102 protein-coding genes and 2 pseudogenes (1 of these 104 running past the window's edge) are annotated in these 115,343 nt (G+C 43.4%); 41 read left to right on the top strand and 63 right to left on the bottom strand.

What is annotated here, in order from left to right; all coding sequences use genetic code 11:
- The first annotated feature begins 172 nt into the window (after positions 1-172).
- Positions 173-430: a helix-turn-helix domain-containing protein gene (locus R7R24_RS02135; RefSeq protein ID WP_054577859.1), complete on the top strand. Its 258-nt coding sequence runs from the start codon at positions 173-175 to the stop codon at positions 428-430.
- 381 nt (positions 431-811) lie between these two features.
- Here R7R24_RS02135 and R7R24_RS02130 read toward each other — a convergent pair whose 3' ends face one another.
- From R7R24_RS02130 to R7R24_RS02120, 3 genes are read right to left on the bottom strand one after another with little or no spacing between them, the layout of a single operon-like run.
- Positions 812-1,615 (bottom strand): hypothetical protein, encoded by an 804-nt coding sequence (locus R7R24_RS02130; RefSeq protein WP_054579948.1) that lies wholly within the window; start codon positions 1,613-1,615, stop codon positions 812-814.
- A gap of 10 nt (positions 1,616-1,625) precedes the next feature.
- Complete coding sequence (locus R7R24_RS02125) at positions 1,626-1,760, bottom strand: hypothetical protein (RefSeq protein WP_262663605.1); 135 nt, start codon at positions 1,758-1,760, stop codon at positions 1,626-1,628.
- A 12-nt stretch (positions 1,761-1,772) separates the two neighbouring features.
- The gene (locus R7R24_RS02120; protein ID WP_049537239.1) at positions 1,773-1,919 is read right to left on the bottom strand and encodes a hypothetical protein; all 147 of its coding nucleotides are present in this window, start codon (positions 1,917-1,919) and stop codon (positions 1,773-1,775) included.
- Positions 1,920-2,483: 564 nt separating this feature from the next.
- Between R7R24_RS02120 and R7R24_RS02115 the strand changes: the two genes are divergently transcribed.
- Genes R7R24_RS02115 through R7R24_RS02090 form a run of 6 tightly spaced genes read left to right on the top strand, consistent with a single transcriptional unit; the run spans position 2,484 to position 9,739 of the window.
- On the top strand, positions 2,484-3,224 hold the full coding sequence (locus R7R24_RS02115; protein WP_191115907.1) for a TnsA endonuclease N-terminal domain-containing protein: 741 nt from the start codon (positions 2,484-2,486) through the stop codon (positions 3,222-3,224).
- Positions 3,221-5,428, top strand: coding sequence for a Mu transposase C-terminal domain-containing protein (locus R7R24_RS02110; RefSeq protein WP_191115908.1), 2,208 nt, complete (start codon positions 3,221-3,223; stop codon positions 5,426-5,428). Before R7R24_RS02115 ends, R7R24_RS02110 begins: the two co-directional genes overlap by 4 nt.
- 7 nt (positions 5,429-5,435) lie before the next feature.
- Positions 5,436-6,887, top strand: a complete 1,452-nt coding sequence (locus tag R7R24_RS02105) for an AAA family ATPase (protein WP_054577855.1) — start codon at positions 5,436-5,438, stop codon at positions 6,885-6,887.
- On the top strand, positions 6,880-7,836 hold the full coding sequence (locus R7R24_RS02100) for a TniQ family protein (protein WP_054577854.1): 957 nt from the start codon (positions 6,880-6,882) through the stop codon (positions 7,834-7,836). The genes R7R24_RS02105 and R7R24_RS02100 overlap by 8 nt, the downstream gene beginning before the upstream one ends.
- A gap of 8 nt (positions 7,837-7,844) precedes the next feature.
- Positions 7,845-9,353 carry a TnsD family Tn7-like transposition protein gene (locus tag R7R24_RS02095; protein ID WP_213883430.1) on the top strand — a complete coding sequence of 503 codons (1,509 nt, stop codon included), beginning with the start codon at positions 7,845-7,847 and terminating at the stop codon, positions 9,351-9,353.
- Positions 9,354-9,394: 41 nt separating this feature from the next.
- Positions 9,395-9,739, top strand: a complete 345-nt coding sequence (locus tag R7R24_RS02090) for a hypothetical protein (RefSeq protein WP_054577852.1) — start codon at positions 9,395-9,397, stop codon at positions 9,737-9,739.
- Between the two features lie 462 nt (positions 9,740-10,201).
- Here the strand turns inward: R7R24_RS02090 and R7R24_RS02085 are convergent, their stop codons facing one another.
- From R7R24_RS02085 to R7R24_RS02075, 3 genes are all read right to left on the bottom strand, one after another.
- Positions 10,202-10,603, bottom strand: coding sequence for a VOC family protein (locus tag R7R24_RS02085; protein ID WP_005388788.1), 402 nt, complete (start codon positions 10,601-10,603; stop codon positions 10,202-10,204).
- 250 nt (positions 10,604-10,853) lie between these two features.
- Positions 10,854-11,681 carry an MBL fold metallo-hydrolase gene (locus R7R24_RS02080; RefSeq protein ID WP_172462914.1) on the bottom strand — a complete coding sequence of 276 codons (828 nt, stop codon included), beginning with the start codon at positions 11,679-11,681 and terminating at the stop codon, positions 10,854-10,856.
- A gap of 266 nt (positions 11,682-11,947) precedes the next feature.
- Entirely contained in the window at positions 11,948-12,853 is a 906-nt protein-coding gene (locus tag R7R24_RS02075; RefSeq protein WP_005376440.1) for a LysR family transcriptional regulator, read from the bottom strand.
- Between the two features lie 93 nt (positions 12,854-12,946).
- On the opposite strand from R7R24_RS02075, the gene R7R24_RS02070 reads away from it, so the two are divergent.
- The 3 genes from R7R24_RS02070 to R7R24_RS02060 all read left to right on the top strand — a co-directional run bounded on the left by R7R24_RS02070 (position 12,947) and on the right by R7R24_RS02060 (position 15,361).
- Positions 12,947-13,858 (top strand): DMT family transporter, encoded by a 912-nt coding sequence (locus R7R24_RS02070; protein WP_213883428.1) that lies wholly within the window; start codon positions 12,947-12,949, stop codon positions 13,856-13,858.
- A gap of 196 nt (positions 13,859-14,054) precedes the next feature.
- The gene (locus tag R7R24_RS02065; RefSeq protein WP_005376442.1) at positions 14,055-14,516 is read left to right on the top strand and encodes a carboxymuconolactone decarboxylase family protein; all 462 of its coding nucleotides are present in this window, start codon (positions 14,055-14,057) and stop codon (positions 14,514-14,516) included.
- Positions 14,517-14,620: 104 nt separating this feature from the next.
- Complete coding sequence (locus tag R7R24_RS02060; RefSeq protein WP_005376444.1) at positions 14,621-15,361, top strand: helix-turn-helix domain-containing protein; 741 nt, start codon at positions 14,621-14,623, stop codon at positions 15,359-15,361.
- Between the two features lie 119 nt (positions 15,362-15,480).
- Here the strand turns inward: R7R24_RS02060 and R7R24_RS02055 are convergent, their stop codons facing one another.
- From R7R24_RS02055 to accD, 5 genes and pseudogenes are all read right to left on the bottom strand, one after another.
- Positions 15,481-15,975: a YcxB family protein gene (locus R7R24_RS02055; protein WP_149192049.1), complete on the bottom strand. Its 495-nt coding sequence runs from the start codon at positions 15,973-15,975 to the stop codon at positions 15,481-15,483.
- A 224-nt stretch (positions 15,976-16,199) separates the two neighbouring features.
- Positions 16,200-16,460 carry a DUF5062 family protein gene (locus R7R24_RS02050; RefSeq protein ID WP_005376453.1) on the bottom strand — a complete coding sequence of 87 codons (261 nt, stop codon included), beginning with the start codon at positions 16,458-16,460 and terminating at the stop codon, positions 16,200-16,202.
- A gap of 82 nt (positions 16,461-16,542) precedes the next feature.
- A pseudogene (locus tag R7R24_RS02045) lies at positions 16,543-16,779 on the bottom strand (threonine aldolase); the annotation flags it as partial.
- Between the two features lie 40 nt (positions 16,780-16,819).
- A pseudogene (locus tag R7R24_RS02040) lies at positions 16,820-17,680 on the bottom strand (immunity 49 family protein).
- Positions 17,681-17,918: 238 nt separating this feature from the next.
- Positions 17,919-18,788, bottom strand: a complete 870-nt coding sequence (gene accD, locus R7R24_RS02035; protein WP_149192051.1) for an acetyl-CoA carboxylase, carboxyltransferase subunit beta — start codon at positions 18,786-18,788, stop codon at positions 17,919-17,921.
- A gap of 109 nt (positions 18,789-18,897) precedes the next feature.
- On the opposite strand from accD, the gene R7R24_RS02030 reads away from it, so the two are divergent.
- Complete coding sequence (locus R7R24_RS02030; protein ID WP_165439074.1) at positions 18,898-19,803, top strand: LysR family transcriptional regulator; 906 nt, start codon at positions 18,898-18,900, stop codon at positions 19,801-19,803.
- Between the two features lie 204 nt (positions 19,804-20,007).
- On the opposite strand, the gene R7R24_RS02025 is transcribed toward R7R24_RS02030, so the two are convergent.
- On the bottom strand, positions 20,008-22,650 hold the full coding sequence (locus tag R7R24_RS02025; protein WP_149192053.1) for a hypothetical protein: 2,643 nt from the start codon (positions 22,648-22,650) through the stop codon (positions 20,008-20,010).
- A gap of 311 nt (positions 22,651-22,961) precedes the next feature.
- Between R7R24_RS02025 and R7R24_RS02020 the strand changes: the two genes are divergently transcribed.
- Entirely contained in the window at positions 22,962-24,722 is a 1,761-nt protein-coding gene (locus tag R7R24_RS02020; RefSeq protein WP_191115913.1) for an ABC transporter ATP-binding protein/permease, read from the top strand.
- Between the two features lie 492 nt (positions 24,723-25,214).
- Positions 25,215-25,607: a hypothetical protein gene (locus R7R24_RS02015; protein WP_005376463.1), complete on the top strand. Its 393-nt coding sequence runs from the start codon at positions 25,215-25,217 to the stop codon at positions 25,605-25,607.
- Between the two features lie 40 nt (positions 25,608-25,647).
- On the opposite strand, the gene R7R24_RS02010 is transcribed toward R7R24_RS02015, so the two are convergent.
- From R7R24_RS02010 to R7R24_RS01995, 4 genes are all read right to left on the bottom strand, one after another.
- Positions 25,648-26,652: a metal-dependent hydrolase gene (locus R7R24_RS02010; protein ID WP_005388760.1), complete on the bottom strand. Its 1,005-nt coding sequence runs from the start codon at positions 26,650-26,652 to the stop codon at positions 25,648-25,650.
- A 328-nt stretch (positions 26,653-26,980) separates the two neighbouring features.
- Positions 26,981-27,439: a hypothetical protein gene (locus R7R24_RS02005; RefSeq protein ID WP_005388759.1), complete on the bottom strand. Its 459-nt coding sequence runs from the start codon at positions 27,437-27,439 to the stop codon at positions 26,981-26,983.
- A 93-nt stretch (positions 27,440-27,532) separates the two neighbouring features.
- Positions 27,533-28,561 carry a phospholipase A gene (locus R7R24_RS02000; RefSeq protein WP_005388758.1) on the bottom strand — a complete coding sequence of 343 codons (1,029 nt, stop codon included), beginning with the start codon at positions 28,559-28,561 and terminating at the stop codon, positions 27,533-27,535.
- A gap of 226 nt (positions 28,562-28,787) precedes the next feature.
- Positions 28,788-29,291 (bottom strand): DUF2938 domain-containing protein, encoded by a 504-nt coding sequence (locus R7R24_RS01995; protein ID WP_191115914.1) that lies wholly within the window; start codon positions 29,289-29,291, stop codon positions 28,788-28,790.
- Positions 29,292-29,375: 84 nt separating this feature from the next.
- On the opposite strand from R7R24_RS01995, the gene R7R24_RS01990 reads away from it, so the two are divergent.
- Positions 29,376-29,783, top strand: a complete 408-nt coding sequence (locus R7R24_RS01990) for a helix-turn-helix domain-containing protein (RefSeq protein ID WP_165439075.1) — start codon at positions 29,376-29,378, stop codon at positions 29,781-29,783.
- A 72-nt stretch (positions 29,784-29,855) separates the two neighbouring features.
- Here R7R24_RS01990 and def read toward each other — a convergent pair whose 3' ends face one another.
- The 8 genes from def to R7R24_RS01950 form a co-directional block, all read right to left on the bottom strand.
- Entirely contained in the window at positions 29,856-30,362 is a 507-nt protein-coding gene (def, locus tag R7R24_RS01985) for a peptide deformylase (protein ID WP_017635324.1), read from the bottom strand.
- A gap of 234 nt (positions 30,363-30,596) precedes the next feature.
- A complete protein-coding gene (locus R7R24_RS01980) occupies positions 30,597-31,061 on the bottom strand; it encodes an ABZJ_00895 family protein (protein WP_149192055.1) in 465 nt (154 codons plus the stop codon).
- Positions 31,062-31,093: 32 nt separating this feature from the next.
- Complete coding sequence (locus R7R24_RS01975; protein ID WP_017820979.1) at positions 31,094-31,423, bottom strand: YceK/YidQ family lipoprotein; 330 nt, start codon at positions 31,421-31,423, stop codon at positions 31,094-31,096.
- Between the two features lie 391 nt (positions 31,424-31,814).
- The gene (locus R7R24_RS01970) at positions 31,815-32,354 is read right to left on the bottom strand and encodes a tetratricopeptide repeat protein (protein WP_033906511.1); all 540 of its coding nucleotides are present in this window, start codon (positions 32,352-32,354) and stop codon (positions 31,815-31,817) included.
- Between the two features lies 1 nt (position 32,355).
- Entirely contained in the window at positions 32,356-33,126 is a 771-nt protein-coding gene (locus R7R24_RS01965; protein WP_136977145.1) for a hypothetical protein, read from the bottom strand.
- Positions 33,127-33,422: 296 nt separating this feature from the next.
- Positions 33,423-34,868, bottom strand: a complete 1,446-nt coding sequence (locus R7R24_RS01960; protein WP_171344645.1) for an AGE family epimerase/isomerase — start codon at positions 34,866-34,868, stop codon at positions 33,423-33,425.
- Between the two features lie 113 nt (positions 34,869-34,981).
- Positions 34,982-35,518 carry an AAA family ATPase gene (locus R7R24_RS01955; RefSeq protein ID WP_149192057.1) on the bottom strand — a complete coding sequence of 179 codons (537 nt, stop codon included), beginning with the start codon at positions 35,516-35,518 and terminating at the stop codon, positions 34,982-34,984.
- 291 nt (positions 35,519-35,809) lie between these two features.
- Positions 35,810-37,153, bottom strand: coding sequence for a magnesium transporter (locus R7R24_RS01950; RefSeq protein WP_033906508.1), 1,344 nt, complete (start codon positions 37,151-37,153; stop codon positions 35,810-35,812).
- Positions 37,154-37,368: 215 nt separating this feature from the next.
- On the opposite strand from R7R24_RS01950, the gene R7R24_RS01945 reads away from it, so the two are divergent.
- Positions 37,369-38,244 carry a universal stress protein gene (locus R7R24_RS01945; protein ID WP_005376485.1) on the top strand — a complete coding sequence of 292 codons (876 nt, stop codon included), beginning with the start codon at positions 37,369-37,371 and terminating at the stop codon, positions 38,242-38,244.
- 43 nt (positions 38,245-38,287) lie between these two features.
- On the opposite strand, the gene R7R24_RS01940 is transcribed toward R7R24_RS01945, so the two are convergent.
- Positions 38,288-38,677 carry a MazG nucleotide pyrophosphohydrolase domain-containing protein gene (locus tag R7R24_RS01940; RefSeq protein ID WP_054574607.1) on the bottom strand — a complete coding sequence of 130 codons (390 nt, stop codon included), beginning with the start codon at positions 38,675-38,677 and terminating at the stop codon, positions 38,288-38,290.
- Between the two features lie 26 nt (positions 38,678-38,703).
- Complete coding sequence (locus tag R7R24_RS01935; RefSeq protein ID WP_031781242.1) at positions 38,704-39,132, bottom strand: PaaI family thioesterase; 429 nt, start codon at positions 39,130-39,132, stop codon at positions 38,704-38,706.
- A 211-nt stretch (positions 39,133-39,343) separates the two neighbouring features.
- Between R7R24_RS01935 and gloA the strand changes: the two genes are divergently transcribed.
- The gene (gene gloA, locus R7R24_RS01930; RefSeq protein WP_033906507.1) at positions 39,344-39,730 is read left to right on the top strand and encodes a lactoylglutathione lyase; all 387 of its coding nucleotides are present in this window, start codon (positions 39,344-39,346) and stop codon (positions 39,728-39,730) included.
- 11 nt (positions 39,731-39,741) lie between these two features.
- On the top strand, positions 39,742-40,842 hold the full coding sequence (locus tag R7R24_RS01925; protein WP_054577842.1) for an alkene reductase: 1,101 nt from the start codon (positions 39,742-39,744) through the stop codon (positions 40,840-40,842).
- A 117-nt stretch (positions 40,843-40,959) separates the two neighbouring features.
- On the opposite strand, the gene R7R24_RS01920 is transcribed toward R7R24_RS01925, so the two are convergent.
- Positions 40,960-41,235, bottom strand: a complete 276-nt coding sequence (locus R7R24_RS01920; protein WP_017820985.1) for a nitrogenase-stabilizing/protective protein NifW — start codon at positions 41,233-41,235, stop codon at positions 40,960-40,962.
- A 241-nt stretch (positions 41,236-41,476) separates the two neighbouring features.
- Here R7R24_RS01920 and R7R24_RS01915 point away from each other — a divergent pair, with 241 nt between their 5' ends.
- The gene (locus R7R24_RS01915) at positions 41,477-43,327 is read left to right on the top strand and encodes an acyltransferase family protein (protein ID WP_054577841.1); all 1,851 of its coding nucleotides are present in this window, start codon (positions 41,477-41,479) and stop codon (positions 43,325-43,327) included.
- Between the two features lie 79 nt (positions 43,328-43,406).
- Here R7R24_RS01915 and R7R24_RS01910 read toward each other — a convergent pair whose 3' ends face one another.
- From R7R24_RS01910 to R7R24_RS01895, 4 genes are all read right to left on the bottom strand, one after another.
- On the bottom strand, positions 43,407-43,877 hold the full coding sequence (locus tag R7R24_RS01910; protein WP_005376497.1) for an RES family NAD+ phosphorylase: 471 nt from the start codon (positions 43,875-43,877) through the stop codon (positions 43,407-43,409).
- A gap of 1 nt (position 43,878) precedes the next feature.
- The gene (locus tag R7R24_RS01905) at positions 43,879-44,331 is read right to left on the bottom strand and encodes an antitoxin Xre/MbcA/ParS toxin-binding domain-containing protein (protein WP_005376498.1); all 453 of its coding nucleotides are present in this window, start codon (positions 44,329-44,331) and stop codon (positions 43,879-43,881) included.
- Positions 44,332-44,505: 174 nt separating this feature from the next.
- A complete protein-coding gene (gene katG / locus R7R24_RS01900; protein WP_132937214.1) occupies positions 44,506-46,680 on the bottom strand; it encodes a catalase/peroxidase HPI in 2,175 nt (724 codons plus the stop codon).
- A 186-nt stretch (positions 46,681-46,866) separates the two neighbouring features.
- The gene (locus tag R7R24_RS01895; protein ID WP_031781378.1) at positions 46,867-48,408 is read right to left on the bottom strand and encodes a glutamate synthase-related protein; all 1,542 of its coding nucleotides are present in this window, start codon (positions 48,406-48,408) and stop codon (positions 46,867-46,869) included.
- Between the two features lie 156 nt (positions 48,409-48,564).
- Between R7R24_RS01895 and R7R24_RS01890 the strand changes: the two genes are divergently transcribed.
- The gene (locus R7R24_RS01890) at positions 48,565-49,044 is read left to right on the top strand and encodes an aminoacyl-tRNA deacylase (RefSeq protein ID WP_005376501.1); all 480 of its coding nucleotides are present in this window, start codon (positions 48,565-48,567) and stop codon (positions 49,042-49,044) included.
- 175 nt (positions 49,045-49,219) lie between these two features.
- Here the strand turns inward: R7R24_RS01890 and R7R24_RS01885 are convergent, their stop codons facing one another.
- From R7R24_RS01885 to R7R24_RS01875, 3 genes are all read right to left on the bottom strand, one after another.
- Positions 49,220-50,632 carry a coniferyl aldehyde dehydrogenase gene (locus tag R7R24_RS01885; protein WP_132937213.1) on the bottom strand — a complete coding sequence of 471 codons (1,413 nt, stop codon included), beginning with the start codon at positions 50,630-50,632 and terminating at the stop codon, positions 49,220-49,222.
- A 125-nt stretch (positions 50,633-50,757) separates the two neighbouring features.
- Positions 50,758-51,330 carry a GNAT family N-acetyltransferase gene (locus R7R24_RS01880; RefSeq protein ID WP_047101443.1) on the bottom strand — a complete coding sequence of 191 codons (573 nt, stop codon included), beginning with the start codon at positions 51,328-51,330 and terminating at the stop codon, positions 50,758-50,760.
- 104 nt (positions 51,331-51,434) lie between these two features.
- The gene (locus R7R24_RS01875; protein ID WP_191115916.1) at positions 51,435-51,893 is read right to left on the bottom strand and encodes an NUDIX hydrolase; all 459 of its coding nucleotides are present in this window, start codon (positions 51,891-51,893) and stop codon (positions 51,435-51,437) included.
- Between the two features lie 168 nt (positions 51,894-52,061).
- Here R7R24_RS01875 and R7R24_RS01870 point away from each other — a divergent pair, with 168 nt between their 5' ends.
- The gene (locus R7R24_RS01870) at positions 52,062-52,967 is read left to right on the top strand and encodes a DMT family transporter (protein ID WP_005376505.1); all 906 of its coding nucleotides are present in this window, start codon (positions 52,062-52,064) and stop codon (positions 52,965-52,967) included.
- Between the two features lie 79 nt (positions 52,968-53,046).
- Here R7R24_RS01870 and R7R24_RS01865 read toward each other — a convergent pair whose 3' ends face one another.
- Complete coding sequence (locus R7R24_RS01865; protein WP_191115917.1) at positions 53,047-53,361, bottom strand: DMT family transporter; 315 nt, start codon at positions 53,359-53,361, stop codon at positions 53,047-53,049.
- Positions 53,362-53,755: 394 nt separating this feature from the next.
- Between R7R24_RS01865 and R7R24_RS01860 the strand changes: the two genes are divergently transcribed.
- On the top strand, positions 53,756-55,120 hold the full coding sequence (locus tag R7R24_RS01860) for an endonuclease/exonuclease/phosphatase family protein (RefSeq protein WP_191115918.1): 1,365 nt from the start codon (positions 53,756-53,758) through the stop codon (positions 55,118-55,120).
- A gap of 284 nt (positions 55,121-55,404) precedes the next feature.
- Here R7R24_RS01860 and R7R24_RS01855 read toward each other — a convergent pair whose 3' ends face one another.
- From R7R24_RS01855 to R7R24_RS01840, 4 genes are all read right to left on the bottom strand, one after another.
- The gene (locus R7R24_RS01855) at positions 55,405-55,938 is read right to left on the bottom strand and encodes a hypothetical protein (RefSeq protein WP_033906497.1); all 534 of its coding nucleotides are present in this window, start codon (positions 55,936-55,938) and stop codon (positions 55,405-55,407) included.
- Positions 55,932-56,318 (bottom strand): MAPEG family protein, encoded by a 387-nt coding sequence (locus R7R24_RS01850; protein WP_005376510.1) that lies wholly within the window; start codon positions 56,316-56,318, stop codon positions 55,932-55,934. The genes R7R24_RS01855 and R7R24_RS01850 overlap by 7 nt, the downstream gene beginning before the upstream one ends.
- Positions 56,319-56,526: 208 nt before the next feature.
- On the bottom strand, positions 56,527-57,432 hold the full coding sequence (gene rarD, locus R7R24_RS01845) for an EamA family transporter RarD (RefSeq protein ID WP_031778926.1): 906 nt from the start codon (positions 57,430-57,432) through the stop codon (positions 56,527-56,529).
- A 102-nt stretch (positions 57,433-57,534) separates the two neighbouring features.
- Positions 57,535-58,257: a sulfite exporter TauE/SafE family protein gene (locus R7R24_RS01840; RefSeq protein ID WP_005376512.1), complete on the bottom strand. Its 723-nt coding sequence runs from the start codon at positions 58,255-58,257 to the stop codon at positions 57,535-57,537.
- Positions 58,258-58,700: 443 nt separating this feature from the next.
- Between R7R24_RS01840 and R7R24_RS01835 the strand changes: the two genes are divergently transcribed.
- On the top strand, positions 58,701-59,231 hold the full coding sequence (locus R7R24_RS01835; RefSeq protein WP_191115919.1) for a prepilin-type N-terminal cleavage/methylation domain-containing protein: 531 nt from the start codon (positions 58,701-58,703) through the stop codon (positions 59,229-59,231).
- A 49-nt stretch (positions 59,232-59,280) separates the two neighbouring features.
- Here R7R24_RS01835 and R7R24_RS01830 read toward each other — a convergent pair whose 3' ends face one another.
- Entirely contained in the window at positions 59,281-60,261 is a 981-nt protein-coding gene (locus R7R24_RS01830) for a chemotaxis protein (RefSeq protein WP_025998672.1), read from the bottom strand.
- Positions 60,262-60,943: 682 nt separating this feature from the next.
- Between R7R24_RS01830 and R7R24_RS01825 the strand changes: the two genes are divergently transcribed.
- Positions 60,944-61,552: a response regulator transcription factor gene (locus R7R24_RS01825; RefSeq protein WP_017821556.1), complete on the top strand. Its 609-nt coding sequence runs from the start codon at positions 60,944-60,946 to the stop codon at positions 61,550-61,552.
- Here the strand turns inward: R7R24_RS01825 and R7R24_RS01820 are convergent.
- The 5 genes from R7R24_RS01820 to R7R24_RS01800 all read right to left on the bottom strand — a co-directional run bounded on the left by R7R24_RS01820 (position 61,549) and on the right by R7R24_RS01800 (position 69,378).
- The gene (locus tag R7R24_RS01820) at positions 61,549-62,436 is read right to left on the bottom strand and encodes a LysR family transcriptional regulator (RefSeq protein ID WP_005376516.1); all 888 of its coding nucleotides are present in this window, start codon (positions 62,434-62,436) and stop codon (positions 61,549-61,551) included. The two genes, R7R24_RS01825 and R7R24_RS01820, sit on opposite strands and share 4 nt — an antisense overlap.
- A gap of 157 nt (positions 62,437-62,593) precedes the next feature.
- The gene (locus R7R24_RS01815) at positions 62,594-63,964 is read right to left on the bottom strand and encodes a GGDEF domain-containing protein (protein WP_005376517.1); all 1,371 of its coding nucleotides are present in this window, start codon (positions 63,962-63,964) and stop codon (positions 62,594-62,596) included.
- A gap of 9 nt (positions 63,965-63,973) precedes the next feature.
- The gene (locus R7R24_RS01810; RefSeq protein WP_017635347.1) at positions 63,974-64,570 is read right to left on the bottom strand and encodes a response regulator transcription factor; all 597 of its coding nucleotides are present in this window, start codon (positions 64,568-64,570) and stop codon (positions 63,974-63,976) included.
- Positions 64,563-65,729 (bottom strand): EAL domain-containing protein, encoded by a 1,167-nt coding sequence (locus R7R24_RS01805; protein WP_170890131.1) that lies wholly within the window; start codon positions 65,727-65,729, stop codon positions 64,563-64,565. Before R7R24_RS01805 ends, R7R24_RS01810 begins: the two co-directional genes overlap by 8 nt.
- Positions 65,713-69,378 (bottom strand): ATP-binding protein, encoded by a 3,666-nt coding sequence (locus tag R7R24_RS01800; protein ID WP_206946516.1) that lies wholly within the window; start codon positions 69,376-69,378, stop codon positions 65,713-65,715. The genes R7R24_RS01805 and R7R24_RS01800 overlap by 17 nt, the downstream gene beginning before the upstream one ends.
- A 446-nt stretch (positions 69,379-69,824) precedes the next feature.
- On the opposite strand from R7R24_RS01800, the gene ylqF reads away from it, so the two are divergent.
- Entirely contained in the window at positions 69,825-70,769 is a 945-nt protein-coding gene (gene ylqF / locus R7R24_RS01795; protein ID WP_191115921.1) for a ribosome biogenesis GTPase YlqF, read from the top strand.
- Between the two features lie 337 nt (positions 70,770-71,106).
- Entirely contained in the window at positions 71,107-72,288 is a 1,182-nt protein-coding gene (cqsA, locus tag R7R24_RS01790; RefSeq protein ID WP_017635350.1) for an alpha-hydroxyketone-type quorum-sensing autoinducer synthase, read from the top strand.
- Positions 72,289-72,390: 102 nt separating this feature from the next.
- On the opposite strand, the gene R7R24_RS01785 is transcribed toward cqsA, so the two are convergent.
- Complete coding sequence (locus R7R24_RS01785) at positions 72,391-74,436, bottom strand: response regulator (RefSeq protein ID WP_206946518.1); 2,046 nt, start codon at positions 74,434-74,436, stop codon at positions 72,391-72,393.
- A gap of 363 nt (positions 74,437-74,799) precedes the next feature.
- Here R7R24_RS01785 and R7R24_RS01780 point away from each other — a divergent pair, with 363 nt between their 5' ends.
- Positions 74,800-75,417: an HAD family hydrolase gene (locus R7R24_RS01780; RefSeq protein ID WP_017635351.1), complete on the top strand. Its 618-nt coding sequence runs from the start codon at positions 74,800-74,802 to the stop codon at positions 75,415-75,417.
- Positions 75,418-75,506: 89 nt separating this feature from the next.
- Here R7R24_RS01780 and R7R24_RS01775 read toward each other — a convergent pair whose 3' ends face one another.
- A complete protein-coding gene (locus R7R24_RS01775) occupies positions 75,507-76,055 on the bottom strand; it encodes a GNAT family N-acetyltransferase (protein ID WP_005376525.1) in 549 nt (182 codons plus the stop codon).
- A gap of 271 nt (positions 76,056-76,326) precedes the next feature.
- On the opposite strand from R7R24_RS01775, the gene R7R24_RS01770 reads away from it, so the two are divergent.
- Both R7R24_RS01770 and dcuC read left to right on the top strand, forming a co-directional pair.
- Positions 76,327-77,451 (top strand): acyl-CoA desaturase, encoded by a 1,125-nt coding sequence (locus R7R24_RS01770; RefSeq protein ID WP_005376527.1) that lies wholly within the window; start codon positions 76,327-76,329, stop codon positions 77,449-77,451.
- Between the two features lie 359 nt (positions 77,452-77,810).
- Positions 77,811-79,178, top strand: coding sequence for an anaerobic C4-dicarboxylate transporter DcuC (dcuC, locus tag R7R24_RS01765; protein WP_005376528.1), 1,368 nt, complete (start codon positions 77,811-77,813; stop codon positions 79,176-79,178).
- Positions 79,179-79,281: 103 nt separating this feature from the next.
- Here the strand turns inward: dcuC and R7R24_RS01760 are convergent, their stop codons facing one another.
- Entirely contained in the window at positions 79,282-79,638 is a 357-nt protein-coding gene (locus tag R7R24_RS01760) for a hypothetical protein (RefSeq protein WP_005376535.1), read from the bottom strand.
- A gap of 577 nt (positions 79,639-80,215) precedes the next feature.
- Between R7R24_RS01760 and R7R24_RS01755 the strand changes: the two genes are divergently transcribed.
- The 4 genes from R7R24_RS01755 (at position 80,216) to R7R24_RS01740 (ending at position 84,294) form a co-directional block, all read left to right on the top strand.
- Positions 80,216-81,448 carry an OFA family MFS transporter gene (locus tag R7R24_RS01755; RefSeq protein WP_017635352.1) on the top strand — a complete coding sequence of 411 codons (1,233 nt, stop codon included), beginning with the start codon at positions 80,216-80,218 and terminating at the stop codon, positions 81,446-81,448.
- 68 nt (positions 81,449-81,516) lie between these two features.
- Complete coding sequence (locus R7R24_RS01750; RefSeq protein WP_033906488.1) at positions 81,517-83,130, top strand: VRR-NUC domain-containing protein; 1,614 nt, start codon at positions 81,517-81,519, stop codon at positions 83,128-83,130.
- A gap of 165 nt (positions 83,131-83,295) precedes the next feature.
- Positions 83,296-83,943, top strand: a complete 648-nt coding sequence (locus R7R24_RS01745; RefSeq protein WP_033906487.1) for an AcfA family outer membrane beta-barrel protein — start codon at positions 83,296-83,298, stop codon at positions 83,941-83,943.
- 15 nt (positions 83,944-83,958) lie between these two features.
- Positions 83,959-84,294: a YgiW/YdeI family stress tolerance OB fold protein gene (locus R7R24_RS01740; protein ID WP_005376539.1), complete on the top strand. Its 336-nt coding sequence runs from the start codon at positions 83,959-83,961 to the stop codon at positions 84,292-84,294.
- 81 nt (positions 84,295-84,375) lie between these two features.
- On the opposite strand, the gene yegS is transcribed toward R7R24_RS01740, so the two are convergent.
- The 11 genes from yegS to R7R24_RS01685 form a co-directional block, all read right to left on the bottom strand.
- Positions 84,376-85,278 (bottom strand): lipid kinase YegS, encoded by a 903-nt coding sequence (gene yegS / locus R7R24_RS01735; protein ID WP_033906486.1) that lies wholly within the window; start codon positions 85,276-85,278, stop codon positions 84,376-84,378.
- 8 nt (positions 85,279-85,286) lie between these two features.
- Positions 85,287-86,192 carry a LysR family transcriptional regulator gene (locus tag R7R24_RS01730; RefSeq protein WP_005376541.1) on the bottom strand — a complete coding sequence of 302 codons (906 nt, stop codon included), beginning with the start codon at positions 86,190-86,192 and terminating at the stop codon, positions 85,287-85,289.
- A 172-nt stretch (positions 86,193-86,364) separates the two neighbouring features.
- Positions 86,365-86,790, bottom strand: a complete 426-nt coding sequence (locus tag R7R24_RS01725) for a bifunctional diaminohydroxyphosphoribosylaminopyrimidine deaminase/5-amino-6-(5-phosphoribosylamino)uracil reductase RibD (RefSeq protein WP_005376542.1) — start codon at positions 86,788-86,790, stop codon at positions 86,365-86,367.
- Positions 86,791-86,839: 49 nt separating this feature from the next.
- A complete protein-coding gene (locus R7R24_RS01720) occupies positions 86,840-88,141 on the bottom strand; it encodes a BatD family protein (protein WP_033906485.1) in 1,302 nt (433 codons plus the stop codon).
- Positions 88,138-89,868 (bottom strand): VWA domain-containing protein, encoded by a 1,731-nt coding sequence (locus R7R24_RS01715; RefSeq protein ID WP_191115923.1) that lies wholly within the window; start codon positions 89,866-89,868, stop codon positions 88,138-88,140. The genes R7R24_RS01720 and R7R24_RS01715 overlap by 4 nt, the downstream gene beginning before the upstream one ends.
- Entirely contained in the window at positions 89,861-90,931 is a 1,071-nt protein-coding gene (locus tag R7R24_RS01710; RefSeq protein WP_033906482.1) for a vWA domain-containing protein, read from the bottom strand. Before R7R24_RS01710 ends, R7R24_RS01715 begins: the two co-directional genes overlap by 8 nt.
- On the bottom strand, positions 90,924-91,502 hold the full coding sequence (locus R7R24_RS01705; RefSeq protein ID WP_017635361.1) for a DUF4381 domain-containing protein: 579 nt from the start codon (positions 91,500-91,502) through the stop codon (positions 90,924-90,926). Before R7R24_RS01705 ends, R7R24_RS01710 begins: the two co-directional genes overlap by 8 nt.
- A complete protein-coding gene (locus R7R24_RS01700) occupies positions 91,503-92,465 on the bottom strand; it encodes a DUF58 domain-containing protein (RefSeq protein ID WP_017821549.1) in 963 nt (320 codons plus the stop codon).
- Between the two features lie 12 nt (positions 92,466-92,477).
- On the bottom strand, positions 92,478-93,461 hold the full coding sequence (locus tag R7R24_RS01695; protein WP_191115925.1) for an AAA family ATPase: 984 nt from the start codon (positions 93,459-93,461) through the stop codon (positions 92,478-92,480).
- A gap of 85 nt (positions 93,462-93,546) precedes the next feature.
- Positions 93,547-94,848 carry an anaerobic sulfatase maturase gene (locus R7R24_RS01690; protein ID WP_115386602.1) on the bottom strand — a complete coding sequence of 434 codons (1,302 nt, stop codon included), beginning with the start codon at positions 94,846-94,848 and terminating at the stop codon, positions 93,547-93,549.
- Between the two features lie 106 nt (positions 94,849-94,954).
- Entirely contained in the window at positions 94,955-96,481 is a 1,527-nt protein-coding gene (locus R7R24_RS01685) for an arylsulfatase (RefSeq protein ID WP_213883425.1), read from the bottom strand.
- A 141-nt stretch (positions 96,482-96,622) separates the two neighbouring features.
- Between R7R24_RS01685 and R7R24_RS01680 the strand changes: the two genes are divergently transcribed.
- Positions 96,623-97,480, top strand: a complete 858-nt coding sequence (locus tag R7R24_RS01680; RefSeq protein ID WP_005376559.1) for a LysR family transcriptional regulator — start codon at positions 96,623-96,625, stop codon at positions 97,478-97,480.
- Between the two features lie 134 nt (positions 97,481-97,614).
- On the opposite strand, the gene R7R24_RS01675 is transcribed toward R7R24_RS01680, so the two are convergent.
- On the bottom strand, positions 97,615-99,162 hold the full coding sequence (locus tag R7R24_RS01675) for an arylsulfatase (RefSeq protein WP_005376560.1): 1,548 nt from the start codon (positions 99,160-99,162) through the stop codon (positions 97,615-97,617).
- A gap of 306 nt (positions 99,163-99,468) precedes the next feature.
- Here R7R24_RS01675 and R7R24_RS01670 point away from each other — a divergent pair, with 306 nt between their 5' ends.
- The 3 genes from R7R24_RS01670 to R7R24_RS01660 all read left to right on the top strand — a co-directional run bounded on the left by R7R24_RS01670 (position 99,469) and on the right by R7R24_RS01660 (position 102,500).
- Positions 99,469-99,855 (top strand): winged helix-turn-helix domain-containing protein, encoded by a 387-nt coding sequence (locus R7R24_RS01670; protein ID WP_005376561.1) that lies wholly within the window; start codon positions 99,469-99,471, stop codon positions 99,853-99,855.
- 80 nt (positions 99,856-99,935) lie between these two features.
- Positions 99,936-102,290, top strand: a complete 2,355-nt coding sequence (locus R7R24_RS01665) for a fatty acid cis/trans isomerase (RefSeq protein WP_191115928.1) — start codon at positions 99,936-99,938, stop codon at positions 102,288-102,290.
- Between the two features lie 18 nt (positions 102,291-102,308).
- Positions 102,309-102,500 (top strand): hypothetical protein, encoded by a 192-nt coding sequence (locus tag R7R24_RS01660; protein WP_005376565.1) that lies wholly within the window; start codon positions 102,309-102,311, stop codon positions 102,498-102,500.
- Positions 102,501-102,549: 49 nt separating this feature from the next.
- Here the strand turns inward: R7R24_RS01660 and torS are convergent, their stop codons facing one another.
- Positions 102,550-105,513 (bottom strand): TMAO reductase system sensor histidine kinase/response regulator TorS, encoded by a 2,964-nt coding sequence (torS, locus tag R7R24_RS01655; protein ID WP_053307617.1) that lies wholly within the window; start codon positions 105,511-105,513, stop codon positions 102,550-102,552.
- A gap of 43 nt (positions 105,514-105,556) precedes the next feature.
- On the opposite strand from torS, the gene torT reads away from it, so the two are divergent.
- Together torT and R7R24_RS01645 are read left to right on the top strand one after the other, a co-directional pair.
- On the top strand, positions 105,557-106,606 hold the full coding sequence (gene torT / locus R7R24_RS01650; protein WP_081051359.1) for a TMAO reductase system periplasmic protein TorT: 1,050 nt from the start codon (positions 105,557-105,559) through the stop codon (positions 106,604-106,606).
- Between the two features lie 64 nt (positions 106,607-106,670).
- On the top strand, positions 106,671-107,126 hold the full coding sequence (locus R7R24_RS01645; RefSeq protein ID WP_005376571.1) for a methylglyoxal synthase: 456 nt from the start codon (positions 106,671-106,673) through the stop codon (positions 107,124-107,126).
- A gap of 77 nt (positions 107,127-107,203) precedes the next feature.
- Here R7R24_RS01645 and helD read toward each other — a convergent pair whose 3' ends face one another.
- Positions 107,204-109,273 (bottom strand): DNA helicase IV, encoded by a 2,070-nt coding sequence (helD, locus tag R7R24_RS01640; RefSeq protein ID WP_005376572.1) that lies wholly within the window; start codon positions 109,271-109,273, stop codon positions 107,204-107,206.
- A 324-nt stretch (positions 109,274-109,597) separates the two neighbouring features.
- Between helD and yccS the strand changes: the two genes are divergently transcribed.
- The 3 genes from yccS to R7R24_RS01625 all read left to right on the top strand — a co-directional run bounded on the left by yccS (position 109,598) and on the right by R7R24_RS01625 (position 112,554).
- Positions 109,598-111,751: a YccS family putative transporter gene (gene yccS, locus R7R24_RS01635; RefSeq protein ID WP_005376573.1), complete on the top strand. Its 2,154-nt coding sequence runs from the start codon at positions 109,598-109,600 to the stop codon at positions 111,749-111,751.
- A gap of 189 nt (positions 111,752-111,940) precedes the next feature.
- Positions 111,941-112,171, top strand: coding sequence for a hypothetical protein (locus R7R24_RS01630; RefSeq protein ID WP_005376575.1), 231 nt, complete (start codon positions 111,941-111,943; stop codon positions 112,169-112,171).
- Positions 112,172-112,251: 80 nt separating this feature from the next.
- The gene (locus R7R24_RS01625) at positions 112,252-112,554 is read left to right on the top strand and encodes a hypothetical protein (protein ID WP_062731017.1); all 303 of its coding nucleotides are present in this window, start codon (positions 112,252-112,254) and stop codon (positions 112,552-112,554) included.
- 184 nt (positions 112,555-112,738) lie between these two features.
- On the opposite strand, the gene R7R24_RS01620 is transcribed toward R7R24_RS01625, so the two are convergent.
- Positions 112,739-115,343: the 3' end of a retention module-containing protein gene (locus R7R24_RS01620; protein ID WP_206946528.1), read on the bottom strand. The gene runs 16,016 nt beyond the window's last position; the window shows 2,605 of its 18,621 coding nt (coding positions 16,017-18,621); the start codon falls outside the window, past its right edge; it ends in the stop codon at positions 112,739-112,741.

The following is a 115,343-nucleotide window of genomic DNA, read 5'->3' as shown; positions in this document are numbered from 1 at the left end:
TGGCTATCAAACTGCGAACTGTCTTGTATGGGATCTAGACAGAAGGAGCCACCAGATCTGCTAACTTTGCATGGTGGTAAAAGAACGTGCTATTGAACTATGTTAGCCATATAGCTAACACTTGCTTTAAAAGACGAAAACTTAACTATATGGCTAACATTTAGGGTCAAAAATGAGTACACGCTACGAAATCGGCAAGCAGGTAAAAGAGAGCAGAAAAGCAAAACTATTGACTCAAGTGCAACTTTCAAAAATCACTAGCATTAACAAAACAACGATATCAGAAATCGAAAACGGTCGATTCACCGGGTCATATGACATTTTTGAACGAATACTTGATTCGTTAGATTTACAGTTTTCTGTAATACCTAAAACCCACACCCTCCCAGATTGGGATGAAATTGAAAACATATTTAAAGAGGATGAATGATGGGAATCTCCGAATGAAGTACCCCTTGGTCGGGCTACCATCATTTCGAAGCAATAGTTATTCAAGACGAACTAGACACCCTAAGCACTCACCGAAGCCTGCACTTAACAAAGAAAAAAGCCGAACGATACAACACGACGTTATATGGTTCGGCTTTACCCACCCCTATCCCTAGTAAACCTTGAACCTTTTCAGTTACTTGCCTCAGCATTTTCACCTAGTCAGAGACAGATTACAAGGTTATCCGAATACCTGTACACGACCCCCAGCTCTTTAGCAGAGGTGGTGCTCTATGATGAAAGGTATTAATCTTTGAGTTGGCATCCAACTCTGATTTGAGGATTAAGCCCCTCTATGGCTGTTTGGGTTTTCAATACGATCCTAAAACGGCATTAACTCGCTCTGCAAGCCTAGTTTCATCAATTTTTGATAGAAAGCAAATTGCATAGGCAATAGATGTTTAGCAGAAAATACGTTTGAGGCGTCACTATTAGTAGTTTCCCCATATCGCTTCGCCCAATCTACAATGTTGTTTGAACTAGATATGATTTTGCATTCATTTTCAAATTTATCTATTAATTCACTCGTATCAGAGCACTCTATCACTTTCCATAAATACCAATGAGCTTCTTCGTTATCTGAATGCACAATACCCTTGAGATCGTTCATAGACGGTTCAAAGCGAGTCGGTTTTACGCCAAAGTGCTTATTCCATTGAATCAGTCCGGCACGATATTGATGTAAAAGTTTATAGCAACCGTCGTTTTCTATTACCACTACCCTCAATACACTCAACCCTTTTTTGTATTCTCGAGATGGACCTAGACGGATTTGGTGTTTGAAAATAATATCGCCAGATAACTTAACGTAGTTCACCACTAAGTTTTCACCATCTGGTAGGTACTGATAATAAAGATGCTCCAATTGCCTCTTCAAAAAATGGCCATAATTATTGATGAAGTAACGCATTTGCCGCTCCGTAGCCAAAGCGTGACCATTTAGCCACCTAGACGCCAGAGAGCTAGAAGAGCCTTTTAAGCCGGCTTTCTTTTCAATATCTTTGTTGGTGTACCCACCTTCACGCTTAGCGATTTTCAGTAACTGCCTAGTATATTTATATTTTTTCTCGTTGTTCATAGCCAACAGCCCCTTCCTTAGTAAGATAGCCGATGGTAATTTAACCATCGGCATTTACTTAGTCATCCCCTAAGTAATCATCATTGTTAGGGTTGTGAGCGCCCGCCCAATCGTCCATATCAGCATCATTATTTGGATTGTTGATATCAGACCAAAGATCTAGCTCATCCTGTGACATGTCAGATAGTTCCATTATATCAACCTCCTACTTCTTGCCTTGATAACGTGAATTGTTTGGATTCATTTGGTTAGCCCGATTGTCCTGTGCTTTTTGGTAAGTCGAGTTATGTCCGGACGTACCTTTATTCGCATTTGATTGATCAGCTTTATGGTTGTTCTGTTTGTTACTCATCGTTCTATCTCCTTTGTTTGATGAACGAAGATATTGTATGAAAGAAGATTTCGTAACGACGATGATAAGACTGTGATTCTCAGGTGATATCGAGTGATTACCAGTGATTATGGAGTTTATAGGGACGACAAAGAAAGAAAAATTGCTCCTACAATCTTTATAAAACCGTATGGATTGCAACTCTACCTCTGTTTTATGGACTAATAATCTTCAATATTCGTCTGTTTCTGCCTATTTTTTCAAACTTATCGATAGCCAAAAACTATCAATAATAGTATATCAATAATTAACACCTACTAATAAACATCGCATAATTCTTTGAAATATCTAGATTGCTTAAAAAGTAGCAAAATCACTTTATTAGCATTTTAATATATTTTTGCAATAATATCATAAACTTACCAATCTTTAGCTTCGCCATTAATTAGACTATTGTGGTGTTATAGAACTATCAACACAGAGTCTTTTATGCAAAACAAAATCGTTAAACAGCCGCGAGTATCTAATGAAATAATCCTTTCGCTTAATCGGTGGAAACGAGATTTAGAAAAAGCTAAACACCATGTGCCTTTCATAACAGTCCGCCATGTCAACAAAGTAGGTCGCCGTCATTGGATTTATTGCCCTCGCCAAAGAAGGGATGTACACCTTCTTTCCGACGGTGAACTTGGCGCATACAAAATTTTATTGTGGCAACCTGAGACCGTTCGCGTCGAAGAGCAGTATGCGTTAGATATTGATGAATCCTTGGATATCGCAATCTCAGGCAACATTGTTCACCCCCGCGATTGGAAAACGAATTTTGCTCATATAATGACCACGGATTTTGTGCGAACAACACGAACGCAATCCGGGGCTAGGCAGCGCGTCGCGTACACGTTTAAGTACTGGAACCAGCTTTACGAACGATGTACAGATGGGAACATTAAGCAAATAAATCCGCGAACGTGGCAAAAATTCGCGATTGAACGAGAGTATTGGCGTCGACGAGGTGTCGAATACCGTATCATCACAGAACGCGACACTACAAAGGCTCGCATTTGGAACATCAACAGTTTTGAATTGGCCCATAACCTGAATCCGGCTCAGTCCGAGTTAATTGAGTTTGGAGAGAGCTTCGTTGAACAGTGGATGGGAGCACCGAATGACGAGCTGCAAGATCACCTCCAGGACGTTGCGTCAAAACTTGGATTGAGCTTCAAGCGTAGTCAATCGTTATTTAAGTATTGTGGATTGCACCACTTGTTACCCCTCAATACTACCCGCTACCTGAGACTTTTCCTTCCTCTGGAGCTAACTCTATGATTTATCAGGGCATGCGCATATATTCGGAGGATGCTGTAACCAATTTGTTGGTCTGCCATGCAAACCTCCACTTAAAAAAAGCTGCTATTGCTGATGTTAATCAGTTCCATAGTCGCGATAACATCTCCAAGCCTGTGGTGATGCGCTTCGACCAAATCACACAGCTCATTAATAAACAAGGAATGAAGACTCAGCCTTATAGCTATCCAGCTGAGATGAGCTTTTCTGACGACGAGTTGACCCGTCAGAAACGAAGCAAATGGTTGGCAAAGCGCGATGCCAAGTTTAACCGTATTTACCCCATCTCTAATGAGTCGTACATCAATCAATACCTGTATGGTGATGGCTTAGCGGAAGAAGTTATCGAGCTTATGAAGGAACAGCTTGAGGCAGCCCCTGATAGCGCATGGAGATCCCGAGGAGCATATTACAACGCACTTAACCGTTACATTGTATTTGGCAGCACTCCCAATGCGTTGCTGCCCTTTGGACTAAAGCAATGCGGCTCTAACTATTTACATATCGAAGAGCCCGGTGAGGACAACGTGAAGCGTGGCAGAGGTGGTGCTGACAATCGAAATAGCCGTTCTAAAAGCTGTGGAGTTACTAAAAAACACAAGATACAGCTACAGCAAGTAATCTCTTGCCTCAAGAACTCCGATGGCAAGTTTACTTTCTCACGGGTTAGGGATGTTTTTAATCTTAACTTTCAGTCTCACATCATCGAGCGAGAAGTCGACGGGATAACATCGAGAACTTACAAAGCTTTTGATGAGTCACAAACTATTTCCGATGATCAAATCCGTTACCATTTTAATCAAATTTTGAGTCGTGCCGAGTTTAAGAAGATCAAATATGGCCCACTGCTCTACGAGAAAGACCATGCAGACCGCCAAGGTGAAGCTCACGATGGTGTGATCGGCGCGACTCATCGATATGAAATTGATGCGACCGTACTTGACGTGTATATCCGGTATGAATTTGATAACTCCGGGCGTTACACTATGGGACGGCCTGTTCTGTATCTCGTCATTGACGTCTTTTCGACAATGATCGTTGGAATGTATTTGGGGTTTGACGGCCCCAATTGGCAAGGTGCATCTCAAGCAATGGTCAACGCTTGCCTCGATAAAGTTGAGTTTTGTGGGCGTTTTGGGATCCCTCCGGAAGCAGTTAATTGGCCTTGCGCCGAAATTCCCGTGCAAGTGACCGTCGATAATGGGAATGAACACACCAATGCAGTGATCAGCTCAGTACTGCGCTCTGAAATTGGGATACGGGCATATAATTTTGTTGCAGTATTCCGAGGTGATGCTAAGGGTATCGTCGAGAGAAAATTTGGCGTGTTAAACGAACAGTCGATTCACTTTCTAGCCGGCTCAATTCCCGAGAAAACCGAACGTGGCGAGCAGCATCCATCAAACCGAGCAGAAGAGACTTATAACTCCATAGCAGCTAGGATCTGCTTGGAGATCATGTTCCACAACAATTCAGCAAGTCGCATTCATAAACTTGATAAAAATGCTATTCGTTCTGACATCGACATCACCCCACAGGCCCTTTACGTCCATTCCTTACATCAAGAAATGAACGGGGGGCGTCCATCCAAAAATGAAGATCCTGGAAGGATTTATTGGGCGTTTTTGCCTGAGGAAACAGCAACTGTTCGTAGCAATGGAATCCATTTTGAAGGGCTTGTTTTTCACAGTGATTATGCCAAGAGAGCTGGTTGGTATCAGAGAGCAAGACACAATGGTGCATTCAAAATTCCTGTAAAGCGCCCACGCGATTGGAGCACTCACCTTTGGCATAAAACTCCTGAAAACGAATACATCTGCTTTTCATTGAAGAATACAAATAGCGAAAACCCATTTATCGATACTCACTGGGAGCCTTTAATGCACTTACTTGAGCAGTTCAAGGATAAGTCGCATCAAAACAAACTCAACCGCCGCAAGTTAATGGCAACTAAGCAAGGGCTGCTTGATGCTATTGAGGCTGAGAATCGAGCGCAGATTGCAGGGATCCCCGAAAGCAATCGCAAGTCCATGCAGACCGGGATTAAAGGGAAACAAGCTTTATACAAAGCACTCCTCGCCCTCTATCAAATGATTGATTTCCACCAGACAGTGGCTGACGAATCCCTGCCTGAAACTGAGCATCTGTCGCAGCAAGATGATCTTGATGACGAACTTTATTTGTAGGAATACTATGTATATTATCGAAGCAGATTATCAGCCTCACCCTGATAACAACCTCAATGACAATCCGCTTACCGAAGCCCTTTCGGTCCACTTAAACCAGAAAACTTTCCTAGATGGAATAACTGTAAAGCCGAAGATCCAATCTGACTTTTGGTCGTTGCCGCCGTTCTATCAGATGACACAGCTCCGGCAACTCACCGATTCACACTTACCGTTACCACAAACTTGGAGCATGTATAACAAGTTACTAGGGCTGATGATTTACTCATATATCAAACGGCACCCACTTTCTAGAGATACTGAACTACTGAAAGCTCGTGTCGCTGAACAACTTCGAGAAGGAAAGTTCCCCGTTGGTATCCCTGTCGGCATGACAACTGCGCCTACAGTGCTTGTGTCTGGTGACTCTGGTACTGGAAAAACAACAACCATCCGTACAGTGCTTCGACGGATACCACAAGTTATCCGACATACTTCGTATAAGGGGCAACACTTCAGAAACATGCAACTGACGTGGATTAGCTTTGACCTTCCCCCAAACGGTGCCCCTAAAGCCATGGCCAACAATTTCTTCATAGCCGTAGATCAGGCTATGGGGACCAGCTATGCAGCAGAATGGGGAGCAAGACACAAAGAAAGTGTCGACAAACATTTGTCAGGAATGCAACAGGTTGCTCTTGAGCATCATTTAGGGCTAGTACACGTTGATGAACTTCAGTTTATGTTAGCTTATGCTAAAAACGCTAATTCACCATCGCTTCAAATTCTAGAAAGCTTGTTCAACAAACTTGGGATCCCGATTGTGCAGAGCAGCACCGAGGCAGGAGTTGCTCTATTCGATACTTTAGATACCGGCGACCACCGAATTGGTTCAGATATAACGACTGTGCGCCGCATGTTGAATGATCGAGCTTTCAAATTCTCCAATCACAAACTAGAAAGTGACTACTTTCAGCAGCTATTCAACTCTCTTTACCCGCAGTCGCTGATTGTTAAGTCTGAGGGGGAAGATCAGGCAGCATTGCTTGAGAAATTTAAAGCGCGTTTTCATCAGCTAAGCTGTGGACTGCCAGCCATCATGATCAGGCTCGCGTTGCTTCATCACGAAACGTTAGTGACCTTGCTGGGTAAGTCAGAGGATGAGCAAAAAGGTTATCACACATATCAAGTAGGCCTACTCAACCGAGTCTACAAGAATCAATTCGGCCTTATCGACCCCGCCCTAGCCCAATATCGCAGCGGCAATAAAACGGAGTATGAAAGCTCAATTCGAACCGATACACACAAGTCGGTTTACAGTAACAAGGAGCTGCAAAAAGAACAGAAAAAATGCCCGAAGAAACAAGCTCAGTTAGTTAAGAACGAAATGCCTCAAGACCAAAACTTAATGTTGGGTCTTGATACGAATCCCCTGGACCCCGTGTTTCTGACAGGCTTTGAGGAGAGCAACAATGTATAACCAGTATTTGTCTAAACCGTTTCCTAACGAACACCTCTTGAGTGTGCTTGCCCGTTGGTTTAACCATACCGGTAGAAATGACTTTCTCGTTACTGCAAAACTGATATCGAACAATGTAAATGCCCTAAGCCCTGCGGCGGTATGGCGAAAAGTGTATTGGGATATCTCTCGTCAATTCGTTGATAATCTAGGATGGGATGCCATTGTAAAGCAACATACTCTTGTTCCTTACTATGCGCCGTTTCTAACACATCAAGATAGAGCACTATTACTCACTGGTGACGAGGAACTATCACAAACACGAATTAAACCCGCACAACAAAAACTGATTAAGCAGGCACATAACTGGCGGTGGTGCTCTGAATGTGCTGAAGAAGACTATGAGAACTATGGAACGCCATACTGGCACACTTATCATCAACTCCCTACTGCATTAACATGTTACAAGCATAACTCGCTGCTACATTCATTCTGTCCAAAATGCAATTTTAGTTATCAAGATTTCCAGAAACACTGGCTGCCTCCAATAAACAGAAAGTGCCCAAGCTGTTCAAAACAAATTGACCATTCTTCAATTTATCAATCTCCACTACTACATTGGTTGAGTAGCGCTAGTTATCACCTTCAAGAGAATGGATTGAGAATACAGAACGCGGCAATACTAAAAGTAATGAAAGAGAAAATCGGTTATGAAGCGCTACCTTCAAACATCAGTGTTTCGATCAGAAATGAATTATCTCAACTACAAAAAGAGTTTCAAGACTGGCTACCAAACGACGTTGTAGATCATTTTTACAGCAAACCAGAACAACACATTTTAGCTAGTACGAACAAAGTTTTGAAGATTACCTCAATCGTTTACCGTGAACACTCGGCACCACCATTAAGCATCTTACTAATATTGAAGTTCTTAGGTCTGGAAGCAGCTACCTCTGAGTTACTTACATAGCTTTTTGAGTGAAGGAGAGCCATATACCAAAGTTTGTTCCCACCCTCTTTGAAGGAGAATCACTATACAGTTGGTTAGCTCGATGGGGATTACGCTCCGGAATGCCATCAAAGCGAATAGCATTAAAATATCTAATTGGGGAAAACCATCTCCAATTAATGTCATTATTGCCTAGCTATGCTGGCATATTAGCTAATTTGTCCGGTCTTTCTGTTAAACAACTAATTAACGAACATAGCGCATTACCCTACTGGCAGCTGTTCACCTCACGAGAGACCTTCAAATCTGTACGCTCTGACATGGCTCAAGGCGATACACATACAGCGTATTCTCGGCTTTCGATTATTGCGAGTCGGGTTTGCGAACCGCGAGTTATTCGATATTGTCCGCTATGCTGTTCAAACGATGTGCATTCTCACGGTGTCGCTTTCTGGCATACAGAGCATCAACTTCCTGGAGTGACTGCTTGCTGTACTCATCAAGTAAAATTGATATCTGTTAAAAGATCGCGCAGCAGTTTGATACTTCCACCTCAATTGCACCACACACCTCATATTGATCTTGCTACGAAAACATCGGTAAAACTAGCTCAGCTGAGTCGAGAGCTGTTAAGTTCTGATTTCCAGCATTTGGATAATGAGAGGTTAATCTACGCTTATAAAGTTCGTCTGGCAGAAAAAGGTTATGCATCTGAAAGCCTAAATGTTCGACAACTGGCTTGGCGCACTGCACTTGAAAATTACTGGAGTGAGTTACTCCCTGACGTCTCAGTCAACTCGGTATTTTCATTAGGTAAAAATCAACAGTTTCCTGCGTGCATGACCAGAGGTCTAGCATCTAACCATCACCCACTGAAGCACCTATTGATGATCGGCGCACAATTTGAATCTGTTGATGATTTTATCCGCTTTTATCAAGGCGCAGAAATTACGCATCAAAAGGTAATTGAGCGAAATGCTTTGCGAGTCAATACAAAACAACTTGAAGCGAAACAAGAAAAAGAACAGCAAGCGTTAAGAAAACTAAAAGCTGGTCATAGCCTACGACAAGTAGCCAAAGACCTAGGCGGTAGCATTTCAACATTCAAACATTTAGCAATAAAAAATGGCGTAGAAGTTAATCGCCGAGCTCAGAAACTTTTTGAACAACAACGTCATTCAATCTGGAATCAACTGGTTGATGGCAAAACAACGCAAGAGATCGCAACTAATATTGGCTGTTCCAATGGAGCTGTTGAGCAAGAGCTTCACCAGTACCCAGAGTTATTAAGTCTACGAGCTAGAATCCGATTCTTAAGTAAGAGACGTGAGCATAGAGAGAAACTAATCTCTACAAAAAATCGCTTCGAAAAACCAACTCGAAAACAGATTCAAGACGCAGCTAGATCGGCATACACATGGCTGTTCAAACACGACAAGCAATGGCTCTATACCCAGCTACCCGCAGCAATCCCTCGTAACTCTAGACGCACCTCTAGAAATGATACTCATGACAATGGCAATAAGAGTACAAGTTAAGTTTTTACACATAACAGACTAATGCTTAAGAGGATCCCCTAGTGGCACTGATTAGTGATGACATAGTCATTGCTGTGATTACAAAGCAATTAGATAATATTTACCCGCGTATTGTTGCCCTCGATACACACAGTACTCAAAGTCGTTATGCATTTATAATGATGCGGTTGTTTAAAGCACTTTTTGACGTAATTGAAAATGATGATTGCATCGAGATCTACAAAGTAGATTATCAGTTAGAGTCCGCACTACCTACATTGCATTTGATAAGTTCTTCCAACGTTGACGATAAATTACTGGAAGCACTGTTTGATGATTTTACACCTTTGCTCAGAAGAGTAGCCGCAGGAAAACGCTTGGATTCCCACCCGTTAAATTGCGAATGATAATTATTAGGTTAATTGCCCATCCTTAAATGAAACCAAGTATAAACGATAGTGTTTGTATCAAATGCTCCGTTGACCTCACACTCGTAGTCACAATTTTAATTCAGGATCGTTTTAGATGAACCACGTCCTTTCTATGATTTGTCACAATCTTAATTACAGATTCTTGTGAAATTAGCCTTTTTAAATCAGTCCGCTCAGTCACAAACTTAATTGTGAGATGACAGTAGTCTCTAAATCGACAAAGGCGAACCGTTTGGTTCGCCTTTTTGTTTTTGGTGTGCCGCCCTAACACTTGTTGATACATCGAGAAGGAATGATGGCTAGTTATTGTTTGCACAAAAGTGATTTAGAAATACAGTAACTTCTGAGAACCTTTGAATTAGCACTAATATCTCAGAGCCTTAAAGGCTTGTTGGAAACTCCTCATGAACACTATGCTATGCAGGTGCTATGTAGTTTCTAGTTCAGTTGCAGTAAGTCCCATTTATTACCATAGAGATCTTGGAACACCACCACTGTCCCGTATTCTTCCACACGAGGCTCTTCATTAAATACAACACCATTTTTCTTCATCAACTCGTAGTCACGCCAAAAATCATTAGTTTGCAGAAACAGGAAAACACGACCACCTGTTTGATTTCCTACTGCATGCGTTTGCTCCGGTGTACTCGCTTGAGCTAAAAGTAGGTTTGTACCATTGGAGTTTGGAGGAGAAACTTGAACCCAGCGTTTACCACCACCTAGGTTGGTATCTTCAACCAGAGTGAATTGAAGTTTTTGAGTATAGAACTCGATAGCATCGTCGTAATTTTCAACGACTAGAGCAATGTTTCCGATTTGCTGCTGAACAGTTTTGGCCATGATGATTTCCGCTGTGTCAAAACGCTAATTGTACGCTATTTTGAGACTTTTCCAGAAAGCACGTAACGCCTTGCAAAGGTTTAAGGCACACAATACGAATGTTTACGCACAGCGCCTTTGTCACTAGAACCGACAAACAATATAGCTGCCACCAGTGTCGAATCTTGATTGAGCAACTTATTAAAGCCTTAGCTATAACTCAAGAGTAAACCTCTAACCTAATAACGAAGGCTGCTCGTATACCATGGTATTATAGTTCTTCTAGTTTTCCCTTAGCTAAATCTTCTTGTTGCTTAAGGAACATGAAGAAGTTTGCCTCACTGATAAACGGGTTACCGCTTGTGCCGAGCTTCTTCCTATTTTCAAAAAGGAAATTTTTATGTGGATGGTTCGAAAGGTTAACGTTCACAATAGGTGCCTGTAGTGAAATTTTTCTAATTTTCTCCATGCTAGTCAGGAACTGGCCAATAACTTCTGGATCATTGCTACTTACGCTATGCCCACCAACGATAAAAGCACGATATTGTTCGCCATTATCTTCAACAGCGAAGTCTAAGGAATAATCACCTTCCGTGTGGCCAGGTGTGAGATAGAACTTAAACTCATGTCCACCAATAGCCATAGAGCTATCGCTTTTTATCTCTATGTCTAAATTTGGAGGAAGGAACTTGTTCTCACCTTCGCTTTTGTTTGATTGCTGTATAGATAGTTCATGAGCGCTTTTGGTCATCACAACTTTGGAACCATACTTCTCTTGAAGTAACTGGGCGCCTCCAACATGGTCAGAATGCCCATGAGTTACCAATATGTGCGTTATTGGCTTATCTTTTAGCCCTAGCTTTTCTAGGTTGATAGGTATCCACTCAGAGTAAGGGAAATCAAGCGTATCAATGATAACCAGTCCGTCGTCTGTAGCAATGGCATATGATGAGACCCACTTGTCTCCTACATAATAGACATTATCAAACATTTGAAATGGTTCTACATAACCGTTCTTATCATTCATTGCTGGAACATATTGACTTAAAGAAGCAAAAGACGAAGCACTTAAAAGTAAACCTACAACAATTTTTTTCACGAAATCACACACAAATATATCCTTAATAATTTCTTATAGAACCTCGCGGATGAGAAAGCTCTAAACGATTTTCAGACGCAAATACAACTGCAAATACTTTCTACTTAGCTTTAGTTTTAGCTGACCGAATCACTTGTAAACTCGAATCCCATTAACTGCCTATGTATTCATGATTCTTTTAGAGGTTAAATAAATGAACTCAATTGAAGCAGAGTCATGAAGCTTCAATTGAGGTTACCGGCACAGCACAATGTGATAAACCTCTTTCAAGCAAACATTTGAATGCGATTTTTCCAATTTAAGACATGTTCAATAAATGCATCAACTCTTGCAGGCCTTTTATCGCGGTCTCGATACATAATGAATACTTCTTTACCCGAGCATTGCCATTCTGGCAACAAAGGCAGCAGGTTATGTTGATCATGGTTTAGCTCATGAAAGTAATAGGTTGGAATCCACGCAATTCCTAAACCATGGATGACGGCGTCTCTAACTAGCAGTACATCATTTGAAGTGAATTGAAACTTTAGCGGATGATCAAATGTTTCATTGGTGATTTGATTAACTAATTTCCATTGGCTGTCGTTGTTTACCGTAATTAGGCGATGATGAACAAGTTGTTCTGGATGGGTAATCGGTTGGTGTTGTTCTAAATAGCTTCGTGATGCACAAAGCGCAAATGGAATCGACCATAATTTCTGAGCAATCCAGTCTTGTTCAATAAGATCACCAAGACGAAAACTAACATCGACACGGTTAGATACAAGATTGATTTTTTCATTCTGTACATCTAAATCGATACATATCTTCGGATGTTGCTCTGCAAATTCATAAACGCACCGCTTTAACCACATCTGTGTCATGTTAATTGGCGCTGATATTTTGATCGTTCCGCTTAAAGACTGACGCTCAGTCGCAATTCTCGATGTCACATTATTTAAGCTAAGAAGTAACGGCTCACAGAGTTGATAATATTTTTCGCCATCAGTTGTTAACGCAAAGTGGTGTGCACTGCGGTTAAATAGTCTGCAATTTAAGTTTGTTTCCAGCCTTTTTAACTTCCGGCTTAGCGTGGCTAACGGGACATTAAGACGCTCAGATGCTTGTGTTAGGCTTTGATAGCGAGCAACAGAAACGAATAACAAAAGATCATCCAAAGAGTGACGTTCCATATTTGGGATTAACCCTCTTAAATTTGGCTATTAAAAATCAAATATGAAATATATAGCATTATCGCGTCAAGTTAATTTTTATCAGGAAGATCTATGTCTAAGCATTTATCAATTTGGTGCGGTGTTGTTGTCGCTATCTTTTTTTGGTCTAGTAACTTTAACGCAATAAAGGCTATTAATAGCGATGTCTCTCCTTTGGATTCAGCGACGTTACGATTTTCCGTTGCAGCTTTAATACTCTTACTGATAAGAGGTACTAAACGCTCTCCATATGGAGCCAAACTCACACGAAAAAGTATGTTGTCGTTGTTTGTTATAGCAACCGTGGGTGTAACTATCCAAAACTTCTCTATTTTCTCTGCAATGAGATTTACTACCCCAGTTAACGCAGCGGTTGTTCAGGCAAACCTACCACTTGTCACTATCTTGTTGTCGGGCTTTATTCTCAAAACTTCCATTTCGGTTAAAACTATTTTAGGTGCACTAATCAGCTTTTGTGGAGTGGTAATCGTCATTACAGGGGGAAATATTCATTCTATTAGCAGCAATAGTAATATTGGTGATCTATACATGTTATTTGCTTTAATTAGTGGGTGTTTATACACAATTCTAGCGAAGCGTTTAACATCTCATATCCCAGTAACTCAGCAGTTACGTTGGGTGTTAAGTATTGGTGCCATTCAAATGGTCGCTATAGCGATGTACCACGGCGACTTTAGCCGTAGCTTAAATGCCATAACATTTAAAGACCTAGCATTAATAGCTTACATGAGCCTGTTTGGAACTTTGATTGCTTATTACTTTTGGATGAAAGGCGCTATCGTTCTTGGTCCAGATAAGATGTCTCCATTATTTAATATTATGCCGGTATTCACTCTACTGATTTCGTTCATTTCTGGTGAGCAGGCTCAATGGGAAAATGTTTTAGGCGTCTTTATCGTTGCGGCTGGTGTGTATATAGGTAACTCAGCACCTTTTGCTCGTTTACGGAAGGTGGTGGAGTAAAAATAGACGCCAACCTTAAGTCGCATTATTTAGAGCAATACTTTGTTAATTGGCATAAGTTTTCTTGGTTTCCAATAGGTACACTTTTCGCTTTCGTCGTTCACTCTTTTATCTAATTTTATTGAGTGCATGTCGAAAATCTTCAATCTTTTGCTAAGAGCGTTTTTTACTATGTAAAAAACAGAGGAGAATGACCATGAAAAAACGACTCAACTATATTGAAGTAGCGCCAAAAGCAATAGAAATCCTATACGCTCAGGAAGCTTACTTCCATGAACAATTTAGCCAATCAGAAACTATGAACATGATCATATGGGAACTGGTTAAGTTACGCATATCGCAAATCAATCAATGTGCATTTTGTATCGACATGCATAGTAAAGATGCGCTTAAGTTAGGTGAAAAGCCGGAACGCATATGGGGGCTTAGTGCATGGAAAGATATGCCATTCTACAGCGATGCAGAACACGTTGCGCTTGGCTGGGCTGAATTACTAACTGCTGGCCTACCAGTAGATGATGATACCTATCAGCTGACCTTGAATACCTTTGGAGAAGAAGCTATGGTCAACCTAACAATTGCGATCAACGCGATCAATAGTTGGAACCGAATAGTTAAGGCATTTAAGCCAAAGGTTGGAGTCTATAAACCTCGATAATTCTATTTGACGGTTCTTACTTGTAAGCCACTGCTTATGCCTCAACTTTATATGATGAAAAGTACATGTGTATCACTTTCTCATTTAAGTTGAGGTTAAATAGGATGATTCATTTGAACTTAGAATTTGATATTTTAAAACCTCAAAAGGCTTTAGCTGGCTATGTTCAAGCCATTTGGTCAGCATCCGTCAAACCTGATACGACGCAAACCGTACGTAAACAATTACTCAGTGATGCTGGTACAGGTGTGGTATTCATTTTACAGAATGAAGTACAAATGGATGGTGAGTGGCAAACGCCGGGGGTTGTCCTACTGCCTATAAGCATTCTCGCACATCAGGTCTGCCTACCGCCAGGCGCGGTGATGACTGGCGTACGCTTTCATCCTGCTGTTGGTTATCAACTATTTGGTAAACGTCTAGAACAGCTATTGCGGATTCAAGACGACCACCCTTTGGCTTCTTCTGCGCTAGCAACATTTGAGTCTCTGCAAACAGCGCGTTCGCCATATGCAAGGATTTCTACGTTATATCGCTGGGTTCAAACACTGATTGAGGAATATGAACCGCAGTATGTCGGCCACATTATTGAACAACCTACAGGGACCATCAGTCAGCGCCAGAGAGAGCGCAATTTTCAGAAATGGTTGGGGATTACTCCTAAACATTACCAACGCATTAAACGAGTGAAGCACACTTTAGAGCAACTCCGAGCGCAACCCGATCTTACTTTATCGGAATTGGCGCTGGAGCAAGGTTTTTCCGATCAAGCACACATGACTAGAGAGTGTAAGCAGATTGCGCGCATGACACCGAAGCAGTATGTCCGAAAGAGAAACCTCTAAGCCTTATTAGCTTTCTACATCAAACCCCATTGATTCAGAATCGACCATATACTTGTTACAATGTTCGATCATATATCACCTACTTTTTCGATCGCTCATTCCAGCTTGATATGAGCTGGTTAGCTCGCTTTTGATGCTGCGTGCTGCTCTACCATAAACGCGATCACTTCTTCGTTTAAGCAAGATTTGCTGATGTATTGGCGTTGTTTACCAAGGTGAAGGATAAAGCCCAAATCGGTTTGTTCGAGTTGGTCGATTTCACTCCAAGCGAGGCTGCGATCGATTTTACCGCTTTTATAGCGCACGCCATCTGCATTAACTTCAAACACTACTTTGCTGCCACGGCTTGAACTGATGGTTTGACGCCATAGCCACCAGGTTCTTTTGAAGTAAACGCTACACGCTTCAATCACACTCAATACGATAAAGAACCAACCGACATAACCGTTAGGTAGCAGTTCAAACTCCAATAAGACCACGCCAAAAATTAGAAACAATATCGCTTTTAGGTAAGCATGCGGGAACTTCGTTGGCTGGCTAGTTTGATCATAACACTCAGCAAAGAAAGGCTTGTCGAGTGTGTATTCTGTAGTGAATTCGAAATCTTTAGACATGTATGGTTACTTTAAGGCTTCTGTAAATGAGTATTCTTGGTTGCACTCTTGCAACGCGAGCATTGTAGCGCTTCTCTGGCTTTATCTTTAGCCCTTTTGATGCTGTTTTGTAAATCAATAATAACGAAACATTAGAAGACCTCGGTGCACTTGCCAAGATCAGACAAGGCGAACCATCTGGCTCGCCTTGTTAATTAATGACCTATGTAACTTCTTCAGGCTTTCTACTTTAGAGGGTCGTTGTCTGGCAACGCACTGTGTATCCATACTGCTAGTCGGTGTTTGATGCTTGCGCCATCTAGCTTGCTTTCCGGTAATGGCGTGATCTGTTTGGCATCGACCAAGAATAGGTAAATCGCTTTTACTCTTAGAGGTTGTGGTGACTGTGGAAGATCAAAGCCTTGTAGCTTCGCCATCTTCCCACCAATCTCTAGTGCCTTCTTAACCAGTTTGTCTTCATTGTGAAGCTTGGAGCTTTTTGACATTGATAAATCCTCTTCTTCGCTTCAATTAAGAATACATGAAGTGTCACGTATGGCGTGTTAGTAAGCTCGCATATTGATAAGTTTATGTCTTACCACCGAGTAACTGGTTGAAAAATAACCTTAATTCTTCGTCACCAAGGCTGAGCAGGTAGTCACCGACATACCATTCAACGATGGATTGATGTGGATGTGCCGTGACTTGCGGATTACCAAACCAAATGCCCTTTTCTGTAGCGAAAGTATGTTGAAGTTCTTTCAACTTTTCACAGCTGAAAGGCAGGATAAGGTGCAACATGTTTGCTCGAGGTGCTGCCGAACGGCATTGCTGCAGACACTACATAAGGTGTTCTATTAATGATTTATTTAGAACAAAGATCCTGTTCACCGTAAACGAGCCATTTCGGCAAATATGCGGTTTCTGGAATTGTCCAGCCATACTTATCGTATGCCAATGCAGCAAGACCAATCAGTTTCAAAGAAACATTCCCTTTTGGCGAATAACGAACATCTTCATTCATGTAGAACTGGTAATGCGCCTCTAACGCATCTTTCAGTGCTTCTTGATAATGCGCCTCATCGCCATCGATAATGGCAACAAACACATTCACAAATGGAATAAACAAAGAATGTACATAGGGCACTCTGGTTGATTCTAAGTATTGCGGAGAAGATTTCTCCATCACAGTTTGCAATAACTCAGGTAACGCTGATGAATTGCTAAATACACCGTTAACGAACTCGACTAGCGCAACATCGAATGGATCTTTTAAACGCACTAACGACTCATCCATGATGGTCATCAGCTCTACGCCGCGCCAATCTCTCGCGGCCATCGTTAAACAGATTTCATCCAACCAAGCATCCATCGTTCCCCCTGCAACAGAACGGTTACCTACTTCCGAACAATGTCGGTGCCCAACGGAGAATTCAACAACTTGCTCTGAATGATTGGCCAGTCAGTACACGTTATTCAGTAACTCAAGCGCTCTTTTTATATAAGCTGGCGAGGCATGATGTTGTCCATATTTTGAAGCAGTGAAGAATGAGCGGAGCGAATGCCAAGCATCGCCTTTCATTCTTTTGAGAGGTTGCTGATAAAAAGATTGTTTTTCATCAAGCATTTTTTCCCAAAAACTATAGAAACGTTCGTCTTCTTCACGAAAAATACGCAATTTTCTTTCTTCAGGTATCTCTAAATAGTGATTTTTCATTGGTTCCATCGTTCCCTAGCCTCGCATTATAAGTTGTTCTAATTTTTGCCGTGATGATAATCATCCTCAAAATCAAGCATTGAATGATGCCGAAGTTGTTTTATGAAATCAATTTATAATCAGTATCTTATATCGAAAAGCAATACTTAATTGAAATGAATCGAAAAGCCGCCTTTACGCTATTAAATCAATCGATTGCATATCAGTAAATATCTCAAAGAACATATAAAGCATGAGCCAACCGCAATTACTTAACTTCTAGTCGGATGCTTGTATTAGTGAGTTTTGCTATCAACCCGCCTATCCTCTCGCGCATATCGTGCCTTTGCACAATCATATCTAAAGCGCCATGCTCAAGCAGAAACTCGCTTTGTTGAAAGCCATCCGGTAGCTTTTCTCGCACGGTTTGTTCAATCACACGACGCCCTGCAAACCCGATTCTTGCCTCAGGCTCACCAATATTGATGTCCCCCAGCATTGCCAAGCTTGCCGAGACGCCACCAAAGGTTTGATCGGTCAATACCGAGATATAAGGCAAGCGCGCATTGGATAAACGCTCCAACGCAGCGCTGGTTTTTGCCATTTGCATTAAAGCCATCAGCGACTCTTGCATACGTGCGCCACCACACGCATAAAAGCAAACTAACCCGCAATTTTCCTCTATCGCCGTATTCACGGCATCAACAAAACGAGCACCCACAACCGACCCCATCGAGCCAGCCATGAAAGAGAACTCGAACGCGCAAGCCACGATGGGTAAGCCCAACAGCTCGCCTTTCATTACGACCAACGCATCTTTCTCGCCAGTACTTTTTTGAGAGAGAGCAAGACGCTCTTTGTAGCGTTTCTTGTCCTTAAAGTTGAGCAGATCTTTCGGCTCATATTCGCTAGCAAGCTCTATACGCTCACCTTTGTCCAAGAAGCTATCTAAACGATGTCGCGCAGACATTCGCAAATGGTATTGACACTTGGGGCAAACTTCCAAGTTTTCCTTGAGCGCGATGCGATACAGCACTTGGTCACAAGACGGACACTTAGTCCATACGCCTTCCGGAATCGACGCTTTACGCGTATTAATGATGTTCTTTTTATCTAATAGTTTTTCTAACCAACTCATTGGAAAACCTTTATGCCCAAACAACGGTAACTCGCATTGTATAAACCTGTTTTAAGTAACAAAGTGCAACTTATTGGCTTTATAATCCAACCAAATGGGATTAATGGAGATGCTTGAGAAAATTGATCAGCAATGGCTAAAAAGCTTCCATTGTGTCTACGAGAACAATAGCTTCAAAAGAGCCGCCGAGTTTTTATCTCTGCCGACATCAAATGTCAGTCGCCATATTGCGTTACTTGAAGAACAGCTTGATGTGCGTTTATTCGACAGAACGACTCGACGAATCTGTGCAACAGACGCTGGAGAACAGCTCTATTTACGCACACAGCCTTTGTTAGACAAACTGAATGATGCGCTTGAAGAAGTGACGCAACACTCTCGTGAGGTCATGGGGCAGCTCAACGTTGTCATGCCAGATTCACCAGAACTAGCTAAAGCCGTCGTCTCTTTTTGTGCTCAGTACCCTGCTATTTCATTGAATTGCGAGACGAACCTAAGCCCTAAAGAGGACTTGCTCGATGGGTTTGACGTTATCTTGAGTTTTCACCGCGGCAAGCTTGAAGACAGCAATTGGATTGCAAAAGAGATCAAGCGTTGGCCGAGTATTGTGGTCGCATCACCTAAGCTATTGCACACACGTCAGAGACCTTTCAAAATTACCGATTTGAAGCACGTTCCTTGTATCAGCAGCTTTACTGCATTGAAAGGAACACCTTGGGTTTTCAGAAATTCGGAAGGAGAACTGATAAGTCAACGAGTACAATCTGCATTTAAGGTCAACAGTGGGCAACTTGCAAAAGCCGGCGCGTTAGCAGGATTCGGGTTTGCGATTCTACCTGTCGAGTTTTGCCATGAAGAAATCGAATCAGGAGATCTGGAAGTGATCGAACTGGAATATGAACCCGAAGATTTGGTGCTGTATGCCTTTTACGCTTCAAGAAAACACTTAGCCAAGAAGATCCCGGAGTTTATCGAGCACTTAAAACGCCAAGCGAATAACGAAACAAGTGGGTAACTGTCAGATCAGGTCTGAATTAGTACCAAATTAACACAAGTAACCTTATCCGCTCTTCTTTGACTTAGGGTAAGTCTTGCATTTAGCAAAACGCAAAACTTGCCCCCATGATTAGAAACTTATCAAACCATTCATTCTCGTTATTAGCTTGACACAAAATTTAAGTCAGATCGCAAAGATTCACCCTTGCGCAATTTCTTCGCTTCATGCCATTAAGTTTTTAAGACGATGCGCATCCGGATGATTTTCCTGAATAAGTACCCGACTCAATGCTTCAACGAATTCACGCTTCATGACATCAGTCGATGCTTGCTCAGGTTGCGTCATTGTTAATACTGCAAACGGATTGGGTGCAAGGTGAATGTCTTTCCAGATACTTCTACAAATCTCCGCATGAAGATGTTGAGGTAATTGTCCTGATTGTAAAAACAACCCCATGATACTGTCATCATTCACAGACCATAAATGACGATAAGCACCTTCAAATAGTTGCGATGGATGGAGTTTTCCCCTGAACCCTTGACAGCTGTACAAGACATTTAACACATCTGCACTCCATTGCTGCCAAATATCTTCAGGCAAATGAGTTTTCAGGTTGGCATACTGACTGATAATCCAGATTGAATCGACATACATAGAGTCTCCACGAACTAGCTCACTCAAAGTCATAAACCAGGATTCTATTTCCGACTTATTACGTTCGTTATACCCTTCTACTTCTAACGTGCCTTTTAATACTCCCAAGTAGAAAGTCACATGATCAAAACGTCGTCGATATCCCTTCTGTTTCACTGCCAATATTTCAGTCATCAGCTCAGCACGAGATGGCATAGAAAGCCGACAACTTAATCGACTTAACTGGAAAAATAGCTTCCACACCCATTGAGGGAATACTTTAGCAACCTCATTCAATAATGAAGTCAATAATTCAGGTGTTATTTGTTCAGGGCAGTCATTTAAATAGTCAAGAACAACCTTTAGTGGCTCCACTGCATAATCACCATCGCCTGGCTTACTTTTCCCTTTGTTCACTGAAGGTATCAATGCGACAGCCTGATCCACTCTACCTGCGACAATAAACAGCTGAATGATAGCACTGCGATCGTCATAGTTTTTTTGATATTTCTTCAACTGAGCTGCTTTTAATACTGCATGAACAAACGCTTCATCCTGCCAGTGCTTCTTGACAGCGTCTAATAGTGCAGTTGCAGTTTTACATGTTTTAATGACCGAAGGAATATCTGCAACCTCTCCCGAATAAGGCCGTTCATTCTTACTATTTTCGCTTTCACCAATAGTGATGAACGGTTTATCTGCACGGAACCCTCTACGATAATACGGCGTCCACTCTTCAACTGACGTCGCCTTACCAAGTTTACCAATAACTCTTGTCGCTTTTAACAAATCTCCCTTTGTAAACCAATAAGCAGCAAGTAACGTTAGAGGTTTATTTTGTTCACTCTCTACATAGAATTTTTCTGCCTTATCTAACAACTCCGTAGTTAAATAGGGAAGAAGACGCTTTGTGTAGTTACCAAATTCATCTCCTTCTGGATACGCCTTAATTAGATAGGGTAATATACGTTCTGGTTGCCCTTCAAAACCCCACGCAACACCATTTATTAGAGCCGATTTCTGCCAGCGAGGAGCAATTTCCGAGTATAGCCTTTCTAGTTCATCATCGGGTAGGCAAAGCTTACACCCTAGTTTTAACCGATTTTCTTCTTTTGCGCCGAATGGATTTTTTTTGTCTTCATCAATCATCCTTTGTTCAACTAGTGCACAAACATCTTTGCCAGCTTTTACTGCATTGGCCAGTTCAGTGTCGGCATCTGGCTTGTGCTGACTTTTGCTGTCTACATATTGGTTGAGGATAAATACAGGGTCATCAATAGCCGACCAATCATACCCAATCAGTTCAACATGTTCCTTTAAAGCCTCAATTGAGCATTTTTCCATTTGATAGGATGCCAATTCTAAAGCGATGCTAGCTCTCTGATTGAGATCTGCACTCCAGATATACTTACTTAGCGACTCAGCAATTTCATACCATCGCTCACAATTTTGTTTTCCTGCAAGCCTCGCCGCTGCGACAGCTGCACGAAATGTACCGCCAGAGCGACAATCTCTTGGCGCATAATGACGAGCAAGACGTAACAATCCTTTATAACAACGCTGCACTTCAGGGTGATTGCTGTCTAAGTTGATGGTTGCGAATGTTTCAATAGCTGTGCCATAGGCAGCCGCCTCATCCCCCCCGTCTTGAATCATTGGTCTAAGTGCACCAAGAGAACTCAAGCTACAAATTGCTTGATCTTTTAGCTTCCCATCGGCTAATCCTCGGATAATCTCAGCCCATGACTCTGCTACGTACTCGCGATTGTAGGTATTAGATGCCTTTGCATAAGGTATCGCTTTTTCGTGCTTGCCTTGGGCACAGAGAGCGCGAATCACACCCTCCAATGCGCCATCACTACGGGAGTATTGGTTACGATACATGACATCATCATAAGGTAATAAGACAGCAACTTTTTCTGTCCAAGTTCGGTTCAACTCATGATAGATCTCAGAGGTTTTCAGCGACTCAACAGGTACATTTTCACGTAAGCCCAGTGTGAATAACGGTAACTGAGTGACATCTCCCCCCAATTCAACCAACTGAATTTCAAGCATTATGGTGCTCAAGTAGTATTGCAGTTCATTTAATTCTTCTAGTGCCGATACTGCACCACAAACATCACCGAGCTTGAGCTTATCGTAAGCATCCAAGAAAGGTTTACATCCTTCACCGGGTTGTGAAGACAACAATTTCTCAGCAATATCGTACCAGTTTATTACTTGTGGCATTAAGCCAGCCTCCTGCTTATTGAAAGCTTAGAACCTAATCGAATAAATTCATTATAAACCAAACGCTTAGGTAAGGATAGACTAATTCTAAAGCATTATATTCTTCACTAGAAATTCAAATGGAAAATTGGTGTGCCGTGGAGTTGGCTAATTGAAGTAACTTCCCCTGACAATTCTTTGATTCCTTGGGGTCAAATAGCCCACCCTAGCCTCAGTAAAATGGCGTCTTTTACTCGAACCAGAGCCCCACTGGTCTCATCAACCAAACTGGCTTACTATGCCAGGTACCTAAAACGCTTTGTGAGTCACTCATGAGCAGAAAAAATAACAAAAATCTCAGCATTCTTCTTAAACTCAGCACCTTTATTGCACCTTATAAATGGCGGGTTGCGGCAGCCTTGGTTGCCCTTGTCGCGACAGCAAGTTTGACGTTATCCGTTGGCTATGGAGTGCGCATTCTTATCGACCAAGGCTTTGCTCAGCAATCATTGCAAGAGCTCACCAATGCGATTCAGTTTATTGTCGGTGTCACATTGTGTATTGCCATTGGGACTTTCTTTCGCTTTTACCTTGTCTCTGCCGTAGGTGAGCGCGTTAGTGCGGATATTCGCCTTGCGGTGTTTAATCATGTGATTACGCTGCATCCGAGCTATTTTGAGACTAACAGTAGTGGCGACATAATGTCGCGCCTGACTACCGATACCACATTGCTGCAAAGCATTATTGGTTCATCGTTCTCGATGGCGATGCGTAGCGCTTTGATGTGTTTTGGTGCCATCATTATGTTATTCGCTACCAACGTTAAGCTCACGCTGATTGTGCTTGCTTCTGTGCCTTTGGTTTTGGTGCCAATTTTGTTTTATGGACGACGCGTGCGTGCTCTCTCTCGCCAAAGTCAGGACTCAATGGCCGATGTCGGAAGCTACGCTGGAGAAGCGATAGAACATATTAAAACCGTGCAAAGTTTTAGCTCAGAGTCGCATGAACGAGCGGCTTTCGCTGTCGAGGTGGAAAAAGCTTATGAAGTAGGCAGACAGAGAGTAAAGCAGCGAGCGATCCTGATATCAGGCGTTATTGTGATTGTGTTCAGCGCGATTTCAGGCATGCTTTGGATAGGCGGCAGCGATGTGATTCACGGAAAAATGTCTGCGGGTGACCTAGCCGCATTTGTGTTTTATGCCATTATGGTTGCCTCATCGACTGCAACCATTTCCGAAGTCATGGGTGAATTGCAAAGAGCCGCAGGTGCTACCGAACGGCTGATTGAGATCCTTCAAGTAGCCAGTGATATTAAAGCGCCAAGCAACCATTTGCCTGTCCGTGCCGACATGCCTGCTGAGGTTAACTTTAATTCGGTGAGTTTCAACTACCCTTCTCGCCCAAATCAACCAGCTATCAAAGAGTTAAATCTAACTGCTGAACAAGGAAAAGTGTTGGCGTTGGTCGGCCCTTCTGGTGCCGGTAAAACAACACTATTCGAACTGCTGCAACGCTTTTATGATCCGCAAAAAGGGCAAGTGTTGTTTGGTGGTGAAGATATTCGACAGTTCGACCCAAACGAGCTTCGACGTCAAATGGCGCTCGTACCACAACAACCAGCGCTGTTTAGCCATGATGTTTTTCATAATATTCGCTACGGTAATCCTGAAGCGACGGATGTACAAGTTATCGAAGCCGCGAAAAAAGCCCATGCCCATGAGTTTATTGAGAAGCTTCCCGAAGGCTATCACAGCTTTTTAGGGGAGCGCGGCGTTAGGCTATCGGGCGGACAAAAGCAGCGTATTGCGATTGCTCGCGCGATTCTAAAAGATCCAAAAATCTTACTGCTAGACGAAGCTACCAGCGCCCTTGATAGTGAAAGTGAACATCACGTTCAACAAGCACTTGAAGCTCTAATGAAAGGACGCACAACGCTGATTATTGCTCATCGTCTTTCGACTATCCAACATGCGGATAAAATTGCGGTGCTCGACAATGGCGAGTTAGTCGATGTTGGTAACCACCAATCATTAATGCAAAGCTGTGAGTTGTATCAGCGACTTGTGGCATTGCAATTTAAGCACTTGGAGTAACGCCTAGTTAAGCGTTCAAAAGTAAGCAAAGGCGGACCAAATAATTTAATAACAGGAGTTTAACGATGTTTTTGTGTCAGTCCAGCGAGCCTTGGCGAGACTAAGAATCTAGCTCTGAGTGGTTAATGAGATAATTTAGACCATGAAGAGCTAGGATAGAAGATCCCACATCATGTCCCATCGTCGCTGTACAAGGTGACGAAATACAAAAGATGCCACTCGCAGTTAAACGAGCGGCATTAAACCAAGCAGCTCGCCTTTTAACAAAGGAATTCCAGTAAGAATCCAGTAACCAGCGTATTCTCCCTTCAACTAGAAACACTCGTTCACAACTACCATATAAAACCCAATCAACTTCATTTGTAACAATTAAGGTTTCAAAAATAGGAAATCATTACTGAAAAAGTTTACCGCGTTTTGTGTTGCTATCTATGGTTACAATGTTTGAGACATCAATGCTTTCAAACCAAGCAACACAAAAGCGGCACCGATATGAACAGCGAAGCGAAACAACTATTTTCTTATCTATGTCAGCGATACGATGCGCTTTCTCAAGAGCTTGAGTCTCGCCCTTTTCCTGAATTTTCTGAGACTATTACTCATCCTCTTGGGCACTGTTTAGTCCGTTGCCCAGCAGGTAGCCAACGCTTTTCTATTGTAGCAGTCAACTTTGCACCCTCCGTTCGCGGGCAAGGCGTGCTTACTGCATTTATCGACTACATCAAAAGCAATCCTTACCACTACCAAGGTGTTGAGGTTGCAATCATTGAAAACAAGAACTTAGCTAAACGGCTTTTGTCTCTTGGCTGGAAGTACAAGTCCCTGTTTGGCAAGATTTTCTTCGCTAGCAAGCCGACCCTAGTAAAGGACTTTCAGTCTGCGTAATAGTTATTACGAAACCGCATCGAAATCCAAAGTAAAACCATCACTCAAAATCCGTAAGCATGTTGAAAAAAACTTGGCGATCTTCTGCAGTACTTCCTCGATGAGCAGTGTATTCAACGTGCGCGTCTGCGCTGGCTTTTGGGGATAGATTAATGCCCCATAACGCATTAATTTGGTTTGGTACGATGGAATAACGCATATCAACAATTCGCATTTCATTATTCGGATCCGTCGCTACAAAACCGTTTGAAAACCAACGGAAACGTTCGATGTCTCTTGCTTGTTGCGATTGCGGGTTTAGCCACGGAAATTGCTCTTTTATATTTAACTTTGGAGTTGATTCGCCAGGGTAAATTTTTATTGAACGCCCCACCCTTACGGCATCTACATAGTAGCTCTCTTCCGTTTCATAAATTAGTTTCCAAACCAAAAGATTGCTGAAACTTGGTTTGGCTTTTAATTGTATAGCGTTGTGTTGTCGCTCTTTGACGATTTCCCAACCAGCTACTTCTGCTCTATCTCGTTGTATCGTTCCAAGACTTAGGTAAGCCAGGCACCATAAAAATGCAATGCGGGCATAGTTTGGGCTTCGCTTCAGTGCAACAAACAAAAGCAATATTAAAATAGGGAGTGTGAACGCGGGGTCGATTACCGAAATAGTGTTCCAAGCATAACGCGTGTTGCTTATCGGCCATAGAAGCTGTGTTCCATAACTGGTGCATGCGTCTAATAACGCATGGGTACTATAACCAAGCGCGCAGTAAAACCAACTCTGCCGGAAGCTTAGTCCTCGCTTTTTTGCGAACAATGGATACAACACCAAAGCACAAATGAAACTACCAAACGGGATAAACAAGAGCGAGTGAGTAAATTGGCGATGGTATTCCAAATACAGCAAAGGATCAGTTGAAGAACGGATGAGCACATCTAAATCCGGAGCCATCCCAGAGACCACGCCCAACACGCCAACAACTGCAAGGTTTCGCTTGTTGCTCACGGCCAGTGGCAAAGCTGCACCCAATAAACCTTGCGTTAACGGATCCATCGTTCACTTCCTTTAGATAGATGAAGCTCAGCTGGAAAGCGTACACGCTCAATAGTCGGTTCCAATTTAAAAACCAGAAGGTTCTTCGACATAAATTATCCGCATTTAAGTGGAAAACAATACACGACTTAGTCATGCATTTGCTTGTTTAGCAACAAACACTTTGATTTAGTGTAAGAAGGAATCACGCCGTTCGCTAGTGAACGAACAAATCTGAGTCTAGGCTTGTTTGGTATTTCAAACCCGAAGGTTTATCTGACGCGAAAAAACAAGGCGAACCAAATGGCTCGCCTTGTTTCTAATTTACTGAACGATAAACGGCAGGCGTTTAGTCTTGAGGATTCTCTTTCGCGTTGATTTCAGCGTAAGTGTGTAGCAGCTCCGTCAATGTTTTTACCCACGCAAAAACATCCGAAGGTGCATTTTCGATTAGTTTTTCCACTAGAGCACAGTGTGTTTCTAGCGTGATGGCCTCTTCCAAACGGAATGAGATCGCGTAGAAATGCCAAAGCACCAATCTCGTCATTCGCTCGCTATTTTGCTTTGCGTTGTCTGAGTCATCAAACGCTTGTTGAATTTCACTCAGTGCGATTGCTGTCATGCGTAGCATTGCATCAAGACGTGCAGACAACATGCGATCTTCACTATCCACTTCTTCTTGATCAAAAGTGAACAACTCATTCATCACGTCTTCTGGCACCATTTTACTGATCATACGAGCACTAAACTCTTCCAGCTCATGGCGAGGCATAGTTACAAGACAATCGAAGGTGTAATCACGAAGCATAAAATCACTCTAGGTTAGAAATCAATTTCAGCCTCGCATTCTAAATATTGAAATTTCAATTGCCAGTGTTAATTTCTATCCATCTACGAAAAACTACAAAACACCGTTGATTGCAATACCAACACCAATCCGCTGCTGATTATGATCATAGTCGATCAAGCTCTTACCATAACCCGCTGAGTATTGTGCGTACCCCTGAACTTTGCCCCAAATCGGAAATGACACACCCAGTTCTGCAAAACCCTTATGTGTTTGAAAGTTCTGGCGACCTAAAAAGGTAAACTCGTAACCATTCCACTTGTAAGCACTCGATAGCTCAAAGTGTCCCATATAGTCTTCGATATTCGGGTTATCATCACCTTTGGGATCATTAGGCGATGTCTTTTCATCTTCAGGTATACGCCACCAAGGCTGGATAGAAACCGCAAAATTGTCTTTTGCAAAGGTTAAGTTGGCATAGACACGGTTCCAACTGCGCGATAGCTCCTGTCTCTGACCGTTAGACTCATGTTCAATACCAAAACCTAACCAAGTCGAACCATCAAGTGGTTTCCAGTCTGTTGGGGTGTAGTAAAAAAGCTCTGGACGATAATTGGTTTCACGGAATGGACGAGATGCTGCACCCGTGTATACCTGCCAAAATGATTTAAGAGTCATTCCAAAAAACAGACCATCGCCATCAAACAACAAGTCATCATAGTTCATTGGTACTTTAAAACTGATTTGGAACTCCGCCTCTTCCTTACGCAGTTCATCGCCGTATTTGGTGTCGGCATACGCGCGTTTATTTACACGATCACTGTATGTAAACGGAAGAATATAGTTAACGCGATGCGCGACCAGACTAAACGGTTCGAACGCGTTTTCTCGTTCTGATTCCAAACGCTTGTCGACCAAACTTTCCTGAAGTTCTTCAGGCTCTTCAATTTCTGGATCAGCGGGCACTGTGCTGGTTACTGTGTCAAGCTCACACTGCGCGCGAATGCTCTTTATGGTTTCTTCATCTTTGCTTTGCTTTATTTTGTCTAGCAAACATAAATCATAAGCACTGGCTGTTTCTCCCATCGCAACTGGCGCTGCCAATAAACTCAGTATTGATATCCCTGCCACTTTTGAAGCCATCTGAAACCCTTAATATTCTTTATGTCAAACCAGATAATTTTAGTTTTTCTTGGTAAACCGCTTGCCATTCTGACGTTAAGGCAATGTTAAATGTCCGCCGACTTTACGTCTTGGATAAATGCAACAGACTTTAGACATATCGGTCAACTATGATCAAAGCGCAAAAAACAACCAAGAGTTGAGCATCATAGATAAAAACCACTCGTTTGCATGATGCTCATTTTATCTATGCAAAATACTGGCTCGTAACTTTGATTGCAAACCCGGCTATGAATAAACCCAAACCATAACCCAAATGCGCCAATGTGCTAAGAAAACGGGCTTTCCAAGGTGTTGGGGTTTTACTCGCAGCAAAACCAAATCCTAGACAAGGTTGAATGACCAAAAATGGGAAGATCAACGTTACCGCGCCTGTAATTAAGCTGGGCATTAGACTGGGCTCTACCAACCAATGATGACCAAAAACAGTAACGTGAGCCAAAGCGAAAGTAACGCCGATGGCATAATGCAAAAACCAGCCAAGTGACTTTTCTCCCGGCATCGCCTCTGACGCCATAATTGGCGCATGCATAAGCTTTCCTTGGGGCATGTACAAAACCCAGCGCGCAACCAACGCATAGTTTAATGAAGGAATACCAAACACTATCCTTTGTAACCATGCCCATAAATCCATTATCAAAGTGGCACCAATCCCTATTAGCACCGCTTGCAATCCCATTAAAAGCAGCATTTTTCTCTCCTCAAGTTTTTGATTTGTTAAGGTCTTAGTTGCATGCTACAACTTAAAGCCAACTTGAAGTCAATGGGGAATAATATGGATATTGCAGAAGTGGTTAGAAAATCAGGATTGCCGACTTCAACGCTCAGGTACTACGAACAGCTGGGGTTAATTCGCTCGATAGGAAGGAATGGATTGAGACGCCAATATTCACCAGAGGTACTCAATACACTCAATTTAATTAGTTTGGGGCGTATCGCTGGAATATCGCTTAACGAAATGGCAGAAATGTTGAATCAATCAGAAGTTTCAAAGCCATATATCGATCGTGACTTACTAACGAAAAAGGCACTTGAGATTGATGAGCAAATAAAACGTTTGAAAGCGGTGCGAGACAGCCTAAACCATGTCGCCTCCTGCCCTCATGAATCGCATATGGACTGCTCTTCATTTCAAAGGCTTATGAAAGTCGTAAAGCGTTATGTCCCCCAAAAGCAGAGATGAACCGCTCTCCCTACCTTCCTATTCTTGATTTAAAAGGAAGTAACTCGACATGGAGGGTTACTTCCTCTCATATTACTTAGCTTTCGCTTTTACGTACTTCTTCACTTTTTTCATCGCCATTTTTTGCTTTAACGGTGAGAGGTAATCAATGAACAAGTTACCCGATAGGTGGTCAATTTCGTGCTGCATCACAATCGCCAAGAACTCATCGCTCTCGATTGTAATCGGGTTGCCATCACGGTCTAGTGCAGACACAACAACTGACGTGTAACGCTCTACATCTGCGTAGTACTCAGGAACAGAGAGACATCCCTCTTGACCAAGTGCTTTGTTTTCTCCGCTCACCACTTCTGGGTTAACCAAGATTAAAGGATCATTGCGTTCGTCAGAGATATCGATGACAACAACCGCCTCTTTTCTGCCTACTTGGGTTGAAGCTAAACCGATACCATTGCCCGTTGCGTAAAGTGTTTCTAGCATATCGTCTATCAGCGTTTGTACTGTCGATACATCAGTGACTTTTTCTGCTTTTACTTTAAGCCTTGGGTCTGGAATGGAGAGAATTTCGAGGACTGCCATACTTACCTTTCATATCTATAAATCGTAATTCGTGGCGAATTATACACACGTTTCTCGATACATAAACCTGCTAAGCTATCTTGCGCACAAGGCATAAACCATTAACTCAAACGACAACACAATAAATGGGTTTGCCTTTTAGACAAAAAACCCTACAAACAGGAAACTAAAACGCCAGCACATTATGGCTGGCGTCTTGTCATGATCCTAATTGAATCGTTTGTTGTATTTTATCTACTGACTTTCCTTGGCTTTGAGTAATACTCTAATCGCCATTTTCTCACCACTTTTTAAAATTAAGTAGGCGATGCCAATCGTTATTAGCATTATGATAGCAATAAAAATACTTACCCCACCGAGCTCAGATAATAAATAAAACGGAGAAATATCTAACGACATTAAGATAAGAGAGAACACTGCCAAACTTGCTAAAGTCCACAGTAAAACAGCATACCATCTTGTTTTTGATGGCATTACATCTCCAGTCTTGTAGCCGAAGTAATAACCAACACTCATGGCTGGGATTAACGTGCTAAGAAAGCCTGTACCACTCATTTCTATCCCAACAATATATTCAATGGCCAACAGCAATGCAGCCCAACAAACGGACGCCAGACACAACAGAGACGTAACAAGAAGTACCGATGGTGGCTGGTTTATTTCTGATTCTGAATAGTTACTTTTTAATTCCACTTTCATTTCCTTCCATTTATTTGAATAAAATAAGCGTTTTAGATCATGCTTCCGCTTGGACAACCTAGAGAAACAACACCGCCATAACTCGTTGTTGGCGTAACTACCATGACTAAATCAACAGGAAGAAACACAACGTCCGTTGCTAACGACAAAGGAATGTCAATCAATGATAGTGGGTATAACGCGATAGAAGTAATATCAGCTCTTAAATAGCAAGGTTGTCGTGCGACTGATAACGCGGTGCCTGAAAACGGCTTTCCGTATCCGCCACCAGCATGCGCATCTATAGATGAACACCCCACCATTAAAGATGCTGACACCACAAGAAATACAACTTGTAGCTTTTTAAATAGTTTTATTTTCATTTAACCTAGATTCCAACTAACTATTATTTTTACAACTAAACCCTCTCTCAAATTGTATGTTCAATGAATTTACTCATATGGGCCAAGTGCAACCATGTTAATACGTTCTATGTATTAGAAACAATTCATTTATTTCCAATGACACTAGTGAGATCATGCGACCTGATTGGAATCTCACTTAAGTTTTCATGGATCTATCGCGCTGAAAATTGAAGCCTCTACCTGTCATAGAATAAAAAGCCGTCAAAATCAGTGGTTCTGACGGCTTTTTATTTTCTATTACACACTCGATTATTGTTGCAGCTTCGCTGTGGCTTCTACTGCTTTGTAGAAGTCCAGCACTCTCTGTTTGAGGTTCGATTAAAACCCTATAAAACATTAAGCCGCAATATTAATTGAGTTGTTCTATATAGCGATTCAGCTCTACCGCATATGTTTTTTGATCAATCGCAGTGTCACCTATTTCTTCATCTAGAAATCCAAGTAGCATTTGTGCACCACCTTCACCATTATTTAACGCTTGCGTCAAGTAATAGGCTGAAAGCACCTTATTTTCAGGTAAACCACAGCCATCATCATACAAACATGATCCTAAATAAAATTGTGCACTCGCCAACCCATCATCAGCAGCCTCTGAGATTAAAGAAAAGCCTCGCTTAACATCCATGACTTTTGGCTCTTTCAGAAGGATTATCCCTAAAAGCTCTTTACTATGAACATCATCCACTTCGATAGCTTTGATCAATAAAGACTTTGCTCCTTGCACATCACCTTGTTCATAAAATTTATTTGCTTCGCTGTACAACTGCTCTGGAGCTTCTCGGTTCTTAGTTAGGAGGCTTTCTGTCGTTTTAGTTGCCTCAAACTTTGACGTAGTATCGTTACATGCCGTAACAAGGAGCACTACTAATAAAACGTTAACAATTCTCATGTTATTCCCATGTGCATTTGATAAACAAGACTGCTGTCGAGTATGAATCGTCATACTGACCGCTTACAATTTGAAACTTTGTATTGATCGGAGCTTTAGCACTAGCTTCACACATATTGGCAATTTGACCACGAACATAAGCACTCGAATCAAAGTTATACTTGTCTTCTTGAGGAATTACACTTGCTAATGAAACTCTAGATAGTTGAGGAGCTTTCCCATATTCCCTTTCGACTTTCAAATACTTCACATTAACAATCAAAATGCAGCCAGATGATTCTAGATTTGCATTGTGTACTCGATTAGCTAGTACTCTAACGTTTTGTCGGATAATATCAAAGAGAAGCATAGCTCTGCCTTTCTGTAATACCATCCCTAAGGCCATGGCCCTTCCACTATTTGCTTTCATTGCAGTAGAAGCTAGAGTTGACGACTGTATTGGAGCTAGAGACGAAAATTTACGTGAAGGAATAACAGCTTTGTTTTTCCAGTGCATTCGATCGGTTAACATACCAGACTTAACCGCCATGTTGCGATCTATCTGTTCCTTAAGCTTTTGTAACCTTTTCTCACCTGTAATATCATTTGGAAGCTTACGTAATGGTCCCGCAAGAGAAGTATCTTTTATGGTATTAACGGGAATTTTCTCATTATCTAATTTGCTTCTTAGTTCGACACAAGAGCTAAATAGTTTGTCAGCTGGATACATGTAATTAATGTAGTTGATTGATAACGGCGTATCTCTCTCGTGCGTTAGTATAGAAATGTACATAATGATTCTCTCAAAACCATTATTATGAACAGGATTGCATAAAGTTCCAAGCTCTAAGTTGTCCTAGTTGTGAGATATACCCTAATCAATGAAAGTTAATTTATAGTTAGATATTTGTTAGAAACACTCAGCGGTCATTACAAATAAACATTCGTTAACTATATGTGTTGTCACCATTACATGTAAGATTATTAAAAATAAAGGCTAACCAGTTGGTTAGCCTTTATTGATATTACTGCTACAATTTTGCTTTGGCTTTTACGCGGACTTTAATTAACACATCACCATCGACCAACCTAAGGTCGAATATTGGTGAATGTCGCGGTGGTGACTCCATCACTTTGTGACGACAACGATTTTACGTCTGCGCTAAAGTAATATGGATTAAGTGGCATTTTATTCTCTGCTGGTCGCGCGTAGTAAAGCTTGGCAGGCTGTTTTGCCATTTGTTGCGCGTACAAATACCCGACCAACGCATGTTCAAACTGGTGGTAACCATTTCCCCAATGGAACGCTTTGGTTGATTTAGGGCTTAGACCGACGCCTCCATATTGATGATCCACCCATGCATCCATAAAAGTGGGTAACGTGTATTGAAGCGTTTCTTTCATCGAACCATCAACAAGGGAAACTGTCATTGCCGCTTGATCGAGCTCTGCCCATTCCCAAGACGAGCTATAGTGCTTGTATGGTCTTGATTGCCAAGCAGGAATGCTCTCTTGCGTCCATTTACTCTGCCATTCTGGTGAGAAAAGCGCTTTGACTTGCTCAAAGTTTTGCTGGTATTGCGCTTGTTTAAGCGTGTGTTTCATTCCTTTGAAACCAAACTCTGTCCAATTGGAATTCTCCAACAACTGACCAGTGAGATACGTCATCCAATACGCTTTGATGGTGTGTCCAAAATCATTGTGTTTCGCATCTGGCATCATTACCGCTTTGTGGTGTATCGCGCCATAAAAACGCTGCTCTTTGACGGAATGGTAGTTATCTAGCATCACTTGCATCAGCCATTGCAGATCTTGCTTCCACTTGGCTTGCGCTGGTTCTGGTAAAAGTGGCGCCGTTAACAACAGGTAGCCATTAATTTGGTCAAGTTGAGCGACTAACTCTTGCTGCTTCTCACTTTCCCCATCACCATCTTTCAAAACCCACGCCAGACCGCGATCATCGCTTCGTCGGTATTGTTTAAATATAAACGCTTGCTGGTCGATAAGTGCTTGTTCAACCTTTGGATCTTGCGTTAAGTAGTAGTACATCGCCAACCCCACCAAGGCGTAAGCTTGGTCTTGAGAAGTTCGCTGTTGCCACTCCATCCCCGGTTTTCCACTACGCGTAAAGCTCACGAAGCCGCCGTTTTTCTCATCTTGTAGATGATCAATCAGGTAATAAGCCCCTTTCTTTGCCAGCTCTAATGCTTGCTTGTCACCCGTAAGATGAAAAAGTACGCCATAAGCGTAAGTTTGGCGCGATTTCATGCGGGTGTATTCGCGATCGAAGTGCGGGCTAATCCACCCTTTGTTTAATTCTTCACACGGCTTTTGTGGGTCGAGAATGACACCGTTATCACAACGAAAAGTCGGAAAATTCCCCGCAGGTTGTCCATGCGCGCTTTCCATCATCCAATATGGGGCTAGGCCATTCGTCACATGGTTTAACCAATCATCCCCCGAAGGCAGGCCTACATCAGCAAAGCTGCTCATGCTCGTCGTTGCGAGCAATAAGGTAAGATATTTAAAAGACATAACACTCAATTAAGTTATTGAACTTTATCCAGTATAAATAACTCCCTTTACGCATATTGTCGTCGTGGTCACAATCGCCTTACGCATTTGTTTGCATCAATCATCTTTCAGCCTTATTCGATGATTGAGCCGCGAATAAACGCTACTCTGTCTTCGACTGACATTTTGGGCACTTCGATCAATTGATAACCAAATTTGTGATAAGCGCTGGCCATCTGTTGATACGTAGCCACCGCTTCAGAAAAATCTTGCTTTCGCTCTTCGTCGTTGCTGAATATCGATGCCCAAGGTGGAAAAATGAATACTTGAGAATGATAACGAAGCATCTGGCAATGCGTGATGAGCTCATGCGAGATTGGAAGTTGTTCCAACTTACTGTAGCCATATACGTCCACAATACTGCGATCAAAAAACACGTCCCCTTGGTGGGCATTGAAAGCTCGGTAATTGCTCACTTCTGCCTTCATCATTTCGTCTCGAAAAGCTTGTTTGTCATTCCAAGGTAATGCTGAACCGTGATTGGCAACCTGCGTTTGTATTACTTGACGGCCGGTTTCTGGCGCGCAGATAAAGCCTTGTGTTTTTAGTTGTTCGATAACCGAGGTTTTTCCTGCACCGGGACCACCAGTGAATACAATGAGTTTGTTCAAAATCTTTTCCTTATTTTTTTGTTTGAGTGAAGTAATGCGTGTACAGCCAAGAAAATGGGCATCATCTGGCGTTTGAAATTGGAATTTGGCACGCTAACGTTAAGCGAGGATCGGTAGTGGGAAATTTGGGGAATAGAACTGAGCAGTGAAGAGATTTACAAAGTAAGAACCGAAACGACGTGTTCATCGGTTATGGAAAACGGAGGAATGCTGAGCGAAGCAAGCTCGCCCAAAATACTGGGTTGGGAAATGGTGCGATTGGTTCTGCTGGTTAACGCGTCAATTGGATATCTATATCAAGAAAATGGCACCTAAGCCTAAGAACGCAAAGAAACCGACGACATCGGTAACGGTCGTCAATACTACCGAGCCAGCCACGGCGGGATCAATGTTAAACTTCTTCAACGTGAATGGTATCAACGTACCCGATGCCGCGGCCGCCAAACTATTGAGGAAAATGGCACAACAGATAATAAGCGCCAATGGCCAAGAGTCAAACACCATGTAGACGACACCCGCGATGACTAATCCCATGATCAAGCCATTAATGGTGGCGATTTTTAATTCCTTATTCACCAATAGCTTCAAGTTACTTTGGTGCAAGTGGTTCAATGCGATACCCCGAATGGCCACCGCTAAGGTTTGGCTACCTGCGATGCCGCCCATACTCGCCACAACGGGCATTAAGATAGCAAGCGCAACGACTTGCTCGACCACATTATCAAAAAGCCCAATGATGGCGGAGGCTACGAAAGCGGTCAGCAAGTTAATCACCAACCAAAGTGCTCTTAGCCTTGTCGCCACGCTTAATGGTGTGAACAAATCTTCTTCGCTTCGTACGTTTTCTGCCACTACAGCTTGTAGGCTGAGTTCGCGCAACGTAATCGCGATGGTCGCCATCGACAAGACGCCCATAATTTTGCCACCAGCCATGATAGGAAACCAATGTGCTCCACCATCAATCGAGACTTGTTTGCTGACGCTTTGAATCGTTTGAATATCTTCTAGAATTGGCGTAACTACGGTCAAGTCGGTAAGTTTGATATGATTTTCGTGCAGCAACAGGGTTTGCGGCTCTATCGTACCAATCACACCACTTGCATCACGCACAATAATCAACCGCACTGGACTTTGCCCACGTTTTAGCAGCTCGGTTTTGATGCCTCCTACGCTGTTTTTAGGGTTTGCGACCAGAAAGTGAGGCTCGGCATAACGTCCAACTTTGTTGTCTTCATACGACAATGCTTGTTGGATATGCGCGACAGACTCTTCACTTTGATCAATAAGGTATTCATCTACAAATTCGGTCGGTAGAAAGTCCGCAAAGATGATCAGTTCTGAATCCGTTATGTACGCCAAGCGTTCATGTTGTAAGTCTTTATTGAGTGATTGATGAATGTGCTTGGCGGTGTCGTATCGGAGCAAATTTAATACCGTCCAATACTTCTCAGGCGGCACTGCTTCTATGACACGCTTACGGTAAGCAATGTTGACCGATTCCAAAATGTTCGCAATCTGTGCTTCTTGATAGTCTTTCAAAAAGCTCAAGTCTTCGGTCGATTCTATCGCTTTAATGATCTCAGCAAGCAAATGTGGCACTTTGCGGTTAATTTGCAATTGGTTGGAATCTATCATTACTTTTACCTATAGCTTTCACTACCACATTCGCCGCATTGACGATATGTGCTATCCGAAGGCATGAATTCTTGATGTTAAAATTCTAGGCGATAGTTGACTTAATTGCGGAATTTATATTTCGCTCGCAGAAACAAAACGCCTCTGCATCAGTTCATGGTATAGACTTGAATGTGTGTCAGGCTCATTCGCCTTGTTTGATAATGGAGTAATCAATGGCACCTGTATTTTTTCTGACTCAGCAGGCCGCCTTACCAAGTCGTAAGGTGCTTCGTAAAGTGATTCAATTTTCGACAGCGCTGGCTCAGCCTATTGTAGTTTTAGTGGAAGACCATCGCCGAAGTGAAGATCACGCATTCGCTCATTTTCTCAGTTTCAACTCTGACCATATAGAAAAAAGACAAGCTGAGTTTGAAGCTTGGACCTTAAAGTTCAACGCATTAATTGTCGAACTTTGTGAAGAAGAAGAGCTTGAAACACCAACGCTCTCTTACGAGCATTTCAAAGGGAGCCATTGGGTTGAGCAAGTTGCGAAACGACTTGTTGACCACACTGACTTACTGCTCGTGGGACACTTTAACAAACACGAGATTCAAACGATGCTCACAGAACTGGCACAACAAGATTGCGACTTGTTGCTACTGAGTGAGCGTTCATGGCCTTCTCACGCCAACATGCTTTGTGCAATCGACCCACTTCATCGAGGGGATGAAAAGTCGATAGTAGATAAAGCCATCGTCTCGCGAGGCTCAAAATTAGAACAAACCTTAAGCGGGAAAATGACGCTCGTTTACTGCCGATACGTCGCGCCATACCTCTCTCGCTATCGTGCAGAGATATTAAGCAATCAAAAAGCAGGCATTACAGATTTTATTACTGCGCAAAAGTTAACGCGAGTTCCATTACTATTACCGGAAGGAAACCCTGAAACGGCGTTACCAAAAGCAGTTAAGCAATCACAAGCAGCGATTTTGATTATGGGTGCATGTAAACGAAGCATGTCATCCCAATTTTGGTCTGGCAGCACTGTAGACACGTTACTTGACCAACCACCTTGTGACCTACTGTTGGTCAACAGCTCCAAGGGCTGACTAGGTATTCCCTATTAATCTATCCTTTCAATACCAAGCGCAGTTATTGGCTCTTTACATCTTCTAACTGCGCGACTTCATGCTCTGCGTTCAAGGCTTGTTTCTGCTGCTGTTTTATCTCATCCCAACTGCGTCCCGACTCAATCGCAGATACACGCTGATCGTATTTGTTGCAGGCTCTTTCGAGTACTTTCTCAGGATCTATCCCCTTTTCTCTTTCCAACGCTTTTAATACGTTAAGGTAGTTCCACAACACATCGCCTAACTCGTCTTCCAAATGACAAAGGCGATCCTCACGAATCTCTTCGCGGACTTCATCAACTTCTTTGCCAATGGCCTCCAGATAAGTCTCTACGCCTTTAAACCAAGTATTGGTTTGGTCATATTGAGATTTTCTCGTCGCAATTGCATACAGCTCATCAAATTTCTTCATTGCCTCTCCGTAGAACACGTTTTTATTTATGCCTTTTTAGGACGAATAAACTTCCCTTTAGCCGTCACTCTAACTTCGCTTTCGACCCGCAATTGAGCCACCAGTTGATATATACCGCGTCGTTCACCTTCACAGTGTGCAGTAATCGTGACTCGATCATCTAACTGAATAGGTGCATGGTAGCGCACATCCAACTGCGCCGTAAGGGCTTGAATGTCTCTAGATAACAAACAATGCGTCATTGCACCATCGAGAAGCGAACTGGCAATACCACCATGCAACAGGTCTGTGTAACCTTGATGACGCGGTAAAACGTGAAACTCTCCGACAACAGAACCATCGGCTAGGTATTGGTAGTTCACGGCCAAAGAGTTCGGATTCACATTAATTGAAGAACAAACCGCACATTGATGATGAGACTCGTGAGTGTAATGACAGTAGCTGTTTGTGGACATGATAGTTACTCGGTTTCTCAAAAGAGTAATTAGCATATGCCAACAATTAAAAAGAAACGGCGAGTAATCTTTGTTTGCATGTTGCAGGGCCAGCAACCTCGCTTTTCATAACACTAAATAATCATTTTAATAATTAACGATAATTTCCAGTTTATTTAGAGTGGCGATATGGTTTGCATAGTGATTACGCAACGTTATGAAAAGGCGACTTATGAAGCTTCTCCACACGATGATCCGTGTAGCTGACCTAGACAAATCTATCGAATTTTATACAAAAGTTCTGGGAATGAGTGTTTTGGATCGTTTTGAAAACCAAGAATACCGTTACTCACTGGTGTTTGTTGGTAACCCTGATCAACCAGATGGCGCGACCATCGAGCTAACTTATAACTGGGATACCGACAGTTACGACTTGGGTAACGCATTCGGACACATGGCACTGGGGTCTGAAGATATTTACGCCGCTTGCGAAAAAATTAAAGCGCTTGGTGGCAACGTTACTCGCGAGCCAGGTCCAATGAAAGGCGGAGAAACTCACATCGCGTTCATTAAAGATCCCGATGGTTACCAAATCGAACTCATCCAAACTCACAAATAACGAGGTTTCCTATGACAGACGCATTATTTCAACCCATTCAACTTGGCTCTCTCTCATTAAAAAACCGTATCGTTATGCCTCCGATGACGCGCTCTCGTGCTTCTCAACCAGGTAATATCGCTAACTACATGATGGCGACATACTATGCTCAACGTGCTGAAGCGGGCCTAATCGTTGCTGAAGGCACACAAATTTCGCCAATGGGTCAAGGCTATGCATGGACACCAGGCATTTACAGCCCAGAGCAAATTGCTGGTTGGAAAAAGGTAACTAATGCGGTGCACGAGAAAGGCGGCGTTATCTTCGCGCAATTGTGGCACGTTGGACGTGTGACTCACCCTGATAACATTGGCGGTGAGCAACCTATTTCTTCTTCTGCGCTAAAAGCAGAAAACGTGAAAGTATTTGTCGATAACGGCACAGACGAACCGGGTTTTGTCGACGTGGTTGAGCCACGTGAAATGACCAAACAAGACATCAAGAACGTTATTGAAGAGTACCGCCAAGCCGCACTAAACGCGATAGAAGCCGGATTCGATGGTATCGAGCTTCATGCAGCGAATGGCTACTTGGTTAACCAGTTTATCGATTCTGAAGCGAATAACCGCACCGATGAATACGGTGGCTCCATTGAAAACCGTCTGCGTTTTCTTAGTGAAGTGGTAGAGGCGATGACGCAAGCTATTGGCGCAGAGCGTGTTGGTGTTCGTCTTGCACCATTCACTTCGTTAAATGGCACCGTTGATAGTACGCCAGTCGAAACCTACACCGCCGCTGCAGCGCTGCTTGATAAACTCAATGTGGTTTACATTCACATTGCAGAAGTGGATTGGGACGACGCGCCAGACACTCCGCACGACTTTAAAACCGCAGTTCGTGAGGCGTATAAAGGCACACTGATCTATGCCGGTCGTTACAACGCAGAAAAGGCGCAACACGCGATTGAAAGTGGTTTAGCCGACATGATTGGCTTTGGCCGTCCGTTTGTTGCAAACCCAGACTTACCAAGCCGCATCAAGCATGGCTATCCGCTGGCAGAACATGACCCTGCCACATTGTTCGGCGGCGGTGAAAAAGGCTTGGTGGACTACCCTGCGTATTACGCGGGTTAATTCATCTACGTAAAGCTGATTCGTAACTCGCGACAAACCAATAGCGAAACCAAAAGAACCTTGCTCTTCCCCCTGTGACACCAAGATGCAGGGTTCTTTTTAGGCAAGCCACCAGAATTAACGTCTTTGACAAGATGTACAACCTCGACACGCAGAGCGCGTCGTTTTACTGAGCAAACTGCGTTGTACTTTACAGTAAGCATTCTTTAAAGCACGACGACCTGAAAACCAATCATCCGGTTTAGTGAGGATTAAGTAGCCGTGAAACCTCTTAACCAACTCGGTTCGATTGTTTTCGATAAATCGGCTATCAAACTCGATGTCGAAGTAATTCAAAGCCTCTTCGATACAAGTAAAGCTGGCAATTTTTTCCTGAATCGTATTCTCTGTCATCGTTTCTTTAGCGTAATCATTTTCAATGAAGTCTAAGTGCCTCGCGCTTTACGTTCTTTGATTTAGCGCTTCTTAAGATCATTCTTTATGGGGTTTCCATATTGAAATTCAATTTGGGAATTCGTTAACCCACCTAGCATTTTCATTTTGACAATCACTTTAAGGCACTGATTTAAATAAACATTATTTCTGGTTCATATTTTGCTCTACTTCATTAAACGGAATGTTGGAGCAACACGATATGACTTACAGAGCAGAAGTAGACGGATTAAGGGCGATTGCTGTCACGTTGGTGATTTTGTTTCATGCAGGAGTTGAGCAATTCGCTGGTGGCTTTATTGGCGTCGACGTGTTTTTTGTGATCAGCGGCTATTTGATCACCACCATCGTGATTAACGACTTAGAAAACCAGAAGTTCAGCCTTGGTGATTTTTATGAGCGACGCATTCGTCGCATACTCCCCCTCTTACTGGTGGTGATCGCCGTCAGCTATTTGATGTCTTGGTGGCTATTTTTGCCGCAAGCACACAAAGACGTTGGTCAATTTGCAGTGTCTTCCATTCTCTCTTCATCCAACATTCTTCTGTATTTGAAAGGCCACAATTACTTCGGTTTAGAAGATCAAGCCAACCCGCTGTTCCACACATGGAGCTTGGGCGTTGAAGAACAATACTACATTGTCATTCCTTTGCTACTCATGCTACTCGCTCGTGGCAAAAACGCGTTTTACCTGACTTTTTTTATCACGGTATTTGTGCTGAGTTTGATGACTATTGTCTACGCGAGCAACGATCCTGATTTCGCTTTTTACATGATCTTCTCTCGCGCTTGGGAGCTGGCAACCGGTTCATTACTCGCATTAGTGATGAGAAAAGTCCAAGTTCAATCTAACGATACTCTAGCAACCATTGGCATCGTTTTGATATTGGCTTCCTCGCTTTTGTTTGAAAAATCGCAAGATGGCGCGGGCATTACGCTGCTGGTGCCGGTCATCGGTAGCGCGTTGGTGATTTTGTTTGCCTCTAAAGACAATGTCTGCGGTAGATTACTGAGCCTAAAGTGGGTCGTGTTCGTCGGCTTAATCAGCTACAGCTTATACTTGTGGCACATTCCATTATTTGTCTTTTACCGCTACGTGTTGGACACAACACAAGACATCAATATCCCACTTTACGTTGTCACTCTTTTTGTACTTTCTTACTTCACTTGGCGCTTTATTGAAAAGCCGTTCCGTAGCCGAAAAGCCATGAGCATGCGCACTGTGTCCGCGGTTATTGTGTTGTTGACGTTGCCCTTGCTAACGCTCGGCGTTATCGGTCATCAAAACGGTGGTTTTCCAGAAAGAAGCGCATTTTTCGAGGCCATGCGCGTTAACAACGGTTATGGTTTAGATTGCAACGGCAACACCAACGTTAACGATGTGTGCTCGTCTGCGCCGCAGCCCGCCATCGCTGTGTTAGGCAATAGTCACAGCATGGTTTACGTGAAGCGTCTATCCGAAGTAACACCAACTGGCGTGGTGCAACTTACTCAAGATTCCTGTGCGGTCGGTTATGTCGACATCCTAGAAGCTGCTGGCTCAATTTCTTGCCGACAGTTCTTCAATGAGGCTGTCGATACAATTCTAAGTACCCCTTCCATTCGTCGCGTTGTTATCTCTTCTAATTTCAATAAAGAGCTTTCACAAGCCGATTATGAAGCATCATTAACCAAATTATTGAATGAACTGAAAGGAAAGGAAGTGGTCGTTTTCGGTCCAACCCCTTCTGCACCGTTTGCGGTAGGAGAATGCCTTTGGAAAGCGCGTTTGTTTGGCGAGACAGAAGAGTCTGCCTGCGACTTTTCTCCCAAACAACATCACCCTCAAAACGTGGCGAAGTTAGTGAACTACTTTGAGCAATTTGAGCACGTTGAGTTTGTCGACTTGACCGATGCCATTTGCAGAAATGGCGTATGTCGAATGAGAGTTGGAGCAAACAATGCGATGTATACGGATGACAGCCATTTATCTTACAAAGGTGCTGAGTTGGTGCTTGGGCATTACCTCAACACTACAAATGAAGCGCAACAGTTCACTTACGACCGACAATAACCAAGGAAATAAACTTTTATGCTTCAGCGTTTATCTCAGGTAAGCGCTGAATGCTTTAAAGCAAGACAAAGCTAGGCGTCTATTTGAAAATGCGCGGATCAAACGCGAAATCGAGCTTTTCGGCTTTCTTGATGATCTCTTTCATTTTGGGATGATTTGGATTCACCACGTAGTTTTTATCACGAGGTGAAATCGTTGAAGGCACTTGCAGCGCGGCAAACTCTGGATGAGGATCATTGAGAAACTGATCACCAATGTACTGCGTAGACTCGCTCGCCGGTATTGCTCGCCACGTCACAGGGAGATCTTCTTCATCTAAGGTGGCGATGAGGTATTCTGGCATTTCAATACGATATAAATCGTAAAGTTTGGTGATAGCAGGATCGTTGTTTACGTGAACAAACACTTCCAACGAGCAAAGGGATTCCGATTCAGAGAAGTAGAGGGCTTCGGTTCCTTTTGAGTTCCATCGCCCTCCAAATAACTTTGCGCCAACGGGGCTGAATGGCGTGTCAGCAAATTTCTTTTGTGTGAGACGATAGAGCTTCATATTACGAGAATACCCCGTGCTCTAAACGGCCGATCAAATCTTTTACGATTTCAAAATCCACCGTGGTCGAGACCATATCAAGTGGACGTTTTCCACCTAAGCCATACACATTCTCTCTCATCCATTTTAACGCGCGCTCTTCGTCGTCAAACAGTTCTGTCGCGAGTTTCAATAACATCGCTAATCGATAGATTGCATCACTTTCTTGCGTATTGAAGCGTTCATCGTTTTTTAGACGACGCTTGACCGTGCTGACAGGTATCAATGTGACGTTTTGAAACTCACTCTGAGAAAGCTTCACACGCTCAACAATATTGCGATACACCTTTGGCTCAAAGCCTTTGTGAACCGCATCAGTGCGACCTGTTTCAGCGTCTTCAATACCCAACATAAACCAGAAATTGGCTTTATGAGGTTGTTTCGGTTTGAAGCTTTTTAATGCTGCAGTTGCCATATCAAGCTCCTGTGGTTCATATGGTCCAGTTATTATGGTTCAAATGAGCTTAATTTTCAATCAAAGTAACAATCAAAGTAAAAAGATAGGTAAAGAAAAAGGCGAGCTTTTCGCCCGCCTCTCTTACTTATTCATCAACTTTGTTTACGCATCTATCGATGAACATCGTTTCACTTATTGCAAGTCAAAACGATCCGCGTTCATGACTTTCGTCCATGCGGCGATGAAGTCATGGATGAATTTTTCCTGATTATCATCTTGCGCATACACTTCCGCATACGAACGCAGGATCGAGTTTGAACCAAAGACAAGATCCACTCGAGTAGCCGTCCACTTCACAGCGTCGGTTTTACGATCACGGATTTCATATTGATTAGCACTCACTGGTTTCCACGTATATGCCATGTCAGTAAGGTTCACGAAGAAATCATTCGACAAAGTGCCGACTCGCTCAGTAAATACGCCCTCTTTTCCACCGCCGTAGTTACTGCCTAGAACGCGCATACCACCGATAAGTACCGTCATTTCTGGCGCCGTTAGCCCCATAAGCTGAGCACGATCTAATAAAAGCTCTTCTGGCTTAACCGCGTAGTCTTTCTTCAACCAATTTCGGAAACCGTCAGCAACAGGCTCAAGTACTTCGAACGATTCCACATCCGTCATCTCTTGGGTGGCATCACCTCGGCCTGGCGCGAATGGCACGGAAACATCATGACCTGCGGCACGCGCAGCCAGTTCAATACCTACGTTCCCAGCAAGCACGATAGCGTCTGCAACACTACAGCCCTCTTCTGCTGCTATTTTTTCTAGCACAGCAAGAACACGGCTTAGACGTTCAGGTTCGTTCCCTTGCCAATCTTTTTGCGGAGCCAAGCGAATTCTCGCGCCATTTGCACCTCCTCGACGGTCAGAGCCACGGTAAGTACGCGCGCTATCCCACGCCGTACTGACTAACTCACTAATGGATAGGCCACTTGCTTCAATTTTTGTTTTCACTAAATCGACATCGTAGTCTGTCTTACCTGCGGGCGTTGGGTCTTGCCAAATAAGATCTTCGCTTGGCACATCTGGGCCGAAATAACATGATTTTGGTCCTAGATCGCGGTGTGTCAACTTAAACCAGGCACGAGCAAAAACGTCATCAAAGTACGCAGGGTCATTTTGGAACTTTTCTGCAATCTTACGATATTCAGGGTCCATTTTGAGCGCCATATCGGCGTCGGTCATGATTGGATTGTAGCGCTTAGAACCGTCTTCAACATCGACAGGCTTGTCTTGTTCTTCAATGTCGATTGGCTCCCATTGCCATGCGCCGGCTGGGCTCTTTTTCAGTTCCCAGTCATACTTAAATAGTAGGTGGAAGTATCCGTAATCCCATTGTGTAGGGTGTGTTGTCCAAGCACCTTCAATACCACTCGTTACCGCGTCACGGCCAATACCACGTGTTTTGTGATTAATCCAGCCAAGACCTTGCTCATGAACGTCTGCTGCTTCGGGCTCTGGGCCAAGGTTTGCGGCATCACCATTACCATGACACTTACCCACCGTGTGACCACCAGCTGTGAGCGCGACGGTTTCTTCATCGTTCATTGCCATTCGCGCAAAGGTCACTCGCATGTCATGTGCTGTTTTGAGAGGATCTGGGTTACCGTCTACCCCTTCAGGGTTCACATAGATAAGACCCATCATTACCGCAGCAAGCGGGTTTTCTAAATCTCGCTCACCAGAGTAGCGGCTGTTATCAGCGTCACTTGTGGCTAACCATTCTTGCTCAGAACCCCAGTAAGTGTCTTTTTCTGGGTGCCATATGTCCTCTCGTCCAAACGCAAAGCCAAAGGTCTTAAAACCCATGGATTCGTACGCCATGTTACCGGCAAGGACAATCAGGTCTGCCCAACTTAGTTTGTTGCCATATTTTTTCTTGATTGGCCATAAAAGGCGTCGAGCCTTATCGAGGTTGGCGTTATCTGGCCAAGAGTTGAGAGGAGCAAAGCGTTGGTTGCCTGTAGCAGCACCGCCACGACCATCCGCAATACGATAACTGCCCGCTGCATGCCATGCCATTCGGATCATTAAACCACCGTAGTGTCCCCAGTCGGCAGGCCACCAGTCTTGGCTATCAGTCATTAAATCTTTTAAATCTTTTTTAAGTGCTTCGACATCTAGCTTTTTCAGTTCTTCTTTGTAATTAAAGTCCTGACCAAATGGGTTGGTTTTGGAGTCGTGTTGATGCAGGATGTCTAAGTTCAAGGCATTCGGCCACCAATCCATCACCGACTTATCTGTAGATGTTTGCCCACCATGCATAACTGGACATTTACCTACCGAACCGCCGTTTGCTTTGCTCATATAATGCTCCTTCGTGTCGTGGTTGTGGTAACCACTCTTTGTTATTCAATAAATCGAATATCCACCTCAAACAGCGTAGTTCATACACTGTTTTTTTAGTTAACGCCAAGTCAAAATTTCAAACATTTCAGCGAATAAATAATTGTTATCAAACATGTACCTATATGCAGAAAATATGGATAGAGATCAGTTTAAGTCCATACCTGAATACTTAATCCCAGACAGCCTCGCCATGTTGTGATCCCAGGTCGCTAAATCATGATGACTAAATTCATTCAGAGCGTGATGACCACAAGCCCTCGCCATGACTTTCATGAGCTCGACCGAGGATTCGAAGAAATTTTTCAGTTGCTGGGATGACTTTTCAACGTCGAGACGCTGCCTCAAATCGGCATTTTGTGTCGCAATGCCTGCCGGGCAATTATTGGTGTTGCAGATGCGAGCCGCGACACAACCGATCGATTGCATCGCACTGTTTGCTATCGCTACTCCGTCTGCTCCAAGTGCCAACGCTTTGACAAAATCCGTAGGAACTCGCAACCCACCGGTGATGATTAATGTGACGCGGTCACTTGCACCTTTTTCATCTAAGTACTTACGTGCACGAGCTAATGCAGGAATGGTGGGCACACTAATATGATCACGGAACATAGTTGGCGCCGCGCCCGTGCCACCACCGCGACCATCTAAGATGATGTAATCAGCCCCAGCATCAAGCGCAAACTGAATGTCTTGCTCAATATGGTTGGCACTGAGTTTAAATCCAATTGGAATACCGCCTGTGATGCCACGAACTCTGTCAGCAAACTTTCTGAAATCGTGAGTAGTGTGAAGATCTTTGAACGTTGGTGGTGATATCGCTGGTTGTCCTTCGGGGATGCCTCTCACCTGAGAGATCTTACCTACATTTTTATTTGCAGGCAGATGACCACCCGTGCCCGTTTTTGCTCCTTGCCCACCTTTAAAGTGAAACGCCTGAACATTAAGAAGCTTAGATTCGTCGTAGCCAAATTGAGCGCTAGCAAGCTCATAGAAATACCGTGAATTGGCGGCTTGCTCTTCCGGTAACATGCCACCCTCACCAGAGCAAATCCCAGTCCCTGCCAACTCTGCACCTTTTGCTAGTGCAATTTTCGCTTCTTCCGAAAGCGCGCCAAAACTCATGTCCGACACCAACAAAGGAATGGCGAGTCTGAGCGGCTTACGCGCGTTTGGTCCCACAATCAACTCGGTAGACACAGGAACGTCTTCCAACAACGGTTGTGTCGCCATTTGCGCCACCATGATTTGTATAGCATCCCAATGTGGTAGCAAATGCCTAGGAACCCCCATTGCAGCCATCGGACCATGATGACCGAGTTTAGAGAGTCCTTCTCTCGCTAATTGGTGGATAAACTCGAGGGTTGGTTCTTCTTGAGTAGCAGACGCCGTTGGTTTGTCTCTTTTCTCTCGCTTTTGTTCCGGTCCCTCTTTACCGACTTGCTCTGCGGTAAATCGCTTGTGTGTACCATCACAAAAAGGAGCATTGGCGGTATGCTTACATTGGCAGAGATAGGCATCTTCGTCTTTTTCCGCACTAAAGCTCATTGGCTTTAAGCCGGTTCCCGAATGAGACCCATCGCAGTAAGGTTGTTTTTTAGAACGCCCACATCGGCAGAAGTAATATTCTTGCCCAGCTTTCAACTCTACTTTGATCGGCTTGTTATCAGCGATGATTGGCTTGCTCATGTTGCCCCCTATTTATTATTGTTAACCATGCTTTCTCGCTGGCTTGCAATAAGCGTAGAACAGGAGCGTAAAGAGCGTCAGTGTCGCCGAGTAAAATGCGCGATTGTCGCCCGACTAACCTATACTTTTTATGGGTCTCATACACGTGGAGGCTATATGACTATTGCAACCCGATTAGATGAATATTTGACTGAGCATAACATTCACTTTCAAACCGTGAATCACAGCCACAGTCATAGCTCGCTACAAAGTGGTGTTGCAGCAGGTGTGCCTTTAATGAATATCGCAAAAGGTGTGATTCTAGAGGATCATGAAGGGCGTCATATGATGGCGGTCTTACCTGCCAACAACAAAATCAGTTTGTCGAGATTAAACGACGAATTTAATGCCACCTTCCACTTGGTGAAAGAGCGTATGGTTTACCGACTCTTCACCGATTGTGAACACGGCGCTATTCCACCGATTGGTAGCCCTTACCACATGTCGACAGTTTGCGATGAAAGACTAGCAAACTTGGAACATGTCTACCTTGAAGCTGGCGATCATGAAACTCTGATTAAGCTGGACCGAAAGGCGTTTAAAGAACTGATGAACGACTGTAGATATCTAAGATTCAGCAGTGAAGTTCTGCATTAAACTTGCCAAGATATTTCGACATTTCCTGAACAAGGCTCTTTCAACAAGAGCCTTTCTTTGTTTTGTTGGTAGCACGCGATGGAAGTTTCTCGGACTTTGGTGCCCAGCGTTTCAGAGCATATAGAAACAAAAAACCGCCTATTCGGGCGGTTTTTTATCAATCAAATCATAATTATTATCGAACAAAGATCTTTTGGATCGCTTTTATCGCCATAGCCCTACGGCGCATTAATACGCTCGTTCTTGGCAACCATTTCGGTGTGTGAAGAATGGTTTTCGCATGACTAAAAGTTCTGAATCCTTCCTCTCCGTGATAATGCCCAATACCCGATTCACCAACGCCACCAAAAGGCGCATCTTCAGCGCCAACATGTAAAACCGTATCATTAACGCCGACGCCACCACTGTGGGTGTTGCGTACAATATGTTTGATGGTCGATTTGTCGTCCGACATAACATACAGCGCAAGTGGTCTTTGGTGCTGATTAATGTAGTCAATCGCTTCATCAACGGCATTGTAGGGCTTAACAGGTAGAAATGGCCCGAAGATCTCCTCTTGCATGATTCGCATATTCGGCGACACATCCGTGACCAAATGAGGATACAGAAGTCGTTCCTCTTGGGGCGACGCTTCAACAGTGTGAAGGTTAGCACCTTGCGCTTTTGCATCCTCAAGTAGCGCAGTCAAACGATCATATTGTCGTTGGTTGACAATATGGGTCAGCTTTTGATTCTTGTTGGATTTTAAATAGAGCTTTTCAAAACGTTTTAAGAATAGCGAAATGAACTCTTCGACACGTTCTTGCGGTACAAATGCGTAGTCAGGCGCGACACAAATCTGGCCTGCATTAATGCATTTACCAAACAAGATAGCATCAACGGCTTTCTTCATGTCTGCATCTTTTGCAATGATCACCGGGGACTTTCCACCCAACTCTAACGTCACCGGGGTAAGGTTTTCCGCTGCCGCTTTTGCCACTGCGCGACCAACACTCGTAGAACCCGTGAACAAAAGGTGATCGAATGGCAGTTGGCTGAATGCTTGTGCGACGTCTGCTTCACCCTCAAAAACTTCGACATACTCAGACAACCCACGGCAAATATCGACGATGACTTTATTGGTTTTTGGCGTAAATTCGCTGAGCTTCATCATCACGCGGTTGCCAGCAGCCAATGCTGTCACTAAAGGCGCAAGGCTCAAAATCACAGGAAAGTTCCACGGTGAAATGATCCCGACGACACCTAACGGTTGATACTGAACGGTGACTTTAGAAGGTGCGAGCAATAAGCCGGATTCGCGCTTGCTGGGTTTGCACCATTTTTTTAGTCGTTTGAGGGTATAATTAATATGCGAGACCGTTGGCAAAACGTCGGTCATGGCGGTATCAAATTCTGAGCGATAGCCAAAATCGTCACTTAACGCTTCAACCAAAGCTTGTTTGTTCTCAAGCAGCGATTTTTTTAACAAAACGAGGCGCTGTTTACGTTCATCCAAACTAGGATAAGGCTCGGCTGCATATGCCGCTTTTAAGCGTCCGAGGCTTTGCTGTAACAAGTTATCTACTTCAACCTCTGTGATTGCGTTCATGATGCTTCTCCTAGCCTAGTTTCTACCAATGACGCCCCAAGTTAACACGAGCGCAACAATGTTACTATTGTAGCGCTCGTGAAGTTAGAGTTCGAACTCTGATTAAAATATCTCTGGGGTGGATACTACATCAAACGTAGTTCATAAATGCCTAGTCGTTGAGAGCGGTCAAGCATATCGAACTCATGATCAACGTATTCTTTTAATGTGGCGCCTGCACGCTCAGCAATATTGATGCTAGCGATGTTATCTTCCATACAATGGAACTGAATGAATTGTGCGTGCCCTTTCTGCTTCAAAAAAGGGATCAATACTGCGAGCACTTGATCAATCACACGATGGCCTCGCCCATTGTTGGCAAGCCAGTAGCCAATTTCAGTAACACGCGTATGTGAATCCACACCTTTAATGCCAATAACACCCGTAAGCTGCTCATCAAAATAAATTGCACACCAGTGGGAATCCAGCGCGTTACTGTTCACTCGCTGGGAAATGTAGTTAACGGCCTCTCTATGATTCGTGACAGAATCCGTCCAAGGTAGATAGCCCTCAAGGCTCTCTCGGTGAGTGTTCACAACTTCTAGTAAAGCGGACGCGTGTTTCGTGTTGAGGGGCTCAATTGAGACCCTTTGCGAGACGGAAAAACGCTTCTGTAAGTGATTTCCTTGATACGTCTCTTGGCATGTGACTTCATCCATAGATGTTATTCCTTTTTATTGTGAACGCTCAGCGCAAATCCTAACGCTTCATTTTATGAGAACAAACCTCTCTATAAAAACTAATCAAAGCCGTTGCCGTTCATTTAGCCCTTTTGATCGATCAGCGTAAATGGCGTTAGTGATGCCACATCTACATAATGTTTCCATACATGTTCATATAGGTGATGCTGATTGGCAAACGGAGCCAGCTGCTTAGCTTCTTCAAGCGTACACCAGCGATACTCTGTATGCTCTTCGTTAAGAACAACTGATTGGTTAGGCGGACAAAATAGCACAAAACATGGGATAACCATGATAAGGTTATTTTTTGCTTCGTAGAACTGCTCTAGAAAGTCTGCTGTATGTAACTCAACTTGGTCAATTAGTGTCTCTTCTTTTAACTCTCTTAAAATGGTTTGCCACCCGGCTTCACCCGCTTCGATACCACCTGCAACATGGCACCAATAGCCACCTTTTACGCGTTTGAGTAACAGCATTTTTTCTATGCCATCAATTTTTGAAATGACAACGCCTGAAACATGCGTTGCTTTTATCGGGATCATGTAAGCTCCTTAAATATCGAGTTTTTATTGTTACGCTGAGAGAGGCAGATTAATTGCTACGTATTCTACTGTTTATTCATCTTGTCGACAGAAGTGTTTGAGTTGAGAGGATTTAATCGCTAACTAAGTATGCTAAAGTGAGATCTGTCGCAACAAATGAGCAGTAAAATGTCCAATTCATTCAACACTATGATTCCCATCGGTGTGCGCTTTATGGTGCTTTCCGCGTTCGGCTTTGCTCTGATGTCGGCTACAGTAAAGCACGTCGGCAACTACGGTATCCCCGTTTTTGAAATCGTTGCAGCAAGAGCGCTCGTTTCACTTATCATTAGTTATTTCGATGTAAAGCGAAAACGAATTTCTGTATGGGGCAATAATAAGCCATTACTATTTGCACGCGGTGCTGTGGGTACGATGGCTCTGATGTGTGTATATTATTCAGTGACCACCTTACCTTTGGCAGAAGCGACGATATTCCAATATATTCATCCGGTATTTACTGCACTACTCGCCGTATTTTTCTTGAAAGAGCGCATCCAGCCGTCAACTTTCCTTTGTATTGCGTTGTGCTTACTCGGCATCTACATCATGGTAAGCCCAGAAACGGGGCAAGGCTCAGATAGCGCTTTACCAATGTTTAGCGTCATGATTGCGATCTTAGGCGCATTTGGTAGCTCAATTGCCTACGTCATTGTCAGAAAACTGAGTCAGACAGAAGACAGCTCAGTGATCATTTTCTATTTCCCGTTGGTTGCTCTCCCCGCTTCACTCTTACTGATTGGCGACGATTTTGTAATGCCCGATCTATATCTGACTTTCATGTTGGTTCTAGTTGGTGTCTTTACCCAAATTGGACAATTGGGGTTAACCAAAGCGATGCAAACTCAACAAGCGGGTAAAGCCTCCGCTTATTCGTATATCCAGATCGTATTTTCTGTGTTGTTGGGCATCATTTTCTTTGGCGAGGTTCCGATCATTTGGACGTACGTCGGTGGCGGTCTGATTGTTACAGGCGCATTAATTAATGCGTTTGGTCATCACTTACGGTTACCTTTTATTAAGCGCAACGCTTGATATACCTACCTAGAACCGTAAACACGACATTTAGAAAAACAGCCAGAGTGACTCTGGCTGTTTTGTGTTTAGCCTAACGTTAAGCTGATATTTTTAACCCTGCGATACCAGCGACAATCATTAGCAAGCTTAAGGCTTTGATAAGTGTTGCTGGCTCATTGAACAGATAAATACTCACGACTGCCGTGCCTATTGCGCCAATCCCTACCCATACGCCATAAGCAATGCCTAAAGGCAAGGTTCTTAACGCAATGCCAAGCAACCAAAAGCTCAATAACATAAAGACAATAGTGAATGCCGAAGCACCGAATTTGGTAAACCCTTGTGAATATTTAAGACCGACAGCCCATGCGATTTCACACAAGCTCGCAATGAAGAGAATTCCCCAAGCCATGTCACATTTCCCAACGAGATGGGGTCGTCCCCGAGAAAAGATAGAGCGGTGAGGTCGTCCTCACTTCTGATTGACTGCTTATTATATACAGAAATTTAAACATAAAAAATAAAACACGGCGATAAGCATACAACTCAAACATCTCATGCACGCTTAAATTCTACGCTTTTCTTTTTAACGGTGGCGGACTCTCTATTTCGCATCAATAACGACACCGTTTTTTAACAATTTACATATAACCTTCTGGTGTTGAAAGTGTTGCATTTATTGCACAAATCACACAAAAACTAATTGAACATGTAAATATGAAAACGTTTGTGTGACTAATATCGCTTAAAACAATGACTGATGACTTTAATATTCAGCCGAATTAATTATAAGGTATGACGTACCCATGAAAGCAATCAAAACCTCTATCGCTGTCCTTGTTGGCGCCGCTCTACTATCTGGATGTAATGACGATACTGAATACGTCAATGTTCAGCCTAAAGAAGTAAAAATAGCGACTTACAACCTCTCTTTTGACCGCGCTACCTTCGAAACTTTGGTAGATGAAATGCAAATTGAACCAACGCAGCAAGCTGCGTTGGTCACCTCTTATTTAGACGGTTCAATCGCAGCCGAAGACAAAACCACTGCGGAAAAAGTCATTCAAATTCGTAACGTTGCAGCAATCATTCAAAAGAATCGTCCTGATGTTCTCATGATGGCGGAATACAACAACGATGGAACAGGTGAAAACAAAGCAGCCATTGAAGGATTCCAGAAGAACTACCTGTCTGTCGCGCAAAGCATCAATGGCGCGGGCGGTGAAGCAAACCTTGAGCCTATTGAATACCCTTATGCTGAATCTTACTCAACTAATACAGGGTTGTTGAGTGAGTTTGATCTCGACAACAACGGAACCGCAGGTCAAATGCCAGGTGATGCATGGGGCTTTGGCATGTACCATGGTCAATATGCATTTGCCCTTATGTCTAAGTATAAAATTGACACGGCAAACACACGTACATTCCAAGCATTTAAATGGAAAGATATGGAAGGTGCGAAAATTCCAACCATTACTATCTGTGACGGTTCGCAAAAGATTCCAGACGGCATGAAGTGTGGTGATGAATGGTACTCAGCGGAAGAGTGGGATCAAGTGCGTCTATCTTCGAAAAATCACGTCGACGCGCCAATCATCATTCCAACACGCAATGGCGAGGAAGTTGTACACTTGTTGATGTCTCATCCTACTCCACCAGTATTCGACACCGGTAAAAACAAAGCGCAAAACGCAGCAGAAGTGGAGTTTTGGCATCATTACATTCAAGGCAAAGACTATTTTTACGACGATGCGGGTAAAACAGGTGGCTTAACGAACGGCGCTAAATTCGTAATGATGGGTGATCAAAACCTTGATCCAGTGGCTGGTGACGGTATTAGCTCTGTAATGCAAGAGCTGCACAACGATCCATTGGTTAACCAAACCGTGATGAATGGTGAGCTTTACCCAACAAGCTTTGGTGCAGCTGAACACGCTGTTGACCGCAGTTCAACTCACCCATATCCGAATCGCATCACTTCAACGTTTGGCTTAGGGGTAGACTATGCCTTGCCTTCAGCAAATTTGAATGTAATAGACTCTGGTGTGTACTGGTCAGCGTCTTATGAAGAAGGCCGTAAACTATTTAACGATGCACGTATCGGTAAGTATGGTGATGGTAAGGATGTATCTTCCGACCATCGCATGATCTGGATTAAAGCACAGTTCTAGACTGCATAAAAAAAAGCCAACCACAAGGAGTCGTGATTGGCTGTATATATTTGTGAACAAGATGGTTCACTAACAACGTCAGTTGGCTAGGTGACCCTCGGCTTAGAAAGGGTCACTCATACTAAAGCATGAGGCGTGCCAACTTTTCAGCGCACAAAAACAGGTTGTTATTTAATCACTTTCATTAAAACTTAACCAATAGCTACTGTTTGCTCACCGAATAAATTGCAATTTGCAAACTATCATTGGCATTTCGCAATAAACCTGATCTTTAGCTCTTGCTTTTATTGCTTCCTAGCTAAGTCGCGTGCAAGGATTAACGCAAGTCCGAATACTTGCAAGAAGAGTCCGATATTCTTGTACCAAGCGATCTTTTCATCCTGCTTTGCCATTACCTCATTGAGCTCTACATTCTCAATGTAGTAATTATCGATGCGGTCTCTATACGAAGCTTGTGCCTGATTTATCTTTGACATCAGTTGAGGAAGTTGATCAATTTTTATTTCATCCGACTCGTTGAGAACCCAAGAAGATAAATGCCCTGCTAATACCTCTTCTAGCTCTAAAGGTATCGCTACGCTCTGACTTATGTGCACATGCAGCAGTAAAGCTTCTCTTTTCCTTTCTAGGGTTTCCACACTGTTCCATGCGAGTTGGATGGAATACAAGTTTTCTGCTGTTTGCTCTGCGAGCTGCGAGTGCTGTTTACCCAACTTATCAAGGACTAAGCTAGTAACGATGATCGCGCCAATATTCAGTACTAATCCAATCAGAACGAGTACCCAAGGTGGTGGAATGTAACGTCGCAGACTTACCATAACTTATCGTATGGCAGGTAAATCATATTTAACACAACCAATGAAAGTATCACCAGAAATGTCACCTGCATCCCTCTAATGCGCTTTTTCAAGTCTTTTTTCAATATGCCTTTAGCATGAATAACTCGACCAATTACAAAAATAATACCGGTGAGATGTATCCATGTTGGGTAAGCACTATTAAATTCTAAAAGTGCCATTAAAATCAGGGTGATGGGGATATATTCTGTCGCATTACTCTGGGCACTACGAGCAATTTGTAGAGCCTCTACCCCACCATCGGCATAAGCAATTTGATTTAAGCGACGTTGCTTAATTACTTGAACAGCCAACCAAATAATGAGTATTGCGAGAATGTTGGCATACAGAGCTGTGATCATATGTCGTCCTTCTTGATCTGGTTTTCACTTATATAAGCGTGTCACTTGGCTATAACTATAGCGGTATCATTATGATAATGCGTCAAATAATCTCAAGTTATGATTTCTATTCGGGCAAAAAACGAAAGCCAATGCTTTATGGTATTAAAAATGCCCTCGAATGAGGGCATAAGAATAAAGAAGCTAATATGTGAGAATATTGAAACCACTATAAGGGGTGTTTGACCAGCTTTTTGCGCCGATGCCCTTTGATAATACTTTCAAAAATTGTGAACAACAGCCCTACCCAAATAAATGCAAAGGTCACCGCTTTCACTTCGTCAAACAACTCGCCAAAAAACATAACTGCCAACACAAACTGCAAGCTTGGCTCGATGTATTGCATTAGACCGACGGTTGATAAATTAGTTATACGTATTGCGATAGAATAAAATACGAGTGGTAAAAGTGTGATAGGTGCACTGCCAAAATACAAAAGCAATGTTGTGGTATCTGTGCCCGAAGCCAGTTCACCAGTTGCCCATTGTTTATAGAGCAAATAGGCGAGTGCAACTGGAGTCAGTAACAACGCCTCAACAAACAAGGTTGTACTCCAGTCATAATTTATCTTCTTCTTGTACAGCCCATACAAAGCAAAGAACAACCCCATCGTTAGTGCGATAACGGGTAGCTGACCATAGTGAATCACTTGATACATAACACCAATTGTTGCCAACACTATTGCAATAAGTTTGCCTTTTGAGAGCCTATCCCCAAGAATAAATACGCCCAGCGCAACAGATACTAATGGTCCAATAAAGAAGCCTAAGCTGGCATCGATGACCCGATGATGGGTCAAAGCCCAAGTGAACGCACTCCAAGAAATACACATCAAACTGCTCGCCACAAACGTGTACCACAAGGATTTTTTATCAAGCCAGATTTCTTTCCAATTCAGCCCTCGACGGGTTATCCCAAGTACAATTAGAAACCCGACAGGTACAGACCCAATGATTCGCCATGCTAGCAACTCATCCATAGAAGCATTTGGTAAATAACGATAATAAATTGGTAGCAATCCCCAGATCACAAAGGAGAATGCTGCCATAAAAGTGCCATAACGAGTGTTATTCATAAAACTATCGCCCATCTAAACGACCAATTTGGCGTAAGTAAACAAGTCCGCCTTACATAAAAAGGAATGCAATCCCGCAGTGGCTTTATGATGCAGATGGCATTATTGGCTCAACGCTTGTACGACGGCAGTAAAGCCACTCACAAAACACAACACAAGTGCCCCAAACCGAATCTTTTCTTTTGGTAACGACTGGGTAGTTTTCATTGCTAGCCAGTAACCAAGCGCCGCAGCAGGTAATAGAGGAATAGTAATAACCAAATGATGCAATGTGAAGAAGCCCACTGGGATTTGTACTATTAGTGAAATAATCGAACTGAAAACAAAAAAAGCCGATAAGTTGCCGCGTAACTGATTTGCTTCTTGATGCTGCAACAATAACGCCATCGGAGGGCCTCCAATCGCAGAACTGGTACCAAACAACCCAGAAAAGAAACCAGCACATGTCATACGCGAAGGCGTAGGCTCAACCCGAAACGGTAAAACACTCACCACGACTGCAAACAGCACCAACAAACCAATCCAAAGCGTGAGAGTTTGTGTAGATACAAAAAAGAGTAGCAAGCCACCAGCAATTGATCCCGGCACTCGCCCAATCAACGCCATCTTTAAGCCGCCGATTTCAACACTACTGCGGTGCTTCATCGCATTCATCAACGAAATAAATAACGCGACTAAACAGATTGGCGCAGGAACATATTCTGGCGCCCAAAGAATCAGTAAAGGTGCGGCAACAATAGCCAAGCCAAAACCGATTGCGGTCTGGACATAAGAGCCAAGAAATATCAAACCTATTGCAAGGAAGTTTATCGAATCGAATTCCATTTAGATTATTCTTATATTTGAAAAATAAACACAAAACCAAAGCACATTCGCATGATGAATACCTCAGGCATACTGCGATATGAATTCCGCGTAGCATTCATCAAAGTGAATAAAAAGACAATCCATTTGTGCGGTTCGCCCTCATTTGCATTTTGTATTTCATTCCGCTGATGTACATGTTTGCTTACATCGAAGAGGATTCATGCTCGCCTGTTCACGCAGCATTTCTTCAGCGGAATTAATGACCTCTTAAAATCTAGCAGAATTAGACCCATGAATTCTCCATTGCATTTAATGGATTCAGTCAATTAGTGCGGCGTCGGTATAGCACTTTACAACTCACCTCTTTATACTATTGATCGATTTGTCATTACCGTACTTATTTACACAATAACAAGTGTACGGTCAGTGTTTTTCTACCTTTAACTTGCTGTGAAAATAATATGAAAAAACAAACGGGATTTACTCTAATAGAGTTAGTCGTAGTTATTGTCGTGCTCGGTATTCTTGCTGTCACTGCCGCGCCACGCTTTTTAAACCTTCAAAGTGATGCACGTGAAGCACGTTTGGAAGGAATGAAAGGCGCTATTGCGTCAGCATTAGGCGTCGGTTATGGGAAAATGGCGATTGCGGGATTGGAAAGCAAGCCTTACGTTTCAAACTTCGTAGACAGTGCTTTAATGGCAGATTTACCATTTGACAGCTGTAATATTGGTGGTTCAAAGCGCTGTGTTTTTTTATATGGATATCCTGATTCTGATAGCGAATCGATGAAGTTACTCGTGCAAGGACTGAACGAAGAAGACTCGGATTGGAAAACATTTCATCACCCGGCTGGTTCAACAACTCGCGAAATGGTCATTGCTGCAGCCGACGAAAAAAGAGCTAGCCTTACACAATGCGGAATTTTATATGGGCCACCGCAGACTCCAAACGAGAGTTACACCTTAGATATTCTTCCCTGCCCTCAATAAAAATAAGGCTGCCAATCGGCAGCCTTATTTGTTTCATCTGATCGGTTTTTTACGCAAAGTTAAACACGTATTTATCCATCATATTCACCATGCGGCCAATCTCTGGCTTGGTAATCGTATCATTTGCGCCAAGAGATAGTGCTTTCGCTCGGTTATCCTCACTCATCAATGACGAGAACATAATGATCGGCATTTCATGAAACGCTTCGGTATCGCGTAGTCTCTTCACTAAGTGCATACCATCCATTCGAGGCATTTCTACGTCCGTAACCACCGCATCTAATAGCTCTTTAACTGGCAAGTTTTCTTCTTTCGCAACCTCGATCAAGCTCATCAACTTCTCATGCGCCTCACCACCGTCTTTACATGTGATCACATTGTAGCCTGAAGAAGCTAATGTATCTTGGATCAAAGAGCGAATAAATGCTGAGTCATCCACCACCATGATCGTTTTAGCATTACGCTTACCGACCATTCTCTGGTTGAGATCCACCGACTTGTCCCCTTTCACATCGTATTTTTCCATACTCAGTTCTGGGTTGATGTCTGCGATGATTTTTTCAAAGTCGAGAATCATGATCAGGTTGCCTTCTTTACGGACAACGGCTACTACACAATCTTGTTCGCCCGCTTCCAAAAACTGACTTGGTGATTCCACATCATTCCAAGAGATACGATGAATACGCGAAATGCTGTCAATTAAGAAGCCATTGGTCATTTTGTTGAAATCCGTAACGATTACAAACTTGCGCTCCAGATCTTGTCGTGTTGGCACACCTAACCAACCAGCTAAATCCACTAAAGGCGTCAGTACATCTCTGGATGAGAACACACCAATCATATGAGGTTGTGCGTTTGGATAATCGGTTGTTTCTGGCACGCGAATCACTTCTCGTACTTTCGCAACGTTAATGCCGTAATAACAAGTTTTTGTGCTGCCATCTGGCAATGTTTTTTCTAAATGAAACTCGATGATTTCAAGCTCATTGGTACCACTTTCTGTCAAAATGGTGCTGGTTACGTTACTCATAAAGCCAATTATCCAACCAAAAATACGCATCAGAAAAAGTTTGATGCAAACGCCATGAGAAGCCATTCTCTGGCTAAAAATCCAAAAGTCCTTTTTAGTCGTTACAACAAAATTTGTAAACCATCAAAAGGACGGCTAACGCACATTTCCATACCAAACCATGTAAAATTGTCTCATTTTTGAACACGACATTATGAGTGGCCAAAGTGCGAATTAACACCTCCACTTTTAGCGGCCGAGTCAATGAAAAGTTTAGAAATAATTTGAAGTGATGTTCAGCGTCAATAGCCAAACCTATCCAACAGATATCAGTGCAAAGTTGGCTAGCGTGCTCATGCCTGGTGTAGAACAAGCTCTCTTCAAGTGGCATGGTATAAAACTGCGCTTGTGAACACGGGTTTAAATCGAAGCGCTAGAGGCATCGCAAGAAAATCTGAAGGCATAGAACACTGAAAGAACACTTTCAGTTTGTTAGTTTTCTGTCAGCGTAAGTTTTAAGCAATCATCCTATCACTAGGTATTTCAATACCTGACATCGCTATTCCCATAATCAAGACACTGATTTTCACTTTTGGAAAGAGTCATTTTCCTTCCTCTTAGCAAGGTTTTTCCTACAATCCTATTCATCCAATTGCGCTGTCGCCTGACAGCACACTAGTTGATGTATTAGGTGAGGTTCACTTTGAATAATGTTCTTATTATCGACGCTCAACCATTGTATAGCGAAGCACTTGCTTCTCTAGTTGAATCTGTAATCAACGCAGCTGAAGTGATTCAAACCACTGACAGTGCGGAAGTGATGGATCTTGTTCGAGGCCAAAAGATTGATTTGATTATTCTAGACGTAGTGCTTGGCGACCGCGATGGTATGCGTTTAGCCAAAAACATTTTAGCGACGGGATATCGTGGCCGACTGTTATTTGTTTCTTCACGTGACTACTCGAGTCTTTCTAAAGCAGCGTACGAAATGGGCGCAAATGGCTTCTTAAGCAAACATGAAACAAGAGAGACCATTATTGACGCAATTGTGAGTGTTTCACGCGGTTACTCAATGTTTAAGTCGACTCACACACCATCGTCGGGTAACGTAACACTTTCAAATCGCGAAGCCATGGTGTTCCATTATCTTGTACAAGGCTACTCAAATAAGAAGATTTCTGAACAACTTTCACTCAGCGCTAAAACAATCAGCACCTACAAAACGCGTATTCTGAAAAAGTACCATGCGGACACGTTGATTGAACTTCTGCATACTATTCCTCAGTCAGAAAACATTGAGTTTTGCCGCTAAGCGCTCATGTATTTTGCAATAGCACCGATTAACAACTGGTGCATTGCATCATGTCTTAAGCTTTGCTTCACCTGTACAACCACTTTTGGCCAGCCATCTGGGTAAAAATGCTCTGGCACTCTTATAAATTTATATCCATCAATTGGCGCCTGATATTCAAGTAACACGGTTGCGGCGCTTTTTTGCTTAATTAGCTTCAATACGCTGCTTACGTTGTCTAGAGCCGCAATACGGTTGATGACCATACCGTGGCTTTCCATTGCACGCTTAACGAGCTGCTCTTTCTCTTTCCAACCGATAATCTCTAACATGATAAAGGGAAGTTTGGCCGCTTCTTCCAGGGTGGCAATTCCCAGCTCTTCAGGGACAACTACCACAGCAGGCGCATAGCCGATGAACTTCTGATAAACAGATTTCGGAACATCCTCGTTGAAGTAATGTAACTGCGCATCCACTTTGCCTAGGATTATCTCTTCTATCGTATACTCTGTAATCGTTGCTATCGAAATGTGCGCCTTGGGAAACAGCGCCATTAAATCCATTGCAAGTAAATGCCCAAATGAGTATTGAGCGGTTTGCGGCAAACAAATGGTGATGTCTTTTTCGTAATTTTCCGGTTCAAACTCATCTCTAATTAGACAAGTTTCAAGCTTCTCGAGTGCATCGGAAATTTTAGGTAATTGACGTTTTAAATAGTCCGTCGGTTCCATGTGGTGAGGATGCCGAATAAACAATTCATCGTTTAGCTGGAGTCGCAATCGGGCAAGGTATTTGCTAATTGACGCTTCGCTCTTCCCCATCGCTTTCGCAACGGGCTTGAGCTGACGGTGCTTATCCAGTAAGACAAGTATTTTAAGTAAGTTTAAGTCGAGATCTTTGTTCACGTGCGACACCAAATGTAAGGTCGAGAATAAATAGAGCAATCACTATTTGTTGACTGCTCTAATATAAAAGACCACTCATTCTGTTTGGTCAAATTAATCAAACAGTTATGTCATGGTTATGTTCCGTAACTTAACATTGAGTCAATACTAGCGCTGCTTAATGGGACTTTTGTCTGTGTTTTTTCATCTCATAGAGATCTTCATCTGCACGTACAATAACGTCCTGAAGGGTTTCGTGTAATTCATTCGCCGCGATACCAGTACTCACACTAACTTCGATATCCAAGGTCTTTAGTCGGTTATCTTTAACGACACTACGAAGCTTCTTCGCCAATATTGAAGATTGGCTGATACTGCAACCTGGCAGAATCGCAACAAACTCATCACCACCAGTTCGAACTAGATAATCACTATTTCGAAACACTTTAGACATAGCATCAGCAATAATCCCAATAACTTCGTCCCCTACATGGTGACCGTAATGGTCATTGATTCTCTTGATCCTATCGCCATCTATTGCAATGACGGAATATGGCGCGGTTTCCAAACGACGTTTGAATTCGCTATCTTGAAAGACTCTGCGGTTAAACAATCCCGTTAAATCATCTTTCGTCACGTTCGTCAGTGCTTTCGCGAGGCGAAGTTTGCTCTCTTTAGATTCATAAGCTTTGTTGTAATACGCTAAGGTTACGAAAAAGAAGATGATAAACAAGAACACGTAATCCAATACAATTTTACTGAATGGGTACATGTAAACGATAAGATTGTTGTTGTCTGCGACATATGATTGGGTGTACGCGAATGATGGAAAGGGGTAGCCAGCGAAATAAATCACCATTTGTTTGTTCCCATTCGCTATTTGAACATCCACCGCTTTCCCATCATTATAAAGCGGCGAGAGGTATAATTGTTCCGAGAACTCTCCCACTAACTCACCTTGAAAGTAAACCGGACTCATGATGCTTATCGCCATGTCATCGGAGTATGTCGTTTTAAATGGTAGGGAAAACAATACCCGGTCCGTTAGTTGCTCTTTCCACGCGGCTAACACACAAGAATAGTTACTTTTACACCAATCAACATCAAATGTGGCTTTCACTCCCTCTAGCGCTTCAATCGGTCTCTCTAAGATGAGTTTGTTTCCAGTATAAGAACGAAAATACATAACGGCATTTTGTCGATTGAACGCATTTGATAAATACGCTTCAGCCTGATGAAGCGATTTCCGTGCAACAGCTTCAACGTAATTGAGTTTTTCATAAGGTGACAGGGAGTAAATCGCATCTTGAAAGCTCAGCTCTGTTTGCGCTTCTACTTCACTCACGCTCATGCCTTTGTATTGCTCGAGCTGCGCTTCCGTCAATAGCCCCATGAGAATTACTTTTTGTTTTATTTTGGCTAAATTATTCGCGTAAGTGTTGAACTGCTTTACTTCATAAGAAATTAACACCGCACCAATCATTGTGACAGAAGTGACGAATAGTAATGTTGCGATGAAAAGAGACAACGCGATACTTTTAAGTGTCATGATGCGGTCTTACGCCCCCGCCACTCTTGTTAGCTCAACAATGTTCTTTACGTTAAATTTATCCAATAGACGGCGTTTGTATGTGCTGACTGTTTTGTCACTTATTGATAGCACTGAAGCGATTTCTCTATTGGACTTTCCTTGTAGTAAATACTTCATTACTGCACTTTCTCTGCTTGAAAGTTGTGGCATTTCTCGAACGCTGTTAACAACTTGCTTAAATTTGAAGAAGGTATACCCCTTCTCTACCGCTTCTATCGCGTCTTTAAGAATGTCGTGATTTTCCGATTTACACACATAGCCATCAGCGCCAGAACGAAAAGCCATTTGGCTGTACATTTGGCTAGTTTCAGCGGAGAAGAAAATGACTTTGCCTTCATAACCATGGGATTTGATACGTTTGTAGAAATCAAACCCATCGCAATCTGCCAAGTTCACATCTAAGATCAACAGTTGAATTTCTTCCTTTTTCAATATTTGTAATGCCATCTTCGCTGATGTTGCAGTAAATACCCCATTTGTTTTCCCTAACTCTTCCAACAACGACTTGATTGCAACACAAACGAGAGGATGATCGTCAAAGATCAAGTAATTCAATTTATTCATATCTTTCATTTAGTATGGTTATGGCTTCTAGTGGCATGGGTTTATCAATGTAGAAGCCTTGGCAAAGATCAATCCCATACTCACGTATCGCTTGCAGTGTGACTTCGTCTTCAATACCTTCCGCGACCAGTCGTATATTCAAACTTTTCGCTAACGCGCAAATAGCAACAACGATGTTGCGTTTTTTGATGTCGCATTCGACACCTTGTACAAACGAACGATCGATTTTTAACTCGTTGAATGGCAGTTGAGCCAGTTTTTCAAACGTTGATGAACCCGTGCCAAAATCATCTATTGAGACAGTGACACCGTTCATCCTCAACTTGAGTAAATTCTTGTACAGGGACGCGCTAGTCTGAAATGTATCTCGCTCTGTAATTTCAATGGTGATTTGTGATGGGTCAATCTCGCTCTCTAAACATTGCTGTAAAAAGTAATGAGAGAACGCCGTATCTTCTAAATTTTCATGGTCTACATTGATGGATACGTTTTGCGTCAATCCGCGGTGTTTCATGTCATAGATAACATTACTCAATACAGCTTGAAACAACTCTCCTGAAAGGCGGCAACGCTCTACAATTGGCAAAAAATAATGAGGGGGTAACACACCATAAATAGGATGATTCCAACGCGCGAGCGCTTCATACCCAAGCACTTCCCCACTTTGCACATCGACTAAAGGCTGGTAATAATTTTTCACGCGCCCTTCAGCCAGAGCAAACAGGAATTCTTGATCTTCCACTTCAATCGGTTGAGCAAAGCTGACTTGTTTCGCTTTTTCATCTCTTATTTTACCCAACAAATCAACGACTTCATTTTCATCGTATGGCTTGGGCAGCTTCCCTAATACTTCAAAGCTAAATCCCTCGCACATGGCTCTTACCGCAGAAATAATGGTCAATTCCATTGCACTGACCAGTACAACTTGCCCCTGGTACTGGACTTTATCGAGCATTTCCATCATATCGATGCCGTCTTTTCCGGGCATTTGGATATCACAAAAAATCACGTCAAAATATTGTTCCTGCACACTCTGAATAGCGGCATCCACACAGTTAAAAGGGATGACTTGCGCGCAATAGCGATCCAATATTTGCGTAAGTATTGTGGTTTGTAGCGGATGGTCATCAATCACCATCACATTAAATTGTGTATTCATTTGTCTCTACCCAATAGTTTATGTTTTCGATCTCCTGCTCGATTCGTAAAATTAGCTCCGCTGTTCGCCTGTCAAACTCCGCAGCAGTAACTCGTTCTGCCTCAATGCAAAGCTCAGTCAGCATGCTTACCCCTATCGCCCCAGCCGCTCCTTTGATGCCATGAATGACCCGTTTTTTGTCTCGCTCAGTTGATGCGGCGTTTAAGTTTTTTATATCTGTAGACATTGATTGACTAAACACGCGCGCAATCTCTTTTGCGTCCTGTGCTTTGAACCGTTTAATCCAGCCGGGCAGCCTACCCCTCTCTTTTTCGCCAATAAATGGAATCAAAACGGTTTTTAATTGATTAAGGTCATAGGGCTTGTAGAGCACGTCATCAATGCCGATATCCTGTGTACGTTCAATGGCAAGACGAGCATCTTCTGCTGTCACACCGATGATTGGAATTGCTTTAAATTCGGAGCTTTTCACGTACCTAACAAGCTCATAGCCATCCATTTCTGGCATATGAAAATCGGTCAGCAGCAACACAACGTTTTCATCTTGGTTGATGTATTCCCATGCTTCGCGGCCGTTGTTCACAATGACAGGTTCGATTCCAAGTTCATGAAGCTGCATTGCTATCACGCTTTGGTTAATGGGATTATCTTCTGCGACCAGTACCGTGCCGAGGACCCAAGAAACCACTTCTTGATTTACGTCATTAAGCTTGGTTTCTTGCTGCGTTTGGCTGAGTAAATTGAACAATGTATCTGGATACTGAAGCTCTCTTAACGTAAGACTGCCAAGTACTCTTTGTTCGTCACGCAGCATTAGGCCATTAAAACTGGCATCGCTGTCGTGTATAGGGTGAAGGTTCGCCACCATTGTTTTTAACGTTGCTGGACGCATTTTCCAGGCGTCACACCACTGGCGAATATTAAGTGGTAAGCTCTCGCTATACGTCCAGTTCAAACAAACGTCTGGCTCAGAGTCGCAATGCTCAATTGGCAGTCTGACGGTAATCGTCGTGCCCAAGCCAAATTGTGAATCGATGCAGAGCACGCCGCCCATGCAGTCGATCAATCGGTCAACAATGCTCAGTCCCAATCCAGTGCCGCCATATTTACGCGTAATAGTGTCATCCGCTTGAACAAAAGGATTGAGAATACCTTCGAGTTGGTCATCCGTCATGCCGATACCTGAATCCGCCACTTTCAAAATAAGCTGCTTTTCATGAAGAATGACACTGATTCCAACCTCTCCTTCCGCAGTGAATTTCACCGCATTGGAGAGTAGATTGGTGGTAATTTGCACCAATCGCAGCGCGTCGATTTCAATGAAAGCATTCGAAAATGGTTTGATTGTCACTTTGTAATCCAAACCTTTCGCGAGCGCTCGTGGTTCAAAGCTTCGAAACACATCGCACAAGGTTTTAAGCAAGTCGGTCTTAACTAGGGCGACGGTTAAGTGCCCTGCCTCTAACTTTGAATAATCCAGTACTTCGTCTACTAGCATATTTAAATGATTGAGCGAGCATATGGCTTGGTCAATTAACTCGCGATTTGAATCTGTCGTCACTTGGTGATTTAGCAAATCGAGGATGCCGTGTGCTGCCGACAATGGCGTTCTTAATTCGTGACTCATGGTTGCCAAAAAGTTTTCGCGCGCACGTACCGCGGTTTGCGCTTCTTTTTGCGCATCGATTAACGCCTGCTCACGTTCTTTTTGCTGGGTAATATCTTGAATCACAGTCAGTACAAACTTGTTCTTACCGCTAGGAGAAGCGATGACTTTGCGTTCTCGATATACATGTTTAATATCAAGTTCACAGCCCGACGAGGCAACCTCTTCTGAAATACGCTTTCCAGCAATAACAGTGGTCAGTTCATCAAAATTATTCACTAGAGGAACGTGCGCAGAATCACTTTTCAAACTACATTGTTGGCACTGTTTACTGTTGTAGTTCGCACAATTACTCATCTCCATATGGTTATTTTCACTATGGATAAAAACCAAGCTATTGATCTCTTTGATGATGTCCATCAGCCATTGCTTTTCCGCTTCCTCATTGTCAGCATTAAATTCGGCTAACCTCACTTTAAGTCGCATGTGAGATAAGATGAAATACGCCGCAATTAACATGAGACAGAATATGAATGAACCAGCAACAACAAATGTAGCGATCTGCTCCGAGTCATAGCCATAAGTCAGTTTGAAGCTTCGGTGAGAACGCAGCAGTTTTTCGATCTCGTTAGAATCAATGGTTTCGATGATGCTGTTCAACATGTGTTGAAGTTGTGTATTGTGGTTTGCAACCGCAAATGCATTAGAGAACGTCAAAACGTCCTCCGCATTGATCACCAAGCCATCGACTTGATCTTGTGCAATCATGTTGTGAACGATGTCGTCAGGAATGTAAGCCACATCCAAAACGCCCGATTTCAAATCGGTAAGCAGCTTTTTCAAATCATCATAATGATCAACTTGGCCTTGCTGCCAAGTGCCCAAATGAACTAACCCTTGCTTTTTCAAAGTGAGCAGAATACCCGCTTCTTTCAGTGCAGATTTATCGCGCTTGCTCTGCTCCGCTTGGATAGCCACGTAATTACTGTGCATGAATGGTTTAGTGAACAACCAATCTGACTTAGGTAGCTCACCCACATAAGAGATGGGGACTATATCGGCATCAAATGCCGTTAATCCATTGGAAAGGCTCGACGTCGGTTTCACATACTTAAAGCTCAAGCCAGTACGAGACTGCAATAAGTCGACAAAATCTGGAAAGAAACCGTCTAACTCACCTGTTTGCGAATCTCGGTAGAGAAACGGATAAGCTTCGTCACTGCTGCTGTAAGTTATCACTAGTTTGTTTTGATGATTACGTCGGTAATCTACCAATAACTTATCACTGATATGGTAAGGATTTTTCGAGGCGACGGAGCGAATGTTTTTTCCATTTTGCTCCCACTGAAGGATTTTGTTGATGTCATCGATCAGACTCTGTTTGTCCAACGAAGCGATAAAACTCACCTCTTCGTTTTTCAACCAACTGGGAATATCGACAACCCCTTTTACAATGTCATTCAAATCCAAATATTGGGTAATACCAACATAAGTGTAAATCAGCGCGTTCGCTTTACCTCGCTTAACTTCATTAAACGCCTCTAAACGTGTTTTAACGTAATGTATCTTATCGATACCGCGTTCAGTGAGGTTGTCACAATACACACTGCCCTCAACACACACCCATTTAAGATCACGCGCATCACTATCTCGGTAAGTGGCATTCCGATACCAAACAGCGATAGTGCTCGAAAAGAAAGGCATCGAAAACAAGAAACGCTTTTCTCTTGCTGCTGTTTTACTAAATCCAACCGCACCATCAATCTTCTTGCTTTCGACATCCGCAAGTAAAGACGGAATATGCTTGTAAGTCCGAAGTTCTAACTCATAATCCAAAGCTTTAGTAATGTTAGACAAATACTCAAGACTAATTCCGTACGAAGGACCAACGCTACCGTCAAACGAGTCTTTAGCTTCGTCTTGCGCAATAACACCAACGATGACCTTCGGTTTAGGACTCTGTTTGGCAGTTGAGCAAAAAGAACTCGCTAAAAAAATTAAGGCGACGGACGATACCGTAATACTTCTAAGAATACTGAGCATGACTGCTTCCTCTGAATGGAAGCTCAGACTAGTTTTTGTCAGATAAAAGTCAAACTTCGCTCAATAGCGAAATAAAAATAAAGCTTTGATATAAAATCAAAAAACCAAAATCCGTCAGAACAATCTGACAACACAATCCACCTTTGACTACACAGCGTTTGCGTTCGGTCTCTCACCCAGACGGATATTCACTGCGAGTCGGTATACATAAGGGATGTGTGCTTTTAGGTTTGCACGCCATAGCTTTTTACTTTCATCTTGAATGATTCATCATCATTCCATGATAAACTGACGTATTAACATGAAAGAAAGCTCAACTCCGCGGTTTCGAGCAGCTTGAAGTAAACACAGTTTTAGAAAATGCGTTCTAGTATTGTATTACTCAAGATTCACATTGCTACTTTACAACCGCTGGAGCATTAGAAAAATTAAGGTATTAAATTCAAATGGTTAATAACTCAATCCAGTGGTTTCCTGGCCACATGCACAAAGCACGTAAAGAGATCGAAGAAGCAATCCCTCAAGTGGATGTGATCATCGAAGTACTGGATGCTCGTATTCCTTTCAGTAGTGAAAACCCTTTGATTTCTCAAATCCGTGGTGACAAACCTGTCGTTAAAGTTTTGAACAAACGTGATTTGGCCGATCCAGAATTAACTCAACTGTGGATTGAGCACTTGGAGCAAGAGCAACATGTAAAAGCAATGGCGATCACGACTTCTGAACCACAAGAAGTGCATCGAATCATGGAGCTTTGCCGCAAACTTGCCCCACACCGAGAAGAAATTGGTAAAAACATTCGCACCATGATCATGGGCATCCCAAACGTTGGAAAGTCGACGATCATTAACACCCTCGCAGGTCGAACAATCGCTGTAACAGGTAACCAACCCGCGGTTACACGTCATCAACAACGTATCAACCTGCAAAATGGCATCGTATTATCTGATACTCCAGGGATTTTATGGCCAAAAGTGGAAAATCCACACAGTGGCTTCCGCCTTGCGGCTACTGGCGCGGTAAAAGATACAGCGATGGAATATGACGAAGTCGCATTCTATACCATTGAATACCTAGCAGCTCATTATGCAGACAAACTTAAAGAGCGTTATCAAATTGAAGAGCTTCCAGAATCAGATATCGAGATCATGGAAGAAATTGGTCGTCGCCGCGGTGCACTACGTGCAGGTGGACGTGTTGACTTGCACAAAGTATCAGAGATCTTATTGCACGAACTTCGTCAAGGCACTTTGGGCCAAATTACATTAGAACGCCCAGAAATGATCACTCAAGAGCTGATTGAAGTCGAGATTGAAACCGCCCGTAAAGAAGAAGAGAAAGCGAAGCGTAAAGAAGAGCGTCGTAAGCGCTATTTACGTAATAAGCGATAAGCTTGTCTCTTATCTACTCATGTTTCAAGGCGCGATTTTCGCGCCTTTTTTGTTATCTAATGCGCCCATTTTTTTCACTTTTCAAACTTTATATTCCTCATCCAAAATCCCAGATATGAAGCACGAAAAAACACCGCAAAATCGCCGTATAAACTTTAAGCACAAACTAGTTTAGACCCCGGGCCCCTATAGAGTTACAGCCACCATCCAACCCTCAAATGTCGAGTTTGCAAGGGTCTGCAAACTTATGCAACCTGGTTAGTGACACTCTCCCCAAAATCCGCAATATGAATAAGTGTCAGCGCTGGCGTTTTTCCATATGAAGAAGAGATTTATTATGAGTGAAACTATACAAAGCAAACCACTTCCCTCCTTTATCGAGGAACGCCTAGATTTTTATATTCAAGATCTAATCGAACCGAATGAGAACAAAAAACACCTTGTTCTTGGTAAACGCCCACCGTGTAATGCCGTTGTCCTGCAAAGCAATGATTACCTTGCACTGTCTCATAATAAGGAGATTCAAAACGCGCATCGTGATGCGATTTCCCAGCACGATGACAACGTCGTGATGTCCGCGATTTTCTTACAAGACGATGAATCGAAACCTGTATTTGAAACGCAACTAGCCAGTTTCGTTGGTATGCCTAGTTGTCTACTTTCTCAATCTGGTTGGGCTGCGAATGTCGGTTTATTGCAGACTATTTGTGCACCGAACATACCTGTGTACATTGATTTCTTTGCACATATGTCTTTGTGGGAAGGCGCACGTATTGCCGGAGCACAAATTCATCCGTTCATGCATAACAACACCAGTCACCTAAGAAAGCAGATTTCACGTCACGGTTCAGGGATCATTGTTGTGGATTCGGTTTACAGCACTATCGGGACCATCGCTCCTCTACGTGATATCTACGAAATAGCACAGGAGTTTGACTGCGGCCTGGTTGTAGATGAATCACACTCTTTAGGTACACACGGTCCACAAGGTGCGGGGATACTGCAGGGTCTTGGCTTAACTCATAAGGTAGATTTTATTACCGTTAGTCTTGCCAAGACATTTGCTTATCGTGCTGGCGCGATTTTAGGCCCAGAAAAACTGGCGAAGACGCTTCCATTTGTGGCGTACCCTGCAATATTTAGTTCTACCGTATTACCGCAAGAGATCATTCGGCTAGAGAAAACACTGGACGTCATAAGAAAATCAGATGATAAGCGAGATATTCTGTTTGAAAGAGCCAAGTCTTTAGCCGTTGGTTTAAAACGCATTGGATTTACTATTCGCAGTGAATCACAAATTATCGCATTAGAATGCGGCAACGAGAGAAACACTGAGCGAGTCCGCGACTTTCTCGAAGAGCGAAATGTTTACGGCGCAGTGTTTTGCCGCCCTGCAACTGGAAGGAACAAAAACATCATCCGTTTTTCAGTCAATGCAGACATGACAGCTGCTGAAGTTGATCATGTACTCACTGTCTGCCAACAAGCATTTGCACACCCTGACTTAGAGTTTGTGTAAGTTAGTGTGTAGATAAAACTAAGAGCTCAACAGTTTTGCTGAGCTCTTTATTCGTGTTATTCGTTGTGAGCAACTCGCCTCAAGAAAACAAGTCGCGAATGATTAGATCCAGTTTGCGATTTTATCGAACAAACGATTTTTATCCGCCGGTTTTACGATGAAGTCAGACATACCCGAAGACCCAATTTTGTCCAACGTGACAGGTGAACTATCCCCTGTATGCGCAATAATAGGTACCGACGCATAGTTTTTATCCGAGCTTCGAATTCGCCTAGACGCTTCTACACCATCCATAATTGGCATTTCGATATCCATCAGAATGAGATCAACATCTTCTTGCTCTAGTGTATCCAGAGCCTGCTGCCCGTCTTCTTTCTGAATCACTTCAAAGCCTTGCTTTTCAAGTAACATTGCCGTGAATTTACGCAAAGATTCATTATCATCCACGACCATAATTGTGCGCTTATTTGAATTATCTAACGTCACCGAGGCCGTTGGTGTCGATACATAGCTTGAATCATATAAGAGACGCTCAATAGTTGGTTTAGTATTCAATAACCAGGCTTGCGTTTCGATCCAAATAGGTTCATATGCAGCCTTACGTGCTCTCTGAGTCGGATGATGCTCAAAAAGATAAACTATGCGTGCTTCAGTGAAAGACAAGAGAGATTCTAATCTATCCAATTGGTTTGCTCTTGGATCTAAGCTCTCAAGATCGATAAAAATCAGATCGAATTCGAACTCGTACTCTTTCTTTTTGAGTACTTGGTTGACATCTAAAATTGTCGAGTCAAAGCCCATAAAACGGCTAATATCTGTTACTTTAGACACCAAGATATCTTGGCTAGTCACCGTTAGAATGGTTTTGAGTTTAGTCAGATCGTTTTTGATTTCAGTAACGGTATCAGATGTCGTTAGTGGGAAAGTTAACGTAAATTGAGACCACTCCCCTAACTGAGATTGACACTCAATGTTCCCCCCAAATGAACGCATGACTTTTTTACAAAACGGTAGGCCCAAACCATAACTTCCTGATTTGCCGGTGGTGTAAAAGTCTTGAAAGATATTGCGTAGAACATCAGGAGCAATACCAGCACCATTATCGGTTACAACAATTTGATTAAAGCGTTCTGAACTTATCATGGATACATGTATGTGAAAATCTTCAGATTTACGGTGATGGAAGGCATTCTTGAAAAGATTATACATAACGTATTTAAGCAGCGTATCACTACCTAGAAACTCAAACTCACTTCTCGCATCCAACGATATGGCAAATCGATCAGTGGCACGTTTATAACTGAAGCTTTCAATTGCCTGTTCAACGACCGAGTGAGCTGAATATTTTTTGAAGCTAGAACGAGAAACTCGATTTTCATCAATCGAAGTCAGCAATAAATCGATGGTTTCATTACCCGATTGGATAATGTTCATTGCATCCTGACTCACTTCACGTAATAAGGTGACATCTTCTACACTCATGACGTACTGCTCTTTTCCTGCCTCTTTCATGTTGGGCAAGATCGACTGGATAACATCTATTGAAGTGCAAAGCCCACTCAACGGGTTACGCATTTCATGTGCGATCCCTGCCCCGAATGATTTTGCCAGCGAGACTTTCGCTTCATGTTCAACTTGGTTACGAAAATAGAACAAATTACCGAAGACATAAATAAACAGAAAGATTGGCACATGAGTCCAATCCATGGTCAAGTCAAGATGGAACCCTTTTGCAACCCAAGCGAAGAATGTTGCTAAACCTATCCCAGCAAAGGTTTGAGCAAACATGACCCTAGTAACATGAACCAGTAAAATGTGTAAGAAAATTGCAGACATAAACGACATAACCCATACATTGGACCAGTCATTCATCAGTAACATATAAAAAAAGAAAAACGGTAAGCACAGCGTTATCGTCACTTGGTAGTAAATAGGAACATAATCTCTCCAAGTCGATGATAAGCGGTTTCTAAAAATGATGCCGAAAAACAATAACGAGCAAAACAATCTAAGAGATAAATTTTCATAAGCCTGTGGAAAGGCAAACTCCCAGACAAAGTAGTACAGCGGAAAGCCAAGAAACCCCATCCAGCCAACGAGAGTTAGGTTTGGTTCTGCATATTGATAAACCTTACGTATCGAGTCCATATAATCTGTTTTGCTTACTCCGCCTGACGCACAATAGTGTGATTTTGATTCACTTTTATCGTTTTATTATTAACTAATTATATATTAATCATCATTTATAAGCAGCGCGAAATGACGTAAACAGCTCGCAATACTTATCTTTAGTTTCAATCTTTTAAGACAGCTACACTTGATTTACAACCAAATAAACAAAGTTGCATATAGTTTAGTGCAATTTTGCGATAATCGCTCTGTATCCAATTGGATGTTAATCTCATTTTGTGTAAGAAACTTAAGTCGCGCCTTTGGCACGACTTTCCAACGATTCAAAAACAGCACTCACCGCATATAGCGTGGTGAAGAACAATTGGCTTGGGGTGTGTTATGAATTCTGTCCAGATAAAAAATGTCATTTTTGATGTAGGTAATGTGTTGGTACGCTGGTCTCCAGTAGAAATCGTTCGCTTAACATTTGGTGGTTCCGTAGAATCAGAGAAAATGGCTCAGATGCTATTTTCATCACAAATCTGGAAAGATTTAAATAAAGGGACGATCTCCGAAAGGGAAGCAAAACAGCGTTATCAACGTGAACACCAAGTAACGACGGAAGAAATGGACCGCTTCTTTTATTATGTAAAACACACTCAAATATTACTTTACGGCAGTATAGAGCTGTTAAAACGAGTAAAAAGAGCCGGATATGGCGTATATGCGCTCACAGACAACATCAACGAAATTGTGGAACATCTTCGTACTACCTATGAGTTTTGGCCACTGTTTGATGGAGCAATCATCTCTTCTGAAGTTCAATTACTAAAACCACAAGCGGAGATCTACCAAACTCTACTTTCAAAGTATCAGCTTAACCCCGAAGAGACAGTATTTCTTGATGACATGCCTTACAATGTTGAAGGTGCCCGAGCAGTTGGCATGGCTGCTATTCAGTTTGAAAATGCTCAGCAATGTGAGCTCGAACTAAAAGCCATGGGGGTTAACTTCTAGAAAGCTTTCAATAAAACATAACGTTAGGGTGCATAAACAAAAAAGAGCAGTGTTGAGACTGCTCTTATCTAATGTTTTAGAACGCTAGGTTAGGAGTAAATCACGTTTTCCTCAATCCCACTAACTAATGACTGGGCGTTCTTCCAACGGAATACTTTTTCTAACACCTCTTTGCCATCAGGTGCGCGCCAAGTTCGCTCTTGATCCTCTTGTCCACCAATGTGGCGATAGAATTCAATCGCAGAAATGTTTTGCGACACAACTTCTAAATAAAGACCTGTGTCTTTAAAGTACTGCTGTTGCCATTCTGCGACAGCAAGTAATAGCTGCTTACCAATCCCACGACCACGGTAACTGTCATCAACATGCAATGCGTCAATAAAGGTTCCACGCTCGAAATCATGGTTGCCGAACACACAAACAAAGCCAAGTAGCAAACCTCCCTCCTCCGCCAAGACAATGTGCTGATTGAATGGTGGGTTGGTCAAACGGGTTTGCCAAATCAGTAGTTTGTCGTCAATCGCTTCTTTCTCAAGATAGTTATCACTAAGAATGCCACGGTAATGACGCTTCCAGCTATCCGCATGAAGATGCGCAATGCGCTCGTAGTCCTTATATTCCGCTAATCGTAAATCCATTACGTATTCCTATTTTCTTACATTTTTGCTTCTTTATAGAGTCTCGGTATATTCCACCTTTATAACACTTGTTTCTTGGCAGATTTTATACACCTTAAGCCAGAGCTCATTTTTTAATACTACTCATTATTCAATTAAAAGCAAAATATCCCATCAAGTTCCTTAATCTACACCCAAAGGAATAGTCACATTTGTCTAACTTTAATTTGACTTACATGTGTACGCTGATATTCTGGCGAACAGTTGTTAGCTCAAAGTTAGGGATACACCTGTGACTCAAAACAAACCACCTGTTATCTGGTTGAATACATTAATATTTTCTGCCAGTTTTGTTCTAACTTTTATTGTAATGCCTTGGTATGCATATCATTTTGGACTGGGTTGGGAACATCTAATTTGGGGAGTGATTGCATTTAGTTTTACTAACCTTTCTATTACAGCAGGCTATCATCGTCTCTGGAGCCACAAAACATACGAAGCTCATCCTATTTTGCGCGCCATTTTTGCGATTGGAGGAGCATTTTCTTTGCAAAATAGTGCATTACATTGGTCTTCTGATCATCGTGTGCATCACAAACATGTCGACAATAACGATAAAGATCCGTACTCAGCCAAGCGGGGTTTTTGGTATTCTCACATTGGGTGGATGTTACGTGATTACAATAAATCAAAGGAAAACGAATATACAAACTGCCGTGACCTAAAGCGCGATAAAATCGTCATGTGGCAGCATAAGTATTATGTTCCACTTGCCCTACTGACTAATATTGGTTTCCCAGTAATACTAGGACTGATATACGGTGATATCTGGGGGATGTTATTGGTCGTTGGTGCAGCTCGACTCTTTATGAGTCACCATACAACTTTTTTCATTAACTCCCTCGCACATATTTGGGGTAAGCAAACTTTCACAGACAAAAACACTGCTCGCGATAATGGTGTACTCGCCTTTTTCACATTTGGAGAGGGTTACCATAATTTCCATCATATTTTCGAGAATGACTATCGCAATGGCGTGTATTGGTGGCATTACGACCCAACGAAGTGGTTGATAAAGTCATGTTCTTGGCTAGGACTCACATCTAAGTTGCGCACAACGCCTACATTTAGAATTGAAAAAGCCCGTGCGAGTCAACTTTTGAAGAAAGCAAGAGAAAAGCTAGAATCGAAACCGAACACGCAAACGATCCTCGATCAGCTACAGCACGAGTTTGATACTCTAGTTCATCACATGCAGGAATACTACGAGATGCGCAAAGAAGTACTCGGTGCCAAAACTGCCAGTGTGGTAAAAAAATACGAATGTTCTGTAACAAAAATGAAGTATCAGCAAATTAAAGCAGAGTTCGAACGGCAGCAGCGTAGTTGGAACCTTATGGTTCGTCGATACGCATAGTTTATCCTCATTCTTACGATTACTTAGCTTCGCTTCGGCGAAGCTTTTTTGTTGTGAAGAGTGTTTTCCAATAATTGCTTATTGAGTAAAGTCTTTTTCCTATTGTGAATCAATTCACTCATTATTCATTCACTTTCCTAGTCATATTTTCCTTCCTATAAATAGCTTCAAACCAGCACATAACACTTAGAAAACCAAATTCCAACAATACAATCTAACGAAATTATTTATTAAATTATTATTTGTCTCAGATCATGCAAGCCCCATATTTGTCTCGTGCCACAGCTAAGAATTCTGTAAATTCCTTGTCATAAACTGAAACAGTTTCTTTCTTTTTTACATAACATTCGGAGATCCCTATGTTAGAGCTCTTAATTGGCTTAGTGGTTACCATTGCGGTGGGTTACTTTATTGTCAAAGGCTATAAAGCTGCAGGCGTGTTACTGACAGCTGGTATTGCTTTACTTCTTATGACTGGCGTTTTGGGGCACGACGTGCTGCCGTCAAAAATCACCTCAACTGGTAACATGGTGACAGATGCGCTTGAATACGTGAAATACATGCTTCAATACCGCGGTGGCGGTCTTGGTATGCAAATCATGCTGCTTTGTGGTTTTGCGTCATACATGACTCATATCGGCGCGAACAACGTGGTAGTGAAACAGTTCTCTAAACCGCTTTCTGTCATCAAGTCTCCTTACGTCCTTTTGGTAGCGGCTTACATTGTGGCGTGTTTAATGTCTCTTGCGGTAAGTTCTGCAACAGGCCTTGGCGTACTATTAATGGCGACATTATTCCCAATGATGGTCGCGATGGGCATTTCTCGTCCAGCAGCCGTTGCAGTGTGTGCCTCTCCAGCGGCAATCATCCTTTCTCCTACTTCTGGTGATGTTGTTATCGCAGCAGAAAAGTCTGGTTTAGAGCTTGATGTGTTTGCGGTACAAACTGTGTTGCCTGTTTCTATTTGCGCAATCATTGTCATGGCAGCGGCAGCGTTCTTCTGGAACAAATACTTAGATAAGAAAGAAAATACACCAATGGAAAAAATTGATGTATCAGAGATCAAAGCTGACGCACCAGCGTTTTATGCAGCTCTTCCTTTTCTACCTATCATCGGCGTTTTCCTATTCAACGGTCGTACCATTCCAGGACTTAGTCTAGACATCTACACTATTGTGGTTGGTTCGATTTTCCTTGGAGCTCTGATCCATTATGTTGTAAATAAGTTCGATGGTAAGAAATCACTAGAAGATTTAGATTCTTGTTACGCAGGCATGGCTGACGCGTTCAAAGGCGTTGTGATGCTTTTGGTTGCCGCAGGGGTTTTTGCACAAGGTCTGATGTCTATCGGAGCTATCGATAACCTACTTCATCTAGCAGATAATGCTGGTGCAGGCGGCGTTGCTTTAATGCTTATTCTAACTGCATTGACAGTTGCAGCAGCAATTGCAACGGGTTCGGGTAACGCGCCTTTTTATGCGTTCGTGGAGTTAGCACCATCTTTGGCTGCGAAAATGGGATTAAACCCTGCTTTCCTAATTATCCCGATGCTTCAAGCATCAAACCTAGGCCGTACTATCTCACCAGTATCTGGCGTAATCGTTGCGACATCAGGTATGGCAAACATCAGCCCGTTTGAGGTTGTAAAACGCACATCCGTTCCAGTTCTAGCAGGCCTTATCACGGTGATTATTGGTACTATGGTGCTTGTTCCAATGAGTGCCTAACGGTATTGCCACGATCAAACTAAAAGCAATATCCGAACAAAATTACGTTTAATTAAAAACGCCAGCAAATGTGCTGGCGTTTTTTTTATTCTAATGTGTTGATTTACGCTGACTTAAATCGGTCAGGAATCTTAGTGATGCTCTCTCTGTAGCTAAACCATAAGTAGGTAACGGCAAGCGAAAAGAATAAATATGAAAGTGCGAATACGATTGGAGACGTGATTAATTCCGCGGACATTCCCCACATCACACCGACTACGGTTATCGTCAACTTAGAAAGCATACCGCAAATGAGTAGGAATAAAGCAAGCTGTGGAAAGCGCGAGCTGCGAAATGCGAAGAAATAACAGCTACCTACCGCTAAAGAAGCAATAGATAAGCCCAACATAAATGAATGGATGTGGTCTGCTGATGCGATACCAGCGGATACCGAAGCCATGAGTAATAGGAACAGTTTCATAAGTCACCTCACAACAAATCTAAAAAGCATCCCTTCATAAATGAAAACTCATTTTTCACTATATTCTGCGCCTAAAATCAGCAATTACAAGTTACTTTTTTGCTCACTTAATGTACATAAAAGCTAATCAGCTTCAATTATTACAAAAGGTTAACAATTAAGAATTAAGAAACCCTTTGCATCTGATACTTACGACAGTCAGATGATAAATTCGCCATTTTTGTTACAGATGGTTAACATGGAAACATTTAGAAATTTTTTATTTGAAATGTGAACTGTGCACTCAACAGCGTAAAACCTCTCTCTCTTGACTCATCATTCGTTATTAGTGAACAAAAAAATGTCACTTTTTTACAACGTTCTTACCACATACAAAACCATGAATTCACATCCACTTTTAATGTTGCAAATTATTTTATCAGTAACCGTAAAAAGAGATTCCAATCACATATTTATTGGTTATAATCCGCGCTCATTGCGTTAAACGTTGAAAAACGCAAACTAATTTTGAGAAAAAACATCTTTAAACCAACCTTCTTTGCGGCATTGCCAATAAGAGGAAAAACTGAGAATAAAAATGAGCAAGATTGATAAAGCTATGCGCATCCTGTTAGCAGGGTTCTGTATCAACCTTTGTCTTGGCATCCTGTATGCTTGGAGTGTATTCAACAAGGCACTGGTAACTGAATCAGGCTGGAGTGCTGCAGAAGCTTCTGCACCTTACGCAACTGCAACCATCACTTTCTCTATCTGTCTTCTTATTGCAGGTATTCTCCAAGACCGCATGGGCCCTCGAATGATCCTTATCCTAGGTACTGTTCTTACAGGTCTGGGCATGATCGCGTCTGGCTTTGTTGACACTCCACTCATGCTGAACATTACCTTCGGTGTGATCACAGGTGCAGGTATCGGTTTTGGTTACGCATGCCTATCACCTTCTGCGATGAAGTGGTTCCACGCTTCGAAGAAAGGTATGGTTAACGGCATTATTGCGGCAGGTTTTGGTCTAGCGGCTATTTACCTTGCGCCAGTAACTTCTGCGCTAATAGACAGCATGGGCATTCAAACTAGCTTTATGGTTCTTGGTGTTGGTATCCTAGCGATTGCGGTTCCTCTTGCAGCAACCATCAACAACCCACCAGCAGACTACACACCTGCGGAGCCTAAAGTAAAAGAAGGCCAAGCACCTAAAGCGGTGAAAAAGTCAGATGACTTAACTTGGAAAGCAATGTTGAAAACGCCACAGTTCTACTCTCTATGGATCATGTACGCGTTTGCAGCTTCTGTTGGTCTAATGATCATCGGTAACATCACGACAATCGCAAGCGTTCAAGCAAACTTGCCAAACGCGGTTTACCTAGCGTCTATTCTTGCTGTATTTAACTCTGGCGGTCGTGTTGCCGCGGGTATGCTTGCAGATAAAATCGGCGGTGTTCGTACGCTTCTACTTGCGTTCGTTCTACAAGGCGTAAACATGGTGCTGTTCGCGACGTTCGACTCTGAGTTTACACTGATCATCGGTACAGCAATCGCAGCGGTAGGTTACGGTACACTTCTAGCGGTATTCCCTACTCTAACGGCTGAGTTCTACGGTCTGAAAAACTACGGCACTAACTACGGCGTACTTTACACAGCATGGGGTATCGGTGGTGCAATCGGCGCAGCGGTTGTTGGTTTCTCGATGACAAATGGCGACGGCTACACCTTGGCTTACACAATTTCTTCGGCAATGATGGCAGTATGTATCGTACTTGCGTTCATCACTAAGCCATTGTCTGAAGCGAAAGTAGCACAGCTAAAAAACGCATAATTGCGAATTGATTTGATAGCAAAAAGGCTTAACCTATGGGTTAAGCCTTTTTTTGTTATCGGTCGTTTATGGAAAGCCCTATCGAACTTGCACCAGACTACTATCTAGAGAACTTCTTTAAGCTGACTCATCACGCAGTAACTTGGTACAGCGATTTACTGACCAAGGAAGAACACGCATGGCTTTGCTCGTTTGATTCTTTGAGCAAACACGCCCAGTGCCTTTTGGTGCGTTTATACAGCCGAAAGGGATGTTGGTTTCGAAGTGATAAGCTGAGTTATCAAGAAATACCTTCTATCAATGAAGCACTGGCAGAATTGAGTCAGCATGAGTTTGTAGCCCTTTCCCCACCCCTTTCTCATCAAGAGTTAGCGGCTAATTTACTGACCAAACCAGAAATCTCCGCGCTTTATCCCGAACTGCCGAAATCACTCAAGAAAGACGCCCTTGTCGAACATTTGAGTAATACGGAATTTGATCGTATAGAGCGGCTTGAGTTTACGATCGTCAAACTCAATTCTGCTCATATGATCGACGTGTTACTCACTCTGTTTTTTGCCAACACCCATCAAGACTTAAGTCAGTTTGTGCTTGATGACTTAGGTTTGCATCAGTTCGAGCAATATCAATTGAGTAAAGTGCGCCGTTTCTTTGATTCACGTGAGCAAATAGACCGTTTAATTGAACTGAGCCAGTTGGCCAACCTGTACTGGCAATTTGACCGAAAAGACAAAGCCAATCTCGACTTATTAATTGAGGCAATGCCTCAGCCCGTTAAACACCGTTACGTAGATCGTAAACGCGAGCACATGTTGAATGACATAGCACGTGATTACGAACGGCTTAATGATCTAGAGACCGCCCTATCTCTATTTGGGCAAACTCAACTCACACCGAGCCGAGAACGACGCGCACGTATCTATGACAAATTAAACCATGATGATTTATTTGGTGACATTGTCACAGATATGCTTAACTCACCGATCGATGTGTCTGAGCTCGAAGTTGCACAAAAACTTGAGCAACGGTTAAAACGACAACAAGGCGAGAAAGTGCCAAGAGTGACGAAGCCAACCTGTACGGAATACCGCCTTGAACTGGATTTATCTCAACAGAGAGTCGAACTCGCCAGCAAAGCGTATTTTGAGTCTTTAGGCTGGACAGTATTTTACACCGAAAATGCACTGCTTAATGCATTACTTGGTCTCACTTTTTGGGATGCGATTTTCGCTCCCATCGAAGGCGCATTCATCAATGCCTATCAACATCGTCCTCTGGATTTGTACCATTCTGATTTTGTTACCAAGCGCCAAGCTTTGATAGATGCGACGTTTGATGAGTTGGAAACGGGCAATACTCATACGTTGTTAACTAGGTACGATGAGAAGTTTGGTATCAGCAATCCATTTGTGCATTGGAGCTTAATAAGTAAAGAGCTACTCGAAACGGCACTCGATACAATCCCAACTAGCATGTTGGTGGCGCTATTTAAAATACAATTGAGTGACCTAAAGCTTTACCGCAATGGGATGCCTGATCTGATTGCTTTCAAAGGAAACGAGTTCGAATGGATTGAAGTAAAAGGCCCAGGAGATAAACTCCAAGACAACCAATGGCGTTGGATTAAAGAGTTTACTCGCCTTAATGTCCCGTTTGCGGTGTGTTACGTCGCAGCAACTTAACTTACTCTATATAAAGAGCTTGGTGTTTGTTCACTCAAACCGCCCCTCGGTTATCGCCCCTTGCTCTTTTTTCTAAACATTTTTTCGTTTCTTCACGATCGCTTCACGCTTCTTCACACAAAATGCGCTTCTACTCACTAAGTTGATTTGAAGAGGCAAAATAAAATGAACAAAACACTTCTTGCGTTACTTGTTACCTGCTCAGTTTCAGTATCTGCGGCTCCTTATGTAGGTCTGGAATATGGACTAGGCACCACTGACCATGATTTGGAACCTCACTTTTCAACTGACAACGTAACACTCAACCCTGAGCTTGAAGACGGTATTTTCTCAGGCTTTGTCGGTTACGCATTTAATGACAACTGGGCATTGGAACTGGGTTACAGCCAGTTTGACCTTGATGATAGTCGTTCAAAAAACCTAGGTATCAAGTCAATCGATGGCAAAGATTACCATCATGAAATGGATTGGGATTCCTCTATCACAGCCAAACAAGTCTCGCTAGCACCAGTGTTTAGCTATGCATTAAGTGATAAATGGACAACAAAATTCAAAGCGGGTTTAACTTACACGCAATACGACGCCAAGGTTGCTCAACATCAAGAATATGAGCTTGTCGCGAATGACGATGTGGAAATAAGCAACACGCTTTTCCATAGCTCGGAGAAAAGCAACGAGTTAGGCGCAATGTTCTCTGTGGGCGCGGAATACCAAGTGTTGCCAAAGCTCACCATTGGCGCAAACGCTAAATACCAACTAGACAGCTACGCAAACACTGCATCCTTTAACGTAGGCACAACTTATTACTTCTAATATAAGGAGATGATAATGAAAAGAGTATTGTTAACATCCATGCTTGCCCTACTTTCAAGCTCGGTTTTCGCCGCGTTTAATGGTCCAGAAGTCAGTGCAATCAATACGGTGAAAGAGGCGCGCAACGCAACTGACGACAGCGCTGTAGTGCTAACCGGGCATATTGTTCAATCATTTGGTAACGAGACTTACTTGTTCAAAGACAACACTGGTGAGATCGAAGTAGAGATCGACAACGAAGATTGGATGGGTCAAGAAGTGACACCAAAAGATACCGTAATGATTCGAGGAGAGGTTGATTCAGATTGGACAACTACGCAAATAGACGTTGAGACCATTCAAAAACGTTAAGAAGTTGACTAATACCTCAACACAAATAACACAGCCACATTTTAGTGGCTGTGTTACGCAATAATCATGGAAAACGCTCGTTTAGCTAGTCAAGCAAGGGCAATCTTGCGGTACGACTAATCGTATACTCTTAGGCTGAACATCAAATCTAATGGTTCTCGAATGATAGGGTTCTCCATCTAAATTAAGAGGTAATGGATTCGGGAAGTCTATCTCCAACCAGCTTGCTCTTGTGTACTTCACAAACTCTCCTTTCTCACTCGGGTTATTGATCTCGTCGATTACTTTAGGCAGCTCATGAGGTAAAAATGGGCGCACCAATGTTAGATCCATCAGCCCATCATTAATCATCGCTTTTGGAGCTAACTCTTGCCCACCTCCAGCAAGGCGCCCATTACAAAACGCACCGAGCAACATTTCTCCCTGATACGCACCACCTTCAATCGTTATTGTTCCGTCATATGGTTTAAAGCCAAGTGCTTTTACAACACCAGTTAGCGTGTAAGCTCCACCGCCAAGAAAGTTTTTGAGTTCAACAGGCGTTTCTGCTGTAACTTCTGCGCCAAACCCTGCTGTTGCCACGTTAATAAAGCAGCGATCGTTCGCTTTGACGCAATCGACCAAAGCGGACTGCCCCTCAACAGCAAGAGATAAAGACGCCTTAATGGAATTAGGTACTTGAATAGCGGTAGCAAAGTCATTGGCGGTACCAAGGGGAATAATGGCTAACTCAGGGCGTTTTTCTTCGTCAATTTGAATAATCGCAGAAGCCGCCTCATTGACGGTCCCATCGCCACCAGCGACAACAATACGTTCAATGCCTTCATCAACCGCTTCTTTTACTAGCCGCGGCATGTCTTGAGATTCCCACGTCACACGCACCTGTACGTCGATGCCTTTGTCTCTCATTTTCATGATTGCATCTCTTAACTCTGGATTCCCAGCTTTTTTTCCGTTAAGGATGGCACGTATTGTCTTTTTCATTGCACTTCCTATTGGTTGATGACTTTTCCTGCTTGCTTAATCTGTGAACGCAACCACTGATGGGCGCTGTCGTTTGTGCGACTAGGATGCCAGATTGTGCAAAGCTCATACATTTGTTCATCAAATGGCATTGATAAAGATTTAACATGATAGGTGTTATTGAACAAGTTGATCATCGACTCTGGCATTAAACCAATGTATTCACTACCACAAATAATTGGGAGCATTTCTAGTACGCCTGAGGCTCGATACTTAATCTTTCTCTTATCCAAGTCGACAATGTCATCGGCGTTTAACAGGCTCTTACGACTCTGCCACTGCGAAACTACTACGTGTTCTTCTTCAAAAAATTGTTCAGCCGTAATCTCGTCATTCAGGCGGGGATGCGCTTCGCTACATACCACTACCAAACGCTCCGTAAGTACAGTTTCCAGTTTTAGCACCGTTCTTGCTCTTGGTGTGATATCAATGATCAAATCGTATCGTTGTAACCGCAGATCACTTTCAAAATCTTCCGTAAAAAGCGGATGTACTTCTAATGCAACATTTGGCGCCGACACACGGATTTGTTTCATGACTTGAGGTAGCAACTCAAAACTTGCAACGGACACACAGGCAATAGAAAACACTCTATTCGACACTTTAGGGTCAAACTCACTAGAGGCCGATAATGTCGAAGTGAAATTTTGTACTGAAGCTAGAAGAGCAGGATAAATATCCATCGCAAACGAGGTAGGCTCGACACCTTTAACGCAACGATGAAACAATGGATCATCGTAGATATCACGTAGCCTTGCTAGCGCTTTACTCACCGCAGGCTGGGTGATGTTTAAACGCGCCGCCGCCCGAGACAAGTTACGCTCTTCATAGATGGCAGTGAAAATGGGAATAAGATTAAGGTCGGTCGGTTTCATGCTATTAAATTTTTCAAAAGTCACTTTCTCTATTTTAATCTAACAGCATGATCCTTCACGTAGCCAAGTGCAATAAATGGGCGGTATCGCTTGTTTTAATGAGTTTTAACTCAATTTTGACGCACTTCATTCACCACATAAACTGGCACCATAGTGCAACGTAAAGCTTGACTTAGGCTTTGCCTAGGTAAGGGGTAAGAAACTCGCTGACTTCCTCGCCGCATAAACCAGTTTCTACCTCTATACCTGCTTGTTTTAGAATCTCGATACCTCGACCACTGTTGCGTGGGTCGGGGTCCAATATGGCTACGACGACTTTGCTTATGCCGGATTTGACTAATGTCACCGCGCAAGCTGGCGTGCGACCAACAAACGAACACGGTTCCAGCGTAACGTATGCCGTCACCGATTCTAACGAGCCTTGATACGCATTCAGCGCTTCCACTTCCGCGTGATTGCCACCAATCGCTTGAGTATGACCTTCAGAAACGATTTGATTGTCTTTCACTAACACGCAGCCAACCGGCGGGTTGGGTTGACATTCAGGAAGCGCATTTTTGGACACTTCCAATGCGCGGCGCATAAACTCTTGGCTCATTTGAACTCTATTCTCTAATAAAAACGAGGCGCTATATTAGCGCCCCGTTTTATTCATTGCCATCTCTTCCAATGACTTTGTCCAGTTCTGGTAACGCTCGCGGAATACGGAATTTAAAGCGTTTTTGTTTGGTCTGGATTTTGCGCCACATCGACTTCAGTAAATGAGCGCTATTTTCACCATTTTGCATTCGCGACGCACTTTTTTGCCACGATTCACTCGTATCGGCTTTGGTCATTTCTAGCTCGGCCGTATTTAAACGCAATTGTTTGTACAATATGGTCCTTGCTTCAGACCAACGTTTAGCCTTTAACAAACGGTGAAACGTCAGCCATGCTGGTGTCGGTCTGTTGCGGTAGTAACGTTTAATGGCTACCAATGAAATAATCACAAAACCCAGCAACACAAGCGTGGAAACAATCCATTCAAAGTACGTTCTGATGAAGGACTTCAACGTGTGCTTCGCGGCAAAAGTTTTGCCCTCTAACATCACCGTTTCCACTTGCTGAGTCTTACTGTTCCACCAACGGAACTCATAATCCGGCAGGGTTAATTCACCACCTTGTTGAATCACGTACACGCTCTCTTCTGTGCGTGTTGACTGGTAATCACCACGTGTTTGCGTATCTGTCAAACGGTGGGGTTGAGGATATGCTTGATAACGGGTTGTTGATTCTCCTTTCAACAAGTCTGGTAGCAATACAGATAGTGAATCTTGAGCCAAAATGGTGATTTTACGCGTGATTGCATCCCCAACTTTGAGTGACTCAGTGGAGGTTTCCCACTCTTGTTTTACGTCTACGTGCGTTGCAGAAAACCAAGGCGTATCACCGCTCAACAATCCCGATGGCAAGACAGTTTTGAACTTAATCGGCTGCGTATAAAGTGTGCCTGACACCTTCTCGCCATCCGGCGCCGACACCTGAACGCCCACAGCGACAGGTGGAATCACAAAATCACCAGATGCTTGTGGATACAAAGTCACTTCCCAGCGTTGACGCGACCAAGTTTGTCCCTCTTTTTGCTCAGTAAAGTTGGTTGCTAGTTGATTACGTTGTTTGGCGATAACATTGGGTATTTCAATATTGCCAATTCTCGTACCACCCGTAAACCAACGCGGCGTTGCCACTTCGATGGTTAAAATAACTTGCTCATTGACGCTAAAACTTGGTGTTTTACGCTTCTCTCCAGCCGTTGGTTGTTTACCAACCCACGCTTGTAACTCAACACCATGCTTTCGTTGAACGTCACGAATATCTTGAGCCAACACACTACTGCTCAGGAGGAAACCGAAACAGATAACTAACCACAAGGGTAAAGCAAAGTGCGTAAAACGGTGGCTTTTCATCATTGCACCGCCTCCTCTGTATTTTCGTTCGCAGTAGAGGTTGATTCTCCGGTTTCTATTGAACGCAATTGAATCTGAAACTTCGCATTTAAGAAGTATTTAGGATCCGCTTCGACTCGCTTTAACCATTTGTCGGCTAATTCTTGGCTACCTAAGATGTCGTCTGCACTTAACGTCTCTTTAATCATCAACTCCGCTGACGTTTTTTCATCCGCCCCTTCTGCGGTTTGAGGGTTATCGCCTAGCTCGGTTGATGCTTCTTGCTCTGTTCCTGCCTGACTCTCACTCATACGGTTGATGTCCTCTACAATACCACCAATCACTTTCAAGTTATGCTCAACATCCGGTCTTAGCCTCTCGCTCAACGTTGGCTTGTTGGCTAGGGATTTTAACAAGTCACGTGCAGCCAAATATTCACGCTGACGCGCCAATGCACTCGCCGCATTATAAAGACCGTAATCTCGAACCTCTTCAGACGGGTCGTTTTGCATTTCCAAAAACGCACTGTGCGCGAGCTCAAACTCGCTAGCGTAGTAGTACGCCGTGCCTTTGCGTAATGGATCGACAAAGTGTTTTGCAGCTTCTAAATACGCTTGTTGGTTGAACAAACGCTGTCCTTGTTGGTCTGGCGTCAGCCACAAATCCCACCACCATTGCGCCACCTTGTCGAAGGTCTTCACTTTTTGCACAACTTGTGGCTGCTCGGCTTTAACAGAAATGTTCTCCGCCATTGCACTGGTCGGCATCAACAGTGTACCGCTCACCATCGCAATCACACACCATTGCACTAACCACCCTTTTCTAAACCACAGCATCATGATCAACGCGATTGGAAACAGAAGTTGATAACCCATGTCTTTCCAAGGCATTGAAGATTCGCCATTAAGCTGCATATTGCGCTCAACGTATCGGTTCAGTTGCTCGATATCACTATTATCGACGGTCACTTCCACCAATCGACCGTTAGTCTGACTAGCCAGTTTTTGTAGAGAATCCAAATCCATTGGGTTGTTACTCACAATGTCAGCATTCCCTGCCGCAAGAATTAACAGTTGATAAGGTTTGCCTGCAAAATACGCTTGGTATTGCTTAATTGTTGCCGGGTTCACGCCGTCGCTCACCAACAGAACGGTGGAGCCGGGTTGACCTTGCAATTGTTGATCAATTAACGGCAAGGCTTTTTCGGCAAGCTTACCTTGCACGGGCATAATTTCTGGCGTAATGGCCGCCAAAAATGGGTCAAATACTTTGCTGTCTTGAGTTATAGGCATTGCGACATGAGCACTGCCCGCGAACACGACTAAACCCGTTTTTCCGCCTTTTCGCACGGCTAGCAAATCGCGTACTTTCTGTTTGGAACGCTCAAGGCGGCTTGGTGGGAGATCTTTTTGCAGCATCGAGTCGCTGTTATCAAGCACCACAAGCATAGAGGCTTTATCTTCGCCAAAGGGAGAAGGTTCTCGTTGCCACGTTGGGCCTGCACAAATCACAATGGCGATGAACACAATCAGCATCAAGAGCTTAAGCGGCAGTTGCTTACGCCAGCCTCGCTCACCTATCGTCAAAGCATTGCGTAAATGTTCGGGCAGAATATCCTTCCAGCTTGGCTCGCTTTCTTCTCGCCAGCGTAACCACACCAAGAAAAACATGGGGATCAAAGCCAGTAACCACAGTGGTCGAATAAAATGAAACTGCGTAAAGAATTGCGTCCAACTAAGAGAATCAAACATCGCTCTCTCCTAATGATGATCGTGTAACAGCCCTTCTTTTAAGTGTTGCGACGCTGAACGCGAGCAAATGCATGATGACCACTAACGCCATCAAGTAATGGTGAAGGCTTTGTTTTGGGCGGTATGTGGTGCTTTCGTAAAGTTGAGGTTCCAGTTTGCCAATTTCGTCGTAGGCAGCCGATAGTTCATCACGGTTGAGTGCTTCAAACGCTTCACCGCCGGATTCTTTCGCAATGCGATGAATCGTGTCCATATCCAACGCGGTTTCACCTATCGTTTCCGGATCGCCCATCGCAATGACGTGTACTCTCACGCCTTTGGCTTTCGCAACTTTCGCCGCATCAATCGGTTCAACAAAACTGCCCGTGTCGTTACCATCGGTTAATACAATCGCGACTTTTTCACGGTTTTGGTCTTGTTCTAAAGCACTACGCGACTTATCGCTTTGCTCAAAAACTTTAATCGCTAAGCCAATCGCATCACCAAGATGGGTACTCTGCCCTGCCATTGCCACATCGGTTTGGTTAAGCAGTTCGAGCCACACTTTTTGGTCTGCGGTAAATGGCGTTTGCACGAAAGCAGCATCACCAAAAAGCACCAAGCCTAATCGGTCACCTTTACGAGACTGAACAAACTCCGACAGCACTTCTTTTGCCGCATCAAGACGAGAAATTTTTTCGCCTGTACGTGAGGTGAAATCTGGCTCGGCCATGGAGCCCGAAAGATCCACCACCACCATCACATCGCGGCCTAAACTCTCGCGAACTTGAGGCTCGCCTAACACGGTGGGTTTTGCCATCGCACACACCACCAAAAGCCATGAAAGAATTAACGTTGCTCGTTGCCACCAACTCGGGGTCAACTGGCTTGCACCTTCTGATGGCGTCTCGCCAATCGCTTCCACCAGCTGACTAAAAAACGGCACTTTGATCGCCATTTGCTTAGTGCGATATGCAGGCACCAAGTAGTACACCACCAACGGCAAGGGCAAAACCAGAAACCACATTGGGTGAGCAAATTCAAAACCAGACAAACCAGTTATCGATGCAAGAAGATCATTCATGTTGACCTCCCTGATGTGCTTTGCGTTTCAATCGTGGTGATTTATTTGCCGCGCTTTTTTGAGCATCACAACGGTGCTCACTCACCCAGTTTTTCGCACGAGCAATAAGCGTTACTCGCTCTTCGTTGGTTAGCGTAACGCTTGGGTCAACAATACTTTGTAGCCAGCACTTTGAAAGCTCATCGTTAAAAACCATTTGCGAGTTTGCTTGAGAGTCTCTGGTTTGCGGATACAGCGCATCGAGCTTGCGCAGAAAGGCGGTATCAAACAATTTCGCGTTGCGGCTATCAATATGAATCAGCACTATTTTAAGCACAGAGAACAATACTTTTGGCATGTCTTTGTCGCTCGGGTTGATTTGCGAAATCGCCAGTAGAGCTTCTTTTCGGTAACGATTATGCCACCATTGCCGAGCCAAGCGATATGCGAAATATACCAATGCAATGAACGCAACCGCCGCTAAAATTTTCCAGCCAATAGTTTGCGGGTACCAACTCACGCTAGATGGTACGGCCACATCATGCAGCTCTCTGAGTATGTAGGTACTTGGAGGCGTAGGAAGATCACTCATTTAACGCCCTCCTACCAGTTTTTGGAATTGTTTAATGTGCTCACCTGTCGTATCGAGTTCGATGTGCGGAAGGTGTTTCATCGCCATAAGTTGAGAGAGTGATTGACGCTGTAAGCTAGTTCGAGCCTCAAGCTTTGCGCTCGCAGCTTCTACCTTTGCTTTGCTGTCTAAATTGAGTTGATACTGCCCGTCACCAACCACCCATTTCGATTTTGCCAAATCGTCTGGTAGCGCTTGTTCTAATGGGTCACTGACCATCACTGCAAGAACATCGTTGTGCTGTTGTAGCTGTTTAAGGTGATCAAGGTGGTGCTCCTCGCAGTCGCTCCAGTCGCTGATAAAAATCAAAGTGGATTGCTTGAGCTTCATGCGTTTAATAAGCTCAATCCATTGACTGAACGTTACTTTTTCGGAATTGCAGGAGTCCACATTGAGCGATTGATTGGCTTTAGCGAGACGTTTAAGTTGCGCCAGAAGATCGTTTTGCGAACGCTGTGCCTTGCTGTGAAACAACGCCTGCGGGGATGCGATGACAAAACCGACTCGGTCGCCATCTTTTAATACTCGCCACCCACACATCGCTGCGATCTCTGCCGCGACAACTGATTTCATTACTTGCGTCGAAGCAAAAAACATTGTGCTTCTCTGGTCGACACACACGATTACGTTGCGATCTTTTTCTTCTGTATAGCTGCGCACGTGCGGCTTACCTGTACGCATCGTAACTTTCCAATCAAGGTTACGAATATCGTCACCCAATTGGTAATGGCGCAGCTCTTCGAAGTTCAATCCACGACCGCGAAACAACGAATTGTGTCGGCCAGAGAGTACGCTACCCGCTTTTAGATGAGGAAGTAAACTGAATGATTCTGCTTGTGCTTGCAGACGTACTAAACGAGCATAATCGCAGTACAAACGGGGATCCATCCCCTGTGATTTTGGCGCAAGAGTTGGCTTAGCCATAATGCCTCCCACTTACCCAATTTCTACACAATCTAGCAGCTCTTGTACGACTCGTTGATGATCGCCCCCATCTGCCAGTGCATCGTAGGTCAAAGAAAAACGGTGGCCCAATACAGACGGAACCATGGCACGCACATCGTCAGGAGTCACATGGTCACGTCCTTGCATCCACGCATACGCACGAGCGCATTTGTCAAGTGCGATAGAAGCACGAGGACTAGAGCCAATCTCAATCCATTTTGCTAAGTTTGAATCGGCATAACGCTCTGGCTTACGAGTCGCCATCACTAACGCAACGATGTAGTTTTCCACTAGGTCTGATACCACGATGTTTGGTAACTGACGACGCGCTTCTAGCACCACGTCTGGCTCGATGTGTTTTGGCGTAATAATTTCGCTGCTGGTTTCCGCACCCAATTCTTCACTGCGCACCAAACGAATGATGTCACGTTCGGCGTCATCTTCTGGATAATCGACGGTAACCTTCATGATAAAGCGGTCCATTTGCGCTTCTGGCAGTGGGTACGTGCCCTCTTGCTCTACTGGGTTTTGCGTTGCAAGCACCATAAATAAGTCTGGCAATACGTGAGTTTTATCGCCTACTGTGATTGTGCCTTCGGCCATGGCTTCAAGCAGTGCCGCTTGTACTTTGGCAGGTGCACGGTTGACCTCATCAGCAAGTACAATGCTGTTAAAAATGGGCCCAGGTTGAAAGTGGAGTTGCGGCTTACCATCCAGCTCTTGATAAACCTCAGTACCCGTCACGTCAGATGGTAAAAGATCCGGCGTAAACTGGATTCGACCAAAACTGGTGTTTAACAAGTTCGCCAACGATTTTACGGAACGTGTTTTTGCCGTTCCCGGTAAACCTTCTAGCAGAATATGCCCATTTGTTAATAACCCGATGACTAAAGCTCGAACCACGTGGCTTTGTCCAATGACGCTTTTTTCTGTTTGTTCGATGAGTTCTTTTATCGCTTGTTGTGCGTGGTTCATAGGATACCTTTTCAATGGTTTAAGCCGTCTTTTCGATAGTTAAGTATAAGAACAAATGAAATAACTTAAGGTTATATTCACTATGTTATCTTTGCGGTTCTTGAGATTGGAGAAGTTGTGCAAGACCAACCAACATCGGTAACGCATAATCAAAGAACATTTTGATTCCCGAACACAAATAGTTTAGACCACTCTCACCATTCGGCGTTTTGATCAAACGGTTTTTTGGGCACTCACCCCAACAATAAGGCAAGTAAGGGCATTGCTTACAATACGTCGGCAATGAATCGCGTTTTGCCATGCCAAAAGTATATTGTCTTGTAGAGAAGGCCATTTCATTCAGTGAGTGTTCATGAATGTTGGCGAGTTTGTATTCTGGATACACATAGTGGTCGCAACTGAACACGTCGCCATTGTGCTCAATCGCCAACCCTTTGCCACAAAACTCCGCCGTCACGCAAAGCTGAGACGGTTTCCCCATTACTTGCGCCACCGCGGTTTCAAACAGATTAACCAGCACACGGCCAAGATCGTTATTCACCCACTCTTCAAAGGTCGCCATTAAAAAGCGTCCCCAGTCTTCAGGATCGACTGACCAATCCGTTACAATCGACATTGGATGCCCCGGTTTAGCCAGATCACTGCCTTTGGTTGGGATCATCTGTTCGTTCCAAAACTGCGGCGCGGTTGTTTGGAAGTTGTTGGCTTCTACCACCGGCGCAAACTGAATATAAGTCACACCCAATTCTTGGGTTAAAAATCGATATACTTCGAGCGGGTATTTCGCATTGTGACGATTCACCGTGACCAACGCGTTGAATTTCACGCCATGCGCTTTGAGCTTATCTACCGCTTTCATCACGAGATCAAACGTTGGCTTACCGCTGCGGGTTTTGCGATATTTGTCGTGCAGCTCTCGTGGTCCATCAATCGACAAGCCAACTAGGAAGTTGTGCTCTTTTAAAAACGCACACCACTCATCGTTTAGCAAAATACAGTTGGTCTGAAGGTCGTTTTCAATGCGAACGCCTTTCGGCTGATATTTCTTTTGCAAAGCTACGACATTGCGGAAATAGTCCAACCCAAGCAGCGTCGGCTCCCCGCCCTGCCATGAGAATACAATTTCTTCGCCATCCTGACTTTCGATATAGCTTTTCACGAACGCTTCCAGTGTTGCGTCGTCCATTTTTGGCTGCTTTTCTTGGTGCAGTAGATTTTCTTTATGCAGATAAAAGCAGTACTGACAATCGATGTTGCACTTTGCTCCGCCTGGCTTTGCCATCACATGGAATCGACGGTCATACGCGCCCAGAACAGGCGCTTTAGACGCCGTTTTAAGAGGAACAATAGGCATAGTAGTAGAATGGCGAGGGGAAATCTTACTCATACGTTTCTCACTATTACATATACCCAAATAACCTCGTGAGCGCTGTACAGCAAAAGTGAAGCTATTTGGGTATATAGCGCTCCAAAAAGCGCTATATAATCTTAATTTACTTAGAAGACTTAGGTACGAACGAACCTGCTTCCATACGAGGAGGGAATTCTTTGAATGTACCCATCACCTCTTTCACTGTATCCATTGCTGGCATCATTAAGAATGAACGCTCGTACATCCAACGAGAATAACCCATGCCTTGATCGCCTCGTTCAAATGGATCAATGCTCAAGTCAAAGATCAGTGGCACACGAAGTTTAGTGAACGGCTTACGCCATACATCCATACCCGTTTCATTCTCTTGAATCATAAAGTGGAACTTGTACTTTCCTTGGCGCAATGCCACAAGATCGCCGTCGTCACTCCAGTAAACGAACTCATTTCGTGCGGATTTGTCTGACTTACCCGTTAAATATGGCAGTTGGTTGTAACCGTCTAGGTGAACTTTGTAGTCCATATCGCCAACTTTTTTGCCTTTTAGTAATTCGTCTTTAACTTTGGTATCACCTGCCGCAGCAACTAGTGTCGGGAAAAAGTCCTCTAATGACATCATGCCGTTGAATGTTTTACCTGCCTCAATTTTTCCAGGCCATTTAATCAACATTGGCACACGGAAACTCCCTTCCCAGCCAGTGTTTTTCTCTGAGCGGAACGGTGTCATCCCAGCATCCGGCCACAAATCAACCATAGGGCCGTTGTCAGTGGTGTAAACAATGATTGTATTGTCATCCACACCTAACTCTTTGATCTTGTTAAATAGCTGACCGATTTGGTCATCGTGCTGCTTAACACCATCCGCGTAGAAACCAGCGCCTGTTTTGCCTTGGTATTCTTCAGGAACATGTGTGAAGTTGTGCATGCGAGTGGTGTTAAACCAAGTAAAGAACGGCTTGTCCGCTTTTACTTGCTTTTCTATGAAGCTCTCTGCGGCATCAAGAAACTCACCATCAACATTTTCCATACGCTTACGCGTTAGTGGACCGGTATCTTCGATTTTGCCGTCAGCGTAAGAATGGATAACGCCACGAGGGCCAAATTTCTTCTTGAACTCCGGATCTTTAGGGTAATCCACGTTCTCTGGCTCTTCTTCTGCGTTCAAATGGTATAGGTTGCCGAAGAATTCATCAAAACCGTGGTTGGTAGGAAGATGCTCGTCTCGGTCACCTAAATGGTTCTTACCAAATTGTCCAGTTGCGTAACCCATTTGTTTAAGCACGGTTGCAATCGTCGGATCTTTTTCCGAGATACCTTCCGGAGCGCCTGGTAAGCCCACTTTTGATAGACCTGTACGTTTTGGCATTTGACCAGTGATGAATGAAGAACGGCCTGCTGTCGAGCTTTGCTGTGCGTAGAAGTTAGTGAACTTCGCACCTTCTTTAGCAATGCTATCGATGTTTGGCGTGTTGTACGCCATCATGCCTTGGTTATAGGTACTAAGGTTCCAGTAACCAACATCATCACCAAAGATGACAAGAATGTTGGGTTTGTCCGCTGCATGTGCAACTGCAGATGCAGCGCCTAATGCTAACGTACATGCGTTAAGTACGAGTTTTTTACTGCTCGTTTTGGTCGCATTTTTCATATTATCTCCAAGAGTTCGCTAGTGCGTAAAAAACGGTATTCGCTTTTCAATACCATTGTTGATATAAGATAAAGCACTAATTTCAGGCGATAAATGCAGTCAAAATTAGTTAACCTATAAATTAAATTTATGAGTGACGTTATGGACTTGAATTTGATCCAAACTTTTCTTGTTGTTGCGGAGTTTCAATCTTATACAAAAGCCGCGGAACAATTAGGGCTTACACAACCTGCTGTGAGCGCTGCAATAAAGCGTTTAGAGCAAGTCGTAGATAAGCAATTATTCGTTAAAAAAGGACGAGGTATCGCACTAACCTCCACCGCTTATCAATTACTGCCGCAATTCCAGCAAGCGGTTAGTATTATTGACAATGCGATATCTGATAGAAATCATTTTGAAGTGTGTTGTTCGGAAATTTTGTTGCACATTATGGACCCGATAAAGAACACTATTTTTTATGAATCACCACCCGAAAAATTCCTATTATTTGAGCTGTTAAGACAACAAAAAGTCGATCTAGTAATCGATACGGTGATCACGAAAGATGCAGCGTTTATTATTGAAGATGCCTATGAGGAAGAAGCCGTGGTTATCTGTCGTGAGAACCATCCCCGTGTACACGGCACGCTCACAAAAGAGCAATTTTATGAGGAAACTCACTGTTTATTTTCAGGAAAATGGAACAACATGTCGGGGTTCGAGCAACTAGCAAAGGAAACAATTCAAGAAAGAAAAGTCGACTTGATCACATCTTCGCTAGCGGGCATGGCGCTGTATGTCGCCCAAAGAGACAGTTTAGGGATCGTGTCTCAATCTTTTGCAAACAAGTGGAGCAAAGCGCTCAAACTTCAAATTTTGCCCTGCCCCATTTCGATACGCTCTATCCCTTACAAGTTCGTTTACCATAAGCGAGAGGTAAACAACCCAGCCCACATCGCTCTACGTGAAAAAATCAAAGCCAACTTAACGGCAGCCCACTACGAACCAATTTGTTTATAAATCTTGTCAATTGAAGCGTTAGGCGTTTTCGTCATCAAGCTTTCTACAAACCTGAATAGATAGAATTTTACAGATAAAAAAGAGGCTCACGTTAATGAGCCTCTTTCTATATGTGATACTTCACTTAGCTTTTCCTACTTATTTGGGTTCTCTTTTAGTTTCTCCATCACTTGATCGAGCGAGAAGCTTGCTGCTTTTTGCCTTGGTGGGAACTCTTTAAACGTTTCAAGGAATCTGCCTACGTAAGCTTGCGCAGGAACAAGCATGTAAGCACGGTCTAGCATCCAATCGTAGTAAGTGTTAGAAGTGATATCAGCCACTTCGTAAGGATCCATACGCAAGTTGAAGATCTTAGGAACACGAAGTGTGGTGAATGGTTCAGCCCAAATACGCAACGTGCCTTTTGCTCGTTGCTCCATAAAGACCAGCTTCCATTTGTTATAGCGAAGTGCAGTTAAGTCTCCATCATCTGAGAAGTAAAAAATTTCTTCTCGTGGGGCCTTATCCTCTTTACCAGTCAAATATGGTAGGAAGTTATAGCCGTCTAGGTGAACTTTGAATTTCTTACCATTCGCACTATAACCTTTGAGCAATTTCTCTTTGATATTGTCATCACCCGCGGCAGCAACAAACGTTGGCATCCAGTCCATGTGATGCATGATATCATTCGAAACAGAGCCAGCTTTAATTTTACCTGGCCAACGTACCATCGCAGGAACTCGGTACGCACCTTCCCAGTTGGTATTTTTCTCTCCACGGAATGGCGTTGTACCTGCATCTGGCCACGAGTTCATGTGTGGGCCATTATCGGTGGAGTAAAAGACGATTGTGTTGTCTTTAATACCCAAATCATCCACTTTTTTCAGTAGCTGACCTACATGGTTATCATGCTCGACCATACCATCTGCATACTCGCTGATACCTGTTTTTCCAGAGTTCTCTTCTTTCACATGAGTACGGAAGTGCATACGAGTTGCGTTCCACCAGACAAAGAAAGGTTTTTCAGCCTTGACGGCACGATCCATAAAGTCGAGTGCCGCATCTAACGTCTCTTCATCCACGGTTTCCATGCGCTTGCGAGTTAGAGGCCCTGTATCTTCGATTTTGCCATCAGCGTACGAACGGATAACGCCGCGCGGACCGAACTTTTTACGAAACTCAGGATCTTTAGGATAATCGACGTTTTCTGGCTCCTCCTCGGCGTTCAAGTGATAAAGGTTGCCAAAAAATTCATCGAAGCCGTGATTAGTAGGAAGGTGCTCATCTTTATCACCTAAGTGGTTTTTACCAAATTGCCCTGTCATATAGCCCATCGGCTTCAGCATTTCGGCAATGGTTGCGTCCTCTTCCTTCAAGCCAAGATCAGCACCTGGAAGCCCCACTTTACTCAAACCTGTTCTAAGAACGGTTTGGCCCGTAATGAAAGTAGAACGGCCCGCTGTACAAGATTGCTCACCGTAATAGTCAGTGAACATCATGCCTTCTTTGGCGATACTGTCTATATTTGGTGTTTTGTACCCCATCAAGCCAAACGTGTAAGCACTGAGATTGGACTGGCCAATATCATCACCCCAAATGACGAGAATATTTGGTTTCTCTGCTGCGATACTGCTACTTGTCGCACCGATTAAAGCGGCGGCAAGAATCGCTAATCGGCGTTTAACGCCATATTTCGCTGTCATATAAACCTCTGTGTGTATTAGAAAAGTGCTTCCTGCAACAGAATGTATAGTTCACAAATAGCGGATAAGCGAATTTACTAAATGAGAATTCTTTCTATCTTTGCCTAACATTACACCGTTATTTGTAGCTAATACGCACTCCAATAGCACTTTAGTTCAGAGCGCCATCGCACCATTCATCACTACTGTTAATCTCAAGTATTAAGATTGTCTACGCATATCACAGTGCTCATAAAGTACCTGATTGCTTTTACATAAATATTAATGATAATACGTTTTACTACTATTAATAATTAAGGTACCCGTGTGCTTGACTCCAAGGTTTCAAATGGAAAAACTTCCCAATGCCAACACAACGGCGTTCACCATAATGATGAAGAGCTATTACTAGATAAGCGCACTCACTCTGTGGTACTCAATTACTTGCCAAACAAGAAATCTGTTCAGTTAACAAGCATTCAATTTAAGCTGCTGCAAACTCTCACTCACCATCAAGATCAAGTACTTAGTAAGCATTTTCTTTACGAAACAGTACTAAAACGTGAATTTACTGAACATGATCGAGCACTCGATATGCACATGAGCAGAATGAGAAAGCGTCTAGTTCACGAAGGCGTTCCAACAGACAGAATTCAGACAGTCCACCGCCAGGGTTACATTTTCAAGCGCTCAGACAATCAACAGAAAAATTAACGCTAATTGACCCAACTTTTGGTAATTGACCGCTTATTTTGCTTTAATTAATGCAAATTCTAATCACGTAAAATAACTCAATGAATTTGCGCTTAATTTTTACACTTTGCATTGCTACTTTGTTTGCCGGCTGTGCAACCTATGCTGGTCTTAACTATGACCAACTGTTTGGTCCACAGCTCGTGCGTGAACGCACAGTTGACGTGGAAACCCCTCAAGCAAACTTCTTCCAAAGCGAAGTTAAACCCATTATGGATAACCGCTGTGTCGTCTGCCACGCGTGCTACGATGCACCATGTCAACTTAAGCTCTCTTCTGTTGAGGGCATTGACCGTGGTGCGAGTAAAGCACTGGTATATGAAGGAACAAGACTCACAGCCGCAGCACCAACACGCTTATTCGAAGATGCAGAAACAACCCAAGAGTGGCGCGATGCGGGTTTTCATCCGGTTCTCAACGAACGTGATCAAAGCATGGCAGCCAACATTGATGCAGGCCTTATCGCACGTTTGCTACAACAAAAAGAGCGCCACCCATTGCCTGACCAAGTCCAGTTAGAAGGCTTTGACTTTTCGATAGACCGAGAGCAAACCTGTCCGACGATTGAAGAATACGAGCAATACGAAAAGGATAACCCGACCTGGGGAATGCCTTTTGGTATGCCAAACCTATCAAACAGTGAATACCACACACTCATGACTTGGTTGGAAAACGGCGCAATAATGAACGTTCACCGACCTGTTAGTGAGAAAGAGCAAGCGCAAATAGATAAGTACGAAGCATTACTTAACCACTCTGATTTGAAAAATCAGCTGATGGCTAGGTATATATATGAGCATTTATTTTTATCTCATCTCTACTTTTCGGAACTCGATGAAGATCCCCGATTCTTCACGCTCGTCCGCTCTGCTACACCACCAGGACAGCCCGTCAAACGTATTTCAACGCGTCGCCCGTACGATGATCCAGGGGTTGAACGTGTGTTTTATCGAATTATTCCAGAGCAAGGGACCATAGTAGATAAAACTCACATGCCATTCGCGTTAAACAAGCAACGCATAGAGAACTGGAAAACTTGGTTTATTGATGCTGATTACATGGTTAGTCAGCTACCGAGTTATGAACCAGAAGTTGCTGCAAACCCGATGACATCATTCATCGACCTTCCAGTGAAGTCGCGCTTTAAGTTCATGCTAGATAATGCACAAAATACAATAATGGCATACATCAAAGGCCCAGTTTGTCGTGGCCAACTGGCATTGAATGTTATCAATGATCGCTTTTGGGTGTTTTTCCTTGATCCAGATAAAGCAGACATCCCAGAAGTAAATGAGTTTTACCGATCTCAGGCTGATAATCTAAAACTACCGGCAGAGCAAGAAAGTAACACGCTACCTGTTACCAACTGGGTCAAGTACGCGCGTCAACAAGCTCGCTACCTAGAGGCTAAATCTGAGTTCACTAATAACTGGTTTAAAGAAGGTGAAAACCTATCCACCGAAGTAATTTGGGATGGTAATGGCACCAACCATAATGCGGCATTAACGATATTCCGCCATTTTGATAGTGCTTCTGTTGTTCAAGGGTTAGTTGGTGAACAGCCTAAAACAGTGTGGATTCTTGACTACGCGTTACTAGAGCGTATCCACTATTTGCTTGTTGCTGGGTTTGACGTTTACGGTAACTTCGGCCACCAGCTCATGACACGAATGTTTATGGACTTCTTGCGTCTAGAAGGCGAAAGTAACTTTATCTCGTTGTTACCCGCCGATATGCGCCATGAACTTCAATCTAGCTGGTATAAAGATCAAAGCCCGCAGTTGAGTGACTTTTTACAACGAAATGTGAAGCCGTTTAACCAACCAACCAGCGTTCAGTATAAGAGTGACGATCCAAAAACGGAGTTGGTGGAGTTGTTGAGAGAACATGTCTCAGATGTGCTTCTGCCTCGCTACGAAATTCAAGACACGGCTCTTTCTGCGAGTAGTGAAAAGCAACTAAAACGTATTGACCACGTTCGTGGTGAAGGCCTGAAAACCGTTCCGCAAATCACTATGCTTATGGTGAGAAGTAAATCAGGGGAAGATGAATTGTTCACCTTACTTCACAACAATGCACACACAAACATCTCTAGCTTGTTTGATGAAGAAAGTAACCGTGACTTTGCTAACGATGACATGACCATTGTACGCGGCGTTGTGGGAAGCTACCCTGCGGCATTTTTCTCGATCAACGAAAACCAAGTAAAAGATTTTGTCGATCAATTTAGTGCCATCCAAAACGAGTCCGATTACGTTAAGTTATTGGATAATTTTGCGATTCGTAGAAGCTCAGAAAAATTCTGGTCATTTAGCGATCGTTTACACAATTGGTACCGTACAAAACAACCGATCGAATTTGGATTACTTGACTATAATCGTTTTGAGAATCGATGATGATTTAAGGGGGTTCTCATGGGTATCCGAGATAACATTGCCGCTCTTGAACAGCAGATTTACGTTGCTTGTTCTGAGGGAGACTACGAAACGGTCAATATGCTTGAGCATCAACTCGAATACTTGCGTGGCAAAGTGGAACATCCTTTTGATGATGACCCTTATGCCCTAGACACTCGATTCGAGTGGGAAGATGACATGACCGAATAGAAAAAACCTCCGGAAGCCGGAGGTTTTTTTATTTTCAATGCTCGATGGATTACTTCGCCATTAACTCATCCAGAGCTTGAATTGATGCAGACACTTGAGAAACTAAATCATCTTTAGTCGCATTATAGGTATCTAAAGGTTGAGCCGCGGCTTCAATTGCTTGGCAAGCGTTCATTAATGCAGTTAGTCCTAAACTTCCCGCGCTGCCCTTTAATTTATGGGCAAGGTTCTTTACTTCTTTACTATCATTGTCCTCAGCAGACGCTTGCAGTTTGCTTAATACATCAGTGCTGGTGGATCTAAACAGATTAATAATGTGCAACATCTTATCTCTGCCCAAGATTTTCATATCGGACTCAATCACGCTCGGATTAATGATAACCACATCGGGTTCCTTTTTTTGGGGTGCTTGAACGACCTTTGATTGTAGCTCTTGTTCTTGAGGCGAAATTTGATCAAACGGGGTACAGTCGGCATTTTGTGGCAACAACAACGGCTTTCCGTCTAGCGCATCCTGAATCAATGCCGCGAGTGCCTCTTTTGCCAATGGCTTAGGCAAGTATCCGTCAAAACCAGCGGCTAGATAGCGCTCAACTTCTTCCGCAAAAACGTGCGCAGACACTGCAATCATTGGCGTGACGGCAAGCGCTTTATTGGCCGGCTTATCACACTCAATCCGCTTTAAGCGTTGGATCAACTCAGTTCCATCACAATCAGGGAGGTTGATGTCGACCAAAGCGATATCAAAATCTTGTGTGCTGATCAGTTGCTCTGCTTGTGAGCCGTTTTCTGCCATCACGACTTGATGCCCCATGCTTTCTAGAAAACCTTCCGCGACCACTCGGTTGACTTCATTATCTTCTACCAGCAAGACCTTTGCTTTCACTTTGCAACGTGCGGTTGCCACAGTTCCTGTTTCAACAGGTTCGCTTTCCTCTAACGGAATAGAGAACCAGAATCGGCTACCATTTCCCTCTTCGGAATCGACTTCTAAAACACCGCCCATCGCTTCAATGATTCGCTTACTGATGGCAAGTCCAAGCCCCGTGCCTCCAGTTTGGCTCATCCCACCTTCAGCTTGCGTGAAGGCATCAAACAACGTTCTCTGGTATTTTTTGGCAATTCCTATTCCAGTGTCTGATACTTCAAACAGGACTTGCGACTCGTCCTCAGGGTTCAGGCTAACGTAGATATCAATTTCTCCTTCGTCAGTGAACTTAATCGCGTTACCAACGAGATTGTTCAGCACCTGACTGATTCTGGTGACATCCCCTTTCCAGTAGCGACTAACATCACTTTCAATATGGTAGGAGAACAGCAGCTTCTTCTCTTGTGCTCGACTGTTCATTAACTGGAAAGTGTCCTCCACCATTTGGTGTAAATCGAAGCCCATGTGACGAATTTCTAAATGCCCCGCTTCAATCTTGGAGTAATCCAGTACATCATTAAGGATCGCGAGCAGCGTTTTACCACTACGATTAATGATTTCTGCATAACGCTTTTGAATTGGGTTGAGGCCTGAGTCAATCAACAAGCGTGCTGTCCCCAACACTCCGTTCATTGGCGTTCTTATCTCATGGCTCATCGTCGCCAAGAATGCCGATTTTGCTCGGCTCGCTTGCTCTGCTTGCTTGCGAGCTTTAGCGTGATTCAAAACCTCTTCATTCAAACGGCGGTTTGCTTGTTTTAACTGCGAAGTGCGCTGCTCAACGAGCTCTTCTAAATGCTCTTTATGCTCCTCAAGCTCTCGCTTGGCTTGAGCTTCACCCTCTGCTACCACTTTTAGTGCTTGCGCGGTATTACGAGCCGTGATGATGGCCTGCCCCATATGCGCCAACTCATCTTTGCCTTTCACTTCCAACTCAACCGCTAAGTTACCCTGCGCCACAGACAGCAACGCAGCGGAATATTCAGCTAACCGCTTCACAACAGAAAGGTACACCACACGCCATAAAATCAGCACCAATACAATCAAACCAACAATTGAAATAACGGTTAAAGACCACTGAGCGAATTTCAGTGTGCTGGTCAATTGGTCTACAGCGACGGTAGTGGTTTTGTTTGAATCATCAACCAATTTGTTGACCGTGCCATTAAGCTCTGAGAACAACTCTAATGTCTTTTGCATCAGTTGTTGTGACTGTTCGTTATTCTCGTATTGCTGCATCAGTATAGAAAATACGACCTGACGCTTACCAAGCTCTATGAGCAGTTGGCTCATTTGCTTAGAGCGCGTAGGATCTTCCACAGCGAGTACACGGCGTTGCATGATTTTGAGGTTGCTATCGAAATCACTTTGAACCTGTTGAATTCGCTCAATATTCGTTAATGTCCGAGCCTCTTCAATCTGATTCAACATTTTAAAGGCCAACAAGTGCAGTTCATGTAATCGCTCAGTCAGATCAAGATCGACCTCCACCAGTGCATCTAGCGCCTGATAAACTTGCGATTTTTTATTCGATTCTAATAAGTCATAAATATGCGTGACGTTAGCAACAGCAATGGTGCTTGTATTCTGAACTTGCGTACGAGTTAGTTGTTCTAGCTCTTCACTGAGCAGACGCATTTCTTCAACACGAGTATCTATCTCTTTTGCAAGCCACAGCTTTTTTTCAACCGAAACACCGAGTTCTGCCAAATTGTCGATAACGTTCTGGACGTTATTCTCTAAAGCTTCTAACAATTGAGAATCGAACGACTCACTCCCGAGCTCCTTGATGTGAGTGAGTAAAGACTCGAGCTGTTCGAACAGCACTCGCCCTGACTCCTTTCTTTCCTGCTCGTTTCTTGCGTTCGACAACATTTGTACAGACGAAATAATACGAGTACTCAACTCAGAGACTTGCCTCGCCTCAATCATGGCGGGAATCGCAGAATCCACGACATTTCTTTCGGTTTTGGCAACCAAAGAAAATCCAGACACACCAATAAGTGCCGATAACATGACCAGTATTGCCATCGCAATGAAAGACAACAAAAGTTTACGACCGATGCTTGCAGTTGCTAGCAGCATATTTTCATGACCTTAATGTTCGTGTTCAGCGACATATTACGTTATATTTTGCAGTGTTTACTTAATCTATGCCAACGAACTTCATTTCATGGTTAAAAATCAACACGCATTTCGCACATTTTTCAAACATTCTGCAGCCACTTTAACCCTCGTTGCTTCTTTGCCAGCGGTTGCCGCAGAGAAAATATGTGCAATATACCCTCACCTAAAGGATTCATACTGGTTGTCAGTAAACTATGGAATGGTGTCCGAAGCGAAAAGAGAAGGTGTCGAGCTACGAGTTCTTGAAGCGGGCGGCTACCCAAACAAAACCCGTCAAGAACAACAACTCGCACTGTGTAACCAATGGGGAGCAGATGCCGTTATCCTTGGGACCGTGGACCCACAGGCTTACGAGCATTCACTTAAAAATTGGGTAGGGAATACTCCCGTTTTTGCTACTGTGAACCAACTCGACTTGGATGAAGAACAAAGTGAGTTGCTAAAAGGGACTGTCGGTGTTGACTGGCATTGGATGGGATACGAAGCGGGTCAATATTTGGCAGCTCGCCATCCAAAGGGGTCAGGAAAAACCAACATTGCCTTACTTTTGGGGCCGCGAACTCGTGGTGGTACGAAACCCGTTACTGCCGGATTCTATGAAGCGATACAAGGAAGTGATATCAACATTGTTGACTCATTTTGGGCAGACAACGACAAGGAGTTACAACGTAACCTAGTTCAACGTGTGATCGATATGGGAAATATAGATTACATTGTTGGCAGTGCAGTGGCGATTGAAGCGGCCATCAGTGAGCTGCGCAGTGCCGGCAAAGCTGAGGAGATCGGTCTAGTTTCTGTGTACTTAAGTCATGGTGTATATCGAGGCCTGTTACGTAACAAAGTGCTCTTCGCACCAACAGATAAAATGGTGCAGCAAGGTCGGCTTTCCATGATGCAAGCAACGCATTACTTAAGAGGTAAAACGTATGACAAACATGCCTCACCAACCATCAAACCACTGACTCCGAAGACGCTTCATGACGACACGATCGAAGAATCGTTATCTCCGTCAGAATATAGGCCGACATTCCGTGTTAAGGCTGTTGATTGAAAGACCAAAAACGTGTTCTATTGAGTCACAACAATTTTAAAATCATACAAACGGAAACATCTTGATGCAAAAAACCATTCGTACCATGCCAACCCATAAACATGTGGCTTTGGTTGCTCACGACAACTGCAAACCTGAGCTACTTCGCTGGGTAAAAGAAAACAAAGAAAAGCTACAGAGTCACTTCCTTTACGCAACTGGCACGACAGGACACATGCTAAGTAAAGAAACTGGACTTGCGATCAAGAGCATGATCAGTGGTCCGATGGGCGGTGATCAACAACTAGGCGCTCTTATTTCAGAAGGCAAAATCGACGTTCTCGTTTTCTTTTGGGATCCACTGAATGCCGTACCTCACGACCCAGACGTTAAAGCGCTTCTTCGTATTGCTAGTGTTTGGAATATTCCTGTAGCAACGAACCGAGCCACCGCTAAGTTCCTGTTTAACTCCCCTCTTCTTGAGCAAGAAGTAGACATCGAAGTGCCGGATTACGAAGCCTATCTTGCTGAGCGCATGTAAGCTTTGATGCTAACCAAATAAAGCAAAGGCGATACCAAGTATCGCCTTTACTGTTTTTAACATTCTAAACGTTGCATTTAACGAGAAGTCACGATGGGATAGTCACCATTAACGAGCTCTTGAACGAATGCAGATCCCGCACCAGTATGCGTAATCCAAACCTTCTCTTTCGCACGTGTAATCGCCACGTAAAATAGCCTGCGCTCTTCTGCGTAAGGGAATTTGTCTTTGGACTCCGTCAACGCACCATCAATGTGAATTTGCTTCTTCTTAGCGGGGAATTGCCCCTCATCCACAGAAAGAATAATCACAAAGTCAGCTTCGCGTCCTTTACTCGCATGGCAAGTCATAAAGCGAATATCGAGATTAGGGAAACGTCGCAACCAATCGTCGAACAAATCGGGCTTATGATAATGGTTACGTCCTAGCAATAAAACTGACTTGGTTTGCTTGGCTTGTTGATTCAAGTGGTCCAAGATCTTTTCCACTTGATTGCTCGGCGCGGTATGTACGCTCTTCTGCTTGCGTTGTTTGTGGCTGTTTAGTGTTTTCGGCAACTGCGATGGGTTTTGCTGCACGAATGTATTCGCTACATCACCAATCTGATTGTTGAAACGATAAGTTGTATCTAAGTGATGAACGGTTGAGTGAGCAAAGCGTTCTTTAAAACCAGTGATAAGATCGACATCCGCTCCTGCAAACTGATAGATCGCTTGCCAATCGTCGCCAACAGCAAATAACGTGGCACCTGCTTGTTTCTGAGTGGATTCACACAGTGCTTCAATCAATGCCAGACGATCTGGAGAGATATCTTGATACTCATCGACCATAATAAAGCGCCATGGCGAGACAAACTTCCCTTTATTCACATAATCTGTCGCACGACTGATCATGGTTGGGAAATCCACTTGGTTGCTTTCTTTAAGCATTTTCTGCCACGCTGTAAAACATGGCCAGCATAAGGCGAGTTCACTATTTAAACGCGTATAGTCTTGGTGGTTTACGAGCTTTTCTTGTACTTGCTTTTTGGTCAAGCCCACCGCCGCTAAATGAGACAGCTGCGAATCTAGCCAAGCGATCAGTTTTGGATTTTCTGAATGGCTTCCTAACTCATCATCCCCTTTTAGGTACGCAATCGGCCATTTGTCTAAATGTTTTTGCCAACGTTTAAAGTTGGTGGGTGTCATCCAATGTTTTTTCAACCAGTCTACACACCATGCTGTTCGTTGATTTTCGTCCAACGCTAAAGGACTAATTTCGACAGGTTGCTGTTCGACTTGTTTAAGAATATACAAGCCCAACTGATGGAATGTGTTGACGCGCACACCGTCTGCCGCCATGCCCACTTTATCTACTAAGCGTTCTTTCATTTCAGTCGCCGCATCACGACCGAACGCTAACATGAGAAGCTCTTCTGCTTGAGCTTGATGGCTTTGCAACAAATAGGCAACTCGTGCGGTTAAAACGCTGGTTTTGCCCGAGCCGGCCCCAGCAAGAACTAAGTTGTGGTCGTCGTTGAGCAATACCGCATATTGCTGGGATAAATTCAAAGGAGAGGATTCAATTTGATTAAACAGCACTTCCCAATTTGGACGTTCTGCTTCTAGCCAATCGCGATTACGCTCACCAAGCGCCTCAGAGGTATCAATGAGCCAAGGCTCTATTTGCGACATACGATTCGGCATTCGCATTTTGGCTTCTTCTAGGGTGGTTTTCATCTCGCTTAACTCTTGGTTAAGGCTTTCAACCCAGGAGACCACTTGAGAATGCGATAAGTAAGCAGGCAAGTGCTTTAGTTTGTAAAGCTCTTCTTCCCACTTAGGTAGATACTCAGCCAGTTTTCGGCACTGAGTGTTGTGCCACTCTTGATATTGACGAACGGCCTCAAGCGCAAACTTTCGGCATTGCGGCCACGGTAAACCTTGGACTAGCCAGCTTTGTTGTTTGCCTTCGTGTTCATGAGCAAAAAACTGTAAAGAGCTCCATAATAACCCACGCTTTACGCTAACTTTGCCATTCCAGATCGTAAAAGGAATATGTTCTTCACTGCCTATCGAGCTTAATAAAACACTGTTCTCTTTTATTTCGACGTGATGGTACTCATTTTGAATAAAAAACTGTGCTTTGCTAGTGGCAGTAAGCTGCATGAAACGTGCGCCTTTTAGTTTAGAAGTTGTCGATTTATATCATTTTAAGGCGCTAAATTGTAGCAACGGCGAGCACCTAAGTAAGCTTCTTCTTCTATTCTTTAATAAAATTCACATTACTGTCGATTTAATAACCTAAAGCTGAGGTTATTTGAAGCTGGCTTTACAATCCTCAATACATGACCTGGCAGTTTTAATATAAGTCAATGACATCCCTGCTGATTTTATCAGCAACCACGAATTTTTCTTAAAGTAAATCATAAACGCGCTATAGTGGGTCTGGTAGTATTCCCCCTGTTCTTCATCGGAAACATAAGGCGCATTGTGCAAGCAACTTCTAAATTTCGGCTATATTGGGCAAACAAGACGATAAATTACAGCGTTCTTATCCTTATTACCTTACTGGGTGTGGTTATCCCAACTTGGTACTTCGAGCAAAACACGCTGATAACGCCATTAATATTAGGCGTTATTGCTGCTGCTTTGGCTGAAAGTGATGACAGTTTCACTGGACGCATCAAGGCTCTGATTCTCACCTTTCTCTGTTTTGCGCTTGCTGCTTTTTCAATTGAAATCTTGTTCGATACCCCTTGGGCTTTTGCGTTGGGATTATTTATCTCAACCTTCGGCTTCATCATTCTTGGAGCGATAGGTCCTAAGTACGCGAGTATTGCTTTTGGTTCGTTGCTGATCGCTATTTATACTATGCTTGGCGCACATGAAAGCACCAACATTTGGTTTCAGCCACTACTGCTTTTGACTGGTGCCGCATGGTATTACTTCATGTCCATGATTTGGCAGATATTTTGGCCTCTTCAACCGGTGCAACAAAGCTTAGCCAATGTGTTCTTCCAAATGGCGAATTATCTTGATGCGAAAGCCAAGCTTTTTCACCCTGTGACCAACTTGACGCCACAACCGCTACGGATTGAAGCTGCAAAATGCAATGCTGCCACGGTTACGGCACTAAACGCTTGTAAAACCACATTACTTAACCGATCGAAACGGGGTCACATTGATGGGCCTAGTGACCGATTTTTAAATATTTATTTCATCGCTCAAGACATTCACGAACGCGTCAGTTCTAGCCATTATCGCTATCAGGATTTAGCGACCGAATTTGAACGTTCTGATGTGCTGTTTCGTTTTAAATATCTTTTGGAGTCTCAAGCCCAAGCGTGTCGTGATATTGCACTAGCCATTCAGCTAGGAAATGAATACTCCCATACCGATCAATCTATTCTGGCATTAGCTGAAGTACAGAACTCTCTTGCTTATCTAGAAGAACAAAAGCAAGGGCACTGGAAACGTCTGCTGATGCAGTTAACATATTTATTCAACAACTTAGCGACGGTAGAAAAACAACTTAATAACATTAACAACCCAGATGTCGAAGGCCTAGAAGAAGATACCCTCGCCGATACCAACCCACACACGCTAAAAGCGATGTGGCAGCGTATATCAGCAAATTTACACAAAGATTCGATGCTGTTTCGGCATGCATTACGTATGTCAATTGCCTTAACGATTGGCTATGGAATCATTCAAATATTCAACATCGACCGAGGTTACTGGATACTCTTAACCACTTTATTCGTATGCCAACCGAACTACAGTGCCACTCGCCAAAAATTGACGGCGCGAGTAATAGGTACATTAGCTGGTTTGTTGATTGGTGTACCATTGCTGACTTTTTTCCCTTCTCAAGAAAGCCAGTTAGTATTTATCGTTATCTCTGGTGTGATGTTTTTCGCCTTCCGGATGAACAACTATGGGTACGCGACTGGTTTTATTACACTGCTCGTCCTCTTCTTATTTAATCAACTAGGTGAAGGTTACGCAGTTGTCCTTCCTCGACTAGCAGATACCCTCATCGGGTGTGTACTTGCAGTAGGAGCTGTATTAGTTATTTTGCCCGACTGGCAGTCGAGAAGGCTTCACAAAGTTATGTCGGATGCGATAGAGGCAAACAAGCAGTATCTCGATCAGATCATTGGTCAGTATAGAATCGGCAAGAAAGACAATTTGAGTTACCGTATCGCTCGCCGCCAGGCCCACAATAATGATGCCTCACTCTCTTCTGCGATTAGTACGATGCTGGCGGAGCCTGGCAAATATCGTGCAGCTGTTGATGAAAGTTTTCGCTTCCTAACGTTAAATCACGCAATGTTGAACTATATTTCTGCATTAGGCGCGCACAGAACTCGCATCGAAGATGAGTCAATTCATAAACTCGTTTTAGATGCTCACCGTTGTATTCATCAGCATCTGGATGTACTTCATAAACAGCTTCACCAGCATTGTGAGGAGTGTGACCTATCTAATATTGATGATGCTGGACTCGAGCAACGCTTAAACGAATGGCGCGATGAAGACGACAGCTCTGCCCGCATGGTATTGCAGCAACTTCATCTTATCTATCGCATGCTCCCAGAGCTTCATTCACTTGCTAGTAAGTTTGCCGTCAGGGTAAGTTAGTAACATTCAAACCATATGTAAGAGGGAAGCGCTATATCGCTTCCCTTTTTCTTTTTACGCTTCCATCTACCCCAAAGTGGGTAATTATGTACCTTCTTAGGAAAAATCTGACGTATCACTTAACACACCTTGACAATATTCGGACAAAAATCAATCGATCAAATTCTAATCTATTTTGGTTGAATAAATATGTTGTATCCAAAGGATGAAGAATTTCGGGCAACGACGGATAAACCGAATCACGACGAAGGTATTGAGATGAACGCACAACAATTTAATGAACTTAAACAAAAGCTCAGTGATTTAACGGCAAGTCAGTTAAAGTCATTACAAGGTGAGATCAGCGTGAAACTAAATAAAGCGCAAAAACCGGTTCTATCTGGTGAAGAAAGAGAAATGCTTGCCAAACTGTTTGCCTAATCAAGTCATTGATATAAAACACTTGAACGTTTTATAAACTCCACCTATGCTCTCACTATCATAATGTTGGGAGTAGTGATATGCCTGTATCGGGAATTCAATCTGGATACCACATCGTTCAGATGTCACAACAAATGGCCGAGAAAGCTGCACATGGCATTAGCAATAATGTAAGTAAGGTAAAAGAAGAGCTTTCTGATCACAACATCGATTTAGCTGCGGTTGCGGATGTCGCAATAACAGCCTCAACACCTAGCCTTCCCTCTCAAAAAGTTGAATTTCTCATCAACCTAGCTCAAGCCGCTGGTTATAACCGAGTTGGCGCGTCTGTCATAGAGAAAAACAATGAAATCATTGGCAGCTTGCTAGACATCCACGTTTAGGCGATTTAACGTCAAATTATCGCTATTTTAATTTCCAACTATCACTATAACGTTGTAACAAGATAACCCCTTTGCTTCGTTCTTGCTTTCTATTTCGATTCAAATATCTCCTGTTTAAAATCAAGCTTTCCCGAAAAAAATGGGCGGCTTATCAGAGCCGCCCATTCTTATGTTGTATACAGGTTTATCCGTTATCAATAACACCGTTGTTCAGCAATGACTCTACAATCTCGTTGGAGCTGAGACCGTCGAAGTCGATTGAAGTACCTAAGTTTTCCACGACAATAGTCTGTTGAACATTTGCATCCGTCGTAATGTTCAGAGAAACACTTTCCGTCGATGCATCGTAGTCTGCCGAAATGTGACCAAGCAGATCATCCATGTCGATCATTGAGTTATTGAGATCAGAGATAACTTCACGTAAATCGATACTGTCTTCGTTAACAGTGAAGTCAGTAATGGTATCCACTGCCCCTTCATCAACGGAATCTACCGTCCACTTGAAGATATCGCTGCCGTCTCCACCCGTTAAGATATCTGAGCCTAAGCCACCGATAAGCACGTCATCACCATCACCACCCAGAATAACGTCGTCACCGTCTCCACCAATCAAATTGGTACCTGTGTCTCCGCCGACTAAATAGCTGTCGTCCACTGCGGTTGACTGGTCAATATCGTCGCTATCACTACTCACATCCAAACTAATTTGGACAGGTGAAGACTGCGCTTCATCGCCATTAGATTCCGTTGATATCGCCGTCAGCGAAATATCGTAAGAACCGACATCAATACCACTGTTAGTATCTGTTGCGACAATTTCTAGCGTATCAATTTCATCGCTTGGTACTGTCCAAGTGGTACCATCGAAGCTAATGCCTGATGGAGAAACGCCACTTGTTACCTCAGCACTAGCTGGTACGCCCGTTAGCTCCAAAGACAGCACCTCGTCAACATCAGTAAGCGCCGCCATGATTCCGACAATCGCTAAACCTTGACTGCTCGCGGTTTGGCTAGCCGCAATTTGACGAATGTAATTAAACTGAGGATTGATACTCAATGTAGGTGCATCAGCTACAGGTGTCACATTGATAGTGAAGTCTTGATTCGCCTCCAATGCGGTACCCGATGCATTTGCGAAGTACACGCCGTTGTCTTCGACTTTCACCGATAAAGTGATTGAAGCTGCGTTGACATCTCCTGCATCCACAAATACACCCTCAGAAGCGTCTGTTGCTCCAAGAACGGAGTTAATATTATCTGGTGTGCCCATTAGGGTTATTTCACCAGCCATCCCCGCCCCAACAGTCACACCACTACCTGCTGGCGGCTCGACACGAAGGTCGCCCTCGGTAACTGTAAGAGTCACGGTCATGCTTTCATTTGCTTGTGCGCCCGCAAAGTCGACGTCACTCACACTAATACCCGTTACTTTCTGGCCATCAGCTTCATTGATCGTATCCGTTACCGACGCTGCAGTGATTTCAGGTGCGTCATTGGTAGCTTCAACATTCAACACTGCTGTGCCCGCGATTGTAATTGGGTCTGGAGCGCCGTTAGTGGTTCCGTCATCTGTGATTTCATAAGTGAAATTAACGTCACCAAAGAAATCTGCTGCGGGTTCAAACGTCCACTCTGTCGCACTCACTTGAGTCAACGTGCCGGAAGTTGGGTCCACTAACGCAACATTATCGACGGTCAAGTTGTCTGACTCAGGATCACTTGCGTTGCTCAGCAACTCAGTAGCCGTAATAGTTACCGAACCACCATCTTCTTCCGTACTACTCAACGTTACCTCTGATGTTACCGGTGCATCGTTCACCTCAGTGACTTCGAAGGTCGCCGTTCCTGACACCGTTTGAGGATCAGAAACACCGTTCGTTGTACCGTTGTCGGTAATGTCGTAGGTCAGATCGACCTTGCCGTTGTAGCCAGGCGCAGGAGTAAATGACCATGTACCTGTTACGTTTTCGAAATCCAATGTGCCGCTGCTTGGGTCAACCAACTGGACATTACTCACCATCAAGGTGTCGTTTTCAATGTCAGAAGCATTCGCTAACAAATCAGCTTGGGTAATTTCAACCGCCGTACTGTCTTCTGCGATATCAGAAAGTACCACTTCAGACGTCGTTGGAGCATCATTGACTTCCGTTACGTTGAACGATGCGCTGCCGTTAACCGATTTAGGATCGGATGCACCACTTGTCGTGCCATCATCTGTAATGGTGTACGTGATTTCAACTGGACCGTTGTAATCTGGTGCTGGGGTAAATTCCCACTCTCCCGTACCACTGTTGAAAGTAATGCTACCCGAATTCGGATCCGTTAACTGAACATTGCTGACCGTGAGGTTATCGTTCTCTACGTCTGTCGCATTCGCAATAAGATCCGCTTCAGAGATGGAGAACACACCACTATCTTCTTCAATATCCGGTAGCGTCACTGGCGTAGTTTCTGGGGTATCATTCACCGCTGTCACTTCAATATTGAAGCTGCTGCTGTTGGTATTTAGGGTGTCATCTACCCCACCAATTACGATACCTTCATTACCTTGGTCATCGACTGTCACGTCCACCTGAACGTCACCAAAGAAGTTCAGGTCTGGATTAAACTCAATCAGACCGTCTGCAATGGCATTGTTTAGATCGGCCACTGTACCTTTCAGTTCAACGGAGTCCGTACCATCACCGCTCACGGTTAGGTTGTAAGTAGCGATGAGCGTTGGATTAAGCTCCAAGATACCGCTGTCGACGTTCACATTGAGTACATATTCAGCATTCGGATCATCGAGT

This window comes from Vibrio sp. 704, from assembly GCF_033339295.1.
The sequence above is the reverse complement of the archived record's forward strand: the minus strand, read 5'-3'. Positions and strand labels throughout refer to the sequence as shown.

Coding starts and splice junctions, on each gene's coding strand:
- R7R24_RS02135 (WP_054577859.1), top strand. CDS start 173: ATGAGTACACGCTACGAAATCGGCAAGCAGGTAAAAGAGAGCAGAAAA.
- R7R24_RS02130 (WP_054579948.1), bottom strand. CDS start 1,615: ATGGTTAAATTACCATCGGCTATCTTACTAAGGAAGGGGCTGTTGGCT.
- R7R24_RS02125 (WP_262663605.1), bottom strand. CDS start 1,760: ATGGAACTATCTGACATGTCACAGGATGAGCTAGATCTTTGGTCTGAT.
- R7R24_RS02120 (WP_049537239.1), bottom strand. CDS start 1,919: ATGAGTAACAAACAGAACAACCATAAAGCTGATCAATCAAATGCGAAT.
- R7R24_RS02110 (WP_191115908.1), top strand. CDS start 3,221: ATGATTTATCAGGGCATGCGCATATATTCGGAGGATGCTGTAACCAAT.
- R7R24_RS02105 (WP_054577855.1), top strand. CDS start 5,436: ATGTATATTATCGAAGCAGATTATCAGCCTCACCCTGATAACAACCTC.
- R7R24_RS02100 (WP_054577854.1), top strand. CDS start 6,880: ATGTATAACCAGTATTTGTCTAAACCGTTTCCTAACGAACACCTCTTG.
- R7R24_RS02085 (WP_005388788.1), bottom strand. CDS start 10,603: ATGGCCAAAACTGTTCAGCAGCAAATCGGAAACATTGCTCTAGTCGTT.
- R7R24_RS02075 (WP_005376440.1), bottom strand. CDS start 12,853: ATGGAACGTCACTCTTTGGATGATCTTTTGTTATTCGTTTCTGTTGCT.
- R7R24_RS02070 (WP_213883428.1), top strand. CDS start 12,947: ATGTCTAAGCATTTATCAATTTGGTGCGGTGTTGTTGTCGCTATCTTT.
- R7R24_RS02065 (WP_005376442.1), top strand. CDS start 14,055: ATGAAAAAACGACTCAACTATATTGAAGTAGCGCCAAAAGCAATAGAA.
- R7R24_RS02060 (WP_005376444.1), top strand. CDS start 14,621: ATGATTCATTTGAACTTAGAATTTGATATTTTAAAACCTCAAAAGGCT.
- R7R24_RS02055 (WP_149192049.1), bottom strand. CDS start 15,975: ATGTCTAAAGATTTCGAATTCACTACAGAATACACACTCGACAAGCCT.
- R7R24_RS02050 (WP_005376453.1), bottom strand. CDS start 16,460: ATGTCAAAAAGCTCCAAGCTTCACAATGAAGACAAACTGGTTAAGAAG.
- accD (WP_149192051.1), bottom strand. CDS start 18,788: ATGAGTTGGTTAGAAAAACTATTAGATAAAAAGAACATCATTAATACG.
- R7R24_RS02030 (WP_165439074.1), top strand. CDS start 18,898: ATGCTTGAGAAAATTGATCAGCAATGGCTAAAAAGCTTCCATTGTGTC.
- R7R24_RS02025 (WP_149192053.1), bottom strand. CDS start 22,650: ATGCCACAAGTAATAAACTGGTACGATATTGCTGAGAAATTGTTGTCT.
- R7R24_RS02020 (WP_191115913.1), top strand. CDS start 22,962: ATGAGCAGAAAAAATAACAAAAATCTCAGCATTCTTCTTAAACTCAGC.
- R7R24_RS02015 (WP_005376463.1), top strand. CDS start 25,215: ATGAACAGCGAAGCGAAACAACTATTTTCTTATCTATGTCAGCGATAC.
- R7R24_RS02010 (WP_005388760.1), bottom strand. CDS start 26,652: ATGGATCCGTTAACGCAAGGTTTATTGGGTGCAGCTTTGCCACTGGCC.
- R7R24_RS02005 (WP_005388759.1), bottom strand. CDS start 27,439: ATGCTTCGTGATTACACCTTCGATTGTCTTGTAACTATGCCTCGCCAT.
- R7R24_RS02000 (WP_005388758.1), bottom strand. CDS start 28,561: ATGGCTTCAAAAGTGGCAGGGATATCAATACTGAGTTTATTGGCAGCG.
- R7R24_RS01995 (WP_191115914.1), bottom strand. CDS start 29,291: ATGCTGCTTTTAATGGGATTGCAAGCGGTGCTAATAGGGATTGGTGCC.
- R7R24_RS01990 (WP_165439075.1), top strand. CDS start 29,376: ATGGATATTGCAGAAGTGGTTAGAAAATCAGGATTGCCGACTTCAACG.
- def (WP_017635324.1), bottom strand. CDS start 30,362: ATGGCAGTCCTCGAAATTCTCTCCATTCCAGACCCAAGGCTTAAAGTA.
- R7R24_RS01980 (WP_149192055.1), bottom strand. CDS start 31,061: ATGAAAGTGGAATTAAAAAGTAACTATTCAGAATCAGAAATAAACCAG.
- R7R24_RS01975 (WP_017820979.1), bottom strand. CDS start 31,423: ATGAAAATAAAACTATTTAAAAAGCTACAAGTTGTATTTCTTGTGGTG.
- R7R24_RS01970 (WP_033906511.1), bottom strand. CDS start 32,354: ATGAGAATTGTTAACGTTTTATTAGTAGTGCTCCTTGTTACGGCATGT.
- R7R24_RS01965 (WP_136977145.1), bottom strand. CDS start 33,126: ATGTACATTTCTATACTAACGCACGAGAGAGATACGCCGTTATCAATC.
- R7R24_RS01960 (WP_171344645.1), bottom strand. CDS start 34,868: ATGTCTTTTAAATATCTTACCTTATTGCTCGCAACGACGAGCATGAGC.
- R7R24_RS01950 (WP_033906508.1), bottom strand. CDS start 37,153: ATGATAGATTCCAACCAATTGCAAATTAACCGCAAAGTGCCACATTTG.
- R7R24_RS01945 (WP_005376485.1), top strand. CDS start 37,369: ATGGCACCTGTATTTTTTCTGACTCAGCAGGCCGCCTTACCAAGTCGT.
- R7R24_RS01940 (WP_054574607.1), bottom strand. CDS start 38,677: ATGAAGAAATTTGATGAGCTGTATGCAATTGCGACGAGAAAATCTCAA.
- R7R24_RS01935 (WP_031781242.1), bottom strand. CDS start 39,132: ATGTCCACAAACAGCTACTGTCATTACACTCACGAGTCTCATCATCAA.
- gloA (WP_033906507.1), top strand. CDS start 39,344: ATGAAGCTTCTCCACACGATGATCCGTGTAGCTGACCTAGACAAATCT.
- R7R24_RS01925 (WP_054577842.1), top strand. CDS start 39,742: ATGACAGACGCATTATTTCAACCCATTCAACTTGGCTCTCTCTCATTA.
- R7R24_RS01920 (WP_017820985.1), bottom strand. CDS start 41,235: ATGACAGAGAATACGATTCAGGAAAAAATTGCCAGCTTTACTTGTATC.
- R7R24_RS01915 (WP_054577841.1), top strand. CDS start 41,477: ATGACTTACAGAGCAGAAGTAGACGGATTAAGGGCGATTGCTGTCACG.
- R7R24_RS01910 (WP_005376497.1), bottom strand. CDS start 43,877: ATGAAGCTCTATCGTCTCACACAAAAGAAATTTGCTGACACGCCATTC.
- R7R24_RS01905 (WP_005376498.1), bottom strand. CDS start 44,331: ATGGCAACTGCAGCATTAAAAAGCTTCAAACCGAAACAACCTCATAAA.
- katG (WP_132937214.1), bottom strand. CDS start 46,680: ATGAGCAAAGCAAACGGCGGTTCGGTAGGTAAATGTCCAGTTATGCAT.
- R7R24_RS01895 (WP_031781378.1), bottom strand. CDS start 48,408: ATGAGCAAGCCAATCATCGCTGATAACAAGCCGATCAAAGTAGAGTTG.
- R7R24_RS01890 (WP_005376501.1), top strand. CDS start 48,565: ATGACTATTGCAACCCGATTAGATGAATATTTGACTGAGCATAACATT.
- R7R24_RS01885 (WP_132937213.1), bottom strand. CDS start 50,632: ATGAACGCAATCACAGAGGTTGAAGTAGATAACTTGTTACAGCAAAGC.
- R7R24_RS01880 (WP_047101443.1), bottom strand. CDS start 51,330: ATGGATGAAGTCACATGCCAAGAGACGTATCAAGGAAATCACTTACAG.
- R7R24_RS01875 (WP_191115916.1), bottom strand. CDS start 51,893: ATGATCCCGATAAAAGCAACGCATGTTTCAGGCGTTGTCATTTCAAAA.
- R7R24_RS01870 (WP_005376505.1), top strand. CDS start 52,062: ATGTCCAATTCATTCAACACTATGATTCCCATCGGTGTGCGCTTTATG.
- R7R24_RS01865 (WP_191115917.1), bottom strand. CDS start 53,361: ATGGCTTGGGGAATTCTCTTCATTGCGAGCTTGTGTGAAATCGCATGG.
- R7R24_RS01860 (WP_191115918.1), top strand. CDS start 53,756: ATGAAAGCAATCAAAACCTCTATCGCTGTCCTTGTTGGCGCCGCTCTA.
- R7R24_RS01855 (WP_033906497.1), bottom strand. CDS start 55,938: ATGGTAAGTCTGCGACGTTACATTCCACCACCTTGGGTACTCGTTCTG.
- R7R24_RS01850 (WP_005376510.1), bottom strand. CDS start 56,318: ATGATCACAGCTCTGTATGCCAACATTCTCGCAATACTCATTATTTGG.
- rarD (WP_031778926.1), bottom strand. CDS start 57,432: ATGAATAACACTCGTTATGGCACTTTTATGGCAGCATTCTCCTTTGTG.
- R7R24_RS01840 (WP_005376512.1), bottom strand. CDS start 58,257: ATGGAATTCGATTCGATAAACTTCCTTGCAATAGGTTTGATATTTCTT.
- R7R24_RS01835 (WP_191115919.1), top strand. CDS start 58,701: ATGAAAAAACAAACGGGATTTACTCTAATAGAGTTAGTCGTAGTTATT.
- R7R24_RS01830 (WP_025998672.1), bottom strand. CDS start 60,261: ATGAGTAACGTAACCAGCACCATTTTGACAGAAAGTGGTACCAATGAG.
- R7R24_RS01815 (WP_005376517.1), bottom strand. CDS start 63,964: ATGACACTTAAAAGTATCGCGTTGTCTCTTTTCATCGCAACATTACTA.
- R7R24_RS01810 (WP_017635347.1), bottom strand. CDS start 64,570: ATGAATAAATTGAATTACTTGATCTTTGACGATCATCCTCTCGTTTGT.
- R7R24_RS01805 (WP_170890131.1), bottom strand. CDS start 65,729: ATGAATACACAATTTAATGTGATGGTGATTGATGACCATCCGCTACAA.
- R7R24_RS01800 (WP_206946516.1), bottom strand. CDS start 69,378: ATGCTCAGTATTCTTAGAAGTATTACGGTATCGTCCGTCGCCTTAATT.
- ylqF (WP_191115921.1), top strand. CDS start 69,825: ATGGTTAATAACTCAATCCAGTGGTTTCCTGGCCACATGCACAAAGCA.
- cqsA (WP_017635350.1), top strand. CDS start 71,107: ATGAGTGAAACTATACAAAGCAAACCACTTCCCTCCTTTATCGAGGAA.
- R7R24_RS01785 (WP_206946518.1), bottom strand. CDS start 74,436: ATGGACTCGATACGTAAGGTTTATCAATATGCAGAACCAAACCTAACT.
- R7R24_RS01780 (WP_017635351.1), top strand. CDS start 74,800: ATGAATTCTGTCCAGATAAAAAATGTCATTTTTGATGTAGGTAATGTG.
- R7R24_RS01775 (WP_005376525.1), bottom strand. CDS start 76,055: ATGGATTTACGATTAGCGGAATATAAGGACTACGAGCGCATTGCGCAT.
- dcuC (WP_005376528.1), top strand. CDS start 77,811: ATGTTAGAGCTCTTAATTGGCTTAGTGGTTACCATTGCGGTGGGTTAC.
- R7R24_RS01760 (WP_005376535.1), bottom strand. CDS start 79,638: ATGAAACTGTTCCTATTACTCATGGCTTCGGTATCCGCTGGTATCGCA.
- R7R24_RS01755 (WP_017635352.1), top strand. CDS start 80,216: ATGAGCAAGATTGATAAAGCTATGCGCATCCTGTTAGCAGGGTTCTGT.
- R7R24_RS01750 (WP_033906488.1), top strand. CDS start 81,517: ATGGAAAGCCCTATCGAACTTGCACCAGACTACTATCTAGAGAACTTC.
- R7R24_RS01745 (WP_033906487.1), top strand. CDS start 83,296: ATGAACAAAACACTTCTTGCGTTACTTGTTACCTGCTCAGTTTCAGTA.
- R7R24_RS01740 (WP_005376539.1), top strand. CDS start 83,959: ATGAAAAGAGTATTGTTAACATCCATGCTTGCCCTACTTTCAAGCTCG.
- yegS (WP_033906486.1), bottom strand. CDS start 85,278: ATGAAAAAGACAATACGTGCCATCCTTAACGGAAAAAAAGCTGGGAAT.
- R7R24_RS01730 (WP_005376541.1), bottom strand. CDS start 86,192: ATGAAACCGACCGACCTTAATCTTATTCCCATTTTCACTGCCATCTAT.
- R7R24_RS01725 (WP_005376542.1), bottom strand. CDS start 86,790: ATGAGCCAAGAGTTTATGCGCCGCGCATTGGAAGTGTCCAAAAATGCG.
- R7R24_RS01720 (WP_033906485.1), bottom strand. CDS start 88,141: ATGATGAAAAGCCACCGTTTTACGCACTTTGCTTTACCCTTGTGGTTA.
- R7R24_RS01715 (WP_191115923.1), bottom strand. CDS start 89,868: ATGTTTGATTCTCTTAGTTGGACGCAATTCTTTACGCAGTTTCATTTT.
- R7R24_RS01710 (WP_033906482.1), bottom strand. CDS start 90,931: ATGAATGATCTTCTTGCATCGATAACTGGTTTGTCTGGTTTTGAATTT.
- R7R24_RS01705 (WP_017635361.1), bottom strand. CDS start 91,502: ATGAGTGATCTTCCTACGCCTCCAAGTACCTACATACTCAGAGAGCTG.
- R7R24_RS01700 (WP_017821549.1), bottom strand. CDS start 92,465: ATGGCTAAGCCAACTCTTGCGCCAAAATCACAGGGGATGGATCCCCGT.
- R7R24_RS01695 (WP_191115925.1), bottom strand. CDS start 93,461: ATGAACCACGCACAACAAGCGATAAAAGAACTCATCGAACAAACAGAA.
- R7R24_RS01690 (WP_115386602.1), bottom strand. CDS start 94,848: ATGAGTAAGATTTCCCCTCGCCATTCTACTACTATGCCTATTGTTCCT.
- R7R24_RS01685 (WP_213883425.1), bottom strand. CDS start 96,481: ATGAAAAATGCGACCAAAACGAGCAGTAAAAAACTCGTACTTAACGCA.
- R7R24_RS01680 (WP_005376559.1), top strand. CDS start 96,623: ATGGACTTGAATTTGATCCAAACTTTTCTTGTTGTTGCGGAGTTTCAA.
- R7R24_RS01675 (WP_005376560.1), bottom strand. CDS start 99,162: ATGACAGCGAAATATGGCGTTAAACGCCGATTAGCGATTCTTGCCGCC.
- R7R24_RS01665 (WP_191115928.1), top strand. CDS start 99,936: ATGAATTTGCGCTTAATTTTTACACTTTGCATTGCTACTTTGTTTGCC.
- R7R24_RS01660 (WP_005376565.1), top strand. CDS start 102,309: ATGGGTATCCGAGATAACATTGCCGCTCTTGAACAGCAGATTTACGTT.
- torS (WP_053307617.1), bottom strand. CDS start 105,513: ATGCTGCTAGCAACTGCAAGCATCGGTCGTAAACTTTTGTTGTCTTTC.
- R7R24_RS01645 (WP_005376571.1), top strand. CDS start 106,671: ATGCAAAAAACCATTCGTACCATGCCAACCCATAAACATGTGGCTTTG.
- helD (WP_005376572.1), bottom strand. CDS start 109,273: ATGCAGCTTACTGCCACTAGCAAAGCACAGTTTTTTATTCAAAATGAG.
- R7R24_RS01630 (WP_005376575.1), top strand. CDS start 111,941: ATGTTGTATCCAAAGGATGAAGAATTTCGGGCAACGACGGATAAACCG.
- R7R24_RS01625 (WP_062731017.1), top strand. CDS start 112,252: ATGCCTGTATCGGGAATTCAATCTGGATACCACATCGTTCAGATGTCA.